Genomic DNA, 112,565 nt, shown 5'->3' with positions numbered 1-112,565 from the left:
CCACGTGCGTTTGCAACCTATTGCCCAAGTGCCGCTTCCATCATCTGATGAAAACCCATCTGACCGGCTTCCTCGACGAGCTCTGGATCGACGACGAAGGGCGCTACCACTCCAGCGTGACCACCCCCGGCGGGACCGTACGAGGCACAGCAGGCTGCGGGCGAGCCGCCGTTCTAGCCTTCGGTCAGGCCCGCGACGATGCGGCCGGCGGCGCGACGTGCGGCCCCGATACAGGCCGGAACACCTACTCCGTCGACGGCGGCCCCGGCGAGGGCCACGCCCACGGGCAGCTGATCGAGGGCGGTCGCCATCGCTGCCAGGTGACCGGGGGCGAAGTGCGGCAGCCCGGTGGGCCACCGCTGCACGGCCACCGACTCCGGGACCGGCGCCGGCAGCCCGGCCGCGGCGAAGACCCGCTCGAGATCGGCGAGTGCCGCCGCGACCAGTAGATCGTCGGTCATCGTCACCGGCTCCCCCAGCCGTCCGAACGACACGCGCAGCACCGGCGGCCCGGCCTCCGCCAGGTGCGGCCACTTCTGCGTCGACAGCGTCACCGCCTTCATCGCCAGATCCGCATCGGTGGCCACCAGGACCCCCGAATGGTCCGGCAGCACGGCGCCGGGCGCCAGCACGCAGGCCACCACCGCCGAGCCGGCCGCCTGCACCGCGCTCAGGGCAGCAGCGGCGTCCGCGGCCACCGAGGTCAGCATCGGTCCGGCCTGCCACGGCGGCACGGCGACGATCACCGCGTCATAGGACGCGGCCGCGCCGTCGGCGTCGGTCACCGTGTAGCCGGGACCGTCGGCGTCGATCGCCACCACCCGGGCGCCGATACGCACCAGCGCCCCGGACGCAGCGCGGAGAGCCTCGACCAGGGTTCGGTAGCCGCCCCGCAGCGCGCCGAAGACCGGTCCGGAGTTCTGTGCGGCGGCGACGCTGAGTCCGGTGACAGCCGCGGTGAGCGACGGTGCCCCGGCATCCAGTGCCCGGGCCAGCCCAGGAATGGTCTCGACCAATCCGAGTTGATCGGCCCGCGCCGAATACACGCCGCCGAGCATCGGGTCGACGCTGCGCGCCACCACCTCGTCGCCGAACCGGTCGCGCACCAGGGCGCCGACCGAGATCGGCGTACCGGGATCCCAGCTCCAGTCGCGCAGGGCCTCGTCCGTGATCGTCGCGCGTACCCGCTCGTCGACCAGGTCGCCGAGCGACCCGGGTCCGGTCGGGATGCCCATCACCGCGGGCGTCGGCAACGGGTGCAGTCCATCGCCGGACCACAGCGCCGGACGCAGCGGCCCCGGCGCACACACGTGCTCGGCCAAACCGAGTTCGGCGACCAGCGCGGACGCCTCCGGACGCCGGACGATGAACGCTTCGGCCCCGACGTCGACGGGCAGGCCGCCGATCAGCGGGGTGTGCAGCAGCCCGCCCAGCCGGTCGGTGGCCTCGAAGACCTCCACCAGCGCTTCCGCGCCGAGCGCACGGCGCAGCGCGTAGGCCGCGGTGAGTCCGGAGACCCCGCCGCCGACCACCGCGACGCGCACGCTCACAAGGTGTGGATCAGCTCGACTGCGCGGGTGATCGCGTCCGCGTCGGTGCCCGGCATCACGCCGTGCCCGAGATTGAGGATGTGGCCGCGGGCGCCCGCGGCCACCGCGCGCTCACCCTCGCCGATGATGCGGCGCAGTTCGCGTTCGAGGACCGCGTCCCCGGCCATCAGGACCGTCGGATCCAGGTTCCCCTGGATGGCCACGCCGGGTCCGACGCGGGCGGCAGCCACATCCAGCGGCACCCGCCAGTCCACGCCGATCACGTCGGCACCGACGTCGGTCATGGCGGACAGCAGCTCGCCGGTGCCCACACCGAAGTGGATGCGCGGCACGCCGTAGTCGGCCACCTCGGCCAGCACGCGCGCCGAATGCGGCGCCACATAGGTGAGGTAGTCGGCCTCCGACAGGGTGCCCGCCCAGGAGTCGAACAGCTGCACCGCATCGACGCCGGCGTCGAGCTGGGCGCGCAGGAAGGCGATGGTGACGTCCGCGATCTTGCCCATCAGCTGGTTCCACAGCTCCGGATCGGCCCGCATCATCGTCTTGGTGCGCTCGTAGGTGCGGCTCGGTCCGCCCTCGATGAGGTACGACGCCAAGGTGAAGGGTGCACCGGCGAAACCGATCAGCGCCTTCTCCGCGGGCAGTTCGTCGAGGATCAGCCCGATCGCGGTGGTGACCGCGCCGACCTCCTCGGCCTCCAGTCGCGGCAGCGCCGCCACATCGGCGGCGGTGCGCACCGGATCGGCGATCACCGGGCCGGTGCCGGCCACGATGTCGAGGTCCACTCCGGCCGCCCGCAGCGGCACCACGATGTCGGAGAACAGGATCGCCGCATCCGTGTCGTGCCTGCGGACCGGCTGCATGGTGATCTCGCACACCAATTCCGCGTCGAAGCACGACTCCAACATGCCGCGATTGGCCCGGATCGCCCGGTATTCGGGCAGTGAACGCCCCGCCTGTCGCATGAACCACACCGGCCGTCGCGCCGGATCTTGCCCGTTCGCGGCCGCAATCAACGGCATGGCGTCCCCGGACCGTCGCATCCTCTGCACCTGACTCATGGGGTCCACTGTGCCATGTCTGCGGAGCACCGCAGAACCGGTGACGGCGCCCACACCGGGCACATCCGTCAGCGGCGCGCCTCCGGGCACAACGCCATCGCGAGGCTTACCGTGACGCGTGTGACAACAGGAGCACAGCCCGAACCGGTCGACTTCACCCGCGCCGTCGCGTCCTTGGACGAGGCCGTGGTGCGGCCGGAGATAGAGGTCGGTTCCATCCGTCCGCCGCAGCGACTGGCACCCTACAGTTACGCCCTCGGCGTCGAGGTGGCGCCGCCGGACGTGGGCGAGGGGTCGGGGGCCGCCGACTCGGCGGGCAGCGCGTTCGGTCGCCTCGTGCTGTTGTACGACCCGGCCGGACAGGAAGCGTGGAACGGCACCTTCCGGATGGTCGCCTTCATTCAGGCCGAAGTGGAAGCCGACCTCGCCAACGACCCGCTGCTGCCGGAGGTGGCCTGGGAATGGCTCACCGAGGCGCTCGGCGTCCCCACCGGCGACACCGAATCGGCAGTGCTGCTCGGCAGCGAATCCCCGGCCGTCCTGGCGCTCGGCGGCACCGTCACCGCCACCACCTCGGTCCGGTACGGCGACATCGCCGGCCCGCCGCGCGCGCATCAACTCGAACTCCGTGCCTCGTGGACCGCGAGCAGCCCCGCCCTGGCCGGACACCTGGAAGCCTTCTGCGAGGTCCTGGCCAGCGCCGCCGGCCTGCCGCCCACCGGCGTGGCCACCCTCGGACGGCCGGTCGGCCAGTGAGCGAGGCGGGGAACCCCGACCCCGGGCAGATCGACGAGGCGCAGAACCCGATCCGGCCGCTGTTGGCACCCGCCGACGGTGTTCCCGACCTGCTGAGCACCCCCGAGCAGTTCGAGCGCGCCGCCGAACTCCTCGATTCCGGCACCGGCCCGATCGCCCTCGACACCGAACGCGCCAGCGGCTACCGCTACTCGCAGCGCGCCTACCTGATCCAGGTGCGCCGGACCGGTGCGGGCAGCTTCCTGATCGACCCGATCGAGCATCCCGAGGCGTTGGCACCGCTCGTCGAGGTGCTCGACGGCCCGGAGTGGATCCTGCACGCCGCCGACCAAGACCTGCCCTGCCTCACCGAACTGAACTTCCGCTGCGCCACGCTGTTCGACACCGAACTCGCCGGCCGTCTGCTGAACCTGCCCAAGGTGAACCTGGCCGCGATGGTGGCCGAGTTCCTGCAGCTCGGCCTGGCCAAGGGCCACGGTGCCGCGGACTGGTCGCACCGCCCGCTGCCCGACGAGTGGCTCAACTACGCCGCGCTCGACGTGGAAGTCCTGGTGGAGCTGCGCGATGCGATGACCACCGCCCTCGACGACGCCGGGCGGCTGGACTGGGCCGCCCAGGAGTTCGCCTACGAGCTGGTGAAGCCAGCGGCGCCGCCGCGGACGGACCGCTGGCGTCGTACTTCCAACCTGCACACCCTGCGGACTTCGCGCCAGCTCGCCATCGTGCGGTCGCTGTGGACGGCCCGCGAGCAGGTGGCCGCCCGCCGCGATGTGGCGCCGGGCCGGGTCCTGCCGGATTCGGCGATCATCACCGCCGCCACCGCTGCCCCGACCACCGAGGCCGCGCTCACCAGGCTGCCGGTCTTCGGCGGTCCCCGCCAGCGCCGCCAGGCCAAGGTGTGGATGGGCGCCATCGCCGACGCGCTCGCCCTGTCCGACGCCGATCTACCCCCGCGCAAACAGGCCGCCACCGGTCCCCCGCCGCTGAACCGGTGGGAGCAGCGCAATCCCGACGCGGCGCGCCGCGCACACGAGGTGCGGCCGGCGTTGAAGGAACTCGCCGAGACCACCGCGGTCCCGATGGAGAACATGCTGGCCCCGGACACGGTGCGCGAGCTGTGCTGGCAGGGCCTGGCGCAGCATCAGGTGGCCGACGTGGACACCTGGCTGGCCGGCCGCGGGGCGCGGCCCTGGCAGCGCGATCTCACCGGCCAGCCGATCGCCGAAGCGCTCAGCCGAGCGTCGGATCCGAGCTGATCGTCTTCACCAGCGCCTCGGCGGTCAGACCGAAGTCGTTGAGCAGTTCGTCGCGCGTGGAGTGCGTCGCGAACTCCTGCGGCACACCCAGCAGACGCACCGGGACGTCGACGTGCGCCGCCGAAAGGGTGCGCGCGATCGTCGCGCCGACTCCGCCCTGCACGCCGCCGTCTTCCAGCGTCACCACCAACCGGTGTCCGCGGGCCTGCTCCACAACGGAGTCCGGCACCGGAAGCACCCAGCGCGGATCGACGACGGTGACGCCCACGCCCTGCGCGGAGAGCTCCTCCGCCACCTGAACGCCCAGGCCGGCGAAGGCGCCGACCGCGACGAGGAGCACGTCGGCGGTCGCCGAGCGATGGAGCACGTCGACCCCGTCGCGGAGTCGTTCAAGCGCGGGGATCTCTTGCGGCACAGCGCCTTTGGAGAACCGCACTGCCGTCGGACCGTCGGCGACGTCGAGCGCCTCGCCCAGTTCTTCGCGGACGCGCTCGGCATCGCGCGGCGCGGCCACGCGCATGCCCGGCACGATCGCCATCAGCGACAGGTCCCACATGCCGTGGTGGCTCGGCCCGTCCGGGCCGGTCAGACCGGCCCGATCGAGCACGAGGGTCACCGGGAGGTTCAGGAGCGCCACGTCCATCAGCAGCTGATCGAAGGCACGGTTGAGGAAGGTGGAGTAGATGGCGAGCACCGGGTGCATGCCGCCCAGTGCCAGCCCGGCGGCCGAGGCCATGCCGTGCTGCTCGGCGATGCCGACGTCGAACATCCGCTCCGGGTGGGTCTCGCCGAACGCCCGCAGGCCGGTGGGGCCGGGCATCGCGGCGGTGATCGCGACCACCTCGGGCCGCAGTTCGCCCTGCCGCACCAGTTCCGCGGAGAACACCGACGTCCAGTCCTCGGCGGCGGTGCCGTGCGCCACGCCGGTACGCGGATCCATCTTGCCGGTGGCGTGCATCTGCTCGGCTTCGTCGTTCTCGGCCGGGGCGTAGCCCATGCCCTTGCGGGTCACCGTGTGCACGATCACCGGACCGCCGAAGGCCTTGGCCTGGGTGAAGGCTTCTTCCAGCGCCGCCTGATCGTGACCGTCGACCGGTCCGACGTACTTGATGCCGAGGTCGGAGAACATGGCCTGCGGCGCGACGAGGTCTTTGACCCCGCTCTTGAGGCCGTGCAGCACGGCGTACGCGGCGGTGCCGACCACCGGCGCCTTCTGCAGCATGGTGCGGCCGCCGGCCAGGAACTTCTCGTAGCCCGGCTGCAGGCGCAGCCCGGACAGGTGGCTGGCGAGGCCGCCGATGGTGGGTGCGTAGGAGCGACCGTTGTCGTTGACCACGACCACCACCGGACGATCGCCGTCGGCGATGTTGTTCAACGCCTCCCAGCACATGCCGCCGGTCAGGGCGCCGTCGCCGACCACCGCGACCACCGTGCGGTCGCTGCCGGCCAATTCGAAGGCCTTGGACAGTCCGTCCGCGTTGGAGAGTGCCGCCGAGGCGTGCGAGGACTCGATCCAGTCGTGCGGGCTCTCCCGCCGATCCTGGTAGCCGGTCAGGCCGTCACGCTGGCGCAGCGTGTCGAAACCGTCCTTGCGGCCGGTGACGATCTTGTGAACGTAGCACTGGTGGCCGGTGTCGAAGAGGATCGGATCGGTGGGCGAATCGAAGACCCGGTGCAGCGCGAGCGTCAACTCCACCACCCCGAGGTTCGGCCCGAGGTGACCGCCGGTCGCCGCCACCTTCTCGATCAGGAATTCCCGGATCTCGGTGGCGAGTTCGAGCATCTCGTCGGCGCTGAGCGCGCGCAGGTCCGCCGGCGAATCCACCCGATCGAGCACTCCCATGCGAACCTCCTACGCGGTCGACGACCATACGTCCGTGAGCGCCGTCAATCGGCGCCGATGCCAGATAGTCTACGGACTCTCCAGAAGGGCGATCGCCTCCATATGGCGTGTGCGCGGGAAGGCGTCGAAACCCTGCCACGCGGTGACCCGATATCCGTGTGTGACGTAGTCGCGCAGGTCGCGAGCGAAGGCGGCCGCGTCACAACCGACGTGCACCACCGCGCGCGGCCGGGCGGCCGCGATCGCGGCGACCACCGCCGCGCCCGCACCGCGCCGGGGCGGATCGACGATCACCACATCCGGCGTGCTCAGGCCGCCGATCACCGTCGCCGTGTCGCCGCGGTGGGCGGTGACCGGGGCGTCGCCGAGCGCGTCGGCGGCGGCCGCGAGCGCGCCCGGATCGGTCTCCACCAGGTCGATGAGCGCGACCGGGAGTGCGCCGTCGAGCAGTCCCGCGCCGAGGACGCCCGCACCGCCGTACAGGTCCCACACGCGCAGGCCCGCGGGCAGACCGTCCACGGCGCCGACGTAGCGGCGCACCGTCTCGGCGTAGGTCGCCGGGGCCGCCCGGTGGGCCTGCCAGAAGCCGGTCACCGGGATCGACCACGTGTGGCCGCCCACCGTCTGCGTCACCGCCCCGTCGCCCTCGAGGACGCGGGTGGTCCGGTCGCGTGCGGCGCTGTGCCGGGCCCGCTGCGCCGACGCCCGACGCCCACCGCGACGCGGCCTGGCCACCGGCGACAGCTGTGCGGCATGGCGGCGTCCGTCCGAGCCCAGGGCGAGCACCAGCTCGCTCCCCGGCGACGCGCCCAGCGCGGCCGCCCCGGCGAGCAGGCCGTCGACCGGCGCGACGCAGGGTGTGGTGATCAGGTCCGACGAGCCGCGGCTCCGCAGCCCGACCGCGCCGTCGGCCCCCACCGCGAGGCGGGTCCGCACTCGCCAGCCGTCGGCGTCCGGCCCGAGGGCGGTGACCGCCGGCGCGGCCGGGGCCGGTACGTCGGGTCCGAAGCGTCCGAGGCGGGTGAGCACGTCGGCCAGGACGCCGGCGTGCAGCTCCCGCGCGTACTCGGCGCTCACGTACGACAGGTCGCAGCAGCCGGCGCCGGCCGCCGCGGCCGGGCAGCTCGGATCGATCCGATGCGGTGAGGCGTCCAGCACCTCCAGCGTGACGGCGCGCGCGAACGCGGCCTTCTGTTCGTCGATCCGCGCCCGCACGCGTTCGCCGGGCAGGGCTCCGGCGACGAAGACCACGCGCCCGTCGTCGGCGTGGGCCACCCCGGCGCCGCCGTTGGCGAAGCCGGTGACGGTGAGGTCGAGGGTGGACGGCGCGGGGTTCGACGGGGCGGTCACGGCTGATCCCTCGGAGGAGTGACACCGAAGCCGCGGCGGGTGTCGCCGGGCGCGATGTATTCGACGTCGCTACGCTGGGCGGCCCGGTTCGACGAGTCGAGCTGCCACGGCACCGAGGTGACCATGACGCCCGGTTCGAACAGCAGGCGCGTCTTCAGGCGCAGCGCGGACTGGTTGTGCAGGATGTGCTCCCACCAGTGGCCCACCACGTACTCGGGGATGAACACGGTCACCACGTCGCGCGGCGCGGCCGCGCGGATGCGGCGAACGTAGGTGATCACCGGTCGGGTCACGTCGCGGTACGGCGAGGCGATCACCTTCAGCGGGATGCTGATGTCGCTCTCCTCCCACTTCGAGACCAGAATGCGGGTGGCCCGATCATCGACGTTGACGGTGACCGCCTCGAGCGTGTCCGGCCGCGTGGCGCGCGCATACCGCAGCGCCCGCAGGGTGGGGATGAGCAGCGACGACACCAGCACGATCGAGTGGGTCCGGCTGGGCAGCACCCCGTCGTCCTCCTCCGCCGCGGCCTCCAGTTCCGATTCGACGGCCGTGTAGTGCCGGTGCACCAGCTTCATCAGCACGAACATGATGACCATCACCAGCACCGCGATCCACGCACCGGAGGTGAACTTGGTCAGCAGGACCACCACCAGCACGGTGCCGGTCATCACCATGCCCACCGCGTTCACCACCCGCGAGCGGATCATCCGGCCGCGGGCGTCCGGATCGGTCTCGGTCTTCAGCAGTCGCGTCCAGTGCCGGACCATGCCGGTCTGACTCAACGTGAACGACACGAAGACGCCGACGATGTACAGCTGGATCAGCCGCGTCACCTCGGCGTCGAAGGCGATCACGAAGCCGATCGCGACCAGTGCCAGGAACACGATGCCGTTGCTGAAGGCCAGCCGGTCGCCGCGAGTGTGCAGCTGACGCGGCAGGTAGCGGTCCTGCGCGAGCACCGAGCCGAGCACCGGGAAGCCGTTGAAGGCCGTGTTGGCCGCCAACAGCAGAATCAGCGCGGTGACGACGGCGATGACGTAGAAACCGAGCGGGAAACCGGCGAACACGGTCTCGGCGAGCTGCGCCAGAATCGCCTTCTGCTGATACCCGTCGGGCAACCCGGCCAGTTCCGCCTGCGGGTCGAGCACGTACTTGGCGTGCAGCTTCTCGCCGAGCACCACGATGCCGAGCAGCAGCGTGATCGAGAACGCGCCGAGCAGCAGCAGCGTGGTGGCGGCGTTGCGCGATTTGGGCTTCTGAAACGCGGGCACGCCGTTGCTGATCGCCTCCACGCCGGTCAGCGCCGCACAGCCGGAGGTGAACGACCGCGCGACGAGGAAGACCATGGCCAGCGTGGTGAAGTCGCTCTGGTCGGCCACGAGGTCGTACTGCGCGGTGCCGGCCTGCAGGTCTCGGCCCATCAGGAAGAGCTGCACGAAGCCCCAGACCAGCATCGCCAGCACACCGATGATGAAGGCGTAGGTCGGGATGGCCATCAGGAAGCCCGACTCGCGGATACCGCGAAGATTCACCGCGGCCACCAGCGCGATACCGAGGATGCAGAACAGCAACTTGTGCTCGTGCACGAAGGGGATCGCCGAGCCGATGTTCTCCGCGGCGGAGGTCACCGAGACCGCGACGGTGAGGACGTAGTCCACCAGTAGTGCCGCGCCCACGGTGAGGCCGGCGTTGGGGCCGAGGTTGGCGGTGGCCACCTCGTAGTCGCCGCCGCCGGACGGGTAGGCGTGCACGTTCTGCCGGTAGCTGGCCACCACCACGACCATCACCACTGCCACCGCCAGCCCCACCCACGGGGCGAACGAGTACGCGCTGATGCCGGCCAGCGACAGCACCAGGAAGATCTCTTGCGGCGCGTACGCCACCGAGCTCATCGCGTCCGAGGAGAAGACCGGCAGCGCGATGCGTTTGGGCAGCAGCGTGGACCCGAGGGAATCGCTGCGGAAAGGCCGACCCAGCAGCAGCCGTTTGGCCGCCGTGGTGGCCGAGGTGAATCCAGGCACCCCGCAACACTAGGCCTGGCGCGGGGTAACGTCCATCGAGTGCGAGTAATCATCATGGGCTGCGGCCGCGTGGGGGCCGGGCTGGCGAGCGCGATGTCGCGTCGCGGCCACCATGTGGTCGTCATCGACCAGGACCAGAACGCCTTCGCCCGACTCGATTCGGACTTCACCGGCGAGGCCGTCACCGGCGTCGGCTTCGACCGCGATGTGCTCATCGAAGCCGGTGTGCAGACCGCCGACGCCTTCGCCGCCGTCTCCTCCGGCGACAACTCCAACATCATCTCGGCGCGCGTGGCTCGCGAGACCTTCGGCGTGCAGCACGTCGTCGCCCGGATCTACGACGCCAAGCGCGCCGCCGTCTACGAGCGCCTGGGCATTCCGACGGTCGCGACCGTCCCGTGGACCACCGAGCGGTTCATCACGGCGCTGGGCGAGACCCCGCAGGCGCCGCTGTGGCACGACCCGACCGGCGCCCTGGTGCTGGCGCAGGTGGACGTGCACGAAGAATGGTTCGGCGTGAGCTGCGCCAAGTTCCAGGAGCTGACCGGCGCGCGCATCGCTTTCCTGCAGCGCCTCGGCAGCCCGATGCTGCCGGAACCGCGCAGCGTGCTGCAGGCCGAGGACGACGTCTTCGTCGCCACGCTCGCCGCCAATCTCGACAACGCGCACGCCGCGGCCAAGCTCCCGCCCGTGGAAGGAGACAACACATGAAGGTCGCGATCGCCGGAGCCGGCGCCGTGGGCCGGGCCATCGCCCGGGAACTCGTGATCAACGGCCATGCCGTCACCCTGATCGAGAAGATCGCCCGCAACCTCAAACCGGAGATCCTGCCCGAGGCCACCTGGGTGCAGGCCGATGCGTGCGAGCTGCGCGACCTGGAGAGGGCGCAGTTGCAGACCTTCGACGTGATGATCGCCGCGACCGGCGACGACAAGGCCAACCTGGTGGTGAGCCTGCTGGCCACCACCGAGTTCGCGGTCAACCGGGTCGTGGCCCGCGTCAACGATCCCCGCAACGAATGGCTGTTCAACGACGACTGGGGTGTCGACGTGGCCGTCTCCACCCCGCGGCTGATGGCCGCCCTCGTGGAGGAGGCGGTCAGCGTCGGCGATCTGGTGCGGTTGATGACCTTCCGTCAGGGCCAGGCCAACCTGGTGGAGCTCACCCTGCCCGACGACACCCCGCTCGCCGGCAAGGCCGTCCGTCGCCTGCAACTCCCCCGCGACGTCGCCCTGGTGACCATCATCCGTGGGCGCCGAGTGATCGTGCCGCAGCCCGACGACGCTCTCGAGGGCGGCGACGAGCTCGTCTTCATCGCTCCCGAGGAAGCCGAAAGCGAACTCGCACAGGTCATCTGCGCGGCCCCCTGACCGGCACAGACGGGTCCGGTCCCGGCCGGAAATACCCGCCCTGACAAGGACTTTCGTCCCGGTGAGAGCTTCACCACTTAAATTGGTAGCGAGCATGCGGATTATGTTCTGATCGGTCCGTGCAACTGACTCGCTTCACCGACATCGGCCTCCGCGTTCTCATGCGCCTCGCCGCCGACGAGACCGACGTCCTGCACACCAGCCGCGGCCTCGCGAGCGAACTCGGCGTCCCCTACGCCCACGTCGCCAAGGTGGTCAGCCGCCTCGCCGAGATCGGCGTGGTGCATGCGCGCCGCGGCCGCGCCGGCGGCCTGATGATCACCGAACTCGGCCGCACCGCGGGCGTCGGCTGGGTCACCCGTCAGCTCGAAGGCGACACCGACGTCGTCGACTGCGACGGCCCCACGCCCTGCCCGCTGCGCGCCGGCTGCACGCTGCGCGGCGCACTGGCCCGCGCCCAACGAGCCTTCTACGAAAGCCTCGACTCCCTGACCGTCGCCGACCTCATCGTCGCCGGTCCCACCCGAGTGCGCTTCCTCAGCGATCCCGCACTCCCCCTCAGCTCCCGCGCGGACGACGCGCGGGCCCCGGCGGCCAGAGATGACCGTCTTCGTCCCTCCACCGCAGAGAACAGGAATCCACGATGATCTCCGACCAGACGCGCGCCGTCCTCGCCGCGACCCTGCCCGCCGTCGAAGGCGCCCTCGACGACATCACCCCGAACTTCTACCAGCGCATGTTCGCCGCGCACCCGGAGCTGCTGGACAACCTGTTCAACCGCGCCAATCAGAAGATCGGCACTCAGCCCAAGGTGCTCGCCGGTTCCATCGCCGCGTTCGCCCGCCTGCAGCTGATTCCCGACGCGGCGCAGCAGAAGTTCATCATCGAGCGGGTCGCGCACAAGCACGCCTCGCTCGGCGTGGTCGCCGACCAGTACCCGATCGTGCACGAGCACCTGTTCGCCGCGATCGTCGAGGTTCTCGGCGAGGCGGTCACCCCCGAGGTCGCCGCAGCCTGGGACGAGCTGTACTGGGAGATGGCCAATACGCTGATCGGCCGCGAGAACGAGTTGTACGCCGACGCCGGCGTGACCCCCGGCGACGTCTGGCGCGACGTGGTGATCGTCGAGCGCGAGCAGGTGGCCCCGGACGCGGTCTCGTTCACCGTCGCCGCCCGCGACGGCGCGCTGCCGTCGTTCACCCCGGGCCAGTACATCTCGGTGCAGGTGCCGCTGGACGACGGCGCCCACCAGATCCGCCAGTACAGCCTCACCGGCGCGCCGAACGATCCGCAGTGGCGCTTCTCGGTCAAGCTCGACGGCGAGGTGTCCTCGTACCTGCACGAGCGCGTCTTCGAGGGCGACACCCTGCACGTCAGCACCCCGTTCGGCGATCTCGCGCTGCCCGAGGGCGACGCCCCGCTGCTGCTGGCCTCCGCCGGCATCGGCTGCACCCCGGTGATCGGCCTGTTGCACCACCTGGTGCAGACCGGCGACACCCGACCCGTGCACGTCCTGCACGCCGACCGGTCGCGGTCGCGTCAGCCGCACCGCGGTGAGCTCGCCGACCTCGTCGACAAGCTGCCGCAGGCCCGCCTGGAGCAGTGGTACGAGAACGGCCACGACGCCGGCGACGGCGCTCGGATCGGTTTCATGTCGCTCGACGACATCTCGATCGCCCCGGAGACGGTGGCTCTGCTGTGCGGCCCGGCCGGCTTCCTGAGTTCGGTCCGCGGTTCGCTGCTCGCCAAGGATCTGCCCGAGGAACGCATCCACTACGAGACCTTCGGTCCCGAACTGGTGCGCGTCGGCGGCCGCGGATGAGTGCGACGCTCTCCACCGGGGTGGCCCTGGTGTTCGTGTGGCTCGGCATGGTGCTGGCCATCTCGTTCCTCGAAGCGCCGCTCAAGTTCCAGGCGCCGGGGATCACCATTCCCCTGGGCCTGGGCATCGGTCGCCTGGTGTTCCGTGCGCTGAATGCGGTGGAGAGCGTCCTCGCCGTCACCCTGGTGGTGACGGCTGCGGTGGCCGACGACTGGTCCCGCTCAGTGATCTACGGGTTGATTGTCGCGGTCGGCGCACTGGCACTGCAGGTGCTGGCCGTCCGGCCGGCCCTGTCCCGGCGGACCGCGGCGGTCCTCGCCGACCCGGAGAACGTCCCGGCGCAGCGGAGCCGTGCGCACCTGGCCTATGTGGCCTGCGAACTGGTGAAGATCGGTGGCCTGCTGACCGCCGGTATCGCGCTGCTGTTGTAGAACTGCTGCGCTCAGTCTTGGCGGGAATGCAGCTCGTAGTACGGGTTGTAGATCACCTTCATGCCGTCGACGGTGGCTACCCGGCCGCGCACGGTGATCTTGCGACCCGGCTCGATCCCGGGAATCCGACTGCGGCCCAACCACTTCAGCAGCACGGTGTCGCTGCCATCGAAGAACTCGGCCTCCACGCCCGTCTTGGTGCTGCGCGAACAGGTCTGCACCGTGCGCAACTCGCCGATCATCGTCGCCTCATCGCCGCGCAGACAGTCCGCGGCGCGCTGCGCGCCCTCGGCCCGCGACTCGCGTTCAATACGGTCGGTGTCGAGGACCTCGAGGTCCTCGGTGAGCATCCGACCCAGGCGCTTGACGAGCCCTGACGTACCCATGCCATCCTCCGAAGCAACGGAACTAGTGCGACCACACTGTACAACGCAACGGAAGGCGGGGTTATGCCGACGGTGATCCTGATGGCCGGTACCGGTTCGGACGACGACTACCTGCGCCGCAGTTTCGGCCCGGCCGTGGCCGAAGCGGGGGCTGACCTGCAGGCATTGGCCCCCTCGGCCCGACTGATCGACGACTACCTCGACACCCTCGACGCGGCCGCCGACGCCGCGGCCGCCGCGGGCACCACGATCGTCGTCGGCGGCGTCTCGATCGGCGCGGTGGTCGCCCTGCGCTGGGTCCTCGACCGCGGCGGGGCGCACTGCAGCGGCGTGCTCGCGGCGCTGCCGCCGTGGTCCGGCCCGGTCGGCGACAGCCTCGCCGCGCTCAGTGCACGGGTGACCGCCGACGCCGTGGAACGCGACGGCCTCGAACCCACGATCGCCGCGATGGCGGCCACCAGCCCGCCGTGGCTGGCCGCTGAACTGAGCCGGTCGTGGCGCGCCCTGGCCGACCGCGATCTGGTGGGGCAGTTGCGCACTGCGGCCGCTTACCGCGCGCCGACTCTGGCCGAGATCGCCGAGCTTCCGGTCCCGTTGGCGATCGCGGGTGCCCTCGACGACCCGCTGCACCCGATCGAGGTGGCCCGCGACTGGGCGCGGGCGGCCCCGCACGCGGCGCTCACCGAGATCGCGCTGTCCGAGTGGGGCCCGCAGCCCCATCTCCTCGGTGCGGCCTGCGTGAACGCCTGGCGCGATTTCTAGCGGCGACGACGCTTCCGGCTGCTGCGCAGGCGCTGCATGGCCGAGCCCTCCGACGGCGGGCGCACCTGCGCGTCCTGCTCCGCCTCATCGGCGGTGACGAGGTCCGACTCGGCCGACACCTCGTCGGTGAAGACCGTTGCCGCCGCAGCCTGTTCCACCGCGCCACCGGGCACCGTCTCCCCCGCCGACTGGGCTGTCGACGACTGGGCGGCCGCCGGCTCGGCGACCGGTGCCGCGTTCAGCGGCGATGACGGGGCACCCTCCGCGGGCACCTGACCGGCCTCGGCGGCCATGTTCTGCTGGGCTGCGGCCACCTGCTCGGCGAGGACCTGCGGGAGCACCAGCGGCAGCAGGTCCCGCGGCGGGAACGGCTCGTTGCCGCGACGCACCACGGTCTCGGCCAGCACGGCGCGGGCCAGCTGCGCCAACTGCGGCGCGGCCTCGTCGGGCCCGCTCGCCACGCACCGCACCATCCAGCGGGGACCGTCGACCCCAATGAACCGGTGTTGACCGCCGGGCACCGCGGCCACCACTTCGCGACCCCAGTGGCCGTCCTCCGCGCTCGCCTGGGCGCCCTCGCCGCTCAGCGACTCCATCAGTTCCCGTGCCACCTCGCGCCACAGACCGCCGCTGCGCGGTGCCGCGAAGGCGTGCACGCCGATCCGGCCCACCGGGGTCACCAGGTAGACCGCTTCAGGTTCGTTCGCCGCGGACATCTCGACGGTCACTTGACCGCCCTCCACCACGGGCACCAGGACCGATCCGAGATCCAGGTGCGAATTGGCCAGGTCGGCGGCCGGGGTGGCCAACTCCCCCAGGTCGTAGGGTCCGGCACCGTCGCCGATGGTGTGCTTGCTGGTGTTGCTGGTCGCCATTGCTCAACCCTCCGGAGTATCGGTCGCCGAATGCAGAATTGCGTGCCCGCCGCTGGAGCCGTATCCGCCCGTCCCGCGCGCGGTCTCGTCCAGGGTGGTCACCTCGATGATCTCCGGCAACTCCACCTTCTGCACCAGCAGTTGTGCGATGCGGTCGCCGCGGGCGATCTGAATCGACGACTCGGGATCGAGGTTGATCAGGCACACCTTGATCTCCCCGCGGTAGCCGGCGTCGATGGTGCCGGGCGCGTTGACGATCGACAGGCCCGCGCGGGCGGCCAGACCCGACCGCGGGTGCACCAGGCCGACGGTGCCGTGCGGCAGCGCGATGGCGATACCGGTGCCCACCACCTGCCGCCGCCCGGGACCCAGCTCCAGGTCGGTGGTGGAGTACAGGTCGACACCCGCATCACCGAGGTGAGCGCGGGCCGGAAGCGGCAGATCGGGGTCGAGCCGCACCACAGGCAGCGGTTCGTAGTGGAGTTCTGAGGTCACGCACCGAACACTACTCGGGGCGGGCCGGGGCGCGGCCACCACCGCGACAGCCAGTAAGATGGGCCCCGTGACTGCTTCCCATTCCACCCCCAGCTCCTCGGCCGACCGGTACTCCGAACGGCTGACCGTGCCGGTGTGGTGGTGGCTCCTCGCGGCCGGTCTGGTGGCGCTGCTGGGCTATCAGGCGCAGCTCGCCGCCTACATGCAGACCTGGAGTTACGTCTTCTACCCGATCCTCGGCGTGCTCGTCGGCTGGCTGCTGTTCACGATGAACCGCATGAAGATCCGGGTCGACGCCGACGGCGCCCTGCACGCGCACAAGGCGATGCTGCCCGCCGAGGTAGTGGCCCGCGGAGCCGTCGTTCCGGCGACGGCCCGCAGCGCCGCCATGGGCCGACAGCTCGACCCCGCGGCGTTCCTCGTCTACCGCTCGTGGATCAAGCCGATGGTGCTCGTGGTGATCGACGACCCGGACGACCCCACCCCGTACTGGCTGGTCTCCACCCGCCACCCGGACAAGGTGCTCGCGGCGATGGGCATCGTCGACGCCGGTGCCGCGCCGACAACGCCGTCGTCGGCCGCCTGAGTTCCGTCGACCGCCTGAGTTCTCCGGCGCTCACGACCGCCCGAACAGGACGAACGAAAGAGGCCGACCCCGTACGGGGTCGGCCTCTTTCGTCTGCTCTGTTCTATCGCTCAGGCGCAGTCCACGCAGATCAGCTGGCCGTCGCGCTCGGCGCCCAGCCGGTTGCGGTGGTACACGAGGAAGCAGCTCGCGCAGGTGAACTCGTCGTCCTGCTTGGGTACCACGCGCACCGACAGCTCTTCGCCGGACAGGTCGGCACCGGGCAGTTCGAACGACTCCGCGGTCTCCGTCTCGTCGACGTCGACGTCGGCCGTGCTCGCCTCGTTGCGTCGCGCCTTCAGTTCCTCCAGCGAGTCCGTCGCCAGGTCTTCCTCGTTGCTCCGCCGAGGTGCGTCGTAATCGGTCGCCATGTTCTACCTCACCCTGGTCCTGTCGTGCTTTGCCATCTTCCCCACGGCCCGTGCGACACACACGTTATTCGCCCCAGGCGCGCCGAATACTAGGCGATCGATCGCAGCGAGTCAACCCCGGCCGCGGGGGGACGGCACGTGCGTCGCTTCCCGCGGTTGCCTGCCGCCTGCCCCTACAGTGGTGGCATGGTCTCCAAGTTCGCCACCGGGTACTCGACCGATGCCCAGGGACGCCCGTTTCCGCGACGCAACTACACGCCCGCGATCGTGATCGCGACGGTGCTCGCGCTCGTCGGCATCGGGGCCTGGAGTTTCGCGTTCATCGGCGACGAAGAGGAGAGCCGCCCGACCGCCTGCAACCTGCCGACCAGCGCAGAAGGCCCCGAACTCAAGGTGGTCAATCGCTCGGACATGCTGAGTGTCGCACCGGCCGCGCTGTCGACGTTCACGGTCACGGTGCTGAACTCGGCCGCCGCCCACGGCGAGGCGCGCTCGGTGGCCGACGGCCTGGCGGCACAGGGCTACGCGCCCGGCACCCCCGCCTACGGCGACGACACGCTCTACCCCGAACGCGATCTGAGCTGTGTGGCGCAGATCCGGTTCGGCACCGGTGGCCAGACGGCCGCAGCGGCGGTGTGGCTGGCCCTGCCGTGCGCACAGTTGGTCAACGACGGCCGGGCCGGCACCGACGTGGACGTGGCCCTCGGCGAGTACTACACCGCCACCCAACCGACGCAGGACATGCAGGCCGCTCTCGAGTCGCTGCGCTCGGTGGACCCGCGCAACGCGAAGTCCGGCGTCGACCGGTCCCTGATCGAGGCCGTGCACGCGCAGTCCTGCTGAGTTCACCGCCCCATCGGCTCACTCCGGAAGCTGTCTCAATCCGTCGATGTCGGTGAGCAGCGCCAGGAAGTCGTCAGCGATACCGGGTGCCACCGCGACCGTCGCATGGCCGTCGGCGGAACTGGACTGCGCCGGCGGCAGCACCACCCGCGCGCCCGCCTCGGCGGCGATCAGTCCGCCCGCGGCCCAGTCCCAGGGCGCCAAACCGTGCTCGAAGTGGGCATCCACCGCGCCGGCGGCCACCATGCACAGGTCCAACGCCGCCGCGCCCATACGGCGCACGTCGCGGATCTGCGGTAGCAGCGCGGCCAACAGCTCGCCCTGCGCGCGACGCCTGATCGGCGAGTACCCGAATCCGGTGGCGACCAGCGCCAGCGCGACGTCGTCGACCGGATTCGCGGTGAGGCGGCGGGGCTCCTCGTTGGGTCCCGCGCACCAGGCGCCGCCGCCCAGCCACGCCCAGTAGGTGACGCCGCGGGCCACGTCGACCACGGCGCCGGCCTGCGACACCCCGTCGACCTGTGCGGCCACCGACACCGCATAGGCGGGTACCCCGTAGAGGAAGTTGACCGTCCCGTCGATCGGATCCACCACCCACCGCACACCGTCGGCGAGCGCGTCGGCCCCGCCCTCCTCTTCGCCGAGGATCGCGTCGTGTGGACGTACCACGGCCAGCAGTCCGCGGATGAGTCGTTCGCTCTCGGTATCGGCGACGGTCACCGGGTCGGTGGGCGTCGACTTGGTGCTCACCGCGGCGTCGTCGGCGCGGCGACCGGTGGCCGGGAACAGGTCGGCGCGGCGCACACGCACCTGATCGGCGGCCTCGCGCGCCACCGCGCAGGCGATCTCGCACAGTTCTTGCGGGGACACGGATGTGGACGAATCGGCGGGCTTCACAGCACCCGAGTCTAGTGGCGCACAACGACGGCCGGGTTCGCGCCGTAAGGTGAACGCCATGTCTGACGTGACCTATCTCGGCGCCGACCGGGTGCCGAGTCCCGGCTCCGGATTGAGCTTCGGTATCGACATCGGCGGGACCGGCATCAAGGGCGCGATCGTGGATCTGCGGACCGGCGAGTTCGTCGGCGAACGCCACCGCATCGACACCCCGCAACCGGCCACGCCCGAGCGCGTCGCGCGCACGGTGAACACCATCGTCGAACACTTCGGCTGGACCGGACCGGTGGGTCTCACCCTGCCCGGCGTGGTGAAAGACGGCGTCATGACCACCGCGGCCAACGTCGACCGTTCGTGGATCGGCACCGACGTGGAGGCCCTGTTCCGGCGATCGCTGCACGGACGACGCGTCCGAGTCCTCAACGACGCCGACGCCGCGGGGTTGGCCGAGCAGGCCTACGGCGGCGGTGCGCACCTCGACACCGGCCTGGTGATCCTGCTGACGCTCGGCACCGGGATCGGCTCGGCCGTGCTGTACGACGGCACCCTGATCCCGAACTCCGAACTGGGCCACATGGAGGTGGACGGGATCGTCGCCGAGCAGCAGGCCTCCGCCAAGGTCCGCAAGGACCGCGACTGGTCCTTGAAGACCTGGGCCGGGCACCTGTCGACGGTGCTCGTGCACTACGAGCGGATCTTCTCCCCCGACCTGTTCATCGTCGGCGGCGGCATCAGCCGCAAGGCCGATCGCTGGATCCCCCACCTGACCAACGCCGTTCCGGTGGTGCCCGCAGCGTTGCGCAACACCGCGGGCATCGTCGGCGCGGCGATGGCCGTCGTCGACGACCGCTGATCAGGTCCGAGCCCGCCCATCTCGTCGCGAGTCGCCACCGGAGCGCCCCGGTTCGGCCGCGTTTAGTTACAATGGAACGCGTTGGTCCGGCTCCCTCCGGCCCACTCCCCTGACCAGGCACAATGCCCCAACGCGGCGGCGCTTGCGCCGTCGCAGCGATGCGATGCGACAGCGTTGCCGTCCAATGCATGCCGTGCCGTTGATAATTGTGTGAAAGGTCGTACGTGGCAACCACCAGGACCCCGGACGCCGAGACCGACGCCGAACCGGCACCGGTTCGTAAGGCAGCGGCCAAGAAGGCGCCCGCCAAGAAGGCCGCAGCAAAGAAGACCGCTGCGAAGAAGACGGCAGCCAAGAAGACCGCTGCCAAGAAGACCGCTGCGAAGAAGACCACCGCCAAGAAGACGGCAGCGAAGAAGACCACCGCCAAGAAGACGGCGGCCAAGAAGACCGCGACCAAGTCGGCGGCCACGAACGAGCTCGACGACGAGACGCAGTTCACCGGCGTCGACGAGGACGCGCCCGAGAACCTCGACGAAGCCGAGATCGACGTCGACGCCGATCTCGAAGCCGACGAGCAGGAGACGCCCGCCGAGGCGGCCAAGTCCAGCAAGGATGAGAAGTCCTCGAGCGACTTCGTCTGGGATGAGGACGAGTCCGAAGCGCTCCGCCAGGCCCGCAAGGACGCCGAGCTGACCGCGTCGGCGGACTCGGTGCGCGCCTACCTGAAGCAGATCGGCAAGGTCGCCCTCCTCAACGCGGAGGAAGAGGTGGAACTGGCCAAGCGCATCGAAGCCGGCCTGTACGCCACCGAGAAGATCCGCCGCGTGATGGCCGACGGCGAGAAGCTGTCGGTGGCCCAGCGCCGCGACTTCAACTGGATCTCCCGCGACGGCAACCGCGCCAAGAACCATCTCCTCGAGGCCAACCTGCGCCTCGTGGTCTCGCTGGCCAAGCGCTACACCGGCCGCGGCATGGCCTTCCTCGACCTCATCCAGGAAGGCAACCTGGGTCTGATCCGTGCGGTCGAGAAGTTCGACTACACCAAGGGCTACAAGTTCTCCACGTACGCCACGTGGTGGATCCGCCAGGCCATCACCCGCGCCATGGCCGACCAGGCCCGCACCATCCGTATCCCGGTGCACATGGTGGAAGTGATCAACAAGCTGGGTCGTATCCAGCGTGAACTCCTGCAGGATCTGGGCCGCGAGCCCACCCCGGAGGAACTCGCCAAGGAAATGGACATCACGCCGGAGAAGGTGCTGGAGATCCAGCAGTACGCGCGTGAACCGATCTCCCTGGACCAGACCATCGGCGACGAGGGCGACAGCCAGCTCGGCGACTTCATCGAAGACTCCGAGGCCGTGGTCGCGGTCGACGCGGTCAGCTTCACGCTGCTGCAGGATCAGCTCCAGGACGTCCTGGACACCCTGTCCGAGCGCGAAGCCGGCGTGGTGCGCCTGCGCTTCGGCCTCACCGACGGTCAGCCCCGCACCCTGGACGAGATCGGCCAGGTCTACGGCGTCACCCGCGAGCGGATCCGCCAGATCGAGTCCAAGACCATGAGCAAGCTCCGCCACCCGAGCCGCTCCCAGGTCCTCCGCGACTACCTGGACTGAGTCCACATAACGCTGCCGCCCCTCCCGACGTGTTCGGGAGGGGCGGCAGTGTTCTGTGGGGCAACTCAGCCGTGGCGGGCGGCCTGCTTGCGCAGTTCGTACCGGGCCAGGGCGTTCTTGTGCACCTCGTCCGGGCCGTCGGCGAAACGGAGCGTCCGCACCCCGGCGACCATCTCGGCCAGCGGGTAGTCCTGCGACAGTCCGCCCGCGCCGTGCGCCTGGATCGCCTTGTCGACGATCCACTCCACTGCGGTGGGGGTGGCGATCTTGATCGCCTGGATCTCGGTGTGCGCCTTGCGATTACCGACGGTGTCCATGAGCCAGGCGGCCTTGAGGGTCAGCAGCCGCAGCATCTCGATCTTCACGCGGGACTCGGCGATCCAGTCGCGGATCACGCCCTGCTCGGAGAGCGGCTTGCCGAAGGCGACGCGATTGCTCGTGCGGTCGCACATCATCTCCAGCGCCCGTTCGGCGATCCCGATGCAGCGCATGCAGTGGTGGATGCGGCCCGGTCCCAGTCGGCCCTGGGCGATGGCGAAGCCGTCGCCCTCGGCGCCGATCAGGTTGGCGGCGGGCACCCGCACATCGGTGAACTTCAGTTCGGCGTGGCCGCCGTGGCTGTGATCGTCGTACCCGTACACCTCCATGCCGCGCACCACCTCCAGGCCCGGGGTGTCGCGCTCCACCAGGATCATCGACTGCTGGCGGTGCCGATCGGCGCTCGGATCGGTCTTGCCCATCACAATGAAGACCGTGCAGTTCGGGCTCATCGCGCCGGTGATCCACCACTTGCGGCCGTTGATCACGTAGTCGTCGCCGTCGCGCACGATCGACAACTCGATGTTGGTGGCGTCCGAGCTGGCCACGTCCGGCTCGGTCATCGCGAACGCCGACCGGATCTCTCCGTTGAGCAGCGGCGTGAGCCACCGCTCCTGCTGCTCGGGGCTGGCGTACTGCGCGAGCACCTCCATGTTCCCGGTGTCCGGGGCGGCGCAGTTGAGCGCGGCCGGCGCCAGCTGCGGGCTGCGGCCGGTGATCTCGGCCAGCGGCGCGTACTGCGCGTTGGTCAGGCCCGCGCCGTGCTCGCCGGGCAGAAACAGGTTCCACAGGCCGCGGCGTCGTGCTTCGGCGCGCAGCTCCGCCAGCACCGGGACGCTGTCCCAGTCCCAGCGGTTCTCCAGTGCCGCGAGCTGGGCCGCGAACACCGGCTCGGCCGGGTACACGTGCTCGTCCATGAACTCCAGCAGGTTCTGCCGGTACTGCTCAGTCGTTTCGTCGTAGGCGAATTCCACGTCTGTTCCTCCTCGGTTGTCGAAGCAGTGTCTCGTCTGGGCTCTAGTGCCCCGTACTACTGACCGCGCAGCGCGGCGAGTCCGGCGGCGAGCAGCGGATGGACGGAGTCGCCGACTCCGGCGAAGCCGGCGCCCACCGTCTGGCCGTTCACGTAGCGGTAGTGAATGCCCTCGACGATGCCGGCGAGCTTGAAGCAGGCCAGCCCCACGTAGAAGCCGAAGTCGCTCAGGTCGCGGTCGGAACCGGCGGCGTAGCGGGCCAGCACTTCGTGCTCGTCGAGGTATCCGGGCGCGGCGGCCACGTCGGAGACCGCACCCGGCGACAGCTTGCCCATCCGGTCGTACACGCACATCAGCGCCACGTCGGTCAGCGAGTCGCCGATCGTCGACAGTTCCCAGTCGATGACGGCGGCGGGCCGGTCGTCGGCGTCGAACAACACGTTGTCGAGCCGGTAGTCGCCGTGCACGATGCCCGGTGCGCCGTCGGCGGGCACCCGGGCGGCCAGCGCCTCGTGCAGCGCGATCATGTCCGGCAGGTCCCGCGTGTGCGCGGCGTCGAACTGCGAGCGCCACCGGCTCACCTGCCGGCCGAGGAAGCCCTCGGCGCGGCCGAAGTCGGCGAGACCCACGACCGCCGGATCCACCGCGTGGACTGCGGCCAGCGTGTCGATCAGGCGCTCGGAGATCGCCCGCGTGCGCTCGGCGCCCAGCGGCTGCAGTTCCTTGGCCCGCCGGTACGGGGTGCCGGCCACGGACTCCATCACGTAGAAGGGTGCACCGAGCACATCGGCGTCGTCGCAGTAGCCGTACATCTGCGGCACCGGCACCGCGGTGCCGGCCAGCGCCGACATCATCCGGTACTCGCGGCCCATGTCGTGCGCGGTGGCGAGCAGCTTGCCCACCGGCGGCCGTCGCAGGATCCATTCGCCGGTGGCCGCGCGCAGACGGTAGGTCAGGTTCGACTTGCCGCCGGCGATGTGTTCGGCGGTCAAGCCGTCGCCAACGGCCCCGACGTGGTCGACGAACCAGGGCGTCAGTGCCGTCAGATCCAGGCCGGGCAGGTGCTCACTCACCGCCGGCGGCCTTCCCCGCGTCCAGCTTCTGCTGCAGTCGGTTCATGCCGGACAGCCAGCGGTCGGTGTCGTTCGCGCGTGCCCGGTAGTAGTCGGCGACGTCGGCGTGCGGCAGGATCAGGAACTCGTCGCCGTCGAGCGCGGACAGCACATCGGCGGCCACCTGTTCGGCCGTCAACGCCGTGTCCCGGCTGAGGATCTCCTCCAGCGGCCCGGATTCGGTCAGCATGCGGGTCTGCACGCCCTGCGGGCACAGTGCCTGCACCACGACGCCGCGGTGCCGGTAGGTGGCCGACAGCCACTCGGCGAAGGCCACCGCACCGTGCTTGGTCACCGAGTAGGCGGGCGCCTCGAGCATGGTGAGCAGGCCGGCCGCCGACGCCGTGACGACGAAGCGGCCGCCGCCGGCGTCCAGCCATTCCGGCAGCAGCGCCCGCGCGGCGCGCACATGCGCCATCACGTTCACGTCGAGGGACAGCGCCCACTCGGCTTCGGTGGCGTCCAGGCCGCGGCCGCGGTCGACGCCGGCGTTGGCGAACCACGCCTGCACCGGACCGAAGGCTTCGCGCGCGGTGCCGATCAGTGCGGCCACGCCATCCTCCGAGGCCGCATCGCCGGGTGCGGCGACGGCGGTGCCGCCTGCGGTCTCGATGACGTCGACGGTGCGCGCGGCACCCTCGGCGTCGAGATCGGCGACCACGACGTGCGCGCCGCGCGCAGCGAGGGCGGTCGCCAGGGCCGCGCCGATGCCGTTGCCCGCGCCGGTCACGACGACGCAGGCGCCGTGGGGATCGAAGCCGCTCACGCGCCACCTCCGAGGAGGACGCCGCCGTCGACTACGAGGGTCTGGCCGGTCATCCAGCCCGCATCCGCGGACAGCAGGAAGGCCACCACGGAACCGATGTCGTCCGGTTCGCCGAGTCGCTTCAGCGGGTAGGCCGCGGCGACCTTCTCCTCGCGACCCTCGTAGAGCGCGGTCGCGAACTGCGTCTTCACCACGGCCGGGGCCACGGCGTTGACCCGGATCTTCGGGCCCAGCTCCACCGCGAGCTCTTCGGTGAGGTGCAGTACGGCCGCCTTGGAGACGCCGTAGAACGCGATGCCGGGCGCCGGACGCAGCCCGGCGATGGAGCCGAGGTTGACGATGGCGCCGCCGTGCTCGCCCATCCACGCGGCGTGCACCTTCTGCGCCCAGGACAGGGCCGAGAGGACGTTGACGTCCAGGATCTTGCGCGCGGCCTCGACGTCCATCTCCATCAGCGGGCCGTACACCGGATTGATGCCGGTGTTGTTCACCAGATAGTCCACCGAACCGAAGTTCTCCAGGGCCGCCGCCACGGCCGCGTCCTGGTGCGCCGTGTTGTCGGCGCCGCCGACCACGTACACCGCGTGCTCGGGTCCGCCGAGCTGAGTGACGGCCGCTTGCAGCGCCGGCTCCTTGCGCGCGGTGATGACCACCCGCGCCCCCTCGTCGACCAGTCGCTGGGCGATCGCGAGACCGATGCCACGGCTGGCTCCGGTCACGATCGCGGTCTTACCGGCAAATCGTTGGTCACTCATCGGCACGGGGCTCCGTTCTGCAGTGTCTGCACTGAAATCCTCGACTAAGCGCTCGCTTAGGCTCTGGTGCTCTACTCTGCCGGTGATGGCGGTGAACGTCAACCGTCGACACGAGAACGACGCACAGACGACAGGGTAGGACAGACAGGGGCCGGCAGTGACCGAGAACACTTCGAAGGCGCAGCAGACGCGGGCCCGGCTGCTGGATGCGGCCGTCACGGCTTTCGCCGACCGCGGTTTCCACGGCACCACCACCCGCGATCTCGCGGCGGCCGCCGGGATGAGCCCGGCCGCGGTGTACGTCCACTACCCGTCCAAAGAGGATCTGCTCTACCAGCTGTCGCTGGGCGGGCACCGCGACACCCTGGCGGTGGTCGACGAGTACGACGACCCCGAACTCGCCCCGGCGGCCCGTCTGCACCGCCTGATCCGCGGCTTCTCCCGCCACCATGCGGAGAATCACACCACCGCTCGCGTTGTGAACTACGAGCTCGCCTCGCTCAGCCCGGAGCATTACACCGAGATCCGCCAACTTCGCCGTGAGATCGCCCGCCGGATGCGCGCGGTGGTCGACGCCGGAATGGCCTCCGGCGACTTCGCGACCAGCGATCCGCGGGCGGTGACCCTGGCCCTGCTGTCGATGAACATCGACATCGCCCGCTGGTACGACGAAGGCGGCAGCCTCAGCCCCGAAGCCCTGTCGGATGCCTACGCCGACCTCGCGTTGCGGATGGTGGAAGCCGCCGGACGACACTCCCGAACCGACCCGGGAACAATGTGAGGCTCCCAAACGTCTGACAGAGTGAGAGTCGAGACGTCCGGGACCCCGGTCGTTCGGCAGAGACAGTGAATGAATGGAAGGGGAACTCCATGACCGACCACGCCACCTCCACGATCGTCGCCGCCCCGTTGACCAAGGCCGACCGCTGCGACCGCTGCGGCGCCGCCGCCAAGGTCCGCGCCACCCTCCCAGCCGGTGGCGAGCTGCTCTTCTGCCAGCACCACTACAACGGTCATGAGGCCCGCCTGGTGGAGATGGCCGCCGTCGTCACCGCATGACCGACGCCTGACGAAGACAGACCGACGCGAGTGCCCGGTCTCCCCGCGGGGAGCCCGGGCACTCGCGTGTTGCGCTGCGGCTACTTCCAGGTGCGCAGGGCGCTGATGCGCTCGCGCAGCTGCTCGGCGGTGGCCATCGCCGTGGGCGGTCCGCCGAGGCGCTGCCGGAGCTCGTTGTGCACCTGCCCGTGCGGGCGGCCGGTGCGGTGGTGATGCAGGGCCACCAAGGTATTGAGTTCCTTGCGGAGCGCGTGCAGGTTCTCCCCGGTGCTGCGCTCGGCCGCGTTGGGCGCATCCTGAGCGGCCTGCTCGTGCGCCGGACGGGCGGCCGGCGCCGAGCGCCTGGTGACCTGGGCGGCCTGGCGCTGCTGGAGCAGCGTCCGGACCTGCTCGGCATCGAGCAGTCCGGGCAGTCCCAGGTAGTCCGACTCCTCCTCCGAGCCCGGCATGGTGGCGGTACCGAACGAGGCGCCGTCGTAGATCACCTGGTCCAGTTCGGCGCTCGCGTGCAGCGACTGGAACGCCGGCTCGTCCTCGCCGTCCTCGTCCTTGGTCCGATTGGCGTCGGCCAGTGCGGCGTCGTCCAGGCCGGACTCCTCGCGGTGCGGCTTGCCGAGCACGTGATCGCGCTGCGCCTCCAGTTCGCTGGCCAGCTGCAAGAGCACCGGCACCGACGGCAGGAAGACGCTGGCGGTCTCGCCGGGGCGCCGCGAACGCACGAAGCGCCCGATGGCCTGCGCGAAGTACAGCGGGGTCGCGGCGTTGGTGGCGTAGACGCCCACCGCCAACCGCGGCACGTCCACGCCCTCGGACACCATGCGGACCGCGACCATCCATTCGTCGTCGGAGGCCGCGAACGACGCGATGCGGGCCGACGAGCCGGCCTCGTCGGACAGCACCAGGGTCGGCTTGCGCCCGGTGATCGACTCCAGCAGCTCGGCGTAATCGCGGGCGCGCTCCTGATCGGTCGCGATCACCAGTCCCCCGGCGTCGGGCACGCCGGAGGCGCGGAGCTTCTGCAGGCGCCGGTGCGCGGCCGTCAGCACCGCCGGAATCCAGTCGCCGTGCGGGTCCAGGGCGGTGCGCCAGGCGCGGGCGGTCTGCTCGGCCGACAGCGGCTCGCCCAGGCGCGCGGTGAACTCCTCGCCCGCACTGGTGCGCCAGCTCGCCTGCCCCGAGTAGGCCAGGAAGACCACCGGGCGGACCACGCCGTCGCGCAACGCGTCGGAGTAGCCGTAGGAGTGATCGGCGCGCGAGCGGGCGCCGCCGCCGGGCTCGGGGTCGTACGTGACGAACGGGATCGGCGAGTCGTCGGACCGGAACGGAGTACCGGTGAGGGCGAGGCGACGTTCGGCGTCGGAGAACGCCTCCCGGATGCCGTCGCCCCACGACTTCGCGTCGCCGCCGTGGTGGATCTCGTCCAGGATCACCAGCGTGCGACGCGCCACGGTGCGCTCGCGATGCCGGTACGGGTGCGCGGCGACCTGCGCATAGGTCAGCACCACACCGTTGAAGTCGGAGCTGGTGGATCCAGTGGAGTTGGAGAAGTTCGAGTCGAGGGCGATGCCCACCCGCGCCGCCGCCTGCGCCCACTGGTGCTTGAGGTGCTCGGTGGGCGCCACCACCGTGATGCGCTCGACGGTCTTGTCCGCCAGCAGCTCGGCCGCCACCCGCAGCGCGAACGTGGTCTTACCTGCACCGGGCGTCGCGACGGCCAGAAAGTCCGCCGGACGCGCGGTCAGGTACTTGGTGAGTGCGCGGCGCTGCCATGCGCGCAACGATCCCCCGGCCAGTCGAGCCTGAGCAGGCTCGGACGGCGCGTCGGACACAGTGGAAATCAGCCCCGGTTCAGTCATATCGGGGTCGATTCTAGCCCGTGCCGCCGACCGCCCCGCCACGCCGGAGACACGGCCCGGTGTCCGATTCACCGCGGACATGGGCAATGCTGTTACCCATCAGCAACGATGAGCCGCGCTACGCCCAGCCGGACGCCGGACCCCCGTCCGACGACCGGCCCGGAGTGCTCGCCAAATCCTGGCGGCTGGTGTGGCGCACCACCGTGAAGTCGTGGGACGACGGCATCATCGGCTGGTCGGCGCAGGCCGCCTTCTGGCAGTCCCTGTCGCTGGTTCCGCTCCTGCTCGGTGTGCTCGGCAGCCTCGGCTACATCGGCGGTTGGTTCGGGCCCAACACCGTGGAGATCATCAGCGATCGCATCATCTCGTTCGCCGACAGCATCTTCACCGAGCAAGTGGTCGACGATCTGATCAAACCCACCCTGGACAACGTCCTCGGCCGGGGACGCGGTGCCGTGATCTCGGTGAGCTTCATCATGTCGCTGTGGGCCGGTTCATCGGCGATGAGTTGCTTCGTGGCGGCCATCGTCACCGCGCATGACCAGCACCAGGTGCGCAACCCGGTGTGGCAGCGCATCTTCGCGCTGATCATCTACATCTTCTTCTTGATCACCGCGGTCATCGTGCTGCCGCTGGTGGCGCTGGGCCCGACCTACCTGCGCGAGATCGTGCCGGACGACTGGAGCAACGCGGTCAGCGCCCTCATCGACTGGGGCTACTTCCCGTTCGTCGGTCTGCTGCTCATCGGCGCACTGGTGCTGCTGTACCGCTTCGCGCTGCCCTATCCGCTGCCGTGGCTGCGCCTGGTGCCCGGCGCGTTCCTGTCCGGCGTCTTCTTCTGGCTGTCGGCGTACGTCCTGCGCGCCTACCTGACCGCTCTGGCGAACGTCGGGTACACCTACGGCGCCCTGGCCACCCCGATCGCGTTCCTACTGTTCGGCTTCTTCCTCGGCTTCTCCATCGTGGTCGGCGCCGAGTTGAACGCCGCCATCCAGGAACTGTGGCCGGCCGACGTGAACGGGCCGATGGTGCGTCAGTGGGTCTCGACGCAGACCACCGAGATCACCGATACCCTGCGGCGTCGCGCGATCCGGCCCGGCTGGCACCGGTCGAACGGTCCTCGCGAGGGGAATCGACCGCCGCCGGACGCCTGAGCCCGGCCGGGACTCGCGGACGGACCTATTTCTTGATGCGCGCGTACACCTTCTTGCAGCGCTCACACACCGGCGAGCCGGGCTTGGCCGACTTGGTCACCGGGAAGACCTCGCCGCAGAGCGCCACGACGTGGGTGCCCATCACCGCGCTCTCGGCGATCTTGTCCTTCTTCACGTAGTGAAAGACCTTGGGGGTGTCGTCGTCCTGCTCGGTCCGCTCGTCGTGGTCTGTGCGCTCGTCGAGATCGGGGCGCTCGATCGTCTTGGTGGTCATGGTCTCCATTGTGACGCACCCGGCGGCCGATGTGCACCGCGTGCTGGGCATGTGCGCTGGCCGCCCAGAAGTGGGACAGTGGATGCATGGCGACGGGTATGGGTGAGACGAGCGGGCAGCACGACAATCGAGCGGATGCCTTCCTCATCACCCGTGCCGACACCAGCCTCGACGAACAGCACCGTGCACGCGTGCGGAAGTACCTGTTCATGATGAGCTTCCGACTGCCCGCTCTGGTGATCGCGGGCATCGTCTACGGCGTCACCGGCAGCGCCTGGTGGGCGGTGGGCATCATCCTGTTCTCCGTGCCGCTGCCGTGGATGGCCGTCCTGATCGCCAACGACCGACCGGCCCGCAAACACGGTGAGGTGCAGTACTACAAATTCGGCGCCGGCCGCACCGTGGGACCGGGCGAACTGCCCGCCGAGGCCACCGAGCCGGCGTGGCGGGTGATCGACGTCGAGCCCGACCAGCGCAAACCCGAGTGATCGGAGATTCCTTAGCGAACTCTCATGTCGGCCGGGAACCTTCTGGACCCGCGTGGCGTTAGACCAGATGAACGCATTGGTTGATCGTCGCCGACAGTAGGAGGCCGCATGTCCACCGCAATTCGCCCCGTCCCCACGCCCGAAGATCTGGACGCCCAGTCGCCGTCCGCGGATCTGGTGCGCGTCTACCTGAACGGTATCGGCCGGACCGCGCTGCTCAACGCCGAGCAAGAAGTGGAACTGGCCAAACAGATCGAAGTGGGGCTGTACGCCAACCACCTCCTGAACACCCGCAAGCGCATGGGTCCGGCGCGCAAGCGCGACCTCGCGATCCTGGTGCGTGAGGGCGAACGCGCCCGCGCCCACCTCCTCGAAGCGAACCTCCGCCTGGTGGTCTCGCTGGCCAAGCGCTACACCGGCCGCGGCATGCCGCTGCTGGATCTGATCCAGGAGGGCAACCTCGGTCTGATCCGCGCGATGGAGAAGTTCGATTACGCCAAGGGCTTCAAGTTCTCCACGTACGCCACCTGGTGGATCCGTCAGGCCATCACCCGCGGCATGGCCGACCAGAGCCGCACCATCCGGCTCCCCGTCCATCTGGTGGAGCAGGTCAACAAGATCTCGCGTATCCGCCGGGAACTGCACCAGCAGCTCGGCCGCGAGGCGACCGACGACGAACTGGCCGCCGAGACCGGTATCACCGCCGAGAAGATCGCCGACCTGATGGACCACAGCCGCGATCCGGTGAGCCTGGACATGCCGGTCGGCAGCGACGAAGAGGCCCCGCTGGGCGACTTCATCGAGGACGCCGAGGCCACCTCCGCGGAGAACGCGGTGATCTCCAGCCTGCTGCACTCGGACATCCGTCTGGTGCTCGGCACGCTCGACGACCGGGAACGCCAGGTGATCACCATGCGCTTCGGCCTCGACGACGGGCAGCCGCGCACGCTCGACCAGATCGGCCGTTCGTTCGGTCTCTCCCGCGAACGCGTCCGGCAGATCGAGCGCGAGGTGATGGGCAAGCTGCGCGAAGGCGAGCGCGCTGACAAGCTGCGTGCCTACGCCAGCTGACTCAGGATCCCAGCGCCTCAGGAACCCAAGCGACGCGGTCCGGTGTCGGCGAGAGTCGGCACCGGACCGATGGCGAGTCGGGCGGCCAGCACCGCGGTGCCGTCGGCCGACGACAGGATCGGGTCCAGGCCCACCTCCCGGATCTCCGGGATCGCGTCGACCAGCGCCGAGACCCGCATCAGCAGATCCACCAGCGCGTCGATGTCGGCAGGCTGCTCACCGGCGGCCCCGGCGAGCAGTTCCGCCGAACGCGGTTCGGCAACCAGGTCGCGCGCATCGTCGACGGTGAGCGGCACCGCCCGGTAGCTCCGGTCGTCGAGCGTCTCGAACAGCCGACCGGACAGACCGAACGACACCACGGGTCCGAACGAGCGACTCTCGGTGACCTGGATGCAGACGCCCGGGCCCTTGGGCGCCATCCGCTGCACCTGCAGGGTGGACTCTCCGGTCAGGGCCTGCAGCTCGGCGAACGCGGTGATCACCGCGGTGGCGTCGGACAGGTCCAGGCGTGCGCCTTCACGGTCGAGACGACCGATCCATTCGCTGGCACCGGCCTTCACCGCCACCGGGAAGCCCAGTTCCCGCGCGGCCGCCGATGCCTCGTGGAGGGTGGACACTTCGCGGAACTCCACGATGTCGATGCCGTACCAGTGCAGCACCTCCGCCGTCTCGGTGGCGGTCAGTTCCCGTCCTCCGTCGCTCATCAGCTCGCGCACGTAGCTGCGCGCGTGCTCGGCGGCGATGCCGGGCAGTTCCACCGGAGCGGCATCCGGTCGCGACCGCCACTGGGCGTACCGCCAACTCATCGCGAGCGCGTGCGCGGCGCGTTCGGGCTCGGGGTACGACGGGATGGATCCGCGGGTGGGCACACCGCCCGGCCCCGGCACCGACAGACCGATCGGAATGCCTTCCACCGCAAGGAAAGTCGTCACGATCGGCTTGGTGGCCGACTCGGGCGAGTCTTCCGCGGCCGCCATCAACGACCGTGAGTACTCGGCGGTGTCGACGGCCACCGGGGGCACGAAGACCACGATCAGCGAGTCCACACCGGGATCGGCCAGCGCGTGCGACACGGCGTCGGTCAACTCCTGCTGCGGAGTCGCCGGCCCGAGGTCGACGAGCGACACCACGTCCAGACCCGAGCTACGCGCCGAATGCGCGGCCAGCGAGGCGATCACCGACGAGTTGCCGATGATCGCGGTCCGCGGTCCGGCCGGCAGCGGCTGATAGGCCAGCACGGCGGCGACGTCGAACAGTTCGGCCAGCGTGTCCACCTGCAGCACACCGGCCTGGGCCAGCACCATCTTCGCGATGCGGTCGTCGAGGGCGCCGAAACGTTCCTTCTGCTCCCCCACCCGCGTCATCGCGCCGCGCCCGGATTTGATGGCGACGACCGGCTTGTTACGGGTCACGCGCCGCGCGATGCGTCCGAACTTGCGCGGGTTGCCGAAGCTCTCGAGGTAGAGCAGGACCACGTCGGTGGCGTCGTCGGTGTCCCAGTACTGCAGCACATCGTTGCCGGACACGTCGGCACGGTTGCCCGCCGAGACGAAGGTCGACAGCCCGAGTCGACGGCCGGCCGCGTGATCGAGGATCGCGATGCCGAGGGCACCGGACTGACAGAAGAAGCCGACCCGCCCGGGTCCCGGGATCCGCGGCGCCAGCGTCGCGTTGAGCGCGATCTCCGGAGCGTTGTTCACCACGCCGAGGGCGTTCGGTCCCACCAGTCGCATGCCGTGGGCTCGCACCTGTTCCACCAGCGCGCGCTCGGCGACCAGGCCGTCGTCGCCGAGTTCGCCGAAGCCCGCCGACACCACCACGAGCGTCTTGACGCCCTTGGCCATACAGTCGTCGAGCACTTCGCCCATCCCGGCGGCCGGCACGGCCACCACGGCCAGGTCCACCGGGTCGGGGATGTCGATGACGCGCTCGTAGGCGCGGATGGCGCGCACCGAGCGCGCCTGGCCCGGGCCGTTGACCGGGTAGACCGGGCCGGTGAAGCCCGCGGCGATGAGGTTGGCCAACAGCACGTGGCCCACCTTCTTCGGATCGGTCGAGGCGCCGATCACGGCCACCGACTGGGGGCGCAGAAGATTCGCGATGCTGCGCGCCTCGGAGGCGCGTTCCCGCGCGTTGCGCACCGACGTCAGCGCGTCGGTGGGGTCGATCTCGAACTCCACGTGGACCGTGCTGCCGTCGAAGGCGCGGCTGATCTGATAGCCGGCGTCGCGGAACACGGCGACCATGTTCGGGTTCTCCGAGAGCACCTCGGCCTCGAACTTGGTGAAGCCGTTCTCCGCGGCGGCACCGGCCAGGTGCTCCAACAGCACCGGGCCCAGACCGCGACCCTGGTGCCCGTCGGCGACGACGAACGCGACCTCGGCCGAATGCGGCTTGCCGCTCTGCGCGAGGCCCTCGTACAGGCCCATGGCGATCACTTCGTCGCCCAGCCACGCGAGCAGCGCGACGCGGTCCCGATAGTCGACGGTGGTCATCCGCACCACTTCGCGGGGCGGCAGCTTCGGGGTGGGCCCGAAGTAGCGCAGGTAGCGGGTGCGTTCGGACAGCCCCTCGTGGAAACGCACCAGCGCGTCGGCATCGGCCGGGGTGATCGGACGCAGGTGCACCACGCCGCCGTCGGAGGCGAGGGCGTCCGCCGCCCAGTGCCGCGGATAGTCGACGGCCGCCGAACCGGTCGAAACCGGTTCGGTCACAACAGCTTCGGGTGCAGCAGCGTCGGCCGCGGCAGCGTCCGGTGTCGGCTGGTCAGTCACGAGGATCCTCCGGGTCGAGTCCGTGCAGGGGGAAGACGGCGCGTCGGGTCGCCAGAATGGCGCGATCGGTCTGCTGCTGGGCCGCCTCGGTGATGCCGTCGGGCGGGGCCGCCCCCGCGTCACCGTCCCAGGGCACGTAGTCCACGTCGCCGTTATCGCCCATCATGGCAACCGGCGGCCGCGCATAGTCGGGATGCACGTGCTCGGTCATCTCCACCGCGCCTTCCAGCCACTCGGCACCCACCGGTGTGGTGAAGTCCACGTCGCGGTCGAGCACGGTCGCGATCAGGTGCGTCCACGCGCGCGGCACCACGTTGATCACGCCGTAGCCGCCACCGCCGACCGCGATCAGCCTGCCTTCGCAGTACTTGTCGGCCAGATCGCGCAGTGCCCGCATGGCCATCGTCTGACCGTCGACGGTCAGCGCCAGATCGGTCAGCGGATCGGCGCGATGACTGTCCACCCCGACCTGCGCGAGAATGATCTGCGGTTTGAAGGCGGCGATCATCGACGGCACGGTCGCGTGAAATGCCCTCAGCCACAAGCGATCCTGGGTGCCCGGCATCAGTGCGACGTTGACCATCGAGCCGGCAGCGGCGTCCGCCCCCACCTCGGTGGCCCAGCCGGTACCCGGCCACAGGGTGGCCGGATGCTGGTGCACGGAGATGGTCATCACCCGCGGATCGTGCTCGAAGTGCACCTGCACGCCGTCGCCGTGGTGCGCATCGATGTCGACGTAGGCGATGCGGTCGTAGCCCTGCGCCAACAGCCACTCGATGGCGATCGACGCGTCGTTGTAGATGCAGAAACCGGCCGCGTGTCCGGGCATCGCATGGTGCATGCCGCCGCCGATGTTCACAGCGCGTTGCACCGCGCCCGAATGCACCGCCTGCGCGGCCGCCAGCGTGCCGCCCACCAGCATCGAACCGGCCTCGTGCATGCGGTCGAAGACCGGATTGTCCTCGCTGCCCAGCCCGAACAGCCGCTCCAGAATCGGTCCGCTCAGCGACGCCGTGCCGGAACCGACCGCGCGCACCGCGTCGATGTAGCCCTGGGTGTGCACGGTGCGCAGGATGTCGTCGTCCACCGGCAGCGGCGGCAACGGATCCACGCCGTCGAGCACGCCGAGTCCGCGGGCCAGATCCATCGTCAAGGCGAGCCGGATCGGGCTCATCGGGTGTGTGAACGCCCACTTGTAGTCGAGGAACTCGTCGCTCCAAATCACCGCTGTCTGCACTGCACGATCCCTTCGCCCATCACACCCAGCACGCTAGTGCCTCACCTGTCACGTTATCCGGGTAACCTGGTCGTTGGCGAAAGGACTGAAGCTCACGTGAACGAACTCGTCGACACCACCGAGATGTATCTGCGCACGATTTATGACCTCGAAGAGGAGGGGATCATCCCACTGCGCGCCCGCATCGCGGAGCGACTCGAGCAGAGCGGACCCACCGTCTCGCAAACGGTGGCGCGGATGGAGCGCGACGGCCTGGTTCGCGTCGGCGGCGACCGCCAGCTCCAACTGACCCCCGCCGGCCGCGCGCTGGCGGTCTCTGTGATGCGCAAGCATCGCCTGGCCGAGCGCCTCCTGGTCGACGTGATCGGCCTGCCCTGGGACGAGGTGCACGACGAGGCCTGCCGCTGGGAGCACGTGATGAGCGAGAACGTCGAGCGCCGACTGCTCGAAGTGCTCGACAACCCCACGGTCTCCCCGTACGGCAACCCGATCCCCGGTCTCGAGGAGCTCGGCGTGAAGGTGACGCTGCCTGCCGACAAGTCCGAGCGGCTCGTCGAAATGCCCGCGGGCGAATCGGTGGTGATCGTGCGCCGGATGGCCGAGCACGTCCAAGCCGATGCCGAGCTCATCACCGAACTACGGGAGGCCGGCGTGGTGCCGAACGCCCGTGTCCGCGTGGTGATCAGCCCACGTTCGGTGCAGATCAGCAGCCCCGGCCACGAGGGCCTCACGCTGTCCTCGGAGATGGCGCACGCGATCTTCGTCGAACGCGTCTAGCGCTCGTACCCGGCTAGAACGGCGGCTCGCCCAACTCACGGGCCGCGTCGTACTCGGCCCAGGTCGCCGCCTCCTCGGCGGCGACCTGCCGGGTCCGCTCCGCCGCCCGCTCTTCGTAATTGGCCGTGCGCTGCGCTCGACGACGGGCGTGCTTGGCCGCGGCGCGCGTGCGGGAACGCTGCGGACCGTCCGCCAGGCTGCTCGTCGCAGTCCCGGTCGCGGCCTGCTGGGCGAGTTGGTGGCGGCACCGCAGGTCGGCGAGTTGCGGGAACAGCCACTGGTTCGGCGCGAGCAGTTCGACGGTGATGCCTCCGGGGGTCGTCACGCTGGAGTGATACCGGCCGTTCTCGTCGATCCAGAGCTCGTCGAGGAAGCCGGTCAGATGGGTTTTCATCAGATGATGGAAGCGACACTTTGGTAGCAGATTGCAAACGCACGTGGGCCCGCCCTGGCTGGGGCAGATGTTGTCGAACTCGGCCACGTGGTCCAGATCGCACGCGAAAGCGGCCCGTTCGCAACCGGGGATGGAGCAGGTACCCCACAGGAAGCGTGCGACGAGGTCGGTGAGCAGGCTCGGGCGGTACGGATCGCTCGGCAGCGCGGTGTTCGCGATCAGGAAGCGCGGCGGCGGACTGGTTTCGTCGTCGGATTCGCTTGCGACCGTGCCGCTTTTGTCGATTTTCGGATCGGGGCGTGCGCCATCGGCCCGGCACTCGTCCGGGCTGTCGGGGCGGGGTCCTTTTCGGTGGACCGCCGCTTCGTCGAGGTCGTCGTCGCCGATCGGATCGGCTGCGGAATCGGGTTCGAGGAGATCGCCGAGGTCGTGCTGGTGGATCACCGAGTCGTCGCGCTCGACGATCTGCCGTACATGGTCACCGGAGACAGGGCCGTACCCGTCGAGGTAGCCGCACTGGTCGCCGCCGTCGAGGGTGGTGGCGTCGCAGAGGACGTGCACGACGATCCGTGCGGCGCGGGTGTCGAGCTGGACGTCGCTGATCTGCGCGGTGCAGCCGTCGCTCTCGCAGTGGCAGGTGAACGGGATGCGCTGCAGCAGAGCAATCGCCGCGTCGGAGCGGGCTTGCGCTTTGGTCCGTGGATCGGCCGGGCACAGCCCGGCGATGACGGCGTCGAGCATCTGCCGGACGAGACGCACATCTTCCGCGGTGGCGGTGATGGAGATCTGCGCCATCCCGCTGTCCAACGCCTGGAAACCTACGTTCCGCGATGCCTTCGCGCGGTCGCGGTCGAGTTTCTCGGCGTCCGGGTCGTACTCGGCGACGAGTTTGCGGGCCATGTGGCCGGTCTTGGTGATCGACATCGACGACACTCCGCCGCGCAGGCCCATGATCTGCAGCGCCAGGGTCTGGTCGATGAGCGCCATGGTCTCGTCATCGCGGACGAGTTGGGTTTCGCTGACGATCCGGTGGAACCGGGCCCTGTCGATCAGGCCGAGCCGCATCGTCGAGAACACCGCCGGGAGCCGGTCGCGGGCGCAGACGGCGTCGTCGAGCAGGCTGCGCGCGAAGTGATCGGTGCTGTCCAGACTCATCTGCAGTTCGAGCGCAGTCTGCGCCTCCAGGTCGAGGATGGAGCGCTGGGTCACCGCGACGTTCTTACTGACCGCTTGGACGTGGTCGAACATCGACAGGGCGAACTGGAACAGCCGCCAGTCCAGGTAGCAGTGGCCGTTCTTGATCGCGTGGACGGCCTCGGCGAGGTCACCGGTGGACAGTTCCGCGAGAGAAACGGTGGCCGCGGGCATGCCGACGGAAGCCAAGTCCGCCTTCGGCCAGGCGGAAGCGGCGAGCTTCGTCATGCCTACTCACCTCCCCAAGCGAGTCAGCCACACTTATCGATCTGGTGTGCTAACTCCACGTTACGCCGATCCACCTAATAGAACAAGCATTCGAGGATGTGTATTTCCCGGATCTTCAGAAATCTTTTCCGCCATCGGGCCGCACAGTTCGGCGCAGGCATGTCCAGATCTCTCCCTTCGATCAGATGAACTTCCGTCATCCAGAACGATGAACTGTCGACCTGGAACGTTGTCAGAACGTCGATGAGCAGCATTCCTTCTATAGCTTCGCCAAGAACACGCCCACCCGGGCGTAGTCAGATTGTCGAAGGGACAGAAGTTCATGAAGCTTGCCACTCGTATGGCCACCGGTGTCGGGGCCGCTCTCGCCGTCGCCGGACTGATCGGCGGCGCCGGTCTCGCTGACGCCGCGATCAAGGCGAACAACCACACCGCGTCGGGCTCGGTGTCCGGCGACCGCATCACCGTCACCGTCAAGAACACCTCGGCTTCGACCGGGTATTGCAGCGCCTCGGCAATGGCCGGCAACCTCGAGAAGGAAACGGATCTCATCCTTGACTGGAACCGCAACGGCGATCACGAACAGCCAGCGCCCGATGACGTCGTTGCGGCCAAAGACAAGATTGTAAAGGCAGACACCACCGGCTCCGGAGAGCAGCCCACGCAGGTGCCCGCAGGACAGACCGGAAACCTTGCGCTCGCTACACCGGGCACCGGAAGCACCTTCACGATCATGACTTCCTGCGTTACGGACGCGCTCGGCAACAACCCGCAGGTGGAGCTCAGCACCTTTGTCCTCACGCGTTCGGGCGGCGGCAACACCGGCGGCGGGGACAGCGGCAGCTTGGGCGGCGGCCTGGGCAGCCTGAGCGGCCTCTTCTGATCCGCTGAGCCGGTTCCACCCTCCACCGGTCGTCTACGACGGCGACCGGTGGAGGGTGGCCAGCAGCGCCGCCACGGCGTCGGGAGCCGGCTGATAGGCCGGGAAGTAGCAGCAGACCTCGTCGGCGAAGTCGCCGAAGCGGCGACCGATCTCGGCGGCGCAGTCGGCGGGGCTGCCGACGACACCGATCCGCGCGACCATCTCGTCGGTGATCAGCGCCCGCATGGCGGCGTAGCCGCCGGTCTTGGACAGCCGGTTGAGTACCGGGTGCAGGTCTCCCCAGCCCTCGGCGTCGAGCACCGGTCGGTAGGCCGGCGTGGAGCCGTAGAAGGCGATGAGGACCGCGACGCCGTCGATCGCGGCACGCAGCTCCGCCTCATCGCGCCCGACGGCGACCATCGCCTGGCCGATGATCGGGAACTGCGCCCGCGTCCGCCCGCAGCGGCGCAGGCCCTCGTCGATGGCGGGCAGCGTGCGGTCGGTGAGGTGACGAACCGTGTTGAACGGCATCACGAGCAGCCCGTCGGCCACCTCGGCGGCGGTCCGCGTCATGATCGGTCCGAGCCCGCCCATCAACACCGGCGGCGGGCCGAACGGATTGGGCCCGGGGTCGAAGTTCGGCGGCATCAGCGTGTGCGTGTGGAACGTGCCGCGGAAGTCCAGCGGCTGCGCGCCCTCCCACGCCGCGAAGACCGCCTGCACCGCGCGGACGGTCTCGCCGAGGAACCGCGCGGGCGGATGCCACACGGCGCCGTAACGCTTCTCGATGTGCACCTTGATCTGCGTTCCGAGCCCGAGCCGGAAGCGGCCCTCGCTGTAGGCCTGCAGGTCGTACGCGGAGTGGGCCAGGTGCACGGGGCTGCGCGGCCCGGCGATCGCGACGTTCGTCATCAACTCCAGCGACGTGGTGCCGGCGGCGACGGACAGCGGCAGGAAGACATCGTGCGGCCCCTCGAAGGTGAACGCACCGTCGGCGCCGAGCGCGGCGAGTTCCCGCGCGTGCTCGGCCGCGCGCGGCAGGGAACCGTCGAGCTGCAGATGTACCTTCACCGGTGCCACCCTTGCACAACTCAGCCGGCCGGGGTGCGTGTCTGCGGTGGAAGCCCGACGCCCAGGTCCTCGCCGAGGCTGAACGAATACTCCAGCACCTCCCCCAGCCCGGTCGGCCGCATGCCGTGCAGCAGCGCGGTGTGCACCAGCTGCGCGAGATGGTACTCGGGATCCAGATCCAGTGCGCGTTCGACGGCGACGCTGGCGAACGCCCCTTCCCCGGACATGTAGTACAGGTGGCCGAGCAGGGTGGCCGCCGCGGCCCCCGGTCGACCGATCAGGCTGCGCGCCAAGCGCATCCACAGTTGTTCGGCCCGATCGCGCAGGTCGGTGAGCGAGAGCGCGAGGAGGACGTCGCGCGTATGCACCGAGCAGAGCGCCTCCGCGAGGGCATTCACCTCCGCGCACGACAGGTCGCCGTCGGCGCCGCGCCGCACCTGCCGCAGCACCAGCCGCGCGCCCGCCGCATCGGCTGCGCCCGGCGGCGCGGGCGCGACCATCGGCAGCACCGGCCGACAGGTGGTCGAATCGCAGTGTGCGCGCGGCTCGAGCACCGCGGCGAGGTCGTCGCGGCGCTCCAGGATGCGGCGTCCACCGAACACCGCGCGCTGCAGCGCGACGGGCGACATCAACGGATCGCTGAGCCGGCCGTGCGGCGCCACCTCCCCGGCGAACGGTGCGGGCGGACGCGAACGGCCCGGCCGACAGCGCGGCTCCCAACTGGTGAACCACCGTGCGCCCGTGGCCATTTCACCGATCACGAAGCCGGCCGACAAACCGCCCACCGCGGTGAAACTGCGTTCGACCGCGCGAAAGACCGCCGGATAGTCATCGGCCCGCGCATCGACCACCACCGCGACCACGCCGACGGCACCGTAGCCGGCGACGATCGTGCCCAGGTTCGCGATGCTGTCGCGCAGGACCGGGGCGGGCTTGCCGTCGGGCAGCAGCTCCAGATCCAGGCGCAGGGCCACCATCAACGTCCGGGAATCGGCGAAGGCCAGCAGGACCAGGGAGCGCTCGGGCCGGAAGCCGAGCAGCCCGGGGACCGCGGAGAGCAGTGGATCCGGATCGACCTGCAGGGCCGAGCCGTCGGACAGGAAGTGCGGTAGCGATGTCATGCATCCAGACTCGGCTCGGCGAGCGGGCCACGGCAGGGCCGAACCGCGGCGGTGTGGACAACAGTGGTTGCCCACAGGAGATCGCCGGGCCCCGGTGTGGAGCGCACGGGGCGGGGTCTAGCGTGCCCCGAGCCCCGACCAGTCCGGTCGTCACACGCTGGGTCAGGGCTTCCCGCCGAAAGCGTGGGCCACCGCGGTCGCGAAGAAGTCGGCGGTCGCTGCGTTGTCGGTATCCGACGGCGTGCCGAGCATCCGCAACTGAACCACCAGGCGGACGTCGCCGCGCTGGGCCACCCACTGCGCCGCGGTGGTCACCGTGTCCGAGCCCGGGGAGCGCAGCGTGCGCACCAGAGCCAGCGTGGTGACGTCGCCGTCGGCCCTCAGTTCGTCGGTGAGCTCGCTGCGGATCTCCTGCCGCCCCGTCGGGCCGCCGCGGAACTCGGGGCAGCCGCGCACCGCAGAAGCCAAGGCCTGCAACGATTCCGGCGATCGCACCACCATCTCGGTAAGCGTGCTGCTCTGGGCCGGCCCCGGACCGACGAGCACTACCGCGGTCGCGGTGTCGACCGCGGCGGGTGTGCACTCGGGCGGATTCACATCGCCGGTGGACGGTCGCAGCGTGATGTCGGAGACCGCGCCGGCCACCTGCGGGGCGGGCACCGGCGTCGCAGGCCCCGCCGGGAAGCTGTCCGCGGGCACCATCAGCGGGGTGTAGTCCGGTGCGGGTTCAGCGGATCCGGAGACCGAGCAGCCCGTCGCCAGGAGAACCACAGCGACAACTGCCGCCACAGAGGTAACAATTCTCACCACCCCACTGTGTCATCTTCGGGACCGACCGCGCGGGAATGACCCACCGTGGTTCGGCGTTACATGCATAGAGTTCCCGAACCTGGGACAATGATCATCTGGTCTCACGCGCGGCGCGAGACCGCCGACGAAGGGAGCACCCCGATGGACGAGCAGGAGAACCGCTCGCTGTACGAGCTCGAGTTCCCCGCGCCTGCCGTGGCCGATCCGCAGGGCGAGGGCCCCGTGTTGATCCACGCGTTGGACGGCTTCGCCGATGCCGGACACGCTGTCGCGCTGGCCGCCACCCACCTGCGCGAGGCGCTCGACTGCGAACTCGTCGCGACGTTCAACGCCGACGAACTGATCGACTACCGCTCGCGTCGACCGCTGATCTCCTTCACCGGCGAGAAGTTCGACGGCATCGAGATGCCGCGCCTCACCATGCATGCCCTGGTCGACAACGAGGGCACCGGTTTTCTGCTGCTGGACGGCTCTGAGCCGGACCTGCGCTGGGACCAGTTCACCACCGCCATCGCGGCCCTCGCCGAGCGTTTCGGCGTGAGCCAGGTGGTCGGCATGAACGCGATCCCGATGGCCGTGCCGCACACCCGCCCGTCGGGCGTGATCGGGCACGGCAGCGACACCGCCGCTCTCGGCGACATGCCGCGCTGGGGCAACGAGATGAAGCTGCCCGCGAGCGCGTCCATGCTGCTGGAACTGCGCCTTGCCGAGGCCGGTTACCGCACCGTGGGCCTGTCCGCACATGTGCCGCACTACCTCGCGCAGACCAATTACCCGGCCGCCTCGGCCGCACTGTTGGCCGCTTTGGGTCAGGTCTCCGGACTCGACCTGCCGATCGCCGCACTCGAGAACGCCGCGGCCAAGGTGGCCGAGCAGATCGACGAGGAAGTCACCGGCAACGCCGAGATCAGCACCGTGGTGACAGCACTGGAGCAGCAGTACGACGCCTACCTGAAGGCCAAGGCCGACCGCGAGCTGCTGGCCGCCGACGAGGAGGATCTGCCCTCCGGCGACGAACTCGGGGCCGAGTTCGAGCGCTTCCTGGCCGAGCACGCGGCCGAGTTCGACCGCCCGAGCAATCCCGACGAAGAGGACACCCCCTGAGCGAGCAGAGTCCGCTTACTCCCCTGTCCGACGAGACCGCCGCCTTCGAGCATTTCCTTGCTTGGTGGGCGGCGCGGGGCATCGATCTCTACCCGCATCAGGAAGAGGCCTTGCTCGAGCTGATCTCCGGCGCCAACGTGATCTTGGCGACGCCGACCGGTTCGGGCAAGTCTCTCGTCGCCTCCGGCGCGGTCTATTTCGCCCGCTGTCGCGGTCAGCGCGCGTACTACACCGCCCCCATCAAGGCGCTCGTGAGCGAGAAGTTCTTCGATCTGTGCGAGCAGTTCGGCGCGGAGAACGTGGGCCTGATGACCGGCGACGCCAGCGTCAACACCGACGCCCCCATCGTGTGCGCGACGGCGGAGATCGTCGCCAACATCGCCCTGCGCGACGGTCCGAACTCCGACGTCGGCGTGCTGGTAGCCGACGAGTTCCACTACTACGGCGAATCCGATCGCGGCTGGGCCTGGCAGGTCCCGCTCATCGAACTGCCGCACACCCAGTTCCTGCTGATGTCGGCCACCCTGGGCGACGTCGACTTCTTCGCCGAGGACCTGACCCGTCGCACCGGCCGGTCCACCGTCGAAGTGACCGGCGCGCAGCGGCCGGTGCCGCTGGAGTACCGGTACGCGACCACTCCGATCCACGAAACCATCGAAGAGCTGATCACCAAGGGCCAGGCCCCGGTCTACGTGGTGCACTTCACCCAGGCGCACGCCGTCGAACGGGCCCAGGCGCTCACCTCGGCCAAGATCTGCACCAAGGAGGAGAAGGCGGCCATCGTCGAGGCGATCGGCGACTTCGAGTTCCGCACCGGATTCGGCGACACCCTCTCTAAACTGCTGCGCGCGGGCATCGGCGTCCACCACGCCGGCATGCTGCCGCGTTATCGCCGCCTCGTCGAACGGCTGGCCCAGGCCGGCCTGCTGAAGGTGGTGGCCGGTACCGACACCCTCGGGGTGGGCATCAACGTGCCCATCCGGACCGTGCTGTTCGCCGGGCTCACCAAGTACGACGGCCACCGGGTGCGCCGCCTGCGGGCCCGCGAGTTCCACCAGATCGCCGGTCGCGCCGGTCGCGCCGGCTTCGACACCATCGGCTACGTGGTGGCCCAGGCCCCCGAGCACGACGTGGAGAACGCCCGCCTCGTCGCCAAGGCCGGCGACGATCCGAAGAAACTGCGAAAGCTGGTGCGCCGCAAGCCCCCCGAGGGCTTCGTCGGCTGGGGCGAGCAGACCTTCTTCACGCTGATCGACGCACCCGACGAACAGCTGCGTTCGCACTTCCGGATCACCACCGCCATGCTGATGGAGGTCCTGGAACGGCCCGGCGACTGCTTCGCCGCGCTGCGCCACCTGCTCGAAGAGAATCACGAGCCGCGCAAGCGGCAATTGCGTCACATCAAGCACACCATCGCCCTGTACCGAGACCTCGTGGAGACCGGCATCGTGACCCGCCTGGACGCGCCCGCCGCCGACGGCAAGAGGGTGGAGATCTCGGTGGACCTGCCGGAGAACTTCGCCCTCACCAACCCGTTGTCGGCGTTCGCGGTGGCGGCCTTCGATCTGCTCGATCCCGAGTCGGACACCTTCACCCTCGACGTGGTCTCCATCCTCGAATCGACGCTCGACGACCCGCGGCAGGTACTGATGGCCCAGCGCAAGCGGGCCCGGGACGTCGCGATGGCCGAAATGAAGGCCGACGGCCTCGAGTACGAGGAGCGGATGGAGCGACTGGAGGAGATCACCTGGCCGCAGCCGCTCGCCGAGGAGATCGACTTCGCCTACCAGACCTACAAGGCCGGGCACCCGTGGCTCGCGAACACCCCGCCGTCGCCGAAGTCGGTGCTGCGGTACATGCGCGAGCGATCGATGACCTTCACCGAGCTGGTCAGCGAGTTCGGTCTGCAGCGCAGCGAGGGCGTGGTCCTGCGCTACCTCACCGACTGTTACCGCGCGCTGCGCAGCGGCCTGCCGATGTCGGCGGTGACCGACGACATCGAAGACCTCACCGACGAACTCGCCGACCTGATCCGCGGCGTGGACTCCAGCCTGATCGACGAGTGGGAGACGCTCACCGCCCAGGACGCCACGACCGCCTAGAGGTCCACTGACCCTAGACCAGGGTCACCTCGCCGGTGCCTGCGGCCAGCGCGGCGATCTCGGTGGCGAGTTCCGCGTAGGCCTCCCCACGCCCGGACGAGGTGCGATAGACCAATCCGATGCGACGGCCCGGCCGCGGCCGAGTGAACTCGGCGATGGACAACCCGCCGGAGGCCGTCTCCACCGCGACCGCCGTCCGGGGGATCAGCGTGACGCCGAGGCCGCCCTCCACGCACTGCACCGCGGTGGTCAACGATGCCGCCCGGGTCTGCCGCACATCCGGGTTCACCCCCGCGAGCTGGCAGACCTCGAGCGCCTGATCGCGCAGGCAGTGCCCTTCGTCGAGCAGCAGCAGCGGCAGGTCTTCCAGCATCGCCGGCGGCAGCCGCTTGCGGCCGGCCAGGCGGTGCCCGCTGGGCAGGGCGAGCACGAAGTCCTCGTGATACATCGGGATCTCGCCCATGCCCGGGGCGTTGGTCGGCAGGGCCAGCACCGCCGCATCGAGGGTGCCTTCGCGGAGCTGATCGAGCAGCCGAGCGGTCTGATCCTCCACCACCCGCAGGTCCAATTCCGGATGCACTTCCGGCAGGCCGTGCAGCAGGCGCGGCAGCAGATAGGGCGCGATCGTCGGGATCAGACCGAGTCGCATCGGGCCGCGCAACGGGTCGGCCTCACCGGCCGCGACGGCGAGGAGGTTGTCGATTCCGTCGCACGCGGCGATCGCCGACGGCAGTAGTCGCCGCCCCTCTGCGGTGAGCATCACGCGGCGCGTTGTGCGCTCCACCAGTTGCACGCCGAGACCCGCTTCGAGGCCGGCCAGGGCTTGCGACAGCGAGGGCTGACTCACGCCCAGTTCGGTTGCGGCAGAACCGAAGTGCAGCTTCTTGGCCACCGCGACGAAGGCGCGCAGTCCGCCCACCGACGGCTGATAACTCTGATTCATCATGCCTATCAATATAGTGCCTATCATCACGTTTCGCTTTTAGAGCGAATGAGGCAAAATAGAAGACACCGCACCCCCAACGATCAAGGAGTCATGACATGGCGCTGCTTACCATCGGCGATCAGTTCCCCGAGTACAACCTCACCGCTGTGATCGGTGGCGACCTCTCCAAGGTCGACGCCCAGCAGCCGGACGACTACTTCACCACCGTCTCGAGCGACGACTACAAGGGCAAGTGGCGCGTGGTCTTCTTCTGGCCGAAGGACTTCACCTTCGTGTGCCCCACCGAGATCGCTGCCTTCGGCAAGCTGAACGACGAGTTCGCCGACCGCGACACCCAGGTGCTCGGCGCCTCGGTCGACAACGAGTTCGTGCACTTCCAGTGGCGCGCACAGCACGAGGATCTGAAGACCCTCCCCTTCCCCATGCTGAGCGACCTGAAGCGTGAGCTCGTCGAGGCCACCGGCGTCCTGAACGCCGACGGTGTCGCCGATCGCGCGACCTTCATCGTCGACCCGAACAACGAGGTCCAGTTCGTCTCGGTCACCGCCGGTTCGGTCGGCCGCAACGTCGACGAGGTCCTGCGCGTCCTCGACGCCCTCCAGTCCGACGAGCTGTGCGCCTGCAACTGGAAGAAGGGTGACCCGACCATCGACGCCGGCGAGCTCATGAGCGCCTCGGCCTGATTCGGAGTACCACGATGAGCATTGACAACCTCAAGGAAGCTCTTCCCGAGTACGCCAAGGACCTGAAGCTGAACCTCAGCTCGATCAGCCGCACCACCGTGCTGAACGAGGAGCAGCTGTGGGGCTCCCTGCTCGCGTGCGCCGCCGCGACCCGCAACGCCACCGTGTTGCGCGAGATCGCCGACGAGGCGGCCGACAACCTGTCGGCCGAGGCCTACAACGCCGCCCTCGGCGCCGCATCGATCATGGGCATGAACAACGTCTTCTACCGGGGACGCGGTTACCTCGGCAAGTACGACGATCTGCGCCCGGGCCTGCGGATGAACATCATCGGCAACCCCGGTGTGGACAAGGCCCTGTTCGAGCTGTGGTCGATGGCCGTGTCGGCCATGAACGGCTGCGAGCACTGCGTCGCCGCCCACGAGAACGTGGTCCGCGAGGCCGGACTCGAGCGCGAAGCGGTGTTCGAGGCCCTCAAAGTCGCGTCCATCGTGCAGGGCGTCGCCCAGGCCGTCTCCATCGCCGAGACCCTGAGCTGAGCCGCCTGCTCTGAGAAGTCAGTACACGTGAAAGGCCCCCGCCGTAGCGGGGGCCTTTCACGTTGCTGTGTCGGTCAGGACAGCGCGGCGGCGAAGCGCTCGGCCATCTCGTTGACCTCGGCGGTGGTCATCACGAAGGCCGGCGAGATCTGCAGTGCGCCCATGCCCGCAGCGCGACCGGCGACGCCGTTCTTCCGCAGACGCAACACGGCGGCCTGAGCGTCGGACGGATCGGCCAGCTGCACGCCGGTCACCGCGCCCACGCCGGTACGCACCTCGGCCACCGCATCCAGTTCGGCGAGCGGTGCGAACGCCGCCGCCAGGTCGCCTTCGAGGCGGGTCGCCTCGTCGAGCAGACCCTCGCGCTCGATGATGTCGAAGTTGGCCATCGCCGCGGCGGCCGCGCCGTAGTGCCCGCCGTAGGTGTAGCCGTGTCGCCACCAGGTGCCGCCGGCGAAGAACGGTTCGGCGATGTGCGGCGCCGCGATCATCGCGCCCATGGGCACGTAGCCGCTGGTGAGACCCTTGGCCGAGGTGATCATGTCCGGTGCCAGATCGAAGCGGCTCGACGCGAACCAGTGACCGTGCCCGATACGGCCGTACCCGGTGACCACCTCGTCGGCGATGAACAGGACGTCGTGCTCGCGGCAGATGTCGCGCACCTCGCGGAGGTAACCGTCCGGCGGCAGGTAGATGCCGCCGGCGCCGATGATCGGCTCGGCGATGAACGCGGCCACGTTCTCCGCGCCCACCCGCTCGATCACGCCGAGCAGCGCCTTGGCGTCGTCCCACTCGATGTTCTCGGTGTCCGGCATGAACTCGGGCCCGTAGCCCTCCCGGTTCAGGGGGATCCCGGCGAGCGCGGTACCGCCGATGTGCATGCCGTGGTAGGCCTTGCTGCGGGAGACCACGAGTCGCTTCTCGGGCCGGCCCAGCTCCGTCCAGTAGCGGCGGGCGAGCTTCACCGCGGTATCGACCGCGTCACTGCCGCCCGAGGTGAACATCACCTTGGAGCCCGGCACCGGCGCCATCGCGGCCACCCGCTCGGCGAGCGCGATCAGACCGTCCCCCGCGTAGTCGCCGAAGTTCGAGTAGTGCGCCACCGTCGAGAGCTGACGGCCGACGGCCTCGCCGATCTCGGTGCGCCCGTGGCCCACGTTCGTGAACCAGAGGCCGGCGGTCGCATCCAGATACTCGTTGCCCGCATCGTCGTAGATTCGGACGCCCTCACCTCGAGTGATGACGAACGGCCCGTTGTCGGTGACCATGCCCATGTCGGCGAATCCATGCCAAAGAGAACCCATGGGTACCACTATTTCACGGCGGCGCCCGATTTCCCGGCGGGCCCCGGTTCCCGGCGATCATGCTCGGATGCGCCGCTCGCCGATGCGGCCCCATAGACTCGGAGCCATCATGGCTGTCCCCGTCCTCACCTTCCCGCCGGAGCTTCCGGTCAGCGCGTCCCGCGACGAGATCGCCCGCGCCATCGCCGACCATCAGGTGGTGGTGATCGCCGGTGAGACCGGTTCGGGCAAGACCACGCAGCTGCCGAAGATCTGCCTGGCGCTGGGCCGCGAGTCGATCGGGCATACGCAGCCGCGACGCATCGCCGCCACCTCGGTGGCCCGCCGGATCGCCGACGAGACGCAGACCGAACTGGGCGACGTGGTGGGCTACAGCGTCCGGTTCTCCGACAAGTCCGGCAAGCACACCAAGATCCGCGTGATGACCGACGGCATCCTGCTGCGGGAGATCACCTCCGACCCGAAGCTGTCCCGCTACGACACGATCATCATCGACGAGGCCCACGAACGCAGCCTCAACATCGACTTCCTGCTCGGCTATCTCAAGCGCCTGCTGCCGTCCCGCCCGGACCTCAAGGTGATCATCACCTCGGCCACCATCGAGCCGGACCGCTTCGCCCGGCATTTCGCCGGCCCCGACGAGGACGTCCCGATCCTCGAGGTGTCCGGCCGCACCTACCCCGTCGAAGTGCGGTACCGGCCGCCGGTGTCCGACGACGAGGACCATGCCGACCTCGACCAGATCGCCGCGATCGACGCCGCGGTCAGCGAACTGTGGTCGTCCGGCCGCGGCGACATCCTCGTCTTCCTGCCGACCGAGCGCGATATCCGCGACACCGCCGACGCCCTCTCCCGGCGCAGCGAAGCCGAGATCGTGCCGCTGTACGCCCGCCTGTCGGTCGCCGAGCAGCAGAAGATCTTCACGCCGTCCGACGGACGGCGCATCGTGCTGTCGACCAACGTCGCCGAGACCTCGCTGACCGTGCCCGGCATCCGGTACGTCATCGACACCGGCACCGCCCGCATCTCGCGCTACTCCACCCGCACCAAGGTGACGCGCCTGCCCATCGAGAAGGTCTCCCAGGCCAGCGCCCGCCAGCGCGCCGGCCGGTGCGGCCGCGTGGCGCCCGGCATCTGCATCCGCCTGTACTCCGAGGACGACTTCGACGCCCGCCCCGAGTACACCGACCCGGAGATCCTGCGCGCGAACCTGGCCGCGGTGATCCTGTCGATGCTGTCACTGCGGCTGGGCGACGTCGCCGAGTTCCCGTTCGTCCAGCCACCCGAGCAGCGGGCGATCAACGGCGGCATGACGCTGCTGTCCGAGCTCGGTGCGGTCACCGGCACCGATTCGGCGCAGGCGCGGCTCACCAAGACCGGACGCGACCTGGCGCGCCTGCCGATCGACCCGCGCCTGGCCCGCATGCTGGTGGCCGGTCACGAGAACGGCTGTCTCGACCACATCCTGCCGATCGCCGCGGCGCTGTCGCTGCCGGACGTCCGAGAGTTCCCCTCCGACAAGCGCGAGGCCGCGCAGGCCGCGCACCGCGAGTACGCGGTGCCCGGCTCGGAGTTCCTCAGCCGCCTCAAGCTCTGGCACCACCTGCACGAGCAGCGGGAAGCCTTGTCGGGCAACCAGTTCCGGCGCCAGTGTGAGCGCAGCTTCCTGCACTACCTGAGGATCCGCGAATGGACGGATCTGCACCGTCAACTCCGTCGTACGGTGTCCGACCTGGGCTGGGAGATACCGAAGACCGAAATCGATCCGTCGGCCATCCATCGCAGCCTGCTCACCGGCCTGCTCACCAACATCGGTGCGCGCCAAGGCGATACCCGCGAATACCTGGGCACCCGCGGCACCAAGTTCGCCATCTTCCCGGGTTCGGAACTGGCCAAGAAGGCGCCCTCCTTCGTGATGACCGCCGAACTGCTGGAGACCTCCCGACTGTTCGCGCACACCGTGGCCTCGATCGATCCGGAATGGGTGGAGCAGATCGCCCCCGACCTGGTGACGCGCACCTACAGCGAGCCCGCCTGGTCGTCGCGCCGCGGGGCCGTGACGGCCAAGGAGAAAGTCAGCCTCTACGGGGTACCGCTCATCGCGTCGCGCACGGTGAACTACGGCCGCATCGACCCGGTCGAGTCGCGAGCGTTGTTCCTACAGGCCGCGCTCGTCGAGGGTCGCTGGCGCACCCGGCACGAGTTCTACGCGCACAACCGCCGGCTCTTGGCCGACGCCGAGGACCTCGAGCACCGCGCCCGTCGGAACGTCCGCCTCAGCGACGGCGACCTCTACGACTTCTATGACGCCCGGATCCCGGCGCACGTCGTCTCCACCCGACACTTCGACACGTGGTGGAAGAAGGCCTCCCGCACCGATCCCAAGCTCCTCCACCTGGACGAGGCCGGTTCGGTCGCGGCCGTTCCGGCGGCCGCCGATTTCCCCGCCGCCTGGCAGCAGGGCCCGACCCGACTGGAACTGCGCTATCACTTCGCCCCCGGCGCACCCGACGACGGCGTCACCGTGCTGATCCCGCGTCCCCTGCTCGAGCACGTCCACGCGGGCGGCTTCGACTGGTTGGTCCCGGGGCTGCGCAGCGAGTTGGTCACCGCGCTGATCCGGTCCCTACCCAAGGGATTGCGCAAGTCCCTCTCGCCGGCCCAGCAGTACGCCGATCTGGTCCTCAGCAAGATCACACCGCGCTCCGAGCACCTGCTGCCCGCCCTCGCGCGAGAACTCGGCGAGATCGCTCGCATCAGCCTGTCCCCCAGCGACTTTCGCACCGACGACCTGCCGGCCCACCTGCGCATCCATTTCGCGGTCACCGACGCCGGCGGCGCGATCATCGGCCGCGCCGACCGCTTGGAACCGCTGCGCGCCGAGTTCGGCCGTGCACCCGCCCCCGCTGCGGCCGCACCGGTGTACCGAGACTGGAAGCCGGACGGCATCGGCACCCTCGCGGAGAGCCGCGACGACGTGGTGGCCGGCCAACCCGTCGTCACCTACCCCACCCTGGCGCCCGTCGGCGACGGCGTCCGAGTGAGTGAGGCGACGTCGGCGAGCGCTCGCGACGCGGGCATCGCCGCCGGCATCGCCCACCTGTTGGCGCAGGCGATCACCCCGTTGAACAAGAAGGTCGCCAACGGTCTGCCACCGGCCGAGCGCCTCGCGCTGAGCCAGAATCCGTACGCCGACCCGCAGCAGCTGTTCGCCGACTGCACACGTCGCGCCATCGCCGACACCCTAGCCAAGGAACCGGACGTGGCGTCGCTTCGCACCCCGGAACAGTTCGCCGCGCTGCGCGAGCGTCTGTCACCGGTGATCCGCGCCGCCGCACCGGAGTACTTCATGCACGCCGCCCGCGCCCTGGCCGCGCTCGGCCCCACCGCCCGCGCCGTCGACGCGCACAGCGGCAGCGCCGCGGCCGACGACGTTGCCGAGCAGACCGCGCACCTGATCTTCGACGGCTTCGTCGGCGAGACTCCGCTGGCGCACCTGCTCCATCTACCGCGCTACCTGTCGGCGGCCCAGGCCCGACTGAACGCGCTCCCCGGCTCCGCCGCCCGCGACAACGCCGGCCTCGACACGGTGGACCGGGTCATCGCGCACTGGAACCGACGACTCGCGGCGCTTCCTGCGCACCGGCACGACGCCCTCAACGACCTGGTTCACTGGCAGTTGGAGGAACTGCGGGTCAGCTTGTTCGCGCAGCAGCTGGGGACCTCGGGACCGATCTCGGAGAAGCGGGTGATGAAGGCCATCGAGTCCTTCGAGTGAGGCGGGCCTTCGAGTGAGGCTGATCCGCACGCAGCGGCGGTGGGTCAGCCGACCGGTTCGCGGCGCGAATCCTTGCGCAGATCGTCGATCTCGCGCTGAAAGTCGTCGGCGGATTCGAAGGACCGATAAACCGACGCGAACCGCAGGTAGGCCACCTCGTCGAGGTCCCGCAGCGGCCCGAGGATCGCCAGGCCGACCTCGTGGCTGGGGATCTCGGCCGATCCCGAGGCGCGGACGGTGTTCTCCACCGCGGCCGCCAGCTGCGCCAGCGAATCCTCGGTGACCGATCGGCCCTGGCACGCCCGGCGCACACCCTTCATCACCTTTTCCCGGTTGAAGGGCTCGGTGACGCCGTTGCGCTTGACCACCGCCAGCACCGCCGACTCGACGGTGGTGAACCGGCGACTGCATTCCGAGCACGACCGGCGGCGTCGAATCGACGCTCCGTCGTCGGAGGCGCGCGAATCAACCACTCGGGTGTCGTCGTTCTTGCAGAACGGGCATCGCATGCCCCCAGCGTACTCGGCGCCATCGCGGCCTCAGCGGTAGGCGGGCACCACGAGCGCCTGACCGGGGCGCAGTCCGCTGGCGTCGAGACCGTTCAGGTCGCGCACCGTGGCGATCACCGACGCCGCGGAGCGATCCGGAGCGATCCGCTCGGCCAACGACGACAGCGACTCACCGCTGCGCACGTGGACCACCTCGGTCTGGGCCGGCACGCCGCTGACGGCCTTCTCGTAGTCCTCACCGACCATGCCGAGCACGACGACCACGGCGGCCAGCGCGGCACCGAGGAGCACGCCGGCCGCCCAGCGACGACGCACCGCCGTCGAACGATCCACGGTGTTCGAACGGGCACGGGCCGCCCGAGCGGCGCTCGTGGTCGGCGACGCAGCGCGCTCGGCGCGCCGCGCCGGACGCGTTCGAACGCTCGGTGCCGGGCACACCGGGGTGGCGGCGGCGACCGCGCGCGGACGTCGGCCGGTGGCCCGGCAGGTGGTCTGAATCAGGGGAACGTCGCAGGTCATCGTGGTGGACTGCGGCAGCGTCGAGGCGGACGCGGGGCGGCGGGTCAGCAGCTCGGTCATCGTGGAACTCCCATCGTTCGTACGTTCGATGAACTCTTGTTCGATAGTTAACACCACGCCTCGGACATCCGCTACGACACGTCGAACAATTGTTTGATTTCTGTGACCTACTCGACTAAATTGGAGGGCGACCCCGATCGAAAGGAAGTTCGATGAACGACGGACCGCACACGTCGAACGTGGACCCGCTGTTGTCGACGGCCACCCTGGAGGCCTCACTGACGCAGCGTCAGCGCGAAGTTCTCGAGTACATCCGCTCCTCGGTGCGCGAACGCGGCTATCCGCCGAGCATTCGCGAGATCGGTGAGGCCGTCGGCCTCGCCTCCACCTCGTCGGTGGCGCACCAGCTGCGCACGCTCGAGCGCCGCGGGCTGCTCAAGCGCGATCCGCACCGTCCGCGCGCGGTGAATGTCCGCGACGAGCAGCGCACCCCGCCCCCGGCCGCCGATCATGCGGATCCGAACGTCCCCGCACCGGCCTACGTCCCGGTGCTCGGCCGGATCGCGGCCGGCGGCCCGATCCTCGCCGAGGAAGCGGTCGAGGACGTCTTCCCGCTGCCCAAGGAACTGGTCGGCGAGGGCTCCCTGTTCCTGCTGCGCGTAGTCGGCGAGTCGATGATCGACGCGGCGATCTGCGACGGCGACTGGGTGGTGGTGCGTCAGCAGAACGTGGCCGACAACGGCGACATCGTCGCCGCCATGATCGACGGCGAGGCCACCGTGAAGACGTTCAAGCGGATCGACGGACACGTGTGGCTGCTGCCGCACAACGAGCACTTCGAGCCCATCCCGGGCGACGACGCCGCGATCCTCGGCAAGGTCGTCACCGTGATGCGGCGCATCTGACGCCGGTTCAGCCCAATACCGCCCGGGCCGCAGCCCGGCCGTCGACGGGACTGTCGGCGGCCACTGCGGCCTGAGCGGCGGCGGCGCACTGGTCCAGCGTCACGGTCGCGAGCTTGCGACCCACCGGCGCGGCGGCGGCGGGCGCGCACGACAGCGAGCTGACGCCCAGCCCCACCAGAACGCAGGCCAACAGCGGGTCGGCGGCCGCCTCGCCGCAGACCCCCACCGGCTTGTCGGCTGCTCGGCCTGCCGCCCCGACCCGTTCCACCAGCGCCAGGACGGCCGGCTGCCACGGGTCGGTCAGCGCCGCCAATTCGGCGGACATCCGGTCGGCGGCCATCGTGTACTGCGTCAGATCGTTGGTGCCGATGGACACGAAGTCCACTTCGGCCAGGATCTTCTCGGCCTGCACCGCCGCCGACGGCACCTCGATCATCACCCCCGGAGTCAACCCGCGCTCGCGCACCTGCGCCGCGAACTCGCGGGCCTCCACCACCGTCGCGACCATCGGGGCCATCACCCACGGCACCGCGCCGGCGCCGTCCGCGGCCGCCGCGATCGCATCGAGTTGGTGCTCACGGATCTCCGGGTGCGTCGCCACGATGCGGTTGCCGCGCACCCCCATGGCCGGATTGTCCTCGTGGGGATGGTTCACGAAACGCAGCGGCTTGTCCGATCCGGCGTCGAGGGTGCGGATCACCACCTTGTCGCCGTCGAAGGCGTCGATGACTTCGCGGTAGAGGCTCTGCTGCTGCGCCACCGAGGGCTCGTCGGGGCGCTCCAGGAAGGCCAGCTCGGTACGGAACAGTCCGACCCCGGCCAGAATGCCGAGATCGGCGGCGCTGCGCGCGGAGACACCGTCGGCCACGTTCCCCAGAATCGCCACGGCGTGCCCGTCGGCCGTGCGGCCGGGTCCGCGCCACTGCGCCACTTCGGCCGCCAACTGCTGTGCCGCCTCGACCGCCGCGGCGATCTGCTCCGCGTCCGGGTCGACGCCCACCACGCCCCGTTCGCCGTCGACGAAGACCATGGCTCCCGTATCGACCCGATTCAGGTCGGCGACGGCCACGACGCACGGAATGCCGAGTTGCCGGGCGATGATCGCCGTGTGGCTCGACGGCCCGCCCAAGCGGGTGGCCAGGGCCACCACCAGCTTCGGATCCAGGCCGGCGGTGTCGGCCGGGGCCAGATCGTCGGCCAGCAGGACCGACGGCTGCTCGGGCAGTGGGATGCCCGGCTCCGGTAGGCCGAGAACCTCGGCGACCACCCGGTTGCGGATGTCGGCGAGGTCGGTGACGCGTTCGGCCATCAGCCCGCCGAGTTTGGCGAACATGTCGGAGATCGTGTCGATCGCCCGCACGGTGGCCGCGGCGGCCGGCGTGCCCTTCTCGATCAGTCCGGTGGCGGTGGCGATCCACGCGCGGTCCTTGGCCAGGGCGGCGGTCGCCGCCAGCACTTCCGCCGTACTGCCGGTGTTGGCCCGGGCCCGCGCGGTGAAGCGCTCCGCCACCGTCTCGGCTGCGGCGACGAAGCGTGCGGCCTCGGCCGCGCGCTCGGTTTCGGGAATCTCCGCGGCCGCGTCGACGTCGTACTCCGGCACGCCGGACACTCGGATCACCGGCCCGTAGGCGAGTCCGGATACGACCGGCGTGCCGACCACCGCGGCGACGGCCCCATAGTTCTGTGCGGTACTGCTCTCCACCTGTGCCATGTGATCGAGATTACAGTGAACCCTTGACTTGTCAACACGTTCACAGGTAAACACAGATATAACCAATCCAGGACGGGAGGGCTTCCGTGTACGCCGAAGAACGCCAACAGGCCATTGCCACCGAGGTGCGCAACCACGGCCGCGTCGCGGTGGCCGAACTCGCCGTGCGCTTCGACGTGACCGGGGAGACCGTGCGCCGTGACCTCGGGGTGCTGGCCGACCAGGGCGTCCTGGTCCGCGTCCACGGCGGCGCCGTCCGGCCGGATCTGGGCGAAGTGGTCGAGGAACCCGATCTGGGCCAGCGCGAACGGTCGCGGGCACCGGAGAAGTCGGCGATCGGGCTGGCCGCCCAGGCGTTCCTGCCACCCGACGGCGGCTCGGCCCTCTTCGATGCGGGCACCACCACGCTGCGCGCCGCACTCGCGGTGCCGCCCGAACGCCGCTTGACGGTGGTCACCAATGCGGTTCCGCTCGCCGGGCATCTGTCCACCCTGCCGAACTGCGAGGTGACCCTCGTCGGCGGTCGCATTCGCGGGAAGACGCAGGCCGCGGTGGGAACCGAGACCGTCGACGTACTCCGCCGGCTGCGCGTCAACGTCGCCTTCCTCGGCACCAACGGACTGAGCCGCACGCACGGCCTGTCCACCCCGGATGCCGACGAAGCCGCCACCAAGTCCGCTATGATCGCCGCCGCCGAACAGGTGGTGGTGCTGGCCGACTCCAGCAAGTTCCACCGCGAACACCTCGTGAGTTTCGGGGCGCTGAGCGACGTCGACGTGATCGTCACCGACGGTGGACTGAACCCGGCGGTGCGGCGGGAACTGCAAGACCTCGACATCGAGGTGGTGATCGCATGATCGTCACCGTGACGGCCAATCCCAGCGTGGATCGGACCATCTCCCTCGACGCACCACTCGCCCGCGGTCACGTGCAACGCGCCGCCGCGGTGACGAACCAGCCGGGCGGCAAGGGCATCAACGTGGCCCGCGCGGTGCACGGAGCCGGACTGAGAACCCTTGCGGTCCTGCCTGCGGGACCGTCGGACCCGCTGCGCATCCAGCTGGAGGCCACCGGCCTGCCGCACCGCAGCGTCCCGATCGATCAGCCGGTGCGCACCAACCTGACCATCGCCGAACCGGACGGCACCACCACCAAGGTCAACGAGCCCGGCCCCGGGCTGTCCGCCGGCGAGCTGGCCCGGCTGACCGACCTGGTCGCAGCAGTCGCCGCCGATGCCCGGTGGGTGGCGCTGTGCGGTTCCCTGCCTCCCGGAGTGCCGGACGACTGGTACGCCGCCGTCACCGCGCGCCTGCACGCGGGCGGACACCGGGTGTCCGTCGACACCTCGGGGCCGCCGCTGCTGGCGATCGCCGGTGCCCGACCGGATCTGCTCAAGCCCAACGCCTTCGAGCTCGCCGAACTGATCGGGGGCGACGGCGCCTCGCTGGAGGCCGCCGCCGAGGCCGGAGATCTGACGCCGGTCCAGTCCGCCGCGTCCGCGCTCGCCGCGCGCACCGGCGGGGCCGTCCTCACCACGCTCGGCGCGGCCGGTGCCGTGCTCACCACCGCCGAAGGCTCCTGGTTCGCGACACCGCCGCAGATCCGGGTGCGCAGCACGGTCGGTGCCGGTGACTCGTCGCTGGCCGGCTACCTCATCGCCGAGCATCGCGGGGCGTCGCCGGAGGACCGGCTGCGCACCGCGGTCGCCTACGGCTCGGCGGCTGCCGCGTTGCCCGGCACCACTCCCCCCGACCCCACCGATCTCGACCTGGCCGGCGTTCACGTCCGGCCCCTGTCCTGACGCCGCACGCACGAGAAGAAGGAATCCCTCATGGCCGAACCGATCATCACGTCCGAGCTGGTCCTGCTCGACGCGGACGCGGGTGCCGACGCGGAGGCGGTGATCGCCGCGCTCGCACAGACGCTCGGTGCCACCGGCCGGTGCACCGATCCCGACGAGCTCGTCACCGCCGCCCTCGCCCGGGAGGCGTCCTCACCCACCGGACTGCCCGGCGGCTTGGCCATCCCGCACGCCCGCGTCGACTCGGTGACCACTGCGTCGCTGGTGATGGCCCGGCTGTCGCACAAGGTCGACTTCGGCGCCGCCGACGGCCCGGCCGACATCGTCTTCCTGATCGCCGCACCGGGCGGTGCGGGCAGCGCGCACATGAAGCTGCTCAGTTCGCTGGCCCGGGCGCTGGTCCGGCCCGACTTCGTCGCAGCTCTGCGTGCGGCGCCGGACGAGGCCGCGGTCGTCGAACTGGTCGACGAGGCGGTGAACCCGCCCCCGAAACCCGCTCCCGACGCGGCACCCTCCGCAGCCGCACCGGTGCCCGCCGAGCCGGCGACCACCGCACCGGCCGAGTCCGCCGAGTCGGCGCAACAGCCCGTGCGCATTCTCGCGGTGACCGCGTGCCCCACCGGCATCGCGCACACCTACATGGCCGCCGATGCACTGTCGTTGGCCGCCGAACGCGCCGGGGTCGAGTTCAGCGTGGAGCCGCAGGGCTCGTCCGGAACCACGCCGTTCACCGCCGCCGCCCTCGAGCAGGCCGATGCGGTCATCTTCGCCACCGACGTGGGGGTCAAGGGCCGCGAACGATTCGCCGGTAAGCCGGTCATCGAATCGGGCGTGAAACGGGCCATCAACAGTCCCGACGACATGATCGCCGAAGCCGTCGCGGCCGCCGCCGACCCGCGGGCCCGGCGCGTCCCGGCCGGCAGTGGTGCCGCGTCCGAGGCCGCCGACGACGGCGGTTCGACCATCGGCCTCGGCGGCCGCCTCAAGCAGGCGCTGCTGACCGGCGTCAGTTACATGATCCCGTTCGTCGCCGCCGGCGGCCTCCTCATGGCCCTCGGTTTCCTGTTCGGCGGCTACGAGATCGCGAACGCGAGAGTCTGTGTGCCGCAAGGACTCGTCGACGGCGACGTCACGTACCCGGCGGGCTGTCTCGGCGGCATGAACGACGCCGCGTTCTACGCGCTCAACAACACCCTCTGGAATCTGCCGCCCGGCGGCCTGCTGCAGTATCTGGGCGCCGTCTTCTTCGCGATCGGCAGCCTGGTGATGGCCTTCATGGTGCCGGTGCTCGCCGGCTACATCGCCTTCGCCATCGCCGACCGTCCCGGCATCGCCCCCGGTTTCGCGGCCGGTGCGGTCTCCCTCGCCGTCGGCGCCGGCTTCATCGGCGGCCTGATCGGCGGCCTCTTCGCCGGTGTGGTGGCGCTGTGGTTCACCCGCCTGAAGCTGCCGCGCTGGGCGGCCGGCCTGATGCCCGTCGTCATCATCCCGCTGTGCGTCACCCTCATCGTCGGCGGCATCATGTACATGTTCCTCGGCGGACCGCTGAGCTGGCTCAACGAGCAGATGGAAGACGGCCTCAACTCGATGTCGGGCAGCTCCAAGATCGTGCTCGGCGTGGTCGTCGGCCTGATGATGTGCTTCGACCTGGGCGGCCCGGTGAACAAGGCGGCCTACGCCTTCGCCGTGGCCGGACTCGGTCTGGCCGAGGCCGGCGAGGCCCAGTGGCAGATCATGGCCGCGGTGATGGCGGCCGGCATGGTGCCCCCGCTCGCCCTGGCGCTGGCGTCGACGGTGCTGCGTCCGAGCACGTTCACCGAGCCGGAGCGGGAGAACGGCAAGGCCGCCTGGCTGCTGGGTGCGTCGTTCATCTCCGAGGGCGCCATCCCGTTCGCCGCCGCCGACCCGTTCCGCGTGATTCCGGCGATGATGCTGGGCGGCGCGGTCACCGGCGGTCTGTCGATGGCCCTCGACGTCCAGCTCCGTGCCCCGCACGGCGGCGTGTTCGTGATGTTCGCGATGAACGGCACCTGGTGGAAGTTCCTCATCGCGCTCGCCGTCGGCACCGCGGTCTCCGCCTTCGCGGTGGTCGCCGCCAAGCAGTTCCGGCGCGCGGACGCCGAAGCCGCGCCACAGCCGATCCCCGCGTAGATTCAGCCCCAATCCCACCCGACACGACCCGTACCACCCATCGAAAGGTAACCCTCATGGCAACCAGCACCGTCACCGTCGGCTCGGCCGTCGGCCTGCACGCCCGTCCGGCCACGATCATCGCCGAAGCGGCCGCCGCCCTGTCCACGCCCGTGACCCTCGCGACCGAGGGCGGCGAACCGGTGGACGCCGGCAGCGCCCTGATGATCATGACCCTCGGCGCGGAGAAGGGCGCCACCGTGATCGTCGAGAGCGACGACCAGGCCGCCGTCGACCAGATCGCGGCACTGGTGGCCCGCGACCTCGACGCCGAATAGGCACCGGCACACCAGAAGGCGTCAGCCCCGCTCGTCGACGACGGCGGGGCTGACGCGTGCGGTGCTCGAGCGGGCTGCTACTCCGCGACCACGAGGTCGGCGTACTCGGCGGCGAGCGCCTTCGGCATCTGCACACGCAGCCGGGTGCCGGTCTCGGTGTGCTCGGTGTTCAGGACGTGCGCCTGCTGGTGCAGTCGGGCGATCACCTCGCCGCGGTCGAACGGCACCTCGAGGACGGCCTCCACGTCGTCGGCCGCCACGAATTCGGCGATCCGCGCGAACAGTTCGTCGAGGCCCTCACCGGATCGTGCGGAGACGAAGACCGCGTCGCGGTACTCGCCGCGGAGGGCGGTCATCCGGGTGGCGTCGACCGCGTCGATCTTGTTGATCACCAGCAGTTCCGGCGGCGGAGTCGCGTCCTCCTCGGCGAACACCTCGCCGAGAACCTTGCGCACCGCGGAGATCTGCTTGCCGGGGAAGGCGTCGGCGCCATCGACCACGTGGATCAGCAGATCGGCGTGCACCGCCTCCTCCAGCGTCGACCGGAACGCTTCGACCAGCTGGGTGGGCAGGTGGCGGACGAAACCGACGGTGTCGGTGAAGACCACCTCGTGTCCGTCGGCGAGCTTGCCGCGGCGGGTGGTCGGATCCAGGGTCGCGAACAATGCGTCCTGCACCAGCACCCCGGAGCCGGTCATCGCGTTCACGAGACTCGACTTGCCCGCGTTGGTGTAGCCGACCACCGTCAGTGCGGGCACTCCGCCGCGATCGCGCTGCGCACGCTTGACCGTGCGCGCGGTCTTCATGCCGCGAATCTCCTTGCGCAGCTTGGCCATTCGTTCGCGGATGCGACGTCGATCGGTCTCGATCTTGGTCTCACCGGGACCGCGCAGACCCACGCCGCCGTTACTGCCGGCACGACCGCCGGCCTGCCGGGACATCGACTCGCCCCAGCCGCGCAGCCGCGGCAGCATGTATTCCATCTGCGCCAGGGAGACCTGCGCTTTGCCTTCGCGCGAGGTCGCGTGCTGGGCGAAGATGTCCAGGATCAGGGCGGTCCGGTCGATCACCTTCACCTTGACGACGCGTTCGAGGGCGGTCAGCTGCGCGGGCGTGAGCTCGCCGTCGCAGACCACGGTGTCGGCACCGGTGGCCACGACGATCTCGCGGAGTTCGGCGGCTTTGCCGGAGCCGAGATAGGTGGCGGCGTCGGGTTTGGCTCGACGTTGAATCAGGGCGTCGAGGACTTCCGAGCCGGCGGTCTCGGCGAGCGCGGCCAGTTCGGCCATGCTCGCGTGGGCTTCGGCGGCGGTGCCGGAGGTCCAGACGCCGACCAGCACCACGCGCTCCAGACGCAGCTGCCGGTTCTCGACTTCGGTGACGTCGACGAGCTCGGTGGACAGGCCGACGACGCGCTGCAATCGTGCGCGGTCGTCGAGGTCCAGCTCACCGGTCGTCGGGGTGGACGGGGTTACGGGACGTTCATGCAGTTCAGTCATACGGTTCCCATGGTGCCTGAACCCGTCCGAGGATTGCATCTGATTAACCGCGGCCGACCCGGTAATCGTCGGCGGCGAAGCCCTCGATCAGCTCACCGTGGGCCACCAGGCGCGACGGTCCGCGCAGGAACGCCTCGCTGTCGGTGAGTCGCACTCCGACAGCGCCGCCGGGCACGGTGATGCCGACGACGCCGGTAGCGCGGCCGAGTCCGTGCAGGCCCGCGGCGGCGCCTGCCACCAGGCCGGTGCCGCACGAGCGGGTCTCCCCCACGCCGCGTTCGTAGACCCGGAGGGCCGCGGTGTAGTCGAGGCCGTCGCGTCCGTCGGCCGCGACCAGCGGGGTGAGGATCTCGACGTTGGCGCCGCGGGGGAACTGCTCGTCGTCGACGTCGGGGGCCGCACTGAGGTCGAGGGCGGCCAGCTCGCGCGCGCTGAGGCCGTCAACGACGCAGGCCAGGTGGGGGTTGCCGACGTCCACCGCCTCGCCGGTCAGGTCTCGGCCGGCGATGGTGACGGTGCCCGCACCGTCGAGCCGAACCGGCCCCATGGCCACGGTCACGTCGGCGAGGCTCGCGTCGAAGGAGTGCACGATCACCGGGCGCGCTCCCGCGCGCGAACCGACCACGAATTCGTCGGCGTCGACCAGTCCGGTGGCGCGGCAGTAGTGCGCGAACACCCGGACGCCGTTGCCGCACATCTCGGCGATCGAGCCGTCGGCGTTGCGGTAGTCCATGAACCAGTCGTCGGCGGCCACGCCGTCGGGCAATGCGTCGAGCACTCCCGCCCCCACCAGCGCGCCCGCGCGGGCCACCCGCAGCAGTCCGTCGCCGCCGAGGCCGCGCTGCCGATCGCACAGCACGGTGACCAGGTCGACGGTCAGGTCCAGGTCGGCGGTCGGGTCGGGCAGGATCACGAAGTCGTTCTGGGTGCCGTGACCCTTGGCGAAACGCAGCGGTGCAGTACTCACCCGCACCAGATTACTCACTCCAGCGCGGTCAGGGCCCGGCCCAGCAGCTGGGCATCGGCCGCATCCAGCCAGGTGGTGCGCGGGTCGCGCCGGAACCACGACCGCTGCCGCCGCACATAGCGTCGCGTCCCGATGAAGGTGAGCTCGCGCGCCTTCCCGACGTCGTACTCACCGTCGAGGTGCGCCAGGATGTGCGCGTAGCCGATCGCCTGGGCGGCGGTCTTACCCTCCCGCAGGCCCTGCTCGCACAGGGCCAGCACCTCCTCGACGAAGCCGCCGTCGAACATGGCATCGGTGCGCGCCGCGATGCGCTCGTCCAAGGCCGCGGTCTCCCGGTCCAGCGCCAGGATCCGGGTGCCCCACCGCGGCTCGCCGATCGTCGGCGCCGAGGCGGCGAAGGGTTCTCCGGTCAGTTCCACCACTTCCAGGGCGCGCACGATGCGCCGCCCGTCGCTCTCGCCGATGATCGCCGCGGCCGCCGGATCCACCGCGGCCAGTTCGCGGTGCAGGGCGATCGAACCGATCTGCGCCAGCGCCTCCTCGTACTTGGCGCGCACCGCCGGGTCGGTGGCCGGGAACGACCAGTCGTCGAGCAGGCCCTGGATGTACATCATCGAGCCGCCGACCAGGATCGGCGTCCGGCCCGCGGCGAGCAGGGCTTCGACGTCGGCGGCGGCGGCGGTCTTGTAGCCGGCGACGGTGGCGGTCTCGCGCACGTCGAGCACGTCGAGCTGGTGGTGCGGAATGCCGCGCCGCTCGGCGACGGGCAGTTTCGCGGTGCCGATGTCCATGCCGCGGTACTGCTGCATAGCGTCGATGTTGATGATCTCGCCGTCGAGAGCGGTCGCGAGGTCGAGCGCGAGGTCCGACTTGCCGCTGGCGGTGGGGCCGATGACGGCGACCGGGGCGAGCGGGCCGCTCATCGGTCGCTGCTCTCTTCGGTCGTGGTCACCGTGGCGACGAGGTAGCCGACACCGAACGGCGCCGCGGCGTAGTCGACCTCGGCTGCGGCGCCGGGCAAGCCGTCGAGAACACCGCCGAGTACCTGCCACGCCGCGCGCGTGCCGACGCCCTCGGCCGCGCAGTCGGCGGCCGACAGCGCGGCGAGCGCACCGCCATCGGCTGCGGCGACCGCCGCCTCCAACGTGCGCTGCAACGCCCATGCCGAGGCACGCTCACCGCCGCCGGGAGCCGTCGGGCTCAGCGCGGTGGGGCCGTCGGCCACCACCAGCAGGCCCATCGGTTCGGCGCCCGCGGCCTCGGTCAGCAGTCGCGCGCCGAGGTCGGCGCAGGCGGCGGCGGTCGCGGCCGGATCCACCGCCACCGGCCGAATCGACTGCGGGGGCGGCGTCACCCGCTCGCCGAGCCACGCCGCGAGCAGCATGCTCAGCGGCAGCGGCGCATCCCCGCCGCCCGATCCGTCCGCGGCCAACCGCACCGGCACCGGCACGCCGAAGGCGCCGAAGTCCCCGTCCGTGCGAAAGCCGCCGGGTGCGGGAGCGCCCACACCGACCGCGATCCACCGCGCGGCGGCCGCGGCCAGACGCTCGCCGGCGGCGCGCACCGCCGCCCGCACCGGTTCGGTGTCGACGGCGTCCGGGCCGGCCAACTCGGGCACCAGAAGGGGCGCACTGGGAATCACCGCGATCTGAGCCAACACGGCACTGACGGTACCCAATGTCGCCTCCCTGCCCCCATCGGCGATGGTGAACTGTTTGAATGAACAGCGGACGTGACGAGTTCGGGCCATCGGCTCGAGCTCACCGGCAGCCGTGACGCGCGGCGCGAGAATTGAAGGGCGACGACCGATGAGCACCCCCACACCCCGAACGAGCCGACCACCGCACCGACCCGGCCCCCGGCCGGTCCGCGGCCCGGCCCTCGGCCGGTCCCCGCCCGGGCCCACCGCAGGTGCCCATCCGCCGGTCCCCGTGCATCACGTCGAGCTCGGCGACCCGCGCGAGTTCGGACGGATCGACGCCGACGGCGCGGTCTGGCTGACCACCGCCGACGGTGAACGACAGATCGGCTCGTGGCAGGCCGGGACCGTCGACGAAGGTCTGGCGCATTTCGCCCGCCGCTTCGCCGACCTGGCCACCGAGACCGAGATCCTCGAAGAGCGCCTCGACGCGCGTTCGGGTGACCCGCGTAAGACGCAGGCCGCTGCGGCCCACCTCCTCGAAGAGCTGCCCACCGCGGCGGCCCTGGGCGACCTGGACGGCCTGGCCACCCGACTGCAGGCCATCGTCGACCGGGCAGGCGACCAGACCGGCGAGGTGCAGGCCGAACGCGACGCCGTCCGCACCGCTGCCCTGACGCGCAAGGACGAGCTGGCCACCGAAGCGGAGGCGATCGGCGCCGAGTCCACGCACTGGAAGAACGGCGGCGACCGACTGCGCGCCATCCTCGAGGAGTGGAAGACCATCAAGGGCGTCGACCGCAAGGCCGACGACGCCCTCTGGAAGCGCTACTCGCGAGCCCGGGATGCCTTCAATCGTCGACGCGGCGCGCACTTCGCCGAGCTCGACCGCGAGCGGGCCGTGGTCAAGACCCGCAAGGAAGAGCTGATCGCCGAAGCCGAGGCGCTGTCGAACTCCACCGACTGGGGTGCGACGGCCGCCAAGTACCGCGACCTGCTCGCCCAGTGGAAGGCCGCCGGCCGAGCGCCGCGCGACGCCGACGACGCCCTGTGGGCCCGGTTCAAGGCCGCCCAGGACGTGTTCTTCGGCGCGCGCAACGCCCTGAATTCCGAGCGGGACGCCGAGTTCGGCCAGAACGGCGAGGCCAAGGCCGCGTTGCTCGCCGAGGCGGAGAAGACGATCAAACCCCACGAGGACCTGGAGGGTGCGCGCCGCGCGTTCCGCGCGTTCCGGGACCGCTGGGAAGAGATCGGCATGGTGCCGCGCGACCAGATGAGCGCTCTGGAAGGACGGGTGCGCGCGCTGGAGAAGAAGATCCGCGAGGCCGAGGACAGTGCTTGGCAGCGCACCGACCCGGAGGCGCTCGCCCGCGTGGCGCAGTTCGCCGAGCGGTCGGCCAAGCTCACCGAGCAGGCGGACAAGGCTGCGGCCGCGGGCAAGGACAAGGACGCCGCCGACCTGCGTGCGCAGGCGGCACAGTGGGACGAGTGGGCGCAGGCAGCCAAGTCAGCGGTCGACGACCGCTGACTCGGCGGGCCTACGCGGTAGTGGGCTCGTCGCCGGCGTCGTCGCCCTCGGGCGACGGCGTCGGGCGCTGGGTGCGCTCGGGGAGCCCGGAGGCGCGCTTGTCGCGCAGCGCCTGGTAGAAGGCTTCGGCGATCGCCGCCTGTTCGCGTCGTTCCTCTTCCAGCGCCAACTGGTAGGTGCTGCGGGCCCACACCACGCGCGACCAGTGGAAGGTCAGCACGATGACCACGGCCCAGCCGAGGAGCAGACCGGCGCCGGCGCCGCTGGGCGGCTCCAGTCCGCCGACGCCGGTGGTGTTGCGGGTCCAGATCGCGAACATGCCTGCCACCGAGGCCACCGCGCAGCCGCACAGGGCGATCCACGCGAGAACCCACCGGCGGGTCGCCAGCGCCAGCATCGAGATCGCGATACCGAAGACCGCCAGCAGCCACACGAAGACCTGCGACGGCAACGCGATGCGCTCGGTGGTGGCGTCGGGCCCGTTGGTCAGCACCTCCAGCCCGCTGGCCGAGCCGGCGTGCATGAGCAGGAGCGACACCATGGCGAGCAGCACGCAGACCGCCACGACCATGCCGCGGGCGCCGGGATCGATCTCCCCTGCCACCTTGCGTTCGGCTTTCCGCAGGTCCTTCTCGTAGGCCCGCAGGGTATCCCGATCCTGGCTGGGTTGATTCTGGCCGGTTTGTTCGCTCATCAGCTGTTCGCTCCTGTCATCGTCACTCCCGCACCGCACGCGTTCACCGGTTCCGGGGCCGCGTTGCGGCCCAGGGTCGGCAATCCCAGGCCCACGCCGACCGGTGCGGTGGTCGGGGTGGATCCTTGTTCGTAGCTGTCGCCCGCCCGGGTCCGACGGTGCGCGGTGATCCCACCGTCGGCCATCAGATGGAACGGCGCGGCCGCGGTGATCCGGGTGTGCACCACGTCGCCGGGCCGGATGGCGCCGGAGACGGCACCGGTCGGTTCGAAGTGCACCAGGCGGCCGTCGCGGGCGCGCCCGCTCATCCGACCGGTCGCGGTGTTCTTCCGGCCGTCGGCCACCACCAGCAGTTCCACGTCGGTGCCGATCAGGTCCTCGTTCGCTTCCAGGCAGATGCGCTCCTGCAGGGCGATCAGACGCTGGTAGCGGTCGGCCACCACCTCGGGCGGCACCTGGTCGGGCATGGTGGCCGCCGGGGTGCCCGGGCGCGGTGAGTACTGGAAGGTGAACGCACTGGTGAACCGCGCCGCCTCCACCACTTCGAGGGTGTCCTGGAAATCCTCTTCGGTCTCGCCGGGGAAGCCCACGATGATGTCGGTGGTGATCGCGGCGTGCGGCATGGCCGCTCGGACGCGCTCGAGGATGCCCAGGAACTTGGTGCGCCGGTAGCTGCGGCGCATGGCGCGCAGAATGCGGTCCGACCCGGACTGCAGGGGCATGTGCAGCTGCGGGCAGATGTTGGGTGTCTGCGCCATCGCGTCGATCACGTCGTCGGTGAACTCGGCCGGATGCGGCGAGGTGAACCGCACGCGTTCGAGGCCCTCGATGGCGCCGCAGGCGCGGAGCAGGTCGGCGAACGCGCCGCGGTTGCGCGGCGTCTCCGGGTCGGCGAAGGACATGCCATAGGCGTTCACGTTCTGGCCCAGCAGCGTCACCTCCGACACCCCCTGGTCCACCAGCGCCTGCACCTCGGCCAGGACGTCGCCCGGTCGACGATCCACTTCCTTGCCGCGCAACGACGGCACGATGCAGAACGTGCAGGTGTTGTTGCAACCCACCGAGACCGAGACCCAGCCCGCATAGGCCGATTCGCGCTTGGCCGGCAGCGTCGACGGGAACGCTTCGAGGGATTCGAGGATCTCCACCTGCGCCGACTCGTTGTGGCGGGCGCGCTCCAGCAGCACGGGCAGCGAGCCGATGTTGTGGGTGCCGAAGACCACGTCCACCCAGGGCGCCTTGGCCAGTACGGTGTCCTTGTCCTTCTGCGCCAGGCAGCCGCCCACGGCGATCTGCATGCGCGGATGCTCCTTCTTCACCGGGGCGAGCGCCGACAGATTGCCGTACAGCTTGTTGTCGGCGTTCTCGCGAATCGCACAGGTGTTGAAGACCACCAGATCGGCGTCCGCATCCGGTTCGGCTCGCACGTACCCGGCGTCCTCCAGAAGCCCGGAGATCCGCTCGGAGTCGTGCACGTTCATCTGGCAGCCGTAGGTGCGTACGGCGTAGGACCGCGCGCGGTCGTCAAGGGCACTGCTCACCCTTCCAGAGTACGGGCCGAGGCAAATCAGCGACCCGCACCGTGAGGCAAATGCCAACGAAAGTGCCATCCGCCACTTAGGTTTTCCTTATGACAACGTCACGGGAGACCCCCATGATCGCCATGCGCGACGTGCAGAAGCATTACGGCGACCTGCATGTACTCAAGGACATCAATGTCGAGATCCCGAAAGGCCAGGTGGTGGTGGTCCTCGGGCCCTCGGGTTCCGGCAAGTCGACGCTCTGTCGCACCATCAACCGTCTCGAGCCGATCGACAGCGGCGAGATCCGTATCGAGGGCGAACTGCTTCCCGCCGAGGGCCGCGACCTGGCCCGCCTGCGCTCGGACGTCGGCATGGTGTTCCAGTCGTTCAACCTGTTCGCCCACAAGACGATCCTGCAGAACGTGACGATGGGGCCGATCAAGGTCCGCAAGATGAACAAGGCCGACGCCGAGAAACGCGCGATCGAACTCCTCGAACGCGTCGGCGTCGCCTCGCAGAAGGACAAGTACCCCGCGCAGCTGTCCGGCGGCCAGCAGCAGCGCGTGGCCATCGCCCGCTCCCTGGCCATGGCACCCAAGGTGATGCTGTTCGACGAGCCCACTTCCGCCCTGGACCCGGAAATGGTGTCCGAGGTGCTGGAGGTGATGGTCTCGCTGGCCCGCGAAGGCATGACGATGGTGGTGGTGACCCACGAGATGGGCTTCGCCCGCAAGGCCGCCGACCGGATCATGTTCATGGCCGACGGCGAACTCGTCGAGGACTGCGACCCCGAGAGCTTCTTCACCTCTCCCAAGTCCGAGCGCGCCCGCGACTTCCTGTCGAAGATCCTGGGCCACTGACATGAGCACACCTCGCACCGCACCGGTCGCCCGGCCGCGACGGCTCGCCGCAGCCGCCGTCGTCCTCGCCGTGGTCGCCGCCGTCCTCACCGCCTGCGGCAACTCGGGCCCGCGCGACCTGCTCAACAGCATCCGTTCCGGCAGCGTCGTCCTGGGCACCAAGTTCGATCAACCCGGGCTGGGCCTGCAGAACCCGGGTGGCGCCATCACCGGATTCGACGCCACCGTGTCGACGTACGTCGTCAACCGGCTCGCCGACGAGATGGGCGTGCCGCACCCGACGATCACGTGGAAGGAGACGCCGTCGGCCCAGCGCGAGACCTTCATCCGCAACGGTGAGGTCGACACCATCGCCGCGACGTACTCGATCACCACGAACCGCATGAAGGACGTCGACTTCGCCGGTCCCTACTTCGTCACCTACCAGGGCCTGTTGGTGCGCGACGATGCCAAGAACATCAACTCGCTCTCGGATCTGAACGGCAAGAAACTCTGCTCGGTCGCCGGTTCCACCCCGGCCCAGAACGTGAAGAATCTGCTTCCCGACGTCCAGTTGCAGGAGTACGACTCCTACTCCTCGTGCGTGGAGGCGCTGCGCCGCGACAAGGTGGATGCGATGACCACCGACGAGGTGATCCTGGCCGGCTACGCCCAGCGCTGGCCCGGCGAGTTCCGACTCGTGCCGATGACCTACCCGAGCGATGTCTGCGTCAAGGACGCGTGGAAGACCGCAGGCACCCCGTTCTCCACCGAGTACTACGGCATCGGCATGGCCAAGGAGTTCCCGAACGCCGTCGCGCAGGTGAACGACGCGCTCACCGCCATGCTCCAGGTTCCGGCCGGCCAGCGGTACTCCCCCTGGGAGCAGAGCCTGCGCGACCAGCTCGGCGACGAGACGGTCGACGACATGATCGCCCGCGCGGACGCCCCCGGATCGAAATACGTGTTCACCCCGAAGCCCGGCGACCTGAGCTTCCTCGATGCACCGAAGACGCCGTGCCCGGAAGGAGCCGAGTAGATGAGTGACCTCTGGCAGGAGATGGGGCCACAGCTGTGGCCCGCCTTCTGGCTCACCATTCAACTGACCTTCTGGTCGGCGATCGGCGCCCTCATCTGGGGCGTCCTGCTGGCCGGCATGAAGGTGTCCCCCGTTCCGGTGATGCGGTGGTTCGCCACCACCTACGTGAACGTGGTGCGTAATACGCCGCTGACGCTGATCATCCTGCTGTGTTCGGTGGGCCTCTACCAGAATCTCGGGCTGACGCTGGCGCAGGACAACGCCGACTTCATCGCCAACAACAACTTCCGGCTCGCTGTGCTCGGCTTCATCGCCTACACCGCGACATTCGTCGCCGAGACCCTGCGCGCCGGATTCAACACCGTCCCGCTGGGTCAGGCCGAGGCCGCACGCTCCATCGGCCTCAACTTCACGCAGACCTTCTCGATGGTGGTGCTGCCGCAGGCCTTGCGCGCGGTGATCGCCCCGATGGGGTCGGTGCTGATCGCGCTCACCAAGAACACCACCATCGCCTCGATGATCGGTGTGGGTGAAGCGGCGCTGCTGATGAAGGAGGAGTTGGAGAACTTCTCCGACCAGATCCTCGTCATCTTCGCGATCTTCGCGGTCGGATTCATGATCATCACGCTCGCCGAAGGCGCTCTCTTCGGCTGGGCGGCCAAGCGTTGGGCGGTGCAGCGATGAGCGCGAATGCAACGGTCCTGTACGACGCTCCGGGCCCCAAGGCCCGGATCCGCAACCGCATCATCGCGGCGATCTTCGGCATCGCCGTGATCGCACTGGTGACGTGGATCGTCCTGGTGCTCCAGGACAACGGCCAGCTCACGGCGGAGAAGTGGAAGCCGTTCGTCCAAGGCTCCACCTGGACCACCTGGCTGCTCCCCGGACTCTGGGGCACCATCAAGGCCGCCGCCCTGTCCATCGTGCTGGCCATCGTCGTCGGCACGCTGCTCGGTATCGGGCGACTCTCCGACCACCGGTGGGTGCGGATTCCGTCGGCGATGCTCGTGGAGGGTTTCCGTGCCATCCCGGTGCTGATCCTGATCTACTTCCTGTACTTCATGTTCGCCGCCTACGCCTTGTTCCCGTCGTCGCAGCTGGCCTTCGCGGCCGTCGTGATCAGCCTGACCATCTACAACGGATCGGTCATCGCCGAGATCCTACGCGCCGGCATCCAGTCGCTGCCCAACGGACAGACCGAGGCGGCCAAGTCGATCGGTCTGCGGAAGGCGCAGACGATGTGGCTGATCCTGCTGCCGCAGGCGGTCACCGCCATGCTGCCGGCCCTGGTGGCCCAGATGGTCATCGCACTGAAGGACAGCGCGCTGGGCTATGCGATCGGCTACATCGAAGTGGTCCGGTCGGGCATGAAGGCCGGTTCGTACTTCGGCAACTACCTGCCGTCGTTGCTGGTGGTGGCCGCGGTGATGATCATCATCAACTTCTGCCTCACCGGCCTGGCCAATCTGCTGGAGAAGCGACTCCGCAGCGGCCGACGGCAGACCGACGCGCCGGACCCGGACGTCGCCGATCTCCGGGCGATGGAGAACGTGCCCGGCTACAGCGGGACCGGCCATGCCGCGCGGGTGGATCACCCCGACCGGAGGTTCTAGCCGGCTCAGGCGTCTGAACTGCTCACGAGTCCGCAGCGCCCGCCCGGAGAGTCTCGGCGACCACCGACGAGACCATCTCCGGCGGGTAGCCGCGGCGCCCGAGTAGCCCGGCCAGACGGCGGTAGGCCTTGGCCCGGTCGTTCCGGTCGGACAGATCCAGCGACGACGACGCGAGCTTCTTCTGCGCCAGCGCCGTCGCCTGCGCGCGTTCGTCGTCCGGATCGATCTCCGCCAGCGCGGTCTCGATCGTCTCCTCGGCGACGCCCTTGGTGCGCAGTTCCCGGCGCAGCGCCACCCGTCCCCGTCCGGAGTACTTGTGGCGCGAGGTCACCCATTCCTGGGCGAAGTCGTCGTCGTCGATCAGACCGGACTCGCTCAGTCGGTCCAGGACCTCGGCGATGACGTCGGGCTCGAACTCGCGGCGGGCCAGCCGCTCGGCGATCTCGGCACGACTGCGGGCCCGCACACCGAGGAGTCGCAGTGCGACGTCCCAGGCGGACGGGCCCGTGGTCTCCGGCACGAGGCTAGAAGTCGACCGGCGCCGGCACCGGCTCGTCCAGGTCGGCAAGGTTCGGTCCGATGCCCAGCTTGCTCTTGATCTTCAGCTCGATCTCGGCGGCGATGTCCGGGTTCTCGAGCAGGAACTTGCGCGCGTTCTCCTTGCCCTGGCCCAGCTGGTCGCCCTCGTAGGTGAACCACGAACCCGACTTGCGGATGAAGCCCTCGGCCACGCCGAGGTCGATCAGCGAACCTTCGCGGCTGATGCCGTGGCCGTAGAGGATGTCGAACTCGGCCTGCTTGAACGGCGGCGCGACCTTGTTCTTGACCACCTTGACGCGGGTGCGGTTGCCGACCGCGTCGGTGCCGTCCTTGAGCGTCTCGATACGGCGCACGTCCAGGCGGACCGACGCGTAGAACTTGAGGGCCTTACCGCCCGTCGTGGTCTCCGGCGAACCGAACATCACGCCGATCTTCTCGCGCAGCTGGTTGATGAAGATCGCGGTGGTGTTCGAGTTGTTCAGACCCGACGTCATCTTGCGCAGCGCCTGGCTCATGAGGCGGGCCTGCAGGCCGACGTGGCTGTCGCCCATCTCGCCTTCGATTTCGGCCTTGGGGACCAGGGCGGCCACCGAGTCGATCACCAGGATGTCCAGGGCGCCGGAGCGGATCAGCATGTCGGCGATCTCCAGCGCCTGCTCACCGGTGTCCGGCTGCGAGACCAGCAACGCGTCGACGTCCACGCCCAGCTTCGCGGCGTACTCCGGGTCGAGGGCGTGCTCGGCGTCGATGAACGCCGCCAGACCGCCGGCGGCCTGCGCATTGGCGACCGCGTGCAGGGCCACGGTGGTCTTACCCGAGGACTCCGGACCGTAGACCTCCACCACGCGGCCGCGGGGCAGACCGCCCACGCCGAGCGCGATGTCCAAGGCCACCGAACCGGTCGGAATCACTTCCATCGGGGGACGATTGTCCTCGCCCAGTCGCATGACCGAGCCCTTGCCGTAGTTCTTCTCGATCTGTGCGAGAGCCAGGTCAAGTGCTTTCTGGCGATCCGCCGAAACTGCCATGGTCTTGTCTCGATTCTTCTGCTTGCCGGTCATGTCCCACACAGTAGGTCGGCCCTCGGACAATTTCGTCCGACGCGACCCTGCCCTAGTAGTTGTTAGACGCTCGCAAGCGCCGTTCGGTTCCCCTCAAGGGTGAACGAACAGATGTTCGAGCGCAAGTCGACACGCCGTTACCAGCGGTCGGGCGGCACATCGAAATCGCGGCAGAGCGCGCGCCACACGATGCGCGGGTCGACGCCCTCGTCGATGGCCACCGCCCCGGTGCGGCCTCCCAATTCCAGGATGCCGTGGTCCACCAGCATCGCGTCGGCGGCCCGCTGGCCGAACTCGGTGTACATGAACTCGGTGAACTCGGTCAGTCGCATGCGCTCCCCCGTCCCCGTGCGTTCAGGATCTGCTCGGCCTGCGCCACCGGATCGGTGATCTGCCGGGCGGTGGCGGCCAACCCGGCGGCCGCGGCCGCGTACGACGGGTCACCGAGCACGTCGGCGATGGCCGCGCGCATCGCCGCGCGGGTCACCGGGCGCACCAGCACCCCGGCGCCGGCGCGATCGACACGGTTCGCGAGCTCCCACTGGTCGCCCCCGCCGGGCACCACCACCGTCGGCACACCGGCGGAGAGCGTTTTGGCCAGCAGGCCGTGGCCGCCGCCGCAGATCACCAGGTCGGCGCGCGCCAGCAGCAGGTCCTGCCGTCCGAGCCCGGCCACCAGGCCGTCGGGCGTCTCATCGACGTCGGCGGGCGGCTCCAGACCCGAGAAGATCACGCGCGGCGCACCGCGCTCGGCGACGCCGGTCTTCTGCAGGTCGGCGAGGGCCGCGAAGGCGACCGAGGTCAGCTCGTCCGAACCGGACTCCGCGGTCGACGGGCAGACCACCACCAACGGTCCCGGCCCGGGCGGCACGGTGAACTCGTCGTCGGTGGGCTCGAAGAACATCGGCCCGATCAGATGCGTGCGCTCGGGCCAGTCCGGGCGCGGCTCTTCCAGTCCGGGGAGCGTCGCGACGAAGCGGGCGGCGGGTGCCGGTACCGGCGGCAGCCCGATGCCGCGACGGGCCTGTGCGCGTTGCGCACGACCCCGCGCGTGCGAGCGGGCACCCAGGGCGCGCAGCACACCGTCGCGCAGTCGGCCGCGCCACCCGACGCCCACGGCCATGCCGGCGCCGATCGGCGGCAGCCCGCGGGATTGGTCGTACAGCACATGCGAGGACAACTCGATCCACGGCAGGCCCGTCAGCTCCGCGGCCCAGCCACCGGCCAGCGTGATCGAGTCGCTCACCACCAGGTCGATGCGCTCGAGCGCGAGGAGCGGCGCGAGCTCGAGTGCCATCCGTGCGGCGCGGACGCTGAGTTTGGCGCCGGCGTCGGAGTCGTCCTCGTCCGGCCGGGCGGCCAGCCCCGGCAGGTCGCGCACGAGAAGACCGCGGCGCGCAGCCGCGGTCTCCCAGCGCAAGCCGGTATAGACGATGCACTCGTGACCGGCCGCGGCGAAGTCGGCGGCCAGTCCGAGGCTCGCCAGTGCGTGGCCGGCGTCCGAGCCGGCCACGAAGGCGATACGACTCAGTTGCCGGCCTGACCCTGCTGCTCGGGATCGGCCTGCGGCTGCGAGTGTCCGGCGGGCAGGCCCATGCTCGCGCGGATCTGCTCCAGGCGGGCGTGACCGGCCATCTGCACGCTGGCCTGCTCCACCTCGATCATCCGGCCGCTCACCGAATCCTGGGCGAGCTCGGCCGAACCGAGGGCGTTGGCGTAGCGACGCTCGATCTTCTCGCGCACCTGATCCAGGCTCGGGGTGTTGCCCGGCGCGGTCAGCTCGCTCATCTGGTTCAGCGAGGCACTGACCTGCTCCTGCATCTTGGCCTGCTCCAGCTGGCCGAGCAGCTTGGTGCGCTCGTCGAGCTTGCCCTTGAGGATCACCGCGTTGCGTTCGACGGCCTGCTTGGCCGAACCCGCCGCGTTCAGCGACTGGTCGTGCAGCACCTTCAGGTCTTCCACGCTCTGCTCGGCGGTCACCAGCTGTGCGGCGAAGGCCTCGGCGGCGTTGGTGTACTCGGTGGTCTTGCGCGCGTCGCCGGCACTGGCGGCCTGATCGGCGAGCGTCAGCGCCTGACGGACGTTGCCCTGCAGCTGCTCGATCTTCTCCAGCTGGCGGTTGAGCCGCATCTCGACCTGGCGCTGATTGCCGATGACGGCGGCAGCTTGCTTGGACAGCGCCTCGTGCTGACGCTGCGCGTCGCCGATGGCCTGCTCGATCTGGATCCGCGGGTCGGCGCGCTGATCGATCGTGTCATTGCCCCAGGCGGTCAGGTAGCGCCACAGCTTCACGAACGGATTAGCCATTTTCGTCAGATCCCCTTGCTGGTCAAGCGATTGTCGGTCGGGTGTTCATCGTTTCTGGGCCATACTGCACCACCACGGTCAGGCAGCGGCGAGGGCGGTGCCTGCGGCGACCTGGTCGGTCGGCAGCACTTCGATGACCGGCGGGGTCATCGAGCGGCCGACTTCGGTCAGCACTGCCCCGACCGGGACCTCGAGGGCCACACAGATCGCGGCGAGCAACTCGCTGGAGGCTTCCTTCTGGCCGCGTTCCAGCTCGGACAGGTACCCGAGCGACACCCGCGCCGAGGTCGAGACCTCGCGCAGGGTGCGACCCTGATCGGTCCGAAGCCGGCGCAATTCGTCACCGAGCGCCTCCCGCAGCAGTAAAGCCAACGACCACTCCTTCTCGCAGTGCATTCGTCTTCGTGTGTGCCGTGCCGTATGTGCAGTCGACATTAGCGGAATTTCGGCCCCGCGTCACCGGAGAAGCCGCGTGCCGCCTACTCCGAAACCGAGGCCGTGCGCCGCAGCACCGTCGCACGCCACACGTAGTCGAGCCCGGTCACGACGGTGACCGCCACGGCGGCGTACAGGATCCACAGCGCCATGTCGGCGGCCACCCCGCTCAGCGGCAGCACCAGCAGACCACAGCCCACCGACTGCAGCAGGGTCTTGAGTTTGCCGCCCTGGCTGGCCGCGATCACTCCGTGCCGCACCACCCAGAACCGCAGGAGGGTCACGCCCACCTCGCGGACCAGGATCACCGCGGTGACCCACCACGGCACCACACCCAGGATCGACAGCCCGAGCAGGGCCGCACCGATCAGGGCTTTGTCGGCGATCGGATCGGCCAGTTTGCCGAAATCGGTGACCAGTCCCCAGGACCGGGCGATCCTACCGTCGATCTGATCGGTGATCGCGGCGACGGCGAAGATCACGAAGGCCGCGATGCGCCAGGCGGTCTCGGTGCCGTCGGCCACGAAGAGCACCACGAGAAAGACCGGCACCAGCACGATGCGGAAGACCGTCAACCCGTTGGCCACGTTGAGCACGGGAACCGTGGGCAGCGGTGTCTGCGCCTGCGGATGAGGGTCGGTCACCACGCCAGCCTATCGGCCCGCGTTCGTGCCGCGCGCCGGGGGATGCCCGGACGCGACTATTGTGTTGTTCCATGTCGATTCCGCACGCCCTTCCGCACGCCGCCGAGACGAGCGGACCGCTGGTGCGCCGAGCCCGGACGTCGGACGTGGTGCGCATCAAGGAACTCATCGACATCTACGCCGGACGGATCCTGCTCGGCAAGAATCTGGTGACCCTGTACGAGTCGGTGCAGGAGTTCTGGGTCGCCGAGATCGACGGCGTCGTGGTCGGCTGCGGCGCCCTCCATGTGATGTGGGACGACCTCGGCGAGGTCCGCACGGTCGCCGTGGATCCGGCCGCCGCCGGTCGCGGGGTCGGCCACCACCTCGTCGCCCGCCTGCTCGAGGTGGCGCGGGAACTGGAGCTGGCTCGGGTCTTCGTGCTGACCTTCGAAACCGAGTTCTTCGGGCGTCACGGTTTCACCGAGATCGAGGGCACTCCGGTGACCCATGAGGTGTACGAGGAGATGTGCCGCTCGTACGACACCGGTGTGGCCGAGTTCCTGGACCTGAGCTTCGTGAAGCCCAATACGCTGGGCAACACCCGCATGCTCGTCATCCTCTGAGCGGGCCCGATCCGCGCCCGGCTATCGTCGGCGCATGGCTAAGTTCGCAATCGAATACACCTATGGCGCCGACCGGCTGGCTGTGCGCGACGAACACCGTCCCCGCCACCGGCAGTGGCTGCAGGACCGCTACGAGGCCGGCGACATCCTGCTGGTCGGTCCCTACACCGACGGGAGCGGCGCGGTCCTGATCGTCGCCGCTGACGACGAACGGGCCGCTGCGCAGCTCGTGGCGCAGGACCCGTTCGCCGAAGCCGGCGCCATCGACGCCGTGCGGATCACCGAGTGGATGGAAGTTTTCGGGCCCTTCGGCGGCTGACCACGAGGCTGGCGACGGTGGTCACCACCAGCGTCACACCGATGAACCCGAGGCTCATCGCGGTGCTGATCTCCGGGACCGACACCGGCTGGCCGCCGTTGATGAAGCTCAGCGTGTTCTCGTGCAGCGCGTGCAGCACCAGCTTCACACCGATGAACGCGAGGATCAGCGACAGTCCGTAGGACAGGTAGATCAGCTTGTCGAGCAGGCCGCCGAGCAGGAAGTACAGCTGACGCAGACCCATCAGCGCGAAGGCGTTGGCGGTGAACACCAGGTACGGCTCCTGGGTGAGGCCGTAGATCGCCGGGATCGAGTCCAGGGCGAAGAGCACGTCGGTGAAGCCGATGACGATCAGCACGATCAGCAGCGGCGTGGCCATGGACTTGCCGTCGATCTTGGTGAACAGCTTGTCGCCGTCGTAGGTGTCGGTGGTCCGCAGGAAGCGCTTGGCGAAGCGCTCGATGCGGCCCTCGCGTTCCCGCTCGTGCTCCACCGGCTCGCCGCTCTCGGAGACCAGCTTCACGGCGGTCAACAGCAGGAACAGACCGAAGATGTAGAAGACCCAGCTGTACGCGGAGATCGCGGCCGCACCGACCGCGATGAAGCCGGCGCGCATCACCAGCGCCATCACGATGCCCAGCAGCAGGACCTTCTGCTGGTAGATCCGCGGCACCATGAACTTGGTCATGATCACCACGAAGACGAAGAGGTTGTCCACCGACAACGCCTTCTCGGTCACGTAACCGGCGTAGTACTCGCCGCCGAACGTGCCGCCCCACTTCCACCAGACGAAGCCGCCGAAGGCCAGAGCGATGCCGACGTAGACCGTCGACCAGAAACCCGACTCGCGCAGCGTGGGCTCATGCGGCACCCGCACGTGCGAGAAGAAGTCGAAGACGAAGAGCCCGAGGATCACCACACAGGTGATCACCCAGGTGAGTAAGGAAACATCCACGGTCGTTGAACCTCCAGCGCGCGTCACAAAGGAAGCGATGCTGGAGGTCTCTCCCATCCGCGGAGCGGACCGACGTCCCGGACTGCGCTGCCCCGGTGTGATCGGCACACCGGCGCGGCGCCGTCGTATTGACGAGATCGCCGTCGGGGGGATACTCCCCTCCTGATCGTTAGTCCGATCGTACTCTTTCCGCCGGTCTCGACCGAATCAGAAGGGCGGTTCCTCGTCGTCGCCACTGCCGCCGCCGGTGATCGACGCGATCACGCCGGCCAGGTCCTCGGGCTTGACCAGGACCTCGCGGGCCTTGGAGCCTTCGCTGGGTCCCACCACGCCGCGCGTCTCCATCAGGTCCATCAGCCGGCCCGCCTTGGCGAAGCCGACCCGCAACTTGCGCTGCAGCATGGACGTCGAGCCGAACTGGCTGGACACCACCAGCTCGATCGCCTGCAGCAGGTCGTCGAGGTCGTTGCCGATGTCGGCGTCGATGTCCTTCTTGTCCCCGGCCTTGGCCGCGGTCACACCCTCGACGAACTCGGGCTCGGACTGCTCCTTGGCGGCCTCGACGACGTCGTTGATCTCCTCGTCGGTGATGAACGCGCCCTGCATGCGGATCGGCTTGTTCGCGCCCATCGGCAGGAACAGACCGTCGCCCATGCCGATCAGCTTCTCCGCGCCCGGCTGGTCCAGGATGACGCGCGAGTCGGTGAGCGAACTGGTGGCGAAGGCGAGGCGGGACGGCACGTTGGTCTTGATCAGACCGGTCACTACGTCCACCGAGGGCCGCTGCGTGGCCAGCACCAGGTGGATGCCGGCCGCACGCGCCTTCTGGGTGATCCGCACGATCGCGTCCTCCACGTCGCGCGGTGCGGTCATCATCAGGTCGGCGAGCTCGTCGACCACGGCCAGGATGTACGGATACGGCTTGTATTCGCGCTCGGAGCCCAGCGGCGTGGTGATCTCGCCGGTGCGCACCTTCTCGTTGAAGTCGTTGATGTGCCGCACGCGCGAGGCCTTCATGTCCTGGTAGCGCTGCTCCATCTCCTCCACCAGCCAGGCCAGTGCGGACGCGGCCTTCTTCGGCTCGGTGATGATCGGCGTGATCAGGTGCGGCACCCCCTCGTACGGGGTGAGCTCCACCATCTTCGGGTCGATCAGGATCAATCGGACCTGTTCGGGGGTGGCGCGCGTCAGCAGCGACACCAGCATCGAGTTCACGAAGCTCGACTTGCCCGAACCGGTGGAACCGGCCACCAGCAGGTGCGGCATCTTCGCCAGGTTGGCGCTGACGAAGTCGCCCTCGATGTCCTTGCCGAGTCCGATCACCATCGGATGGGTGTCGGCTTCGACCTCCGCGTCGGTGAGCACGTCGGCCAGGCGCACCATCTCGCGGTCGGCGTTGGGCACCTCGATGCCCACCGCCGACTTGCCGGGAATGGGCGCCAGCAGTCGCACGTTGTCGGTGGCCACCGCGTACGCGATGTTGCGCTGCAGCTGGGTGATCTTCTCCACCTTCACGGCGGGTCCGAGCTCCACCTCGTAGCGCGTCACGGTGGGGCCGCGGGTGTATCCGGTCACCGCGGCGTCGACCTTGAACTGCTCGAGCACGCCGTTGAGGCGGTCGATCATGTCGTCGTTGGCCGAGCTCCCGAGCTTCGGCGGGTCGCCGTGCACCAGCAGATCGGTGGACGGGAGCACGTAGCCGGAGTCCGAGGCCGCCGGGCGCGGTGCAGCGGCCGGCTTCGGTGTCGGGCGCGGCGCTGCGGGCTTGCGGGCGCCAGGCTTCGGCTGCGGCCGCGGTACCGGAGGCAGGGGCGCGATCGGTTCGGTGACCTGCTGCTCGATCGGAGTGTCCAGCAGCGGCTCGGTGTACAGGTCGGTCATGTGCTCGTCGCGGGTCGCGCCGGCGGTGGGGCGAGCCGGGCGACGGTCCGTGCGTGCGGTGGCCCGCGTCACCGGCTCGCGACGCGAGGGTTCACGGCGTGCGGATTCACTACGGGTGGGCTCGCGGCGGGCGCGCGACGCCGGTCGACGCCGCTCGTCGGGCGGGTAGTTCTCGTACGGATCGCCCCAGCCCGCACGATCGTCGTCGCAGGGATCGGTGTCGCGAGGATCGGCCGGGAAGTCGTCGAGCACGCTCGGCTCGTCGGCGTCGGCGTCGTCGAACTCGGCGGCCTCGAATTCCTCGTCGTAGTCGTCGTACTCGTCGTAGTCGTACTCGTCGTCGTAGTCGTCGGCCGCGCCGTGGCGGTAGGCACCGATTCCGAGGTACGAGCAGGTGCCGTCGATCAGCTCGCGCACCGAGTAGCCGCTGAGCACGACGAGTCCGGCGAACCCGCAGAGCACCATGATCGGGACCGACAGCCAGACGGTGATCGCCTGGGTGAGCGGCGACCCGAGGGCGAAACCGAGGAAGCCCGCGGCCTCCGAGCGCGCCGGTGACTCGGTCGGTGCGCCCAGCACCAGATGGGTCAGGCCCAGGGCCGACATGCCGAGCAGCACGCCGCCGCCCACATTGCGCAGGCGTCGGGCCGGATTGGGTCCGTGGCGCATCACCGTGACGGCGATGACCAGCAGCACCACCGGCAGCAGGTAGGCCAGCGAGCCGATGCCGTAGCGGACCAGGGCGTCGACGAAGGCGCCGACGGCCTCCGGAACCCCGAACCACACGCCGGCGATGACGAGTGCGGCGAGCAGTGTCAGTGCCAGCCCGGCACCGTCGCGCCGCGCGGATCGCTGATGGCCGACGACGTTGTCCTCGTCGTCCGGGTCGACCTGCGGCGCCAGTCCGATGCGGGCGACACTGCCGAGACCGCGCGCAGCCAGGTTCCAGGTGTTGACCACGCCGCGACCGATGCCGCGACCCACCGTGCCCGCCGCCGACGGACGATGCCGCATCTCCTGCGACTTGTTGGTCCGCGCCGGTGGACGTGCATTCCGCTTACCCGCAGCGGAGCGGTTGCCGGTCGCCGCACGCTGTCCGTTCGCGGTACGCGGTCGACGTTCGCCGCCGCGAGCGCGCTCGGAAGTGCCGGCACGGCCGGAGGTACGGGAGCCGGAGCCCGAACCGGACTTGGCCGACGGCGCACGACCGGAAGTGGACGTGCGACTACGCGCGCTTGCCTGAGAAGCCATGGCTGTCAGCCTAGTGCCTCAGCGTCACTCCAGTAACACCCGCAACAGCGCGCGTCGGATCACAACTTCGACACGACCGCGGCGAAGCAGGCTGCGATCACAGGGAGCGGCGCGCCATCGACAGCAGCGCCACGGCGGCCGGTTCGCCGAGGAAGGCCACGTCGACCGGCGCACGACCGAACGCGAACAGCAGCAGTTCGCCGACGGTGCCGACCACGGTGACCGGCTCGCCGGAACCGACGGTCAGCAGGTCCCGCCCGTCCGGTGTGCGCAGTGTCACGCGGGCCGGCGATTTGCCCATCGTCATGCGGCCCATCATCTTCAGCGGCCGCTCCAACGCGGCGCTCAGGCCGGGCGCCAGCTCGCGGGGCGTCCACGGGCCGGTCGGATCGGCGCCGCCGCGCAGCACGTCCTCGTGGTGGACGAACATCTCCGCGAGGTTGAGGTACTTGTCGGGGAGGGCGAACAGCGAGAACCACGGCGGACCGGACTCGACGTCGTCGAGCAGGTCGTCGTAGTCGCGGGCCGCATAGCTCCGCGTGACCCGGCCGGTCCACGCCCCGAGGGGCGGGAGGAACATGCCGGCGGCGGCATCCGGGCGGCGTTCGCGCAGCAACAGGTGCACCGCGAGATCGCGGGTCGCCCAGCCGGTACACAGCGTCGGTGCGTCCGGCCCTTCGCGGCGCATGGCCTCGACCATGGCCCGACGTTCCACCTGCGCCCAGTTCACGCCCATCGGGGGTCAGCCCAGCTCGTCGTCGGCGGGCACCTCGATGACCGTCGGCACGATCATCGGACGGCGACGGTACTTCTGCGCCACCCAGCGGCCCACCACGCGGCGGATGCCCTGGGCGATGCGGTGGGAGTCGGTGACGCCCTCCCCGGCCAGCTCGGTCAGCGCCTTGTCGACCAGGTCGGCGGCCTCCGACAGCGCGTCCGGGTCGTCGGAGAAACCGCGGCCGGAGATCTGCGGGCGGCTCACCGCGCGCCCGGTGCGGTCGTCGACGGCCACGGTGATGGCGATGAAGCCGCCCTCCCCCAGCACCAGTCGGTCCGACAGCGTCGACTCGCTGACGTCACCGACGGACAGGCCGTCGACGTAGACGAAGCCCACCGGCACCTTGCCGGAGATCCGTGCGCGGCCGTCCACGAGGTCGACGGTCACGCCGTCCTCGGCGAGAACGATCCGGTCGGCGGGCACACCGGTCGCCTCGGCGAGCGCGGCGTTGGCGCGCAGGTGCCGCCATTCGCCGTGCACCGGCATGGCATTGGACGGGCGCACCGCGTTGTACAGGTACAGTAGCTCGCCCGCCGACGCGTGGCCGGAGACGTGCACCTTGGCGCTGGCCTGGGTGATCACCGTGGCGCCGCGCTTGGCGAGCCCGTTGACCACCGCGAAGACGGAGTTCTCGTTGCCGGGGATCAACGACGACGCGAGCACCACGAGGTCGTCGGCCCGAATGTTGATCTGCCGGTGATCGCCGCGCGCCATCCGAGACAGCGCCGACAGCGGCTCGCCCTGGCTGCCCGTGCTGACCAGCACCACCTTGTCGTCGGGCAGCGTGGCCGCGGTGTCGATGTCCACCTCGACGCCCTCGGGGATGTGCAGGTAGCCCAGGTCCTGCGCGATCGCCATGTTGCGGACCATGGAGCGGCCCACGAAGGTGACGCGGCGTCCGTAGCGGTGTGCCACGTCGACGATCTGCTGGATGCGGTGCACATGCGAGGCGAACGACGCCACGATCACGCGCTGGCGGGCCTTGCCGATCACCCCGTCGAGCACCACGCCGATCTCCCGCTCGGGAGTCACGAAGCCGGGCACCTCGGCGTTGGTGGAGTCGACCAGGAACAGGTCGACGCCTTCGTCGCCGAGACGGCTGAAGCCGCCGAGGTCGGTGAGGCGGTTGTCCAGCGGCAACTGGTCGAGCTTGATGTCACCGGTGTGCAACACGAGGCCGGCGGGCGTGCGGATCGCGACGGCCAGTGCGTCGGGAATCGAGTGGTTGACGGCGAAGAACTCGCAGTCGAACTCGCCATAGCTCGCGCGGTCGCCCTCGCGCACCTCGATCAGCGTGGGCCGCAGGCGGTGCTCACGGCACTTTGCGGCGACCAGCGCCAGCGTGAAGCGCGAGCCGACCACCGGGATGTCCGACCGTAGCTTGAGGAGGAACGGCACCGCGCCGATGTGGTCCTCGTGACCGTGGGTGAGCACGATCGCGTCGATCTCGTCGACGCGGTCCTCGATGTACCGGAAGTCGGGCAGGATCAGGTCGACGCCGGGCTGCTGGTCCTCGGGGAACAGCACGCCGCAGTCCACCACCAGGAGGCGACCGGCGTATTCGAAGACCGTCATGTTGCGACCGATCTCGCCGATGCCGCCGAGCGCGACGATGCGCAGTCCGCCCTCGGCGAGCGGCGGCGGCGAAGGCAGTCGCTCGAGATGGTCGGCGGTGACGCCGGAGCCGGTCGCGGCCTCGGCGGCCGGGTGCAGCTGCGCGCCCTTCGTCTTCTTGGCGGGGGCGTCGGCCGGCGGACCGGCCTTGCGGGACGAACGACGACGCTGGGAGCGACCCGGACCGGTCATCAGGAAACCACCTCTGCTTGGCGCAGGAGAGTCAGGATCTGTTCGATCTGACCTGGATCGGCCGCGACCTGCGGCAGGCGCGGATCGCCGACGTCGAACCCGGTCATCCGCAGCGCGGTCTTGACCATGGTGACCCCGCCGGTGAGGCCCATCGCCTCGACCAGTGGCGCCATCGAGTCGTTGAGCTTGCGGGCGGTCGCCAGATCGCCTGCGGCGACGGCGTCGCGCAGGGCGGCCATCCGGCCCGGCACCAGGTGGCCGATGACGCTCACGAAGCCGATCGCACCGACGGCCAGCCACGGCAGGTTCAGGGCGTCCTCGCCGCTCAGGTACTGCAGGTCGGTCTGCGCCATCACCTTGCGGGCCTGGTGCAGGTCGCCCTTCGCATCCTTGATACCCCGGATGTTGGGGTGCTCGGCGAGCGCGAGAATGGTCTCGAACTCCAGCGGCACCACCGACCGCGGCGGAATGTCGTAGAGCAGCACGGGCAGATCGGTCGCGTCGGCGACGGTCCGGAAGTGCGCGAGCAGACCACGCTGCGGCGGCCGCGAGTAGTACGGGGTCACGATCAGCAAGCCGTGCGCACCGATCTCGGCGGCTTCGCGAGCGCGCAGCACCGTCTCGGCGGTGTCATAGCTGCCGGCGCCCTGCACGATGCGGGCCCGATCGCCGACGGCGTCCAGGACTACCCGCAGCAGATCGTTCTTCTCGGTCGGGGTGGTGGTCGGCGACTCCCCGGTGGTGCCGGAGACGACCAGGCCGTCGAGGCCGCCGGTGACCAGCTGATCGGCCAGTTCAGCGGCCTTATCGAGGTCGATCTTCCCGTCGGCGCGGAACGGCGTGACCATGGCGACGGAGTTGGTTCCGAAGGGTGCAGCCCCTCCCCCGGTGGCAGGCGAATTCATGGGGCTCACGGTACCGCACCAGGCGGGTTCGGCAGCGATCAGCCCTCGTACGGGAACGGCGAGGTGGCGACCTCTGTGCCGTCGGCTAGAACGTCGATCTCGAAGTCGCCGAAAGCAGTGGGCGCCAACTCGATCAGCTGGCGCAGACATTCCACCGCCAGCTCCCGAATCTCGGTGTCGGCGTGCTCGGTGGCGCGCATGCCGATGAAGTGCCGCCACGCCCGGTAATTGCCGGTCACCACGATGCGGGTCTCGGTGGCGTTCGGGAGCACCGACCGTGCGGCCTGGCGTGCCTGCTTGCGGCGCAGGATGGCGTTGGGCACGCCCGCGAACTTCTCTTCCAGTCGGCCGAGCAGTTCGCTGTAGGCGGCGCGGCTCGCGTCGGTGGCCTCCTGGAAAAGCGCCTCGAGTTCGGCGTCACCACGAATCGCCGGCGGCGGCACCACGTTGGCGTCGTGCTCTGGCACGAACCGCTGGGACAGCTGGGAGTACGAGAAATGGCGGTGCCGAATCAGCTCGTGGGTGCACGAGCGCGAGATGCCGGTGATGTAGAAGGACGCGCTCGCATGCTCGAACAGCGACGTGTGCCCCACCTCCAGCACATGACGCAGATAGCCGGCGTTGGTCGCGGTCCGCGGATTCGGCTTGTCCCAGCTCTCGTAGCAGGCGCGGCCGGCGAACTCGATCAGCGCCTCGCCGCCGTCGGTGTCACTGGACCACGCCACCTGCGGGGCGGTGAACGTCGTCGATGCCACCAACTGCACATTGAGCGCCACCAGATCGGGCACGGGATCCTCCTGGATTAGTCACGGTCGACGACGGAAACAAGGCCGGGCTTGCCTATACTCATCGACCAATATCGATAACCCACCTTTTCACGGAAATGAGCAACTCTGGATGAAGCCCCTCCCGACGGTCACCACCCGCCGTGCCGCCACCCTGGCCGTCACCGCAGCGCTGGGCCTGGCGCCCTTCCTGGTCGACGCCGCGCCCGCGAACGCCGTCCCGCAGGAGCAGCAGCAGAACCAGCCGCAGAAGCAGCAGGCGGTGCCCGCGCCCGAGCGGGTGAACCTGGGCGGCGTGTACAACGCCCGCACCTTCGGCAGCTACACCAACACCGACGGCCAGGCCCTGACCGACCGCGTGATCCGCAGCGGCGACCTGCAGAACCTGAACAACGCGGGCCTCGCGGAGCTGCAGCGTCGCGACGTGACCACCATCGTCGATCTGCGCACGTCGTTCGAGCGCCAGCTCAAGCCCAACCGCCCGGTGCCCGGCGCCAAGGTGGTCGTGGCCGACGTCATGGCCCTGGCCCCGCTCGCCGGCTCGGCCGATTTCCCCGGCATGTACCGGACCTTCGTCGACAATCCGGGTGCCCGCGAGGCGTACCGGACCATGCTGCTCCAGGTGGCCACGACCGTCGAGCGCGGCGACTCGGTGCTCATCCAGTGCAGCGCCGGCCGCGACCGTACCGGGTGGGGCTCGGCCGTGCTGCTGAAGATCGCCGGCGCCGATATGAAGACCATCGAGGCCGACTTCACCGCCAACAACACCGGCGCCGACGTCGCGTGGCTGCGCGGCGCGTTCGCACACGTCGACCGCATCTACGGCGGCTTCGACGGCTACCTGCGCAAGGGCCTGCGGCTGTCGACCGCCGAGATCGAGTCGATCCGCACCGCGATGATCGCGTCGGACGCGACCAGCGAAGCCGCCGTCACGCCCCAGTAGTCACTTTGCAGTGATGCCGAGGTTCACCGCGGCATAGACGGTGCCTCCGGACTGGCCAGCCTTGAGCAGTCCGGTGGCGTCGTAGATGCCGTCGTTCGCGTTGCGGGTGGCGCGGTTCGGATGGCCGTCGTACGGGCTGTGCGCCGCGAAGACCTCGTCGCTGAGCCCGTCGTCGAAGTACAGCTGGCTGGTGCGGGCGGTGGTCTTGTTCAGATGGACCCGCAGGTGGATGTGCACCGTCCGCCCCCGGTACCAGCCCGGATAGATGCTGGTGAACCGCACGATGCCGTCTGCATCGGTGGGCTGCGCGCCGCGCAGATAGGTCTTGGCATCCGACGGCGTGGACTCGCGATCTCCGGAACTGTAGGCGCCGTCCGAGACCGTTCCGTCCCTGTCTGTTCCGCCGGGCCCGCCGGTCCCCGCCACCCGGCGGCCGCCACCGGCGGCCCGCCGGCGGTTCCCGACTCGAAACCCGAGTAGTTGCCTTCGGCATCGCAGTGCCAGATCTCCACCACGGCATCGCGCACCGGCGCCGGGTCGCCGTCGACCCGGCAGTTCTCCAGATCCACCACGCGCAGTGCCAGTTCCAGCGGGACGCCCTCGCGGTCCTCGCGGATGTCGGCGCGGATGCGGTCCACGTCGAACCAGTACGGCCCCTCCGTGGCCTCCGCGGTGGTGGGGCACTGCGGTGCCTGCGCCAGCAACTCGTTCAGCAGGTCGCCGCTGCCGCCCGCAGCCGACGTCGTGGCGGAGTCCGCACCCGAAACTCCCGTCGCCGACGAGGCGGCCGGCGCGGACTTCTGGTCGACGCCGCAGGCGGCGAGGACCCCGGCCAACCCGAGAGCGCCGGTGCCGGCCAGGACTCCCCGGCGGGTCAGCGCACCGTCGAGCGGCGGATCGGAGGGAGCGGCAGCGGGTCGGTCGCGGCGAAATCGTGGGTGCATGCCAGTGACCCTAAGCGCCGTTCCTGTCCGGTCGCTGTGGGTCGCCTGCCGGTGTGCTGGAGGTGTGTCAGGCGCCGCGGACGATGGGCGCGAGCTTGGCGTAGGTGTCTTCCCAGCCGTGCACCGGGATCGAGTCGATGCCCAGATCCATCACGGGGCGGTCGTTGCCGCCCTCGTCGAGACGGTCGCCGAAGAACAGGATGTCGTCGGTGGTCAGGCCGAGGATCTCCATCAGGCGGCGGGCGCCGTACGCCTTGTCGATGCCCTTGGCGGTGATATCGACGGAGGTGGAGCCGCCGCTGCGAACCTCCAGGTCGGGCAGACGCTCGGCGGCGTAGGCGCGCAGCGACTCCTTCTTACGGCCGTCCGGATCCCACGCCGTCTTGGCATCGACGGGCGCCGACTGGCCCAGCGCGCTGAAGGTGATCTGGCTGCCGCGATCCTCCAGGATCGGGCCCCAGGTCTTGCTCTCCCACAGGCCGAGTTCCTTGGCGCCTTCCTCGACCACGGCGAGTGCGCGGGCCTTCTGGTCGTCGGACAGCTCTTCGGCGTAGACGGTCTCCCACTCCGGGTCCGCCCAGCGCAGGTAGCGGGTACCGTTGGTCGGCATCAGGTGCAGGTTGCCGCGGTGCTCGAACGCGCCGAGCCGGTCGAGCACCTGGGTCTGGAACTGACCCATCTGGCCGCCGGAGATGATGCAGCCGAGGGAGGCGGCGAGCATCTCGCGGAACAGGTCGACCATCTCGTCGGCCATCGCCGTCTTGGACGGGGCGAGGGTGTCGTCGAGGTCGAACATGACCAGCTTGTAGGTCTTGCCGTTGTGCGTGAGTCCGTCAGCCATGCCGGGAACCTTAACCGAGAGCGCCGTCGGGGTTCTGCACGGTAGTGCGATTGACCCACGGGAAGGCCTCGGCGTTCGACGCAGCGCCCTCGGCCGCGCGGGACCGCGAGGTCTCCCCGAGTTCGGCGAGCAATCCGTTCCCGGCGTCGACGAGTGCGCCGAAGCGGGCCGGGGTGAGCCAGCCCGGGCGCAGCGCGAACAGCAGGTCCTCGGTGGCGGTGTTGCCGCTGGCGCCCGGTGCGAACGGGCAGCCGCCGAGGCCGCCGAGCGCGCCGTCGACCATCGCGGCACCCGCCCCGACCGCGGCGAGGGCATTGGCCACGCCCATCCCCCACGTGTCGTGGCCGTGGAACACCAGGCGCCGTTCACCGGCCGGATGGGCGGCTGCGGCGAACAGTTCGGCCACCTGGCCCGGGTACGCCTGCCCGAGCGTGTCGGCCAGCACCACGTCGACCGAGCCTGCGGTGCGCGGATCGGCGACGATCTCCAGGACCCGATCGGGGTCGACGGCGCCGTCGAACGGGCAGGTGAAGGCGGTGGCCAGGCACAGTTCGAGGCGCCCGCCGACGGCTTCGGCGTGGGCGACCGCGTCCGGCATCGCGGCCAGCGAGTCCTCGGTGAGGCGGCCGATGTTGGCCTGGTTGTGGGCGTCGGACACCGAGAAGCAGTACTGGAAGTTGCGGGCGCCGGCGGCGGCCGCCTTCGCCACGTGCCGCGGGGTGGCCACCCAGATCCAGCAGTGCTCCAGTTCCTCCGGGGTCAGCGCCTCGATCAGTGCCAGGCTGTTGGCCATCGGCGGCACCAGGTCGCCGCGCGCCATGGACCCGATCTCCAGTTCGGTGACGCCAGCGGCCAGCAGGGTGCGCACCAGCGCCGCCTTGGTGTCGACGTCGAGGAGCCCGCCGGTCAATTGCAGGCCGTCGCGCAGCGTCACGTCGCGCACCACCGTCGAGCGCGCCGTGCCCGTCACAGGAATCGCTCCCGGATCTCGTCGGTGTGCTCACCGATCTCCGGGCCCAGCGAGCGGATCGGCAGCGACTGTCCGCCGAGAACCGGCACCACTCCGGGGAAGCCCACGCGCACCGGCTCGGCCGCGCCGGTGTCGACGTCGAACTCCTGAATCATGTTGCGCGCCGAGTATTGCGGGTCGGCGACGATGTCGGCGGCGGTGTAGATCGGCCCGGCCGGCACGCCCGCCGCGTCGAGGGCGGCGAGGACCTCGTCGCGGGTCCGCGCGCCGGTCCACGCCCCGATCGCGTCGTCGATCTCGTCGCGCCGGTACCAACGGCCGTCGTTGTCGGCGAGGCCCGGGTCGTCGGCCAGATCGGCGCGGCCGATGGCGCGCATGTAGCCGCCGAAGATGCCGTCGGCATTGCCGGAGATCACCACCGAGAAGCCGTCGCCGCACACGTAGGCGTTCGACGGCGCGATGCCCTGCATGCGGCCACCGGTCCGTTCGCGGCGCACGCCGTAGGCCCCGAGGTCGGGGATCAGCGACTCCATCATCGAGAAGATGGCCTCGTGCAGCGCCACGTCGACGACGCGGTCGGCCACCGGCAGCGGCTCGGCGGCGGCGTCGCGGCGGCGCAGTCCTTCGTACAGCGCCATGACCGCGCCGAACGCGCCGTAGAGTCCGGCGATCGAGTCGCCGATGGACACGCCGGTGCGCACCGGCGGGCGGTCGGGGTCGCCGACCAGTTCCCGGAAGCCGCCGTAGGCCTCGGCGACGGCCGCGAAACCGGGCCGCTCGGCGTACGGTCCGGTCTGCCCGAAGGCGGAGATCCGCACCAAGATCAGCTCGGGATTGTCGCGGCTGAGTTCCTCCGGCCCCAGGCCCCACTTCTCGAGGGTGCCGGGCCGGAAGTTCTCCAGCACCACGTCGCAGTGTCCGGCGAGGGTGCGGACGTCGTCGCGGCCCTCCTCGGTGCGCAGGTCGAGCACCATCGACTTCTTGTTCCGGTTGATGGTGCGGAACAGCATCGACGTCTCGCCGGCGTACAGGCGCCAGTTGCGCAGTTCGTCGCCGCTCTCGCGTTCGATCTTGATCACTTCGGCGCCGAAGTCGGCCAGCAGCCGACCGGCCGACGGGGCCGCGATGTAGCTGCCCAGTTCCAGCACCCGCACACCGGCCAGCGGCAGGCGCGGCGACGACGGTGCGCCGGTCATGGCTGCGGCTCGTCGTTGACGTCGACCACGGAGTAGGCGGGGTTGCGGATCAGGGCGTCGATCACCGAGATGAAGGCGTCGGCGGCGGCCACCGATCCGAACTCGGCGAGGTCGTGCGGTTCGGTCTCCGGGTCGAGCAGGCCCAGCACGTCACCGTCGACGCTGGGCACCACGCGCAGGCGCCGCATCGAGTGCCCCGCGATCCGGACGGCGGCGTTCTCGTCGTCGAGCAGCTCGTCCGGGGTCACCCACTCCACCCCGGCGTGGTCGGTGCCCGCCCCGGACAGCACGCCGTCGCCGCCGATCCGGGCGTGTTCGGGCATCGCGATGATGTGCTCGATGAGGCGCGCGGCACGCCGCGCGGACTCCTCGTCGTAGGCGAAGGCCAGGGCGTCCCACTGGCCGGCGTCGTTGTAGAGGACGGCGTACTGCTCCCCTTGCGCCGCGACCGCGAGGTGCGCGGCGGTGCCGCCGGGCAGCGGGGTGTGCCATTGGCCGTAGATCTCGATCTGACTCACGCCTACTGACCCTACGGCCCCGCGCGGGGCGCGCGGGACCGCAGGGAGGGGGTCGGGCGGCGTCAGGAGGCGGCGTTGACCCGGATCATGTTCCCGGCCGGGTCGCGGAACGCGCAGTCGCGCGGGCCCCACGGCTGCTCGGCGGGCTCGGACAGCACCTCGGCGCCGGTCGCGACGACGCTCTCGAAGACGGCATCGAGATCGGCGACGGTGAAGATGTACGGCCCCATCACGCCCTTGGCGACCAGGGAATGCAGCGCCAGGGCGTCCTCGGGCGAGCGGCCGGCCGCCGGTTGGGACAGCACGATGTCGCCGGCGCCGTCGGCCGGGCCCAGGGTGACCCAGCGGAGTTCGCCGTTGGGGACGTCGAGTTTCACCTCGAGTCCGAGGCCGTCGCGGTAGAAGGCGAGCGCGGCCTCCATGTCGTCGACGGTGATGGGAGTGGCGGTGAGGGCGATCGAAGTAGTCATGTCCTCCACGGTAAAACCCTGCGCGGCCGCTGCGCTTCTCCGATCCTGCTCGGTTTCGGCCGCGGCCTGCTCGGTTGCCGCCGCGTGGCTCAGTACCAGGGCATGGGGCGCGCGAGCACCTTGGTGATGCACGACGGCAGGGCTTCCATGCCGTGGTGCGGGCGTGCCCGGTACGACGACGGCGTCTCCCCCGCGATCTGGGTGAACCGGCTGCTGAACGAGCCGAGCGAGGAGAACCCGACGGCCATGCAGGCCTCGGTGACGCTGGAGCCTGCTCGGAGCAACGCCATGGCCCGTTCCACCCGGCGGGTCACCAGATAGCCGTAGGGCGTCTCGCCGTAGGCGGCCTTGAACTCGCGGGAGAAGTGCGCCGGCGACATCAGCGCGCGGTCGGCCATCGCCGGCACGTCCAGCGGTTGGGCGTAGTCGCGGTCCATCAGGTCGCGGGCACGGCGCAGGTGCGCCAGCGTCGCCGGTGACGGTTGCTGCGCCATCAGGCCGCCACCGCCTGCCGCAGCAGCGGGGCGAGGTCGCCGCACGGCTGCACGTCGATCGCGTCGAGGCCGCGCCAGCGGGCCAGTGCGGCCAAGTCGTCGGCCAGGCCGTGGGCGACGGCGCCGAGATCGGCGTCGTCCTCGTGGTGGGCGGCCAAGACCTGCAGCACGCCGGTGCGGCGATCGGCTTTGAGGTCGACGCGGGCCTGCAGCCGGCCGTCGTGCAGGTAGGGCAGCACGTAGTAGCCGTGCACGCGTTTGTGCGCGGGCACGTAGATCTCGATGCGGTAGTGAAAGCCGAAGAGCCGAAACGTCCGCGGGCGGTAGAAGACGAGCGGGTCGAACGGCGACAGCAGGGTCGAGCGCGCCGGTCGGCGCGGGATCTTCACGTCGGCGTGCAGGTAGGCCGGTTCGTTCCAGCCGTCGACGGTCACCGCGGTGAGGGTGCCGTCGTCGAGCAGGTCGCCGAGCACGGCGCGCACGTCCGCGGTGGCCAGGCGGTAGTAGTCGGCGAGGTCGGCGACGGTGGCGACACCGTGCGCGGCGGCCGCCCGGCGCACCAGCTCGGCGATCGCCTGCTTTCTGGGAATGTCGGCGGCGACGCGCTCGGCCCCGACCACGCGCTCGGCGAGGTCGTAGTGGCGCACGAAATTGTCGTCGCGCACCGCGGACAGCGTGCCGCCGGCGAACAGCGCCTCGCAGACGTTCTTCACTTCGCCGCGTTGCCACCAGGAACCCGGTGCGGAGCCGGACCGGTCCACGCCGAGCGCCGTCTCCAGACTGCGCGGAGTGCTCGCGCCGGCCTCGGTGATCGCCGCGAGGACGTCGTTCTTCAGAGCGGGGTTGCGCGCCAAGGCTTCTCGGACATGGCGCCAGCGGCCGCCTGCGAACTCGGTCATCCGCCAGCCGAACAGCGGCCAGTCGTCCACCGGGATGAGCGCGGCCTCGTGCGCCCAGTACTCGGCCAGCAGACGCGGTGCGCGGGCCGTCGACCGCCAGGCTGCGGTATCGAGGAGCTGGTCGTCGTAGGCGCCGAGCCGACTGAACGCGGGCAGGTAGTGCGCCCGGGCGAGCACGTTCACCGAGTCCATCTGCAGCAGCCGCGTGCGGCCCAGCACCCGCTTGAAGTGCGCTCGCGTCGGCGGCCCCGTCGGGGCCGGATCGGTGAATCCTTGTGCCGCAAGCGCAATCGCGCGCGCTGCGGGCGCCGAGAGGTCAGTGGGCACGGGCCTCGGCGGCCGGGTAGTGGATACGCCGGTATTCGAGGAAGCGGTACAGCGTGCCGGTCCGTGAACGCTGCCAGTCGGTGGCGGCGGCCTCCTCCCAGGTGCCCGGATCCACCGCGGGCGCGAAGGCATCGGCGCCGTCGACCAGCATGCCGATCTCGGTGACTCGCAGCCGGGTGGCGTGTTCCATTGCGGCGCTGTAGATCTCGCCGCCGCCGATCACCGACGCCACCCCGCCCACCAGATCGAGGGCGGACGCGAGATCGCTGGACACCTCGGCGCCGTCGGCGGCGTAGGTCGCGGAGCGCGTGAGGACGATGTTGCGTCGTCCCGGTAGCGGACGGAACCGCACCGGCAACGACTCCCAGGTCTTGCGCCCCATGATCACCGCGCCGGTGCCGGTGGCCTCGCGGAAGTGCGCCATGTCTTCGGGCACGCTCCACGGGATCGCGCCGCGGCGACCGATGGCGCCCACCCGATCCTGTGCCCAGACCAATGCGATGTCCATGTCCGGTCGTCCTCCTCTGGCTCGGTCGCGTTACACCGCCACCGGCGCCTTGATGGCGGGGTGGGAGGTGTAGTCGACCACCTCGATGTCGTCGTACTGGTAATCGAAGATCGAATCCGCCTGGCGCAGTCGCAGTGTCGGCGGTGCGAACGGCTCGCGGCTCAGCTGCTCACGGACCTGGTCGACGTGGTTGTCGTAGATGTGGCAGTCGCCGCCGGTCCAGATGAACTCGCCCACCTCCAGGCCCGCCTGCTGAGCCATCATGTGGGTGAGCAACGCGTAGGACGCGATGTTGAAGGGCACGCCGAGGAACAGGTCGGCGCTGCGCTGGTACAGCTGGCAGCTCAGCTTGCCGTCGGCCACATAGAACTGGAAGAACGCGTGGCACGGTGGGAGCGCCATCTGCGGGATCTCCCCCACGTTCCACGCCGAGACCATGTTGCGGCGCGAATCGGGGTCGGTCCGCAGCAGGTCGAGGGCGGCCTGGATCTGATCGATGTGCTCGCCCGAGGGCGTGGGCCAGTTGCGCCACTGCACGCCGTACACCGGGCCAAGCTCGCCGTCCGGCGACGCCCACTCGTCCCAGATGGTGACGCCGTGGTCCTGCAGCCATTGCACGTTGGAGTCGCCGCGCAGGAACCAGAGCAACTCGTACACGATCGACTTGAGGTGCACCTTCTTGGTGGTCACCAGCGGGAAGCCCGCGCTCAGGTCGAAACGCAGCTGCGCGCCGAAGACGCTGCGGGTCCCGGTTCCCGTCCGGTCGGCCTTCTCGGTACCGGTGTCCATCACCCGACGCAGCAGATCCTCGTACGGGGTGGGGATAGTCGTGCTCACGGTGCCGAGTGTACTGACCTACGGGCGGTCGGCACCTTAAGCCATCAGCTGCGCCGCGACCGTGGCGCCCAGTTCCCAGCAGGCCTGAAGTTCGTCCTTGGACGGCTTGTTCGACACGATGAGGTAGTCGGCGGCCTTGGTCCAGCCCAAGCCGGTGGTGATCGAGTCGACGGCCCGCACTGCTCCCTCGCCACCCTCGTTGGAGTGCAGGTACAGGCCGAACGGGCGCCCCTGCGTGGAGTCGAGGATCTGGTAGTAGCTCACGTCGAAGGCGTGCTTGAGGGCCCCGGAGATGTAACCCAGGTTGGCGGGAGTGCCGAGCAGGTAGCCGTCGGCTTCGAGGAAGTCGGTGGCCGTGACCGCCAGCGCGGCCCGTCGCACCACCTCGACCCCCTCGATGTCCGGGTCGGCCGCACCGGCGATCACCGCCTCGAACATCGCCTGGCAGTGCGGCGACGGCGTGTGGTGGACGATCAGCAGGCGGGCCATGTCAGCTCTGTTCCTGCTTCTCCTGCTGGGCGGCGCGGTAGCCGGCCGCGGCGCGGCCCATCATCTCGCGGGCGCGCTTGCGGTCGCCGGCGTAGTCGTAGGCGCGGGCGATGCGGAAGGTGCTGATCCAGTCCGACGGATCGGCCTCCCACTCGGCCTTGACCTGCGCGAACAGCGCATCCGCGGCCTCGACCTCGATCCGACCGGACGGGCGGTGCGGCAGGTCGTCGACCTTCAGCTCACGACCGGCGTCGACCACCGCGGCCGCCATCCGCTGGTGCTCGATGCCGGCCTGCAGGGTCCGCACCAGAATCCAGATACCGACCACCGGCAGGAGGAAGACGCCGACGCCCAGCGCGATGCCCACCGGCGTGCCGGCCTGAATCAGGCGCACCGCGTTGCGGCTCAACAACCAGAGGTAGACCACGATGGCCACCACCATGAAGCCGATCATCAGCACGATCGGCCGGGCATCCTTCTGCTTGGCTGCCATCGGCTACAGGTCCATGAACTGGTCGAGTCCCACCGTGAGGCCGGGGTGCGCCGCGATCTCGCGCACGCCGAGCAGCACGCCGGGGACGAACGAGGTGCGGTCCATCGAGTCGTGGCGGATGGTCAGCGTCTCCCCCTGGGTGCCCAGGAGGACCTCCTGGTGCGCGACGAGCCCGGCGAGACGCACCGAGTGCACGCGCACACCGTCGACGTCCGCGCCGCGCGCGCCCTCGAGTCCGGTGGAGGTGGCGTCGGGCATGGGCGCGCTACCGGCCCTGGCGCGGGCGGCGGCCACGAGCTGGGCGGTGCGGCCGGCCGTGCCCGACGGCGCATCGGCCTTGTGCGGGTGGTGCAGCTCGATGATCTCCACCGAATCGAAGTACGGCGCCGCCTTCTCCGCGAAGTACATGGACAGGATGGCGCCGATTGCGAAGTTCGGCGCGACCAGGACGCCGACACCCGGCGCCCCGCTCAGCCACTTCTCGACCTGCGCGAGGCGCTCGGCGGTGAAGCCGGTGGTGCCGACAACAGCGTGAATCCCGTTGTCGATGAGGAACTTCAGATTGTCCATCACCGCATCGGGATGGGTGAAGTCGACGACCACCTGAGTCTTCGACTCGACCAGCGCGGTCAGATCGTCGCCGAAGTCGACGCCCACGGTGAAGTCGGTGTCCCCGGCGGCCTCGACGCCGGCGACGATCGCCTGCCCTACTTTGCCCTTGCTGCCCAGCACTCCGACCCGGATCGCACCGCTCATCTACTCCACCTCTTGCCGCTCGACATCGTTGCCATCGAGTCTAGGTGCATCGCGTCCGGACGCCGGCAGCGGCGACGGCCGCGGAGGTCGCGGGAACCGCTTCGCCGTCTACTTCGCCGGTGTCGGGCGGGCCGGAAAGCGGTCGATCCACGGCCGGGCGGCCTCGAGCTGCGCTGCCAACTGCAGCAGTGCGCCGTCGGCCCCGAGCCGCCCGTTGAACTGCACGCCCAGCGGCAGGCCGTCGTCGGCCCAGTACACGGGCACGTTGATCGCGGGCCGTCCGGTGAGGTTCGCCATCTGGGTGTACGGCACCCAGCCGAGGTTCTCCTCGATCATCTGGTCGATGATTCCGGACTTGATCAGGGCCTTTCCGCCATGCACGCGGTGCGCCACACGAGCACCCGCCTGCAGGGCCTTCGGAGTGTCCAGAGCGCCGATCCTGATCGGCTTCTGCGCGATCGTCGGAGTCAGGAAGTAGTCGTGGTCGGTGTAGAAGCGCTCCATCGCGTGGGTGTATTCGGCGATCTCGCCGAGCGCCCGCAGCGCGGCGACAGCACCGTTCGCCCTGCCCACTTCGACCATCGCCAGGGTGTCGGCCTCGAAGTCGAAATCGCCGGCGCCGGTGCGCTCCTTGATGTCGGCGACGTCGGCGGCGAGGTGTGCGAACCAGATCGTCAGGAACGTCTGCGCGAGTGCTTTGTCGTCGTACGGCGGGTCGACGGCCACCACGTCATGACCGAGTTCGGTGAGCAGTTCCGCGGTCGCCTCGACGGCGGCGAGCGCATCCGTGGAAGCCTCGCCGCTGATCGCGGACCGGGCGGAGTAGCCGATCCGCAGCCGGCCGGGCGCCTCGGCGATCAGTTCGGCGAAAGGCCGTTCCGGCTGCGCCGATTGGTAGTCGGCCAGTGGATTCGGGCCGACGATGGCGTCGATCAGGCCCGCGGTGTCCCGCACGGTCCTGGTCACCACGCCCTGCACCGCCATGCCGAACATCGGCTCCCCCGTGTGCGGTCCATACGGAGCGAGGCCACGACTGGGCTTGAGACCGACGAGCCCGTTGCAGCCCGCCGGAATACGGATCGACCCGCCGCCGTCGTTCGCGCCGGCCGCGGGCACCACCCCCGCAGCCACCGACGCCGCCGAACCGCCGGATGACCCACCGGTGGTCCGCGAGGGATCCCACGGGTTACGCGCCGGTCCCCACAGGTCGGATTCGGTGATGCCCTTGGCGCCGAGTTCGGGAGTGTTGGTCTTACCCAGGATCACCAGACCGGCGTGCAGAAACCGGTCGGTCACCAGAGCGTTCTGGGATTCCACCACGTGGCGCAGCGCCTTGGAGCCCGACGTGGTCGGGTAGCCCTTGTATTCCTGCGCCAGATCCTTGATGAGGAAGGGCACGCCGGCGAACGGCCCGGACAGCTCGCCGGCCACCTGGCGGTCGGCGGCGACGGCGGTCTCGATGACGACGGCGTTGAGCGTCGGATTCACCTCGCGTATCCGAGCACGGGCCAGCTCCAGAAGTTCTTCCGGCGTCACCTGTTTATCCGAGACCAATCCGGCCAGAGCCGTCGCGTCGTAGGCCATGTACTCGTCGAGGTTCATTCCTTCAGTGCACCACTAATCTGCCGCCCGTAGGCGGCAACGAACCTTTCCACGAGGTCGACCAGTACGGCCGCGTCCGACGGCCCCAACTGCGCCAGCGTCTCGTCGATCACGTCGAGTGCGCGCTGCGCGGCGGCGTCGAACGCGGCCCGCCCGATCTCGGTCAGGTGAACGCAGTGCGCGCTCGAGTGGGGCACCCGCTCTTTGGCGAGCAGTCCGGCATCGACCGCGGCATTGACCTGGCGGTTCACCGTCGACCGTTCCAGCCCGAGCGCCCCGGTGATCTCACTCAGGGTCTGCGGCCCGGACTCCACCAGCAGCCACAGCAATCGAAGGTCGGCGGCGCCGATGCCCCCCTCTTCCCGACGATGCCGCCGATAGGTCTCCATTCGGGCCAAAGCCCCCGCAAGCCGACGACTCTGATCGTCGCCCACCGTGTCCTGCGTCACGTCGAACCTTCCTGGGTTCTACCTCGAACCATCAATGTGTAACCTACACAATTTAGCTGTGTAACTTACACACAGCGGATAAGGACAACCTACGTGAATCTCCCCGGCAAGGCCGCGACCCCGCGCGCCACCAGCTCGGTGAACCCGATCCTGATCATCGGCGTCTTGGGCCTTTCGAGCCTCTTCGCCTCGCTCATGCAGTCGCTGGTGATCCCCATCCAGGTGGAACTCCCCGAACTGCTCGGCACCTCGTCGTCGAACGCCTCCTGGGTGGTCACCGCCACCCTGCTCGGTGGCGCGGTGGCGATGCCGGTGGCCGGTCGCCTCGCCGACCTGTTCGGCAAGAAGCCGGTGCTGGTGACATCGGCCCTCATCCTCCTTGTCGGTTCCCTCATCTGCGCCCTCTCCGACTCACTGGCGCCGATGCTCGTCGGCCGCGTCCTGCAGGGCCTGGCCATGGGCTACATCCCGGTCGCCATCAGCTTCGTGCGCGAAGTGGCGCCCGTGCGGATGATCAACACCGCGGTGGCCGCCATCAGCGCCATGCTGGGCGTCGGCGGCGCCCTGGGCCTGCCGCTCGCAGCCTGGATCGCCGACTCGCTCGACTGGCACGCACTCTTCTGGGTCTCGCTCGGCCTGGCCGCGGTGATGGCACTGCTCTCGCTGTTCCTGCTCCCCCATGTGCGTGACGCCCAGGAAGGGTCCTTGGACTGGCTCGGCGCGATCGGCCTGGCGACTGGTCTCGTCGCCTTCCTCGTCGGCGTCTCCAAGGGCAACGATTGGGATTGGACCAGCGGCCTGACCCTCGGCCTGCTGATCGGCGGCGTCGCCGTGCTGCTGCTCTGGGGCTGGTTCGAAATGCGCAGCGACGATCCGCTGGTGGAACTGCGCACCCTGTCGCAGCGCCCCGTGCTGATGACCAACCTCGCCGCCGTCCTGATCGGCTTCGGTATGATGGCCCAGGCCATCGTCGTCCCGCAGCTCCTGGGAATGCCGGCGGCCACCGGATTCGGCCTCGGCCAGTCGATCCTGGCCACCGGCCTCTGGATGGCGCCGGGCGGCCTCATGATGCTCGTGTTCGCACCGGTGTCGAGCAAGCTGCTGTCCACCATCGGCGGTCGACGCACCCTCGCCCTCGGCGGCTTCGTACTCGCCGGCGGCTACGTGTTGGCCGTCTTCCTCACCGGCGCGCCCTGGCAGCTGTTGATCGCCACGTGCATCGGGTCGGCGGGCGTGGGCATCGGCTACGCCGCGATGCCGACGTTGATCCTGGAGAACGTGCCGCCCGCCGAGGCCGCCGCCAGCGTGGGCCTCAACGGTCTCGCCCGCTCGGTCGGGACCACGCTGGCCGGCGCGGTGATGGCAGTGGTCTTGACCAGCAACACCATCGACCTCGGCGGACACCCGCTACCGACGCTGGACGCCTTCAAACTGTGCTTCATCATCGGTGCGGCCGCGGCAGCGATCGGCGCAGCCTTGGCCCTGTTCGTCTACCCCCTGCGCGGCAAGAAGATGTCCGGACAGGAGCTGCAGGACGCCATCGACGCACGCGCGTGACAGCGGTCAACGGCGGTCGGCTATCCTGACGCGAGTTAGAACAGGTTCTATTTCTCGGGAGCATCGTTGTCCGACTTCTCGCGCCGCAGTCTTCTGCAGGCCACCGCCGTCACCGCTGTCGGAGTCGGAGCCCTCGCGGCGACCGGCAGCATCGACTCTCCGGCGGCCGCCGAACCCGGCGGCTCCGGCTACCTGGTGGGCGCGGGCAAGGGCGACATGACCGGCGCGATCGCGGGCCAGGGCATGATGGGCTACTCGGATGCCGAGCAGGTGGCCGAGGGCCTCCTGCAGCGCACCTGGGCGCGCGCCTACGTCATCGCCGACGCCGCCACCGGCCACCGCGTCCTGTTCATCACCGCCGACATCGGCTGCGTGTTCACCTCGCACCACATGCGGTTGCTGGCGGAGCTGCGTCGTCGCTACGGCAACCTGTACAACGAGCACAACGTCAACATTAACGCCACGCACAACCACAACTCGTGCGGCGGTACCTCGTGGGACTACGCGTACACGCTGGCGTCGATGGGCCACCGGCACAACTCGTTCGAGGCCGAGCTCGCCGGTCTGCTCGAGGCCGTCGCGCAGGCGCACGACTCGCTGGCACCGGGCACCGTCGAGCTCGGTTTCAGCGAACTGCACAATGCCAGCGCGAACCGTTCGCAGCCCGCGTTCGACCGGAACCCGGCGGCCGACCGCAAGTACTTCCCGGAGAAGATCGACCCGCAGGTCACCGCACTGCGGCTGCGTCAGGGCGGCACGTCGATCGGTGAGATCGTCTGGTTCGCCACGCACGGCACGTCGCTCACCGACGCCAACTTCCAGATCGGTCCGGACAACAAGGGCTACGCGTCGTACCTCGCCGAGCAGCGCGACGGGACCGCGATCGTGGCGCACGCGCAGACCAACGCCGGCGACATGACGCCCAACCTGTGGCTGCGCAAGATGAATCCCGGCGGCCCCACCGAGAGCAACCGCACCAACAACATCATGATCGGTCAGCGCCAGGATCACGCCGGGCAGGCCGCGCTCGGCGCCGCCCGCCCGATCCGCGGTGGCATCGATTCGGCCACCAAGTACGTGAACATGGCGGACACCCGAATCGACGGCGCCTACACGCCCAACGGCAAGGCCGCCCGCACCGCCCCGGCCATGATGGGTCTGGCCTCCGCCGCGACCAGCATGGAGGACAACACCCGGAGCCAGCTGGCGATCCTGAAGGAGGGCATGCGCAATCAGCTGACCCTCGCGCTCGGTGCCGGCGCGGTGCCGACACCGGATCCGTGGATGGTCTACGCGCAGGCGCCCAAGGCCGAGCTGTTCCCGCTCGGCATCCTGCCCCCGCGCTCGTGGGTGGAGCAGAATCTGCCGATCCAGCTGATCCGCATCGGTGATCTGGTGCTGGCCGCGATGCCCGCCGAGTCGACGATCGTCGCCGGTCTGCGGATCCGTCGTATCGTCGCCGACGCGCTGAAGGTCCCGCTGGAAAACGTTCTGCTGCAAGGCTATTCGAACGGCTACAGCCAGTACGCCACCACGCCGGAGGAGTACGGCGAGCAGCAGTACGAGGGCGGCGCGACGCTGTTCGGTCGCTGGACGCTGTGTGCGTACATGCAGGAGTTCGACCACCTCGCCCGCGCCATGGCTCGCGGCCGTCGCGTGCCCGTCGGCACCCGGCCCAGCGACCGCAGCGGGCTGCAGCCCGACCTGCTCGGCGCCCAGCCGGCCGACACCCCGATGCCGGGCAAGCGCTTCGGCCAGGTGGTCTCCAAGGTGCCCGGCAAGGCGAAGCCCGGGGCCACCGTCGCCGTCGACTTCTGCGGCGCCTACCCCACCAACAAGATCCGCCGCGGCCGCAACACCAAGGGCTACTTCGCCGTCGAGAAGCACACCGACACCGGCTGGCAGGTGGCCTACGACGACGACCACGAGTCCACCGAACTCAAGTGGGTCCGCCCCGGCGGCAGCCCGTCGGCCTCCAAGGTCACCGTGACCTGGCGCATCCCGCGCTCGGCGGCCGGTCGCTACCGAATCCGCTACTACGGCGACGCCAAGGCGGCGTCGGGCAAGCTCACCGAGTTCAGCGGCAACTCCGGCCCCATCGAGGTCGGCTGACCCCGTAGGTTCGTCGACCGGTCGGCATCCCCGACCGGTCGACTACGGCGTCATCGCCGCAGCGACGTGATGGCGACGACGAGCGCGCTCACCAGAATCACCGCGAGGAACCGGTCAACGGTCTTGTCGTCGCCGGCGTCGACGCTCAGCAGCGTGACCAGCGCAGCCAAGAACAGCAGCAGCGCGGCCAGGTAACGGAGGCCCGTCTGCCGGTCGAACCTCTCGCTGCGGCGCTCAGTCGCCTGCGCCGTGCTCACGGACTCCCGATCGTCGCTCATCTCCCCAGTCTCCCCCACACCTTCGCCCCACCACGCACCATCCCTCCTCCGCGTACGAGTTCTCAGAGTTCTGGCGTCCACGCCCCGAACCTTCCCCGCATACCGCAGGCGCACACCGCGCCGCCACTCCCCTCCCCGACCATTCTTCCCCGCGTTTCGCGACTCTGTTGCCGGGTCGAGCGCGGGGCTCCGTCGGCGACCCGGGAGCAGGGTCGCGACACGCCAGAATCGGGCGGGGTGCAGACGACTCCGGCCCGCGGCTCCCAGTGGGAGTCGCGGGCCGGAGTGGCGTTACCGGGCTAGCCGGTCATGCTGATCAGCGAGATCAGGCGTCGGCGGGAGCCTCGGCCTGCACCGGAACGAGGCTGATCTTGCCGCGCTCGTCGATGTCGGCGATCTCCACCTGCAGCTTGTCGCCGACGTTTACCACGTCTTCGACCTTGCCGATGCGCTTGCCGTTGCCCAGCTTGCTGATGTGCACCAGGCCGTCACGACCGGGCAGCAGCGAGACGAAGGCGCCGAACGGAGCGGTCTTGACGACCGTGCCGAGGAAGCGCTCGCCCACCTTGGGGAGCTGAGGGTTGGCGATGGCGTTGACCTTGTCGATCGCAGCCTGCGCCGAGAGACCGTCGGCGGCGCCGATGAACACGGTGCCGTCGTCCTCGATCGAGATGTTGGCGCCGGTCTCCTCGGTGATACCGTTGATCGTCTTGCCCTTGGGGCCGATCAGCTCGCCGATCTTGTCCATCGGAATCTTGATGGTGGTGATCCGCGGAGCGTACGGGCTCATCTCGTCCGGCTCGTCGATCGCCTCGGCGATGACGTCCAGGATGGTCTGGCGAGCCTGCTTGGCCTGGCTCAGCGCGCCGGCCAGGACCGACGACGGGATGCCGTCGAGCTTGGTGTCCAGCTGCAGAGCGGTCACGAAGTCCTTGGTGCCGGCGACCTTGAAGTCCATGTCGCCGAAGGCATCTTCGGCGCCGAGGATGTCGGTGAGGGCGACGTAGCGCGTCTCGGTCTTGCCGTCGATGGTGACCTCGTCGGAGACCAGGCCCATGGCGATACCGGCGACGGGAGCCTTCAGCGGCACACCGGCGTTCAGCAGCGACAGGGTCGCGGCGCAGACCGAGCCCATCGAGGTGGAGCCGTTGGAGCCGAGTGCCTCGGACACCTGACGGATCGCGTACGGGAACTCTTCCACGCTCGGCAGCACGGGCACGATAGCCCGCTCGGCGAGCGCGCCGTGGCCGATCTCGCGGCGCTTGGGCGAGCCCACGCGGCCGGTCTCACCGGTCGAGTACGGCGGGAAGTTGTAGTGGTGCATGTAGCGCTTGGAGGTCTCCGGCCCGAGGGAGTCGATCTGCTGGGCCATCTTCACCATGTCCAGGGTGGTCACACCGAGGATCTGGGTCTCGCCGCGCTCGAACAGCGCCGAGCCGTGGGCGCGCGGGATGACGCTGAGCTCCGCAGACAGCTCGCGGATGTCGGTAATGCCGCGGCCGTCGATACGGAAGTGATCGGTGAGGATGCGCTGGCGCACGACCTTCTTGGTCAGCGAACGGAACGCACCGCCGATCTCGCTCTCGCGGCCTTCGAACTTGCCGCCCAGCGCCTCGAGGACATCGCCCTTGAGTGCGTCAGTGGCGTCGTCGCGCTCCTGCTTGCCCGCGATGGACAGCACCTCGCTGAGGCGATCGGTCGCGAACTCGGCGACGGCGGCGTAGACGTCGTCCTGGTACGGGAGGAACAGCGGGAACTCGCGGGTAGCCTTCGACGACGCGGCAGCCAGCTGCTTCTGCGCCTCGCACAGCTGCGCGATGAACGGCTTCGCGGCTTCCAGACCCTCGGCGACGATGGTCTCCGAGGGCGCCTGGCCGCCGGCCTCGATCAGCGCGAGCACGTTGTCGGTGGCCTCGGCCTCGACCATCATGATGGCGACGTCACCGGCGTCGGTGACGCGACCGGCGACGACCATGTCGAAGACGGCGCCTTCGAGCTGCTCGACGGTCGGGAACGCCACCCACTGGGTGCCGATCAGCGCGACGCGGACGCCGCCGACCGGGCCGGAGAACGGCAGACCGGCGATCTGCGTGGACGCCGAGGCCGCGTTGATCGCGACGACGTCGTACAGGTCGTTCGGGTCGAGCGACATGATGGTCTCGACGACCTGAATCTCGTTGCGCAGGCCGTCGACGAAGGACGGGCGCAGCGGACGGTCGATCAGACGGCAGGTCAGGATCGCGTCGGTCGACGGGCGGCCTTCACGACGGAAGAACGAGCCCGGGATACGTCCGGCGGCGTACATCCGCTCTTCGACGTCGACGGTCAGCGGGAAGAAGTCGAAGTGATCCTTCGGGTTCTTCGACGCGGTGGTGGTGGAGAGGATCATGGTGCCCTCGTCCAGGTAGGCGACGACCGAGCCGGCGGCCTGCAGGGCCAGACGGCCCGTCTCGAAACGGATGGTCCGCGTGCCGAACGAGCCGTTGTCGATCACACAGGAGACCTCGGTGATGGTCTCGTCGAATTCTTCGATGACATCAGTCATGGAGTGGGTAAAACCTTTCGTTGCGCGGAACGAACTGTGCGTACCGCGAGATATGCAGCAGCGGCCCTGCGCGGATGCGCAGCGCCGAAACGAGAACTGCTAGAGAGTGGCCGGAATGTGTGCCGCGACTTCTGCGGCTCGCCGTGTGCGAGCCTGCGGCATGCGACGGCCTTCGATCGAAGCAGCCGGACCGTCGACGATTCCCTGACACGGGAATCCATGAACAGTCCGGCAGCCACTACCGAAAACCGGTCTGCCTACACGTCCGAAACACCGTCACCAGTGCGTCGTTCCCGGCAATTCTAGCACTTGACGACCACAAACACCCTTCAGACGACGCCGACACCGCAGGCGTGATCAGGCCCACTGCGCGATCGGGATCCCCAGCGCGGCCTCCGATCGGCCCGCGGCGGCCATCCCTCCTGCCTACTGCAACGACGACGGCCGCCGCACCGGAATGGTGCAGCGGCCGTCGAAGAGAACTTCGCGAGGTCGGTCAGCGACGCAGGCCCAGGCGCTCGATGAGCGCACGGTAGCGGTTGACATCGACGCTCTGCAAGTACTTGAGGAGACGACGACGACGGCCGACCATCAGCAGCAGTCCGCGACGGCTGTGGTGATCGTGCTTGTGGAAGCGCAGGTGCTCGGTGAGGTCGGTGATGCGCTTGGTCAGCAGCGCGATCTGTGCCTCGGGCGACCCGGTGTCGGTCTCGTGGACGCCGTACTCAGCGAGTACGGCCTTCTTCTGCTCAGCAGTCAACGACATGGTTGATCTCCTCTTTCAGTCCCGTGCCCATGGATCTCCGCACAGGCGGAGGGCGTGCCACCACGGACTGCAGCAACGCCTCGTGGGACTCTACCAGCCGGGGCGACCCGAACCCGCATCGCCGGTGAGCACCCGGCTCGTCTCGTCCGACACCGACAGGCCGATCACGTTCACGGGCACCGCATCCTCCAGCGACCACACGCCGATCGCCAGGGCGAGCACCCCGAGGCGGGCGCCACCGGGACGGACGTCACCGGGTCGCTAATCGTCGACGCCGAGGATCACACGGGTGCGGTCCACGTCGTCGCGGATCGCCGCGATGAGCGCGTCGAGGCTGTCGTAGGCGTCCATGCCGCGGATGCGGCTCACGAAGTCGACGGCGACGTGCTGGCCGTAGACGTCGACGTCCACATCGAGGATGTAGGCCTCCACGGTGCGATTGCGGCCGGAGAACGTCGGATTGGTGCCGACCGACACCGCCGCCGGGTACCGCCGCCCGATCACCATGCCCTGGGGCTCGTTGGCGCTGGGCAGCACGGTGAACCAGGCCGCGTACACCCCGTCGCCGGGGATCGCGGCGTGCACGGTCGCGGCCACGTTCGCGGTCGGGTAGCCGAGGTCGCGGCCGCGCTTGGCGCCGTGCACCACGACGCCCTCGACGCGGTGCGGGCGGCCGAGCGCTTCGGCGGCGAGTTCGACGTCGCCGGAGGACACGCACGAGCGGATGTAGGTGGACGAGTAGGTCACCGCGTGCTCGCCGAAGAGGGACACACCGGTCACCTCGAAGCCGAACCGCTCCCCCAACTCGGTGAGCTTGGCGACGTCGCCGAGCGCCTTGTGCCCGAAGGTGAAGTTGTCACCGACCACCACCGCCGCGGCGTGCAGCTGCTCGACGAGGACCTCGTGGGCGAACTCCTCCGGCGACTGCGCGGCGAGCGTCGGCGTGAACGGGATGACGCAGAACACGTCGATCCCCATCTCCTGCGCCAAGTCGGCACGCCGGTGCAGCGTCGACAGCTGCGGCGGGTGCGTTCCCGGCCGCACCACTTCGGACGGGTGCGGATCGAATGTCATCAGTACCGACGGAATGCCGCGCTCGGCGGCGGCCCGCGTGGCCGCCGCGATCAGCTGCGCATGTCCGCGGTGCACCCCATCGAACACACCGATGGTGACCACGCATCGACCCCAGCCCGGAGGCACGTTCTCCAACCCTCGCCATCGCAACACGCATCCAGGGTACGGCCCCGCAGTTGAGTAAGCTCACCACCATGCCCCACACACGTCCGGTCGGTGACCTCACTGCGGTGACCCAGGATTATCTGAAGGCCATCTGGATGTCCCAGGAGTGGAGCGAGGTCAAGGTCACCACCAAGCTGCTGGCCGAGAAGTTGAGCATCTCACCGTCGACCGCGTCCGAAGGCATCCGCAAACTCGCCGATCAGGGCCTCGTGGAGCACGAGCCGTACGGTGGCGTCTCGCTGACCGACGACGGCCGGCTCGCCGCGGTCGCCATGGTGCGCCGTCACCGTCTGCTGGAGACCTACCTGGTCCGCGAACTCGGCTACGGCTGGGACGAGGTGCACGGCGACGCCGAGGTGCTCGAACACGCCGTGTCCGACGTACTGATGGCGCGGATCGACGCGAAACTCGGTCACCCGCAACGGGATCCGCACGGCGACCCGATTCCGGCGGCCGACGGTCAGGTCCCGCGCGCCGAGTCCCAGCGCCTCGTGGACCTGGAGGTGGGCGCGCGCGCCACCATCGCACGGATCGGCGAGGACGATCCGGAGATGCTGCGCTACTTCCAGGAGATCGGCATCGACCTGGACTGCGCCGTCGAGGTGGTGGAGAAGCGACCGTTCGCCGGCACCATCTCCATCTCGGTGGACGGCGGCGAACTGATCCACCTCGGCGACATCGCCGCCCGCAACATCTTCCTCAACGTCTGACGCGCCGCGCGGCACCGCAGTTCAACCTGCCATCGCCTGGCTCACGCCGGGACATAGGTGCCGTGAAAGCCCATCGGCAGGTGGTGCGGCAGTTCCGCGGTCGCCACCGGACCGTCGCCCAGACGCTCGGTGTCGAGCACCAGCAGGCGCGAACGTGCTTGCGACGCAACGTGTTCCACCGACAGCAGCCACCCGGCACCGCGATCGGACCGGGCCGGGTCGGCGGCGAACAGCGGCTCGCAGACGCTGTGCCCGGTGCCCGGCGGCCACCGTGTACGTCCCCACGCCGCCGGCGGCGTGGTCCACCGCGACGATCGAGTCCGGCGCTCCCGCCGGCACCGAAGCCGCCGCCACGTACGTGGCCGGGTGTTCGGCGGTCTCGAAGCGGTGATCGATCTGCGGGAACTCGCACCCCAGACCCTCCAGCAGCGGCTCCCGGTGCACGCGTCCGCTCGCGGTGATGCGAATGCGCTCCAGCCGCCCGCCGAACGCCGTGCCGTCCTCGGTCTCGTAGTCGCGCACATGCTGATTCCAGCCGAGCCAGCCTTCGCCGGGGTCGTGGCTGACGATCTCCACCACCACGTCGCCGCCCGGTTCCTCGTAGGCGTTGTTGGCGTGGAAGTGGAAGAGCGCGTCGGTCTCGAGGATGCGCGCCTTGCCCCCGTCGCGCGGGATCAACGCCACGCGCGTGCCCAAGTCCGCGTTGAACGTCAGACAGTTGTCGATCGAGTCCAGACCGAGGAGAGCACTGATCGGCCGCCCCACCACGATGGGGTCGACGAGGAAGACCAGGTAGCGCTCGGTGATGGCGAAATCGTGACAGAACGACGGTCGACTCACCGGGAAGGTCGCCAATTGCGTCAGGGTGCCCGACCGATCGCGGCGATAGCAGCGGATCATCGGACGCGGGAACACCTCGATGCCGAAATTGAACATCTCGCCGGTGCGCGCGTCGATCTTCGGGTGCGCGGAGAACGCGCCGAGGAGCTTCAGCGCGCCGTCGAAGTCCTCGCGACCGAGGGTGGCGAGCGTCTCCGGATCCAGCCGGTAGGGTCGCCCGCCCTCCCACAGCGAGAACAGGCCGCCGGCGTGCGCCACCACATTGGTGTTGGAGACGTTGGCCGGCATGCGAAAGATGTTGGCCGCCAAGCCACCTGGGCGCAGGGTGCCGATGCCGCGACCGATCCAGTCCTGGGACGCCTTGTTGAAGTGGCGGGTGCGGACATAGCGATTGCGGAAGCCGATGCCGTCGTCGTCGATCGCGAACCGGGACACCATGCCGTCGCCGTCGAAGATGTGCCCGAGGCGATGGCCGCCGATCTCCAGTCGGCCCGGCCCGATCCGGTACAGCACCCCGCGCAGACCGTCGGGAACGGCACCGGTGAGGTCGTCGACGCGGTAGTCGTGCTCGGAGGTGAGCGCGTCCCACGGACCGCTTCCGACCTCTGCTGCTGAAGCCACCATGAGTCAGCTTCGCACAGTTAGAGACAGATGGATAGATCTGTCTCTACATTCGAGAGGGAGGGTCAGCGGAGCGTGGCCGGACGCACCACCATCACCGAGGCCGCGCGACGACCCTTCTCCTGCACCAGCGCGATGGCTTGACCAGCCGGGTCGACCACCGTGTAGATCTCCTTGCGGCCGATCGGCTCCAGCCATCGGCCCTGGCTGATCGATTCGGCCTCGTCGTCGGAGATGTCGCGGTGCGGGAAGCAGAGTTTGGCCGCGGCGTCGATCCCCAGGCTCACGCCGGGTTCGGCGATCACCTCGTCCAGGGTGCGTGCGTGCGCCAGCGTGAACGGTCCCACCGCGGTGCGGCGCAGCGCCGTCAGGTGTCCGCCCACTCCGAGGTCGGCGCCGAGATCCCGTGCGAGAGAACGGATGTAGGTGCCCGCCGAACAGTCCACCTCCACGTCGAGGTCGACGAACTCACCGTCGCGCCGAATCGCGAGCACGTCGAACTTCGCGACGGTCACCGGCCGCGGAGGCAGATCGAACTCTTCGCCGGTGCGCACCAGTGCGTGGGCCCGTCGCCCGTCCACCTTGATCGCGCTCACCTTGGCGGGTACCTGCTGCAGGTCGCCGGTCAGCGCCGCCACGCCGACCGCGATCTGCTCGTCGGTGACGGCCGATGCGTCGGCGGACTCCACCGTCTCGCCCTCGGCGTCGTCGGTGGTGGTGGATGCGCCCAGGCGGATGGTGGCGGCATAGCTCTTGGTGGTCAGCGACAGCAGGCCGAGGAGCTTGGTGGCCCGTTCGATACCGATCACCAGGACGCCGGTCGCCATCGGATCCAGCGTGCCCGCGTGCCCCACCCGGCGAGTGTCGAATGCCTTGCGGCACTGGGCGACCACGTCGTGACTGGTCATGTCGGGCGCTTTGTCGATCACCAGCAGCCCGGCGTTTTCAATGGAGAGGTCGGCCATGCCCCCAATGATGCCAGCCGTGCTCAGACCAGAGCGACGGAGGTGAGGATCAGCCCGCCGGAGATCAACCAGCGCCCGGGCAGCGTCAGCAGCGGCGGGCCGCCGTCGGTCGCGGTGCCGTCGATCAGGATGGTCGAGGTGAAGGCGCCTGCCGCCACGATCTCGTCGGGACCCGCGTTCGGGTCGGCGACGACCCGCTCGTCGCGGGTGAAGGTGATGTGAGCGTCTTCGAAGCCCAGCCACCGCCCGGTCACCGGGAACCACGCCTTGTAGGTGGCCTCCTTGGCGCAGAACAGCAGCCGATCCCAATGCAGATCGTCACTGCGCTCGGCCAGCACCTCGCGCTCGGCGGCCACGCTGGTGTGGCTCAGCACGCCGTCGGGCAGCGCGAGATGCGGCTCGGCGTCGATCCCGAGCGAGCGCACCTGCATGGAGTAGGCGGCGACGGCGGCCCGGTAGCCGTCGCAGTGGGTGAGGCTGCCGACCACGTTCGGCGGCCACAGCGGCATACCGCGTTCGCCGCGCAGGATGGGCACCGGGTCGATGCCGAGCTGCCCGAGCGCCTGCCTACCGCAGTGCCGGGCAGTGGTGAATTCGCGTCGTCGTTTCGCCACCGCCTGGACCACCAGGACCTCTTCGGCGGGCAGCAGTTGCGCGTCGGCCGGATCGTCGAAAACCTCCGCGGAGCCCACCCCGCGGGGCAGCAGCAGCTCGATCACTCGGCCGCCTCCGCCCGACGTCGGGCGCGCCGGTCGCGCATCCGCTGCACGCGCTCGCGGAACTCCTCCGCCTTCTCCTCGTAGTCCGGCGGCAGTTCGAATCGGACGCCCATTTCGTTGAGGTCCTCGGCGACGGTGCCGTCGTCCGGGGTGATCTGCCGCAGCAGCGGCGACGGGAGGCCGCGACGGTTCCATTCCTGCGGGTAGCCGACCGACACCTCTTCGAACCGCACGCCGTCGTACCAGGTGGTGCGCGGAATGTGCAGGTGTCCGTAGACGCAGGCGGCGGCGTTGAAGCGGGTGTGCCAGTCGTCGGTCAGTTCGCTGCCGCACCACAGCGCGAACTCCGGGTACATCAGGGCGTCGCACGGTTCCCGGCGCAGCGGCCAGTGGTTGATGAGGATCGTGCGTTCGGCCGGGTCGATCGCCTCCAGGCGCTCCCGCGTCGCTTCGATCCGCGCCCGACTCCACGCATCCCGCGTGCCGAACGGCTCCGGCGACAGCAGGAACTCGTCGGTGGCGACCACGTTCGCCTCGCGCGCCACGGCCAGCGCCTGCAGTGCCGTGGTGGTGCCCTCCGGACGGAAGGTGTAGTCGTACAGCAGGAACATGGGAACCACTCGGACCGACTCGCTGCCGTCGCCGGGATCGAACAGCGGGTAGCGGTCTTCCGGGGTCACCACACCGATGTCCCGGCAGGCCTGCACCAGATAGTCGTAGCGCGCGACACCGAAGATCTGCAGCGGGTCCTTGGCCGTGGTGTACAGCTCGTGGTTGCCGGGCACCCAGATCACCGTGTCGAAGCGGGCTTTGAGGCGGCGCAGGGTGTCGATGATGTCGTCGGTGCGTTCGGCGACGTCGCCGGCGACGATCAACCAGTCCCCCGGCTCGCTCGGCCGGACCTGGTCGATGATGTTCTGATTGCCCCGATGCGCGACGTGCAGATCGCTGACTGCCCAGAGCTTCGCCATGACGGCCAGTGTGCCACGCCCGGGTGACGCCGGAGGGAACCGGACCGCGCCGACGTGCGTCCAAAACTCATGGGAGACGAGCACCGTGCGGCGCAGTTCCTGACCGTCGGCGAGTCCGGTGTCGGCCACGGGGTGTACCACCGTGGCGAGTTCGCCACGCTCGACATCGACGCGCGCGAGCGCCGTCGCCTGCTGCGCACCGGCGAGCTGACGTCGCCGCGCAAGGACTGGTTCGCCGTCCGCGGACACGCGCCCACCGTCGCGGCAGCGGTGGCCGAGGGCGGCGTGCTGTCGTGCGTGTCGGCGCTGAAGCGCTACGGATTCTGGGTGCCGCCGGGGTACCCGGAGCAACATGTCCGCAGCGGCCGGTGGAGCGCGCACGCCACGACCTCGTGTCGCGGCTTCTCGGCGATCCCCGCGGCCACCACCGCGGTGGACTCGATCGCGGTGGCCCTCGAATGCGCCGCGCACTGTATGCCTGCCGAGGATTGGATCGCCGTGTGCGACTCGGTGCAACAGCAGCTCGGCCTGTCGGCCCAGGCGTTGCGCGGCGAGATGGGCCCGCTGCCGAAGTACGTGCAGTCGCTGTTCGACAAGACGGACGGTCGCTCGCAGTCGGGCACCGAGTCGATCGCGCGGGTGCGGTTGCGCGCGTTGGGCTTTCACGTGGTGGTGCAACCGCAGATCACCGAGCTCGCACGCGCCGACCTGCGGATCGGACAGTTGATCATCGAATGCGACAGCCGCCAGTACCACTCCGACGCGGAGGCCTACCAGACCGACCGGACCCGCGACCGGAAGTCCACCGTGGGCGGCTGGCTGACCTTCCGCCTCACCTGGGACGACATCCTCTACGGCTGGGACGAGGTGATCGAGGACATCCGCGCCATCACCCGCGCGGGTAGACACCGCGCCGGTAAAACAACGGCGTCCTGACCGCCACCGATGGCATATATCCATCGTCGACCGCTAGAACGCCGTCGTTTTACCGACGGACCGCTGCCCCTGCTGATTGCTCGCGACCCACCGCCAGACATCCC

Annotated in this window: 112 protein-coding genes and 1 pseudogene; 41 read left to right on the top strand and 72 right to left on the bottom strand. The window is 69.7% G+C overall.

The window, feature by feature from the left end:
• Positions 1-173 precede the first annotated feature (173 nt).
• Positions 174-1,550: a protoporphyrinogen oxidase gene (hemG, locus tag MUG78_RS13810; protein ID WP_246995706.1), complete on the bottom strand. Its 1,377-nt coding sequence runs from the start codon at positions 1,548-1,550 to the stop codon at positions 174-176.
• Positions 1,547-2,572, bottom strand: a complete 1,026-nt coding sequence (hemE, locus tag MUG78_RS13805) for a uroporphyrinogen decarboxylase (protein WP_246997060.1) — start codon at positions 2,570-2,572, stop codon at positions 1,547-1,549. Before hemE ends, hemG begins: the two co-directional genes overlap by 4 nt.
• A 159-nt stretch (positions 2,573-2,731) precedes the next feature.
• Between hemE and MUG78_RS13800 the strand changes: the two genes are divergently transcribed.
• Both MUG78_RS13800 and MUG78_RS13795 read left to right on the top strand, forming a co-directional pair.
• Positions 2,732-3,367 (top strand): DUF3000 domain-containing protein, encoded by a 636-nt coding sequence (locus MUG78_RS13800; protein WP_246995704.1) that lies wholly within the window; start codon positions 2,732-2,734, stop codon positions 3,365-3,367.
• Positions 3,364-4,623: an HRDC domain-containing protein gene (locus MUG78_RS13795; RefSeq protein WP_246995702.1), complete on the top strand. Its 1,260-nt coding sequence runs from the start codon at positions 3,364-3,366 to the stop codon at positions 4,621-4,623. Before MUG78_RS13800 ends, MUG78_RS13795 begins: the two co-directional genes overlap by 4 nt.
• On the opposite strand, the gene dxs is transcribed toward MUG78_RS13795, so the two are convergent.
• The 3 genes from dxs to MUG78_RS13780 form a co-directional block, all read right to left on the bottom strand.
• Positions 4,598-6,466: a 1-deoxy-D-xylulose-5-phosphate synthase gene (gene dxs, locus MUG78_RS13790; RefSeq protein WP_246995700.1), complete on the bottom strand. Its 1,869-nt coding sequence runs from the start codon at positions 6,464-6,466 to the stop codon at positions 4,598-4,600. The two genes, MUG78_RS13795 and dxs, sit on opposite strands and share 26 nt — an antisense overlap.
• 69 nt (positions 6,467-6,535) lie before the next feature.
• Positions 6,536-7,816 (bottom strand): class I SAM-dependent RNA methyltransferase, encoded by a 1,281-nt coding sequence (locus MUG78_RS13785; protein ID WP_246995698.1) that lies wholly within the window; start codon positions 7,814-7,816, stop codon positions 6,536-6,538.
• Positions 7,813-9,840 (bottom strand): APC family permease, encoded by a 2,028-nt coding sequence (locus tag MUG78_RS13780; protein ID WP_246995696.1) that lies wholly within the window; start codon positions 9,838-9,840, stop codon positions 7,813-7,815. Before MUG78_RS13780 ends, MUG78_RS13785 begins: the two co-directional genes overlap by 4 nt.
• A 39-nt stretch (positions 9,841-9,879) precedes the next feature.
• Between MUG78_RS13780 and MUG78_RS13775 the strand changes: the two genes are divergently transcribed.
• From MUG78_RS13775 to MUG78_RS13755, 5 genes are all read left to right on the top strand, one after another.
• Entirely contained in the window at positions 9,880-10,551 is a 672-nt protein-coding gene (locus tag MUG78_RS13775) for a potassium channel family protein (protein WP_246995694.1), read from the top strand.
• The gene (locus tag MUG78_RS13770; RefSeq protein ID WP_246995692.1) at positions 10,548-11,210 is read left to right on the top strand and encodes a potassium channel family protein; all 663 of its coding nucleotides are present in this window, start codon (positions 10,548-10,550) and stop codon (positions 11,208-11,210) included. Before MUG78_RS13775 ends, MUG78_RS13770 begins: the two co-directional genes overlap by 4 nt.
• Before the next feature lie 119 nt (positions 11,211-11,329).
• Positions 11,330-11,857: an RrF2 family transcriptional regulator gene (locus MUG78_RS13765; RefSeq protein WP_246995690.1), complete on the top strand. Its 528-nt coding sequence runs from the start codon at positions 11,330-11,332 to the stop codon at positions 11,855-11,857.
• Complete coding sequence (locus tag MUG78_RS13760; RefSeq protein ID WP_246995688.1) at positions 11,854-13,032, top strand: globin domain-containing protein; 1,179 nt, start codon at positions 11,854-11,856, stop codon at positions 13,030-13,032. The genes MUG78_RS13765 and MUG78_RS13760 overlap by 4 nt, the downstream gene beginning before the upstream one ends.
• Complete coding sequence (locus tag MUG78_RS13755; RefSeq protein ID WP_246995685.1) at positions 13,029-13,463, top strand: hypothetical protein; 435 nt, start codon at positions 13,029-13,031, stop codon at positions 13,461-13,463. Before MUG78_RS13760 ends, MUG78_RS13755 begins: the two co-directional genes overlap by 4 nt.
• An 11-nt stretch (positions 13,464-13,474) precedes the next feature.
• Here MUG78_RS13755 and MUG78_RS13750 read toward each other — a convergent pair whose 3' ends face one another.
• Positions 13,475-13,849 (bottom strand): OB-fold nucleic acid binding domain-containing protein, encoded by a 375-nt coding sequence (locus MUG78_RS13750; protein WP_246995683.1) that lies wholly within the window; start codon positions 13,847-13,849, stop codon positions 13,475-13,477.
• Between the two features lie 63 nt (positions 13,850-13,912).
• Between MUG78_RS13750 and MUG78_RS13745 the strand changes: the two genes are divergently transcribed.
• On the top strand, positions 13,913-14,611 hold the full coding sequence (locus tag MUG78_RS13745; RefSeq protein ID WP_246995681.1) for an alpha/beta hydrolase: 699 nt from the start codon (positions 13,913-13,915) through the stop codon (positions 14,609-14,611).
• Here MUG78_RS13745 and MUG78_RS13740 read toward each other — a convergent pair.
• On the bottom strand, positions 14,608-15,486 hold the full coding sequence (locus MUG78_RS13740; RefSeq protein WP_246995679.1) for a DUF3710 domain-containing protein: 879 nt from the start codon (positions 15,484-15,486) through the stop codon (positions 14,608-14,610). The two genes, MUG78_RS13745 and MUG78_RS13740, sit on opposite strands and share 4 nt — an antisense overlap.
• A 3-nt stretch (positions 15,487-15,489) precedes the next feature.
• Positions 15,490-15,981 carry a dUTP diphosphatase gene (gene dut, locus MUG78_RS13735; protein WP_246995677.1) on the bottom strand — a complete coding sequence of 164 codons (492 nt, stop codon included), beginning with the start codon at positions 15,979-15,981 and terminating at the stop codon, positions 15,490-15,492.
• A gap of 58 nt (positions 15,982-16,039) precedes the next feature.
• Here dut and MUG78_RS13730 point away from each other — a divergent pair, with 58 nt between their 5' ends.
• Entirely contained in the window at positions 16,040-16,567 is a 528-nt protein-coding gene (locus MUG78_RS13730) for a DUF3093 domain-containing protein (RefSeq protein ID WP_372493241.1), read from the top strand.
• A 110-nt stretch (positions 16,568-16,677) separates the two neighbouring features.
• On the opposite strand, the gene MUG78_RS13725 is transcribed toward MUG78_RS13730, so the two are convergent.
• Complete coding sequence (locus MUG78_RS13725; RefSeq protein ID WP_246995672.1) at positions 16,678-16,977, bottom strand: DUF4193 domain-containing protein; 300 nt, start codon at positions 16,975-16,977, stop codon at positions 16,678-16,680.
• 186 nt (positions 16,978-17,163) lie between these two features.
• On the opposite strand from MUG78_RS13725, the gene cei reads away from it, so the two are divergent.
• The gene (gene cei / locus MUG78_RS13720) at positions 17,164-17,820 is read left to right on the top strand and encodes an envelope integrity protein Cei (protein WP_246995670.1); all 657 of its coding nucleotides are present in this window, start codon (positions 17,164-17,166) and stop codon (positions 17,818-17,820) included.
• A gap of 18 nt (positions 17,821-17,838) precedes the next feature.
• Here the strand turns inward: cei and MUG78_RS13715 are convergent, their stop codons facing one another.
• A complete protein-coding gene (locus MUG78_RS13715; RefSeq protein ID WP_372493240.1) occupies positions 17,839-18,777 on the bottom strand; it encodes an inositol monophosphatase family protein in 939 nt (312 codons plus the stop codon).
• Between MUG78_RS13715 and ppgK the strand changes: the two genes are divergently transcribed.
• Together ppgK and MUG78_RS13705 are read left to right on the top strand one after the other, a co-directional pair.
• Positions 18,776-19,570, top strand: a complete 795-nt coding sequence (gene ppgK, locus MUG78_RS13710; RefSeq protein ID WP_246995667.1) for a polyphosphate--glucose phosphotransferase — start codon at positions 18,776-18,778, stop codon at positions 19,568-19,570. The two genes, MUG78_RS13715 and ppgK, sit on opposite strands and share 2 nt — an antisense overlap.
• A 224-nt stretch (positions 19,571-19,794) precedes the next feature.
• Positions 19,795-21,189, top strand: a complete 1,395-nt coding sequence (locus MUG78_RS13705; protein WP_246995664.1) for an RNA polymerase sigma factor — start codon at positions 19,795-19,797, stop codon at positions 21,187-21,189.
• Positions 21,190-21,254: 65 nt separating this feature from the next.
• Here MUG78_RS13705 and MUG78_RS13700 read toward each other — a convergent pair whose 3' ends face one another.
• Genes MUG78_RS13700 through MUG78_RS13685 form a run of 4 tightly spaced genes read right to left on the bottom strand, consistent with a single transcriptional unit; the run spans position 21,255 to position 25,114 of the window.
• The gene (locus tag MUG78_RS13700; RefSeq protein ID WP_246995662.1) at positions 21,255-22,481 is read right to left on the bottom strand and encodes an acyl-CoA dehydrogenase family protein; all 1,227 of its coding nucleotides are present in this window, start codon (positions 22,479-22,481) and stop codon (positions 21,255-21,257) included.
• A 56-nt stretch (positions 22,482-22,537) separates the two neighbouring features.
• The gene (locus MUG78_RS13695; protein WP_372493239.1) at positions 22,538-23,554 is read right to left on the bottom strand and encodes a phosphotransferase family protein; all 1,017 of its coding nucleotides are present in this window, start codon (positions 23,552-23,554) and stop codon (positions 22,538-22,540) included.
• Positions 23,547-24,359, bottom strand: a complete 813-nt coding sequence (locus MUG78_RS13690; RefSeq protein ID WP_246995660.1) for an SDR family NAD(P)-dependent oxidoreductase — start codon at positions 24,357-24,359, stop codon at positions 23,547-23,549. The genes MUG78_RS13695 and MUG78_RS13690 overlap by 8 nt, the downstream gene beginning before the upstream one ends.
• The gene (locus tag MUG78_RS13685; protein WP_246995658.1) at positions 24,356-25,114 is read right to left on the bottom strand and encodes an SDR family oxidoreductase; all 759 of its coding nucleotides are present in this window, start codon (positions 25,112-25,114) and stop codon (positions 24,356-24,358) included. Before MUG78_RS13685 ends, MUG78_RS13690 begins: the two co-directional genes overlap by 4 nt.
• 157 nt (positions 25,115-25,271) lie before the next feature.
• On the opposite strand from MUG78_RS13685, the gene MUG78_RS13680 reads away from it, so the two are divergent.
• Positions 25,272-25,895, top strand: coding sequence for a TetR/AcrR family transcriptional regulator (locus MUG78_RS13680; RefSeq protein ID WP_246995656.1), 624 nt, complete (start codon positions 25,272-25,274; stop codon positions 25,893-25,895).
• 89 nt (positions 25,896-25,984) lie between these two features.
• Complete coding sequence (locus tag MUG78_RS13675) at positions 25,985-26,173, top strand: DUF7455 domain-containing protein (RefSeq protein WP_246995654.1); 189 nt, start codon at positions 25,985-25,987, stop codon at positions 26,171-26,173.
• 80 nt (positions 26,174-26,253) lie between these two features.
• Here the strand turns inward: MUG78_RS13675 and MUG78_RS13670 are convergent, their stop codons facing one another.
• On the bottom strand, positions 26,254-28,029 hold the full coding sequence (locus tag MUG78_RS13670; protein WP_246995652.1) for a DEAD/DEAH box helicase: 1,776 nt from the start codon (positions 28,027-28,029) through the stop codon (positions 26,254-26,256).
• A gap of 86 nt (positions 28,030-28,115) precedes the next feature.
• Between MUG78_RS13670 and MUG78_RS13665 the strand changes: the two genes are divergently transcribed.
• Positions 28,116-29,183 carry a YihY/virulence factor BrkB family protein gene (locus MUG78_RS13665; RefSeq protein ID WP_246995650.1) on the top strand — a complete coding sequence of 356 codons (1,068 nt, stop codon included), beginning with the start codon at positions 28,116-28,118 and terminating at the stop codon, positions 29,181-29,183.
• A 25-nt stretch (positions 29,184-29,208) separates the two neighbouring features.
• Here MUG78_RS13665 and MUG78_RS13660 read toward each other — a convergent pair whose 3' ends face one another.
• A complete protein-coding gene (locus MUG78_RS13660) occupies positions 29,209-29,457 on the bottom strand; it encodes a DUF3039 domain-containing protein (protein WP_246995648.1) in 249 nt (82 codons plus the stop codon).
• An 86-nt stretch (positions 29,458-29,543) separates the two neighbouring features.
• Between MUG78_RS13660 and MUG78_RS13655 the strand changes: the two genes are divergently transcribed.
• Positions 29,544-29,945 (top strand): DUF3099 domain-containing protein, encoded by a 402-nt coding sequence (locus MUG78_RS13655; protein ID WP_246995646.1) that lies wholly within the window; start codon positions 29,544-29,546, stop codon positions 29,943-29,945.
• A gap of 108 nt (positions 29,946-30,053) precedes the next feature.
• Positions 30,054-31,016, top strand: coding sequence for a sigma-70 family RNA polymerase sigma factor (locus MUG78_RS13650; RefSeq protein ID WP_246995644.1), 963 nt, complete (start codon positions 30,054-30,056; stop codon positions 31,014-31,016).
• 17 nt (positions 31,017-31,033) lie between these two features.
• Here the strand turns inward: MUG78_RS13650 and MUG78_RS13645 are convergent, their stop codons facing one another.
• Both MUG78_RS13645 and MUG78_RS13640 read right to left on the bottom strand, forming a co-directional pair.
• Complete coding sequence (locus MUG78_RS13645; RefSeq protein ID WP_372493238.1) at positions 31,034-33,790, bottom strand: bifunctional acetate--CoA ligase family protein/GNAT family N-acetyltransferase; 2,757 nt, start codon at positions 33,788-33,790, stop codon at positions 31,034-31,036.
• A complete protein-coding gene (locus MUG78_RS13640) occupies positions 33,783-35,027 on the bottom strand; it encodes an acetoin utilization protein AcuC (RefSeq protein WP_246995642.1) in 1,245 nt (414 codons plus the stop codon). The genes MUG78_RS13645 and MUG78_RS13640 overlap by 8 nt, the downstream gene beginning before the upstream one ends.
• A 96-nt stretch (positions 35,028-35,123) precedes the next feature.
• On the opposite strand from MUG78_RS13640, the gene MUG78_RS13635 reads away from it, so the two are divergent.
• Entirely contained in the window at positions 35,124-35,804 is a 681-nt protein-coding gene (locus MUG78_RS13635; protein WP_246995640.1) for an iron-dependent transcriptional repressor DtxR, read from the top strand.
• A 13-nt stretch (positions 35,805-35,817) separates the two neighbouring features.
• On the opposite strand, the gene MUG78_RS13630 is transcribed toward MUG78_RS13635, so the two are convergent.
• On the bottom strand, positions 35,818-37,620 hold the full coding sequence (locus MUG78_RS13630) for an HNH endonuclease signature motif containing protein (protein WP_246995637.1): 1,803 nt from the start codon (positions 37,618-37,620) through the stop codon (positions 35,818-35,820).
• 322 nt (positions 37,621-37,942) lie between these two features.
• Between MUG78_RS13630 and MUG78_RS13625 the strand changes: the two genes are divergently transcribed.
• Positions 37,943-38,503, top strand: coding sequence for a hypothetical protein (locus tag MUG78_RS13625; RefSeq protein WP_246995635.1), 561 nt, complete (start codon positions 37,943-37,945; stop codon positions 38,501-38,503).
• 33 nt (positions 38,504-38,536) lie between these two features.
• Here the strand turns inward: MUG78_RS13625 and MUG78_RS13620 are convergent, their stop codons facing one another.
• The 3 genes from MUG78_RS13620 to MUG78_RS13610 form a co-directional block, all read right to left on the bottom strand.
• Positions 38,537-39,553 (bottom strand): TIGR03617 family F420-dependent LLM class oxidoreductase, encoded by a 1,017-nt coding sequence (locus MUG78_RS13620; protein ID WP_246995633.1) that lies wholly within the window; start codon positions 39,551-39,553, stop codon positions 38,537-38,539.
• A gap of 20 nt (positions 39,554-39,573) precedes the next feature.
• Positions 39,574-40,674 (bottom strand): DUF4192 domain-containing protein, encoded by a 1,101-nt coding sequence (locus MUG78_RS13615; protein ID WP_246995631.1) that lies wholly within the window; start codon positions 40,672-40,674, stop codon positions 39,574-39,576.
• Positions 40,675-40,836: 162 nt separating this feature from the next.
• On the bottom strand, positions 40,837-41,463 hold the full coding sequence (locus MUG78_RS13610) for a hypothetical protein (RefSeq protein WP_246995629.1): 627 nt from the start codon (positions 41,461-41,463) through the stop codon (positions 40,837-40,839).
• A 162-nt stretch (positions 41,464-41,625) separates the two neighbouring features.
• Between MUG78_RS13610 and MUG78_RS13605 the strand changes: the two genes are divergently transcribed.
• A complete protein-coding gene (locus tag MUG78_RS13605; protein WP_246997054.1) occupies positions 41,626-42,588 on the top strand; it encodes a proteasome assembly chaperone family protein in 963 nt (320 codons plus the stop codon).
• Positions 42,585-44,690 carry a DEAD/DEAH box helicase gene (locus MUG78_RS13600; protein ID WP_372493293.1) on the top strand — a complete coding sequence of 702 codons (2,106 nt, stop codon included), beginning with the start codon at positions 42,585-42,587 and terminating at the stop codon, positions 44,688-44,690. Before MUG78_RS13605 ends, MUG78_RS13600 begins: the two co-directional genes overlap by 4 nt.
• A gap of 13 nt (positions 44,691-44,703) precedes the next feature.
• Here MUG78_RS13600 and MUG78_RS13595 read toward each other — a convergent pair whose 3' ends face one another.
• The gene (locus MUG78_RS13595; protein ID WP_246995627.1) at positions 44,704-45,636 is read right to left on the bottom strand and encodes a hydrogen peroxide-inducible genes activator; all 933 of its coding nucleotides are present in this window, start codon (positions 45,634-45,636) and stop codon (positions 44,704-44,706) included.
• 95 nt (positions 45,637-45,731) lie between these two features.
• On the opposite strand from MUG78_RS13595, the gene MUG78_RS13590 reads away from it, so the two are divergent.
• A complete protein-coding gene (locus tag MUG78_RS13590) occupies positions 45,732-46,319 on the top strand; it encodes a peroxiredoxin (protein ID WP_246995625.1) in 588 nt (195 codons plus the stop codon).
• 14 nt (positions 46,320-46,333) lie between these two features.
• Positions 46,334-46,858 carry an alkylhydroperoxidase, AhpD family gene (gene ahpD, locus MUG78_RS13585; protein ID WP_246995623.1) on the top strand — a complete coding sequence of 175 codons (525 nt, stop codon included), beginning with the start codon at positions 46,334-46,336 and terminating at the stop codon, positions 46,856-46,858.
• Between the two features lie 74 nt (positions 46,859-46,932).
• On the opposite strand, the gene MUG78_RS13580 is transcribed toward ahpD, so the two are convergent.
• Complete coding sequence (locus MUG78_RS13580) at positions 46,933-48,162, bottom strand: aminotransferase family protein (protein WP_246995621.1); 1,230 nt, start codon at positions 48,160-48,162, stop codon at positions 46,933-46,935.
• A 109-nt stretch (positions 48,163-48,271) separates the two neighbouring features.
• On the opposite strand from MUG78_RS13580, the gene hrpA reads away from it, so the two are divergent.
• A complete protein-coding gene (gene hrpA, locus MUG78_RS13575; RefSeq protein WP_246995619.1) occupies positions 48,272-51,940 on the top strand; it encodes an ATP-dependent RNA helicase HrpA in 3,669 nt (1,222 codons plus the stop codon).
• A 44-nt stretch (positions 51,941-51,984) separates the two neighbouring features.
• On the opposite strand, the gene nrdR is transcribed toward hrpA, so the two are convergent.
• Both nrdR and MUG78_RS13565 read right to left on the bottom strand, forming a co-directional pair.
• Positions 51,985-52,449: a transcriptional regulator NrdR gene (gene nrdR / locus MUG78_RS13570; protein WP_246995617.1), complete on the bottom strand. Its 465-nt coding sequence runs from the start codon at positions 52,447-52,449 to the stop codon at positions 51,985-51,987.
• 30 nt (positions 52,450-52,479) lie between these two features.
• On the bottom strand, positions 52,480-53,028 hold the full coding sequence (locus MUG78_RS13565) for a LysM peptidoglycan-binding domain-containing protein (protein ID WP_246995615.1): 549 nt from the start codon (positions 53,026-53,028) through the stop codon (positions 52,480-52,482).
• A 152-nt stretch (positions 53,029-53,180) separates the two neighbouring features.
• On the opposite strand from MUG78_RS13565, the gene lexA reads away from it, so the two are divergent.
• Positions 53,181-53,873 carry a transcriptional repressor LexA gene (gene lexA / locus MUG78_RS13560; protein WP_246995613.1) on the top strand — a complete coding sequence of 231 codons (693 nt, stop codon included), beginning with the start codon at positions 53,181-53,183 and terminating at the stop codon, positions 53,871-53,873.
• Between the two features lie 7 nt (positions 53,874-53,880).
• Here the strand turns inward: lexA and MUG78_RS13555 are convergent, their stop codons facing one another.
• Positions 53,881-55,584, bottom strand: coding sequence for a phosphoenolpyruvate--protein phosphotransferase (locus tag MUG78_RS13555; RefSeq protein WP_246995611.1), 1,704 nt, complete (start codon positions 55,582-55,584; stop codon positions 53,881-53,883).
• Between the two features lie 86 nt (positions 55,585-55,670).
• Here MUG78_RS13555 and MUG78_RS13550 point away from each other — a divergent pair, with 86 nt between their 5' ends.
• From MUG78_RS13550 to MUG78_RS13535, 4 genes are read left to right on the top strand one after another with little or no spacing between them, the layout of a single operon-like run.
• Positions 55,671-56,441, top strand: a complete 771-nt coding sequence (locus MUG78_RS13550) for a DeoR/GlpR family DNA-binding transcription regulator (RefSeq protein WP_246995609.1) — start codon at positions 55,671-55,673, stop codon at positions 56,439-56,441.
• Positions 56,438-57,385, top strand: coding sequence for a 1-phosphofructokinase family hexose kinase (locus MUG78_RS13545; RefSeq protein WP_246995607.1), 948 nt, complete (start codon positions 56,438-56,440; stop codon positions 57,383-57,385). Before MUG78_RS13550 ends, MUG78_RS13545 begins: the two co-directional genes overlap by 4 nt.
• Before the next feature lie 30 nt (positions 57,386-57,415).
• Positions 57,416-59,536, top strand: coding sequence for a PTS fructose transporter subunit IIABC (locus MUG78_RS13540; RefSeq protein ID WP_246995605.1), 2,121 nt, complete (start codon positions 57,416-57,418; stop codon positions 59,534-59,536).
• 56 nt (positions 59,537-59,592) lie between these two features.
• The gene (locus tag MUG78_RS13535; RefSeq protein ID WP_246995603.1) at positions 59,593-59,853 is read left to right on the top strand and encodes an HPr family phosphocarrier protein; all 261 of its coding nucleotides are present in this window, start codon (positions 59,593-59,595) and stop codon (positions 59,851-59,853) included.
• 77 nt (positions 59,854-59,930) lie between these two features.
• Here the strand turns inward: MUG78_RS13535 and hflX are convergent, their stop codons facing one another.
• From hflX to MUG78_RS13515, 4 genes are read right to left on the bottom strand one after another with little or no spacing between them, the layout of a single operon-like run.
• On the bottom strand, positions 59,931-61,352 hold the full coding sequence (gene hflX / locus MUG78_RS13530) for a GTPase HflX (protein ID WP_246995601.1): 1,422 nt from the start codon (positions 61,350-61,352) through the stop codon (positions 59,931-59,933).
• 43 nt (positions 61,353-61,395) lie between these two features.
• Entirely contained in the window at positions 61,396-62,325 is a 930-nt protein-coding gene (dapF, locus tag MUG78_RS13525) for a diaminopimelate epimerase (RefSeq protein WP_246997050.1), read from the bottom strand.
• A gap of 8 nt (positions 62,326-62,333) precedes the next feature.
• Positions 62,334-63,242 carry a tRNA (adenosine(37)-N6)-dimethylallyltransferase MiaA gene (miaA, locus tag MUG78_RS13520; RefSeq protein ID WP_246995599.1) on the bottom strand — a complete coding sequence of 303 codons (909 nt, stop codon included), beginning with the start codon at positions 63,240-63,242 and terminating at the stop codon, positions 62,334-62,336.
• Positions 63,239-63,979: a class III extradiol ring-cleavage dioxygenase family protein gene (locus MUG78_RS13515; RefSeq protein ID WP_246995597.1), complete on the bottom strand. Its 741-nt coding sequence runs from the start codon at positions 63,977-63,979 to the stop codon at positions 63,239-63,241. The genes miaA and MUG78_RS13515 overlap by 4 nt, the downstream gene beginning before the upstream one ends.
• 271 nt (positions 63,980-64,250) lie before the next feature.
• On the opposite strand from MUG78_RS13515, the gene MUG78_RS13510 reads away from it, so the two are divergent.
• Entirely contained in the window at positions 64,251-65,486 is a 1,236-nt protein-coding gene (locus MUG78_RS13510; protein ID WP_372493236.1) for a DUF349 domain-containing protein, read from the top strand.
• Positions 65,487-65,496: 10 nt separating this feature from the next.
• Here the strand turns inward: MUG78_RS13510 and MUG78_RS13505 are convergent, their stop codons facing one another.
• Together MUG78_RS13505 and miaB are read right to left on the bottom strand one after the other, a co-directional pair.
• The gene (locus MUG78_RS13505) at positions 65,497-66,180 is read right to left on the bottom strand and encodes an Rv2732c family membrane protein (RefSeq protein ID WP_246995593.1); all 684 of its coding nucleotides are present in this window, start codon (positions 66,178-66,180) and stop codon (positions 65,497-65,499) included.
• Positions 66,180-67,721 (bottom strand): tRNA (N6-isopentenyl adenosine(37)-C2)-methylthiotransferase MiaB, encoded by a 1,542-nt coding sequence (miaB, locus tag MUG78_RS13500; protein WP_308221364.1) that lies wholly within the window; start codon positions 67,719-67,721, stop codon positions 66,180-66,182. The genes MUG78_RS13505 and miaB overlap by 1 nt, the downstream gene beginning before the upstream one ends.
• Positions 67,722-67,834: 113 nt before the next feature.
• On the opposite strand from miaB, the gene MUG78_RS13495 reads away from it, so the two are divergent.
• Genes MUG78_RS13495 through MUG78_RS13480 form a run of 4 tightly spaced genes read left to right on the top strand, consistent with a single transcriptional unit; the run spans position 67,835 to position 71,194 of the window.
• Entirely contained in the window at positions 67,835-68,563 is a 729-nt protein-coding gene (locus tag MUG78_RS13495; RefSeq protein ID WP_246997046.1) for an amino acid ABC transporter ATP-binding protein, read from the top strand.
• Between the two features lies 1 nt (position 68,564).
• Positions 68,565-69,581: a glutamate ABC transporter substrate-binding protein gene (locus MUG78_RS13490; RefSeq protein WP_246995591.1), complete on the top strand. Its 1,017-nt coding sequence runs from the start codon at positions 68,565-68,567 to the stop codon at positions 69,579-69,581.
• Positions 69,582-70,265 carry an amino acid ABC transporter permease gene (locus tag MUG78_RS13485; protein WP_246995589.1) on the top strand — a complete coding sequence of 228 codons (684 nt, stop codon included), beginning with the start codon at positions 69,582-69,584 and terminating at the stop codon, positions 70,263-70,265.
• Complete coding sequence (locus MUG78_RS13480; RefSeq protein WP_246995587.1) at positions 70,262-71,194, top strand: amino acid ABC transporter permease; 933 nt, start codon at positions 70,262-70,264, stop codon at positions 71,192-71,194. Before MUG78_RS13485 ends, MUG78_RS13480 begins: the two co-directional genes overlap by 4 nt.
• Before the next feature lie 22 nt (positions 71,195-71,216).
• On the opposite strand, the gene MUG78_RS13475 is transcribed toward MUG78_RS13480, so the two are convergent.
• The 7 genes from MUG78_RS13475 to pgsA all read right to left on the bottom strand — a co-directional run bounded on the left by MUG78_RS13475 (position 71,217) and on the right by pgsA (position 76,181).
• A complete protein-coding gene (locus tag MUG78_RS13475) occupies positions 71,217-71,714 on the bottom strand; it encodes a regulatory protein RecX (protein WP_246995585.1) in 498 nt (165 codons plus the stop codon).
• Between the two features lie 4 nt (positions 71,715-71,718).
• Positions 71,719-72,762, bottom strand: coding sequence for a recombinase RecA (recA, locus tag MUG78_RS13470; protein ID WP_246997044.1), 1,044 nt, complete (start codon positions 72,760-72,762; stop codon positions 71,719-71,721).
• A 170-nt stretch (positions 72,763-72,932) separates the two neighbouring features.
• The gene (locus MUG78_RS13465) at positions 72,933-73,127 is read right to left on the bottom strand and encodes a DUF3046 domain-containing protein (RefSeq protein WP_246995583.1); all 195 of its coding nucleotides are present in this window, start codon (positions 73,125-73,127) and stop codon (positions 72,933-72,935) included.
• The gene (locus tag MUG78_RS13460; protein WP_246995581.1) at positions 73,118-74,308 is read right to left on the bottom strand and encodes a glycosyltransferase; all 1,191 of its coding nucleotides are present in this window, start codon (positions 74,306-74,308) and stop codon (positions 73,118-73,120) included. The genes MUG78_RS13465 and MUG78_RS13460 overlap by 10 nt, the downstream gene beginning before the upstream one ends.
• A 14-nt stretch (positions 74,309-74,322) precedes the next feature.
• On the bottom strand, positions 74,323-75,102 hold the full coding sequence (locus MUG78_RS13455) for a PspA/IM30 family protein (RefSeq protein WP_246995579.1): 780 nt from the start codon (positions 75,100-75,102) through the stop codon (positions 74,323-74,325).
• Between the two features lie 78 nt (positions 75,103-75,180).
• On the bottom strand, positions 75,181-75,474 hold the full coding sequence (locus tag MUG78_RS13450) for a helix-turn-helix domain-containing protein (RefSeq protein ID WP_246995577.1): 294 nt from the start codon (positions 75,472-75,474) through the stop codon (positions 75,181-75,183).
• Between the two features lie 107 nt (positions 75,475-75,581).
• The gene (gene pgsA, locus MUG78_RS13445; RefSeq protein ID WP_246995575.1) at positions 75,582-76,181 is read right to left on the bottom strand and encodes a CDP-diacylglycerol--glycerol-3-phosphate 3-phosphatidyltransferase; all 600 of its coding nucleotides are present in this window, start codon (positions 76,179-76,181) and stop codon (positions 75,582-75,584) included.
• 71 nt (positions 76,182-76,252) lie between these two features.
• Between pgsA and MUG78_RS13440 the strand changes: the two genes are divergently transcribed.
• Both MUG78_RS13440 and MUG78_RS13435 read left to right on the top strand, forming a co-directional pair.
• Positions 76,253-76,786, top strand: coding sequence for an amino-acid N-acetyltransferase (locus tag MUG78_RS13440; protein ID WP_246995573.1), 534 nt, complete (start codon positions 76,253-76,255; stop codon positions 76,784-76,786).
• 34 nt (positions 76,787-76,820) lie between these two features.
• The gene (locus tag MUG78_RS13435) at positions 76,821-77,105 is read left to right on the top strand and encodes a YciI family protein (protein ID WP_246995572.1); all 285 of its coding nucleotides are present in this window, start codon (positions 76,821-76,823) and stop codon (positions 77,103-77,105) included.
• Here the strand turns inward: MUG78_RS13435 and MUG78_RS13430 are convergent.
• From MUG78_RS13430 to thyX, 6 genes are all read right to left on the bottom strand, one after another.
• Positions 77,065-78,060: a TerC family protein gene (locus MUG78_RS13430; protein ID WP_246995570.1), complete on the bottom strand. Its 996-nt coding sequence runs from the start codon at positions 78,058-78,060 to the stop codon at positions 77,065-77,067. The two genes, MUG78_RS13435 and MUG78_RS13430, sit on opposite strands and share 41 nt — an antisense overlap.
• Positions 78,061-78,267: 207 nt before the next feature.
• Positions 78,268-81,192, bottom strand: coding sequence for an FtsK/SpoIIIE family DNA translocase (locus MUG78_RS13425; RefSeq protein WP_246995568.1), 2,925 nt, complete (start codon positions 81,190-81,192; stop codon positions 78,268-78,270).
• A gap of 97 nt (positions 81,193-81,289) precedes the next feature.
• Positions 81,290-81,922, bottom strand: a complete 633-nt coding sequence (locus MUG78_RS13420; RefSeq protein ID WP_246997042.1) for a TIGR03085 family metal-binding protein — start codon at positions 81,920-81,922, stop codon at positions 81,290-81,292.
• A 12-nt stretch (positions 81,923-81,934) separates the two neighbouring features.
• A complete protein-coding gene (locus MUG78_RS13415) occupies positions 81,935-83,776 on the bottom strand; it encodes a ribonuclease J (protein ID WP_246995566.1) in 1,842 nt (613 codons plus the stop codon).
• Positions 83,776-84,681, bottom strand: a complete 906-nt coding sequence (gene dapA, locus MUG78_RS13410; protein ID WP_246995564.1) for a 4-hydroxy-tetrahydrodipicolinate synthase — start codon at positions 84,679-84,681, stop codon at positions 83,776-83,778. The genes MUG78_RS13415 and dapA overlap by 1 nt, the downstream gene beginning before the upstream one ends.
• 38 nt (positions 84,682-84,719) lie before the next feature.
• Positions 84,720-85,469, bottom strand: coding sequence for an FAD-dependent thymidylate synthase (thyX, locus tag MUG78_RS13405; RefSeq protein WP_246995562.1), 750 nt, complete (start codon positions 85,467-85,469; stop codon positions 84,720-84,722).
• Between the two features lie 109 nt (positions 85,470-85,578).
• Here thyX and MUG78_RS13400 point away from each other — a divergent pair, with 109 nt between their 5' ends.
• Positions 85,579-86,409, top strand: a complete 831-nt coding sequence (locus MUG78_RS13400) for a tyrosine-protein phosphatase (protein ID WP_246995560.1) — start codon at positions 85,579-85,581, stop codon at positions 86,407-86,409.
• On the opposite strand, the gene MUG78_RS18320 is transcribed toward MUG78_RS13400, so the two are convergent.
• The 16 genes from MUG78_RS18320 to MUG78_RS13325 form a co-directional block, all read right to left on the bottom strand.
• Positions 86,410-86,646 (bottom strand): peptidase associated/transthyretin-like domain-containing protein, encoded by a 237-nt coding sequence (locus MUG78_RS18320; protein WP_308221363.1) that lies wholly within the window; start codon positions 86,644-86,646, stop codon positions 86,410-86,412.
• Positions 86,619-87,353: a peptidase associated/transthyretin-like domain-containing protein gene (locus MUG78_RS13395; protein ID WP_308221362.1), complete on the bottom strand. Its 735-nt coding sequence runs from the start codon at positions 87,351-87,353 to the stop codon at positions 86,619-86,621. The genes MUG78_RS18320 and MUG78_RS13395 overlap by 28 nt, the downstream gene beginning before the upstream one ends.
• A 67-nt stretch (positions 87,354-87,420) precedes the next feature.
• Positions 87,421-88,194 carry an HAD-IIB family hydrolase gene (locus tag MUG78_RS13390; protein ID WP_246995558.1) on the bottom strand — a complete coding sequence of 258 codons (774 nt, stop codon included), beginning with the start codon at positions 88,192-88,194 and terminating at the stop codon, positions 87,421-87,423.
• A gap of 10 nt (positions 88,195-88,204) precedes the next feature.
• Positions 88,205-89,164, bottom strand: a complete 960-nt coding sequence (locus MUG78_RS13385) for a hydroxymethylglutaryl-CoA lyase-like TIM-barrel protein (protein ID WP_246995557.1) — start codon at positions 89,162-89,164, stop codon at positions 88,205-88,207.
• Positions 89,161-90,360, bottom strand: coding sequence for a CaiB/BaiF CoA transferase family protein (locus MUG78_RS13380; RefSeq protein WP_246995555.1), 1,200 nt, complete (start codon positions 90,358-90,360; stop codon positions 89,161-89,163). The genes MUG78_RS13385 and MUG78_RS13380 overlap by 4 nt, the downstream gene beginning before the upstream one ends.
• A complete protein-coding gene (locus tag MUG78_RS13375) occupies positions 90,357-90,878 on the bottom strand; it encodes a hypothetical protein (RefSeq protein WP_246995553.1) in 522 nt (173 codons plus the stop codon). The genes MUG78_RS13380 and MUG78_RS13375 overlap by 4 nt, the downstream gene beginning before the upstream one ends.
• A 62-nt stretch (positions 90,879-90,940) precedes the next feature.
• Complete coding sequence (locus MUG78_RS13370; protein WP_246995552.1) at positions 90,941-91,348, bottom strand: VOC family protein; 408 nt, start codon at positions 91,346-91,348, stop codon at positions 90,941-90,943.
• Positions 91,349-91,437: 89 nt separating this feature from the next.
• A complete protein-coding gene (locus MUG78_RS13365; RefSeq protein ID WP_246995550.1) occupies positions 91,438-91,842 on the bottom strand; it encodes a helix-turn-helix domain-containing protein in 405 nt (134 codons plus the stop codon).
• On the bottom strand, positions 91,842-93,068 hold the full coding sequence (locus MUG78_RS13360) for a winged helix-turn-helix domain-containing protein (protein WP_246995548.1): 1,227 nt from the start codon (positions 93,066-93,068) through the stop codon (positions 91,842-91,844). Before MUG78_RS13360 ends, MUG78_RS13365 begins: the two co-directional genes overlap by 1 nt.
• Entirely contained in the window at positions 93,058-93,576 is a 519-nt protein-coding gene (locus MUG78_RS13355; RefSeq protein WP_246995546.1) for a dihydrofolate reductase, read from the bottom strand. Before MUG78_RS13355 ends, MUG78_RS13360 begins: the two co-directional genes overlap by 11 nt.
• A gap of 30 nt (positions 93,577-93,606) precedes the next feature.
• Positions 93,607-94,413 (bottom strand): thymidylate synthase, encoded by an 807-nt coding sequence (locus MUG78_RS13350; RefSeq protein WP_308221361.1) that lies wholly within the window; start codon positions 94,411-94,413, stop codon positions 93,607-93,609.
• Positions 94,414-94,449: 36 nt separating this feature from the next.
• Positions 94,450-94,902 (bottom strand): flavodoxin family protein, encoded by a 453-nt coding sequence (locus MUG78_RS13345; RefSeq protein WP_246995544.1) that lies wholly within the window; start codon positions 94,900-94,902, stop codon positions 94,450-94,452.
• Between the two features lies 1 nt (position 94,903).
• Complete coding sequence (locus MUG78_RS13340; RefSeq protein ID WP_246995542.1) at positions 94,904-95,395, bottom strand: hypothetical protein; 492 nt, start codon at positions 95,393-95,395, stop codon at positions 94,904-94,906.
• Positions 95,396-95,398: 3 nt separating this feature from the next.
• Positions 95,399-96,151: a 4-hydroxy-tetrahydrodipicolinate reductase gene (gene dapB, locus MUG78_RS13335; RefSeq protein WP_246995540.1), complete on the bottom strand. Its 753-nt coding sequence runs from the start codon at positions 96,149-96,151 to the stop codon at positions 95,399-95,401.
• Between the two features lie 108 nt (positions 96,152-96,259).
• Positions 96,260-97,753, bottom strand: a complete 1,494-nt coding sequence (locus MUG78_RS13330) for an amidase (protein ID WP_246995537.1) — start codon at positions 97,751-97,753, stop codon at positions 96,260-96,262.
• Positions 97,750-98,202, bottom strand: a complete 453-nt coding sequence (locus tag MUG78_RS13325) for a MarR family winged helix-turn-helix transcriptional regulator (protein WP_246995535.1) — start codon at positions 98,200-98,202, stop codon at positions 97,750-97,752. The genes MUG78_RS13330 and MUG78_RS13325 overlap by 4 nt, the downstream gene beginning before the upstream one ends.
• 93 nt (positions 98,203-98,295) lie before the next feature.
• Here MUG78_RS13325 and MUG78_RS13320 point away from each other — a divergent pair, with 93 nt between their 5' ends.
• A complete protein-coding gene (locus MUG78_RS13320) occupies positions 98,296-99,759 on the top strand; it encodes an MFS transporter (RefSeq protein ID WP_372493234.1) in 1,464 nt (487 codons plus the stop codon).
• A 66-nt stretch (positions 99,760-99,825) separates the two neighbouring features.
• Positions 99,826-101,871 (top strand): neutral/alkaline non-lysosomal ceramidase N-terminal domain-containing protein, encoded by a 2,046-nt coding sequence (locus MUG78_RS13315; protein WP_246995534.1) that lies wholly within the window; start codon positions 99,826-99,828, stop codon positions 101,869-101,871.
• A 50-nt stretch (positions 101,872-101,921) separates the two neighbouring features.
• Here MUG78_RS13315 and MUG78_RS13310 read toward each other — a convergent pair whose 3' ends face one another.
• From MUG78_RS13310 to MUG78_RS13295, 5 genes are all read right to left on the bottom strand, one after another.
• A complete protein-coding gene (locus MUG78_RS13310; protein WP_246995532.1) occupies positions 101,922-102,149 on the bottom strand; it encodes a hypothetical protein in 228 nt (75 codons plus the stop codon).
• A 325-nt stretch (positions 102,150-102,474) separates the two neighbouring features.
• The gene (locus MUG78_RS13305; protein ID WP_246995530.1) at positions 102,475-104,694 is read right to left on the bottom strand and encodes a polyribonucleotide nucleotidyltransferase; all 2,220 of its coding nucleotides are present in this window, start codon (positions 104,692-104,694) and stop codon (positions 102,475-102,477) included.
• Between the two features lie 496 nt (positions 104,695-105,190).
• Complete coding sequence (rpsO, locus tag MUG78_RS13300) at positions 105,191-105,460, bottom strand: 30S ribosomal protein S15 (RefSeq protein ID WP_246995528.1); 270 nt, start codon at positions 105,458-105,460, stop codon at positions 105,191-105,193.
• Positions 105,461-105,550: 90 nt separating this feature from the next.
• Entirely contained in the window at positions 105,551-105,682 is a 132-nt protein-coding gene (locus MUG78_RS18150; protein ID WP_281499841.1) for a hypothetical protein, read from the bottom strand.
• A 39-nt stretch (positions 105,683-105,721) separates the two neighbouring features.
• Entirely contained in the window at positions 105,722-106,687 is a 966-nt protein-coding gene (locus MUG78_RS13295; RefSeq protein ID WP_246995526.1) for a bifunctional riboflavin kinase/FAD synthetase, read from the bottom strand.
• 41 nt (positions 106,688-106,728) lie between these two features.
• On the opposite strand from MUG78_RS13295, the gene MUG78_RS13290 reads away from it, so the two are divergent.
• On the top strand, positions 106,729-107,409 hold the full coding sequence (locus tag MUG78_RS13290) for a metal-dependent transcriptional regulator (protein ID WP_246995524.1): 681 nt from the start codon (positions 106,729-106,731) through the stop codon (positions 107,407-107,409).
• 41 nt (positions 107,410-107,450) lie between these two features.
• Here MUG78_RS13290 and MUG78_RS18450 read toward each other — a convergent pair whose 3' ends face one another.
• The 5 genes and pseudogenes from MUG78_RS18450 to MUG78_RS13270 form a co-directional block, all read right to left on the bottom strand.
• Positions 107,451-107,642: a carotenoid oxygenase family protein gene (locus MUG78_RS18450; RefSeq protein ID WP_372493292.1), complete on the bottom strand. Its 192-nt coding sequence runs from the start codon at positions 107,640-107,642 to the stop codon at positions 107,451-107,453.
• Positions 107,643-107,751: 109 nt separating this feature from the next.
• Positions 107,752-108,873 (bottom strand): annotated as a pseudogene (locus tag MUG78_RS13285) (carotenoid oxygenase family protein); the annotation flags it as partial.
• Positions 108,874-108,935: 62 nt separating this feature from the next.
• Positions 108,936-109,835: a tRNA pseudouridine(55) synthase TruB gene (gene truB, locus MUG78_RS13280; protein ID WP_246995520.1), complete on the bottom strand. Its 900-nt coding sequence runs from the start codon at positions 109,833-109,835 to the stop codon at positions 108,936-108,938.
• Between the two features lie 23 nt (positions 109,836-109,858).
• Positions 109,859-110,554, bottom strand: a complete 696-nt coding sequence (locus tag MUG78_RS13275; protein WP_246995518.1) for a 4'-phosphopantetheinyl transferase family protein — start codon at positions 110,552-110,554, stop codon at positions 109,859-109,861.
• Positions 110,551-111,525: a metallophosphoesterase family protein gene (locus MUG78_RS13270; protein ID WP_246995516.1), complete on the bottom strand. Its 975-nt coding sequence runs from the start codon at positions 111,523-111,525 to the stop codon at positions 110,551-110,553. The genes MUG78_RS13275 and MUG78_RS13270 overlap by 4 nt, the downstream gene beginning before the upstream one ends.
• A gap of 69 nt (positions 111,526-111,594) precedes the next feature.
• On the opposite strand from MUG78_RS13270, the gene MUG78_RS13265 reads away from it, so the two are divergent.
• Entirely contained in the window at positions 111,595-112,461 is an 867-nt protein-coding gene (locus MUG78_RS13265; protein WP_246995514.1) for an endonuclease domain-containing protein, read from the top strand.
• Positions 112,462-112,565 lie beyond the last annotated feature (104 nt).

This window comes from Gordonia alkaliphila (assembly GCF_023017165.1).
GTDB lineage: Bacteria > Actinomycetota > Actinomycetes > Mycobacteriales > Mycobacteriaceae > Gordonia > Gordonia alkaliphila.
The sequence above is the reverse complement of the archived record's forward strand: the minus strand, read 5'-3'. Positions and strand labels throughout refer to the sequence as shown.

Excerpts from the sequence above, each read along its gene's own strand:
- hemE (WP_246997060.1), bottom strand. The coding sequence starts at position 2,572 with ATGCCGTTGATTGCGGCCGCGAACGGGCAAGATCCGGCGCGACGGCCG.
- dxs (WP_246995700.1), bottom strand. The coding sequence starts at position 6,466 with ATGGGAGTGCTCGATCGGGTGGATTCGCCGGCGGACCTGCGCGCGCTC.
- MUG78_RS13770 (WP_246995692.1), top strand. The coding sequence starts at position 10,548 with ATGAAGGTCGCGATCGCCGGAGCCGGCGCCGTGGGCCGGGCCATCGCC.
- MUG78_RS13760 (WP_246995688.1), top strand. The coding sequence starts at position 11,854 with ATGATCTCCGACCAGACGCGCGCCGTCCTCGCCGCGACCCTGCCCGCC.
- MUG78_RS13755 (WP_246995685.1), top strand. The coding sequence starts at position 13,029 with ATGAGTGCGACGCTCTCCACCGGGGTGGCCCTGGTGTTCGTGTGGCTC.
- MUG78_RS13750 (WP_246995683.1), bottom strand. The coding sequence starts at position 13,849 with ATGGGTACGTCAGGGCTCGTCAAGCGCCTGGGTCGGATGCTCACCGAG.
- MUG78_RS13745 (WP_246995681.1), top strand. The coding sequence starts at position 13,913 with ATGCCGACGGTGATCCTGATGGCCGGTACCGGTTCGGACGACGACTAC.
- MUG78_RS13740 (WP_246995679.1), bottom strand. The coding sequence starts at position 15,486 with ATGGCGACCAGCAACACCAGCAAGCACACCATCGGCGACGGTGCCGGA.
- MUG78_RS13730 (WP_372493241.1), top strand. The coding sequence starts at position 16,040 with ATGGGCCCCGTGACTGCTTCCCATTCCACCCCCAGCTCCTCGGCCGAC.
- MUG78_RS13725 (WP_246995672.1), bottom strand. The coding sequence starts at position 16,977 with ATGGCGACCGATTACGACGCACCTCGGCGGAGCAACGAGGAAGACCTG.
- cei (WP_246995670.1), top strand. The coding sequence starts at position 17,164 with ATGGTCTCCAAGTTCGCCACCGGGTACTCGACCGATGCCCAGGGACGC.
- ppgK (WP_246995667.1), top strand. The coding sequence starts at position 18,776 with ATGTCTGACGTGACCTATCTCGGCGCCGACCGGGTGCCGAGTCCCGGC.
- MUG78_RS13715 (WP_372493240.1), bottom strand. The coding sequence starts at position 18,777 with ATGGCGTTCACCTTACGGCGCGAACCCGGCCGTCGTTGTGCGCCACTA.
- MUG78_RS13685 (WP_246995658.1), bottom strand. The coding sequence starts at position 25,114 with ATGAGTGACCAACGATTTGCCGGTAAGACCGCGATCGTGACCGGAGCC.
- MUG78_RS13675 (WP_246995654.1), top strand. The coding sequence starts at position 25,985 with ATGACCGACCACGCCACCTCCACGATCGTCGCCGCCCCGTTGACCAAG.
- MUG78_RS13670 (WP_246995652.1), bottom strand. The coding sequence starts at position 28,029 with ATGACTGAACCGGGGCTGATTTCCACTGTGTCCGACGCGCCGTCCGAG.
- MUG78_RS13665 (WP_246995650.1), top strand. The coding sequence starts at position 28,116 with ATGCTGTTACCCATCAGCAACGATGAGCCGCGCTACGCCCAGCCGGAC.
- MUG78_RS13660 (WP_246995648.1), bottom strand. The coding sequence starts at position 29,457 with ATGACCACCAAGACGATCGAGCGCCCCGATCTCGACGAGCGCACAGAC.
- MUG78_RS13655 (WP_246995646.1), top strand. The coding sequence starts at position 29,544 with ATGGCGACGGGTATGGGTGAGACGAGCGGGCAGCACGACAATCGAGCG.
- MUG78_RS13650 (WP_246995644.1), top strand. The coding sequence starts at position 30,054 with ATGTCCACCGCAATTCGCCCCGTCCCCACGCCCGAAGATCTGGACGCC.
- MUG78_RS13630 (WP_246995637.1), bottom strand. The coding sequence starts at position 37,620 with ATGACGAAGCTCGCCGCTTCCGCCTGGCCGAAGGCGGACTTGGCTTCC.
- MUG78_RS13625 (WP_246995635.1), top strand. The coding sequence starts at position 37,943 with ATGAAGCTTGCCACTCGTATGGCCACCGGTGTCGGGGCCGCTCTCGCC.
- MUG78_RS13615 (WP_246995631.1), bottom strand. The coding sequence starts at position 40,674 with ATGACATCGCTACCGCACTTCCTGTCCGACGGCTCGGCCCTGCAGGTC.
- MUG78_RS13605 (WP_246997054.1), top strand. The coding sequence starts at position 41,626 with ATGGACGAGCAGGAGAACCGCTCGCTGTACGAGCTCGAGTTCCCCGCG.
- MUG78_RS13595 (WP_246995627.1), bottom strand. The coding sequence starts at position 45,636 with ATGATGAATCAGAGTTATCAGCCGTCGGTGGGCGGACTGCGCGCCTTC.
- MUG78_RS13590 (WP_246995625.1), top strand. The coding sequence starts at position 45,732 with ATGGCGCTGCTTACCATCGGCGATCAGTTCCCCGAGTACAACCTCACC.
- ahpD (WP_246995623.1), top strand. The coding sequence starts at position 46,334 with ATGAGCATTGACAACCTCAAGGAAGCTCTTCCCGAGTACGCCAAGGAC.
- MUG78_RS13580 (WP_246995621.1), bottom strand. The coding sequence starts at position 48,162 with ATGGGTTCTCTTTGGCATGGATTCGCCGACATGGGCATGGTCACCGAC.
- hrpA (WP_246995619.1), top strand. The coding sequence starts at position 48,272 with ATGGCTGTCCCCGTCCTCACCTTCCCGCCGGAGCTTCCGGTCAGCGCG.
- nrdR (WP_246995617.1), bottom strand. The coding sequence starts at position 52,449 with ATGCGATGCCCGTTCTGCAAGAACGACGACACCCGAGTGGTTGATTCG.
- MUG78_RS13565 (WP_246995615.1), bottom strand. The coding sequence starts at position 53,028 with ATGACCGAGCTGCTGACCCGCCGCCCCGCGTCCGCCTCGACGCTGCCG.
- lexA (WP_246995613.1), top strand. The coding sequence starts at position 53,181 with ATGAACGACGGACCGCACACGTCGAACGTGGACCCGCTGTTGTCGACG.
- MUG78_RS13555 (WP_246995611.1), bottom strand. The coding sequence starts at position 55,584 with ATGGCACAGGTGGAGAGCAGTACCGCACAGAACTATGGGGCCGTCGCC.
- MUG78_RS13545 (WP_246995607.1), top strand. The coding sequence starts at position 56,438 with ATGATCGTCACCGTGACGGCCAATCCCAGCGTGGATCGGACCATCTCC.
- MUG78_RS13540 (WP_246995605.1), top strand. The coding sequence starts at position 57,416 with ATGGCCGAACCGATCATCACGTCCGAGCTGGTCCTGCTCGACGCGGAC.
- MUG78_RS13535 (WP_246995603.1), top strand. The coding sequence starts at position 59,593 with ATGGCAACCAGCACCGTCACCGTCGGCTCGGCCGTCGGCCTGCACGCC.
- hflX (WP_246995601.1), bottom strand. The coding sequence starts at position 61,352 with ATGACTGAACTGCATGAACGTCCCGTAACCCCGTCCACCCCGACGACC.
- miaA (WP_246995599.1), bottom strand. The coding sequence starts at position 63,242 with ATGAGCGGCCCGCTCGCCCCGGTCGCCGTCATCGGCCCCACCGCCAGC.
- MUG78_RS13505 (WP_246995593.1), bottom strand. The coding sequence starts at position 66,180 with ATGAGCGAACAAACCGGCCAGAATCAACCCAGCCAGGATCGGGATACC.
- MUG78_RS13495 (WP_246997046.1), top strand. The coding sequence starts at position 67,835 with ATGATCGCCATGCGCGACGTGCAGAAGCATTACGGCGACCTGCATGTA.
- MUG78_RS13490 (WP_246995591.1), top strand. The coding sequence starts at position 68,565 with ATGAGCACACCTCGCACCGCACCGGTCGCCCGGCCGCGACGGCTCGCC.
- MUG78_RS13485 (WP_246995589.1), top strand. The coding sequence starts at position 69,582 with ATGAGTGACCTCTGGCAGGAGATGGGGCCACAGCTGTGGCCCGCCTTC.
- MUG78_RS13480 (WP_246995587.1), top strand. The coding sequence starts at position 70,262 with ATGAGCGCGAATGCAACGGTCCTGTACGACGCTCCGGGCCCCAAGGCC.
- recA (WP_246997044.1), bottom strand. The coding sequence starts at position 72,762 with ATGGCAGTTTCGGCGGATCGCCAGAAAGCACTTGACCTGGCTCTCGCA.
- MUG78_RS13465 (WP_246995583.1), bottom strand. The coding sequence starts at position 73,127 with ATGCGACTGACCGAGTTCACCGAGTTCATGTACACCGAGTTCGGCCAG.
- MUG78_RS13455 (WP_246995579.1), bottom strand. The coding sequence starts at position 75,102 with ATGGCTAATCCGTTCGTGAAGCTGTGGCGCTACCTGACCGCCTGGGGC.
- MUG78_RS13440 (WP_246995573.1), top strand. The coding sequence starts at position 76,253 with ATGTCGATTCCGCACGCCCTTCCGCACGCCGCCGAGACGAGCGGACCG.
- MUG78_RS13435 (WP_246995572.1), top strand. The coding sequence starts at position 76,821 with ATGGCTAAGTTCGCAATCGAATACACCTATGGCGCCGACCGGCTGGCT.
- MUG78_RS13425 (WP_246995568.1), bottom strand. The coding sequence starts at position 81,192 with ATGGCTTCTCAGGCAAGCGCGCGTAGTCGCACGTCCACTTCCGGTCGT.
- MUG78_RS13415 (WP_246995566.1), bottom strand. The coding sequence starts at position 83,776 with ATGACCGGTCCGGGTCGCTCCCAGCGTCGTCGTTCGTCCCGCAAGGCC.
- dapA (WP_246995564.1), bottom strand. The coding sequence starts at position 84,681 with ATGAATTCGCCTGCCACCGGGGGAGGGGCTGCACCCTTCGGAACCAAC.
- MUG78_RS13400 (WP_246995560.1), top strand. The coding sequence starts at position 85,579 with ATGAAGCCCCTCCCGACGGTCACCACCCGCCGTGCCGCCACCCTGGCC.
- MUG78_RS13395 (WP_308221362.1), bottom strand. The coding sequence starts at position 87,353 with ATGCACCCACGATTTCGCCGCGACCGACCCGCTGCCGCTCCCTCCGAT.
- MUG78_RS13390 (WP_246995558.1), bottom strand. The coding sequence starts at position 88,194 with ATGGCTGACGGACTCACGCACAACGGCAAGACCTACAAGCTGGTCATG.
- MUG78_RS13380 (WP_246995555.1), bottom strand. The coding sequence starts at position 90,360 with ATGACCGGCGCACCGTCGTCGCCGCGCCTGCCGCTGGCCGGTGTGCGG.
- MUG78_RS13370 (WP_246995552.1), bottom strand. The coding sequence starts at position 91,348 with ATGACTACTTCGATCGCCCTCACCGCCACTCCCATCACCGTCGACGAC.
- MUG78_RS13365 (WP_246995550.1), bottom strand. The coding sequence starts at position 91,842 with ATGGCGCAGCAACCGTCACCGGCGACGCTGGCGCACCTGCGCCGTGCC.
- MUG78_RS13355 (WP_246995546.1), bottom strand. The coding sequence starts at position 93,576 with ATGGACATCGCATTGGTCTGGGCACAGGATCGGGTGGGCGCCATCGGT.
- MUG78_RS13345 (WP_246995544.1), bottom strand. The coding sequence starts at position 94,902 with ATGGCCCGCCTGCTGATCGTCCACCACACGCCGTCGCCGCACTGCCAG.
- MUG78_RS13340 (WP_246995542.1), bottom strand. The coding sequence starts at position 95,395 with ATGGCAGCCAAGCAGAAGGATGCCCGGCCGATCGTGCTGATGATCGGC.
- dapB (WP_246995540.1), bottom strand. The coding sequence starts at position 96,151 with ATGAGCGGTGCGATCCGGGTCGGAGTGCTGGGCAGCAAGGGCAAAGTA.
- MUG78_RS13330 (WP_246995537.1), bottom strand. The coding sequence starts at position 97,753 with ATGAACCTCGACGAGTACATGGCCTACGACGCGACGGCTCTGGCCGGA.
- MUG78_RS13310 (WP_246995532.1), bottom strand. The coding sequence starts at position 102,149 with ATGAGCGACGATCGGGAGTCCGTGAGCACGGCGCAGGCGACTGAGCGC.
- MUG78_RS13305 (WP_246995530.1), bottom strand. The coding sequence starts at position 104,694 with ATGACTGATGTCATCGAAGAATTCGACGAGACCATCACCGAGGTCTCC.
- rpsO (WP_246995528.1), bottom strand. The coding sequence starts at position 105,460 with ATGTCGTTGACTGCTGAGCAGAAGAAGGCCGTACTCGCTGAGTACGGC.
- MUG78_RS13290 (WP_246995524.1), top strand. The coding sequence starts at position 106,729 with ATGCCCCACACACGTCCGGTCGGTGACCTCACTGCGGTGACCCAGGAT.
- truB (WP_246995520.1), bottom strand. The coding sequence starts at position 109,835 with ATGGCCGACCTCTCCATTGAAAACGCCGGGCTGCTGGTGATCGACAAA.
- MUG78_RS13270 (WP_246995516.1), bottom strand. The coding sequence starts at position 111,525 with ATGGCGAAGCTCTGGGCAGTCAGCGATCTGCACGTCGCGCATCGGGGC.
- MUG78_RS13265 (WP_246995514.1), top strand. The coding sequence starts at position 111,595 with ATGGGAGACGAGCACCGTGCGGCGCAGTTCCTGACCGTCGGCGAGTCC.